Here is a 115026-nt window from a genome sequence, read left to right on the forward strand (position 1 = left end):
TAAAAAAGAAGCAGGCCTTAATAGCCATAGCCGTAAAATTACTGCGGGTAATGTACGGCCTGGCCAGGAAGAAAGAAAACTACGACCCTGACAAAGTATTAGGTGACTATCGCCGCGCCCAATTACAACAAGCAGCTTAAAATAAAACCCCAAACACAAGGTAAAAAGTCTTGGGTGGGGTAAGCCATATCACCTCCCATAAGGGCACAGACCCTGCTGCGAAGTACTGGCACAACCCACCCGCCCTCAAAAGGCCGAACGAAGGAATGACACAGGGCATAGACCCCGGGAGACATGATAGGGTAGCCGAGGGCCAGGAAGTGGTGAGGTTACTACCCAAGACTTAAATATTAAGTCATCGTCTTGTTGTTGTGGACGATGATGGAGGTTTAGTCTGCCCTCTTGGACTTCATCATAAAAAATGAAAATCTAAGAGAGCAGGCTATTTAACGAGCTAGAAGCAAATTATTGAGATAGGGGGTTCCAGGTTGTCCCGCCACCGTCTTATCCTACTTGCCATTGCTATGATCCTTATCTTTCTCCTGCTTGCCGCTGCCATACCCCATGTGACCATTCTCGAACTCCTGGTCCTGGCAGGCTTAATGACCTTGCGAACGCCTCCGGCTACCCATTTCTTTAAGTTTATTACTTTCTTCGGCACCCCGGCCTTTTTTTATCCTGCTACGGCTGCTTTGTGTCTCGCCTACTATACCCGGCGTCGCTGGCAAGGGTTTTGGGCCGTGTTAATTACCATGAATATCACCTGGGGCATTATGGAATGGCTAAAAAATTTTTATCACCGTCCCAGGCCCAGTCTCGGTCCCCTGGAACCGGCACCAGGCTTCAGTTTTCCCAGCGGTCACGCCATGATGGGAACCGTCTTCTTCGGCCTCCTAGCCCTGTGGTTGTTAAAAAACTGCCCGCCTCGCTGCCGCGGCCATATGGTTCCGGTTACCCTTATTTTTTTGCTTTTACTGGGTTTCAGCCGCCTCTACCTGGGTGTCCACTACCCCACCGATATCCTGGCCGGTTATGCCGCCGGCATGAGTATCCTGGCCCTCTTTCTGACCTGGTGGAATGAAGGCTAAAACCTGTGGAGGTAACGCTATCATGCCTGCAGACTGGTTGTCCATTACCCATTATCCCTCTCCCCTTGGTCCCCTGACAGTAGTAACAGGCCCGGGGGGTCTCTGCTGCCTGACCTTCCCTGGTGAGGAACCTGGAACAACCCCCAGCTACCTGGCCCAAAAATTCCCCGGCGCGACTATCAACGTAGATGAAAACGGCAGCTCTTGCCGGGAGGTTCTCCGGCAGCTGGACGAGTACTTTGACGGCCGGCGCTTTTCCTTTTCCCTGCGCCTGGACCTCCGCGGTACGCCCTTCCAGCTGGCCGTCTGGTCAGCCCTGCAAAAAATCCCCTATGGTACCACCTGCAGTTACAGCCATATTGCCGGGGTCATCGGCAGGCCGGGAGCGGTCCGGGCCGTGGGCCAGGCCATCGGCCGTAATCCTGTCGGTATTATTATACCCTGTCACCGGGTCATTGGTAAGCACGGCCGGCTGGTCGGTTTTGGTGGCGGGCTGGCTACCAAGAAATGGCTGTTGAATTTCGAGGAGGGTAATTTAAAAACTAACCAAACATTAACCGGCAGATAACGATGGCGGCTATAAGGCTGGAAATATCAGCCAGGAGTCCCAGGGCCAGGGCGTAGCGATAACGCCGCACTCCCACCGAACCAAAATAAACCGTCAGGACATAAAAGGTAGTATCAGTACTGCCCTGCATCACCGAAGCCAGGCGGCCGATAAAGGAATCGGGGCCGTAGTTACCGATTAGCTCGGCAGCTATTCCTAGAGCTCCGCCACCGGAAAGGGGCCGCATGATGGCCAGGGGTAGAACTTCCCCGGGAACGCCAATGAGGTGCAAGACCGGATTCAGGGCGCGGGCAAAGAGGTCCATGGCCCCGGAAGCCCTAAACACCCCGATGGCCACCAGCATGCCCACCAGGAAGGGAATAATTTTTACCGCTACCTTAAACCCGTCTTCTGCCCCGGCAACAAAGGTTTCATAAACCGGCACGCCCCGCAGGTGCCCATACAGGGGGATAAAAAAAAGGACCAGGGGAATCGCCCAGCGCGAAACTTCAATTATGAGTTCAGTCAATGTCCCTCACCCCCGGCGCCCGTTATAAAACCGTCGCAAGAGACGATCGCCAACCACGGCCATGACCATACTGAACCCGGTGGCTAAAATGGTAGGTCCGACGATGATGGTCGGGTCGGTGGAGCTGGCTGCTGCCCGGATGCCAATAATAGTCGCCGGGATAAGGGTCAGGCAGCCGGTATTTAACCCCAGAAAGGTACACATGGCCGGGGTGGCTTCTCCGGGGCGGGGGTTTAAAGTTTGTAACTCCTGCATGGCCTTGAGGCCAAAGGGGGTGGCGGCATTGCCCAGGCCCAGGATGTTGGCGCTTAAATTCATTATTATAGAACCTATGGCCGGGTGGTCCTGGGGGATTTCCGGGAAGAAGTAACGGGTAAAGGGGCGCAAAAGCCGCGCCAGCAGGGCTACCAGGCCGGCTTCCTCGGCAATCTTCAAAAGCCCCAGCCACATGGCCATGAGTCCTATCAGTTCAAGGGCCAGGTTTACAGCCGTCTGGGCCGCCTCCAGGGAGGCTTTAGTAACTACTTCAATGTGGCCATTAAAGCCGGCCACGATAATGCCCGCCAGGAGCATTAATAACCAGATGATATTAACCATTGCCAACCCCTCCATAATTTACCTTTCTGGTAACATTTATGAGGGGAGGGCATTTTCTAGAACAACAATGGTTAACGGGCCGGAAACAAATTAAAAAACCCGGTATTTGAGAACCCGGGCCATATATGGGGGATTATTTCATTCCTCTTCCTGGGGGCGTAAAACCATTTTCGTCCGTACGGTGGCGGGGGAGTTATTACCGCTACCTTTTTCCTTCTTCCCTTTACCCAGTAGTTCCTGGATCCTCTCCAGCACCTGGGGAGCTACATCGATAATCCGGTCCACAACGGCGTTGCCGTCAACCGGCAGCAACCGGATTTGCTCCTTACCAACCACCAGGAAACCCACCGGCTGGACGGAAACACCGGCGCCGCTGCCGCCGCCAAAGGGTAAGGATTTACCACTTCCACCACCATCTCCCTGACCAGGTTCATATTCGGTACCTCCGGCAGCAAAACCGGCCGAAACCCGGGATACGGGGACGATCACATGACCATCCGGCGTTTCAATGGGATCGCCAACAACGGTGTTGACATCAACCATATCCTTGATGCTTTCCATGGCGGTCTTCATCAAGGCCTCGATGGGATGTTCGGGCAATTGCCCCTGCCCCCCTCATCTGCCAGACTATCCGCAGTAATAGCCATAGAGATTGTACTCCGGCACTTATAATATGACCTAACTTAAGGGTAAATATGCACTTAAAATCGGCCTGCCAGCCCTTCGTATCAAACCGGGGTATTATCTGCCATTCAGGCACTCGAAAATCCAGGCGGGCCCGCCGCCGCAAGTTCTGGTACATCCAGGCCAGCAGGGTCCAGCTGCTGCCGTAAGCAAGAGCCGTAGTTGCCGGATCACCTGTCCCCAGGGTTAAAAATAAACGGAAACGCCGGCAGGTCACCCGGGCGAAAAAATGCTGCCAGATGCCCTTTAAAATCTTTAATTTATGCAACCAGTAGCCTAACGGCCCGGCGACGATGAAGCGGGCTATCCGACCGAAAGTCCACCTTTTGCCCCCGGCAGGACGCCCTGCAACTTCCGCAGGTGATTCTGCTTCTTTCCTTTCCCCCTGTAACAGGGTTTTCAGGCTTAAGTGGCTTTGCCCCGGCCACCAATCCTGGAGAGGGAAGAATACCACTTCCCACCGGCCCCAGTCTCCCGGTAAATTAAGTTTCAGCTCCAGGTATTCTTCCTCAGCTACTCGCCGGTAAACTATTTTCAGTTGCACCGGTACCAGGAGTAATAAAAGGAAACCCGCAACTATCCCTGCCGTCCAGGCCCAGAACACTCCTTCACCCCCGGCAGCCAGTTTGCATCTATTTTTCCACCGGAGGCGCCTTATATACTATTCCTGCCCGGCCGCGGCTTCATCCAGGGGTGGCAGTTCGGATAAATCCTTTAAGCCTAAAAATTCCAGGAAACGGGGAGTGGTAGCATAAAGGATGGGCCGGCCAGGGGCGTCTTTCCGGCCGGCTTCCTGGACCAGGCCGCGGCTCAACAGGGTATTTAAAACCCCATCTACCTTTACCCCCCGGATATATTCTATTTCCGCCCGGGTAACGGGCTGGCGGTAGGCAATGATGGCCAGGGTTTCCAGGGCGGCCATGGATAGGGCCGGCAACTCTGGTTGCAGGAAGGCCTCTACATAATTAGCAAACTGGGGCCGGGTGCACATCTGGTAGCCGCCGGCTACTTCCCGGATCTGCAGGCCCCGCCCCTCTTCATCATAGAGTATTTTCAGTTCTGCAGCCAACTCAACTACATCGTCGCTACTCAACCCCAGGCAGGCGGCCAGGGTACTAACCGGCACCGGCCCGCCGGCCACAAAGAGCAGGCACTCCAGGGCTGCCCTTTTATCTTCGCTAAAAAATAAAGGCAAAGGGATCACTCCCTTGCAACAGCGGTCTCGCTAGGAAAAAACCGCCTCACTTTAATATTGCCAAAGGCTTCCTCCTGGGTCAGGATTACCCGGCCCCGGCGGGCCAGTTCCAGCAGGGCCAGGAAAGTTAGCGCCACTTCCAGGCGCGTAGGTCTGGGACTTAGAAGGGAGGCCAGGGTAAGTTCCTCCTGCTGGTGCAGGCGGCGCAAAATGGTGCGTATTTGACCCACCAGGGTTAGGGCCGGGCGGGTAATGATCCGGGTTTGTGGCTTGTGAGTGACAGGCTGCCTCGCCAGCACCCTGGCCAGGGCCCGGGCCAGGTCCAGGGGGGTTACCCCGGCTAGGGGGTTAATACCCGCCAGGGCCCGAGTAACTGCTTCCTGGTCCAGGGGACGGCCAAAGATAAGGGCTCCTTGAGCAGCCAGATCACCGAGATGGGCGGCTACCTCCCGGTAGCGGCGGTATTCTATAAGACGCTCGGCCAGGAGCCTGGCAGGATCTTCTCCCTCTCCTTTTTCTTCCTCTCCCGGCCCGCCCTTAAGCGGGCGCTGCAGGAGCAACCTGGCTTTGAGGGCTAACAGTTCGGCGCCCAGGACTAAAAATTCACTGGCCCAGTCCAGGTCAAGCTCCTCTACTTCATGGAGGTATTCCAGGTACTGGGCCGTCACCTCGGCCACGGGGATGGCCTGAATATCGATTTCCTGGCGTTCAATAAGGGTGAGGAGGAGATCGAGGGGGCCCTGAAAAATATCCAGCCGAATATTACCGATCATGCGCCCCACCCCATTAAAGTTAAACTCCCATAGCCTCCCGGACCATGGTCATGGTCCGGCCTGCCGTGGTCCTGGCCTTCGCGGCCCCGGCCGCCAGAATTTCCTCAACTAATTCCGGCCGTGCTGCCCACCTGGCCCGGCGCTCCCGGACCGGCTCCAGGACGGCGTTTATTTTCTCTGACAGGCGTTTCTTGCAGGGGACACAGCCAATACGGCCGCCCCGGCAGTTGACCCGCGTCTCTTCAACTTCTTCACCATTATAAATCTCATGGTAGCGGTGGACCAGGCATACTTCCGGGTGCCCGGGATCGGTCTTGTGAATCCGCGCCGGGTCGGTGATCATAAGCCGCACCCTTTCCCAAACCTCTTCCGATGAAGCTGACATAGGAATGTCGTTGTGGTAGCTTTTACTCATCTTGCGGCCGTCAATACCGGGTAACATGGCGACTTTAGCTAACAGGGCCTGGGGCTCGGGGAAAAGTGAAGTTTTGTAAAGGTGATTAAACCGGCGCGCTACTTCCCGGCAGAATTCCAGGTGGGGCAGCTGGTCCTCGCCCACCGGCACGGCGTCGGCCAGGTAGATAAGGATATCAGCGGCCATCAGGAGGGGATAGCCCAAAAAACCATAGGTCGACACGTCCTTACCCTCTTTGCCCAGCTGCTGGATCTGGTCCTTGTAGGTGGGGACGCGTTCCAGCCAGGATAGGGGGGTGAACATGGAAAAGAGCAGGTGGAGTTCAGCGTGCTCCTTGACATGGGATTGGACGAAGAGGGTGCTGCGCTCGGGGTCTAAGCCGGCGCCCAGCCAGTCAAGGAGCATGGCCCGTATATTCTCCTGGAGCTCTGCGGTATTGTCGTAACCTGTGGTCAGGGCGTGCCAGTCGGAAATAAAGTAAAAGCACTCGTTTTCTTCCTGCAGGCGCACCCAGTTTTCCAGCACGCTCAAATGACCAATATGCAGCCGCCCTGTGGGGCGCATGCCGCTCAAAATACGCATGCTATTAAACACTCCTTTACATATGGGACGTGGGAAGTGAGATCTAACCTCTAATTTCCCACCTCTATATAAATGCCAGGCCGCTGGCCGTAATAATCAGGTTGAGTACCAGGGTCACCAGGGGACCCATGATGCGGCCGATAATGCCGGTGGCAATCAGGAGCAGTAGAAGCAAGGTGCCGTAGCTTTCTAACTGGTAAACTGCCGCCGCCCCTTCCGGTGGTAAGATGCCAGCCAGGACACGGGAGCCATCCAGGGGCGGCACCGGGATGAGGTTAAAGACGGCCAGCACCACGTTATAGCCCACCAGCAGGTTTAAAAAAGTAGCCAGCCAGTAGCCGCCGATATCAAAGCGGAGAAATAGCTGCAAGACAACTGCCGCCAGGTAAGCCAGCACCAGGTTCATGGCCGGACCGGCCAGGCCCACCAGCATCATCCCCTTGCGCCGGTCCATCTGGAAGTAATAGGGGTTGATCTGCACCGGTTTGGCCCAGCCAAAACCGGCCACAACAAGGAGCAGGGTTCCCAGGATGTCCAGGTGGGCCAGGGGGTTTAAGGTTAAGCGGCCCTGGTTCCTGGCCGTCGGGTCGCCCAGCAGGTAAGCCATCTTGCCATGGGCATATTCATGGAAGGTCAGGGCGATTAAAATAGCCGGGATGCCTAAGACCAGCTGTGGTAAACTTTGCAGGTGCATGGCTGTCTCCTTTCCCTCAGGGTAATACCCGGGCCGGGAGCCGGCTCCAGCCCGCCACGGCCAGGATAAAGATTAGGGCTTCCGGGGCCATCCTGGGGCCGGCCGGCAGGCATTCCGGCAGGGACCCTCGCGCCAGGCAGGGAGCCAGTTCCGGCAACAAATCCCTGGCGGCAGAAATCAGGTTACGCTTTTTGCGGCCGAAGTTTACGCTATCCAGGACCTCTTCCAGGGCTGTTGCCCTTAATTTTACCGTGGCGATTAAAAAATAAACCAGGCTGGCATCCAGGGGTCGCTGGCCCCGCCACTTCCACTGGCAGAGGAGTTTTTCAGCCCGCCGGCCGGCGGCCACATCGGGCAATCCGGCCCCCGGTAGACCCTGCCAGCCCAGGTCAATTAAACTTTCCCAGGCTGCTACCGGCCGCCGCTCTTTAAGCAGAAGGATAAATTCCTGCCAGAGGCGTTTCGGTTCCAGCAGGTCCAGGTAACCTCCTGCCAGGGCCTGCCTTACTAAAGAGCAGGTCTCTTCTTCCCAGATAAATTTCAAGCGGGTGGCGAAACGCACCCCCCTTAAAAGGCGGGTCGGGTCATCACGAAAGCTGTCCCGGTGCAACACCCGCAAGGTTTGCCGGGCCAGGTCTTCCCGCCCGCCAAAGGGATCGAGGATTTCACCCAGGTCCCTGGCCATTAAGGGCAGGGCCATGGCATTGACGCTAAAATCCCGCCGCGCCAGGTCAGCCTCCAGAGTGGCGGGCTCCACTTCGGGCAGGGCCCCGGGCCGGGGATAATATTCCTGCCGGGTGGTGACTACGTCCACCCGTTCGCCGCCCCAGTAGACGGTAGCCGTCAGGAAGCGATCGTGAAAAGCCAGGCGCCCGCCCAGCTGCCGGGCCAGTTCCCGGGCAAAGAGGAGGCCATCGCCCTCCACCGCCAGGTCAAGGTCGACTTCGGGCCGGCCCAGGAGCAGGTCCCGGACCGTCCCGCCTACCAGGTAAACCCGCTGGCCTTTAACGGGCGCTATTTTCCTGGCCTGGGCCAGGATGCGCAGCTGGTTGCGACGGAAGAGTTTCTGGTAAGGGATCATAGGTTGCCAGATAATTTACCTGGTACAAACCAGCCGGGCCGGGACGACATCATTGCGCAGCAGGTCATTGTAATCTTCCCGTTTTAAAATCAGGTCGGCGTTTCCTTCCCGGACCAGGACGGCTGCCGGCCGGCCCAGGCGGTTATAATTGCTGGACATGGTGTAACCATAGGCGCCGGTACAGGAAATGACCAGGATATCGCCGGCCTCCACCCGGGGAAGATCCGCCTCCCAGATGAGCATATCGCCGGACTCGCAGCATTTACCGGTAATGGCTACCGTCTCTGTAGCCGGCAGATTGGCTTTATTGGCCAGGATGGCTTCGTATTTAGCCCCGTAAAGGGCGGGGCGAATGTTATCGGCCATACCGCCATCGACGGCCACATACTTGCGCACCCCGGGAATTTCTTTAATGGTACCCACGGTATAGGCAGTGCTGCCCGCCGGCCCGATAATGGCGCGGCCCGGCTCAACGATTACCAGGGGTTGAGGCAGGTTTAAGGCCCGGGCTTCCTCCCTGACCCGAGTAAGGATTGTTTCCGCATAGGCACTAACTGGCCGGGGATGGTCCTCAGCAGTATAATATATGCCAAAACCGCCTCCCAGATCAAGCTCGGAGGTAATCAATCCCGTCGCTTCTTTAATGGCGGCGGCCAGCTCCAGCATGACGGCAGCCGCCTGGCTGTAGGGTTCCAGCTCAAAGATCTGGGAACCAATGTGGCAGTGTAAACCCTTGAACTCAATACCTGGTAAATCCTTTAGTCGCCTGGCGGCCTCCAGGGCCTGGCCATTGGGCAGGGTAAAGCCAAACTTGGAGTCAATCTGGCCGGTACGGATATAATGATGGGTATGGGCTTCAATCCCCGGTGTCACCCTTAAAATTACCCGCGCTACCTGGCCCCGTTCCGTACTCAAGCGGCTTAAAAGCTCCAGCTCGGCAAAATTATCAACTACAAACCGCCCTATCCCGGCCTCCAGGGCCTGGCAGAGTTCAGCATAGCTTTTATTGTTGCCATGGAAGTAGATGTTTTCTACCGGAAAACCGGCCGCCAGGGCCGTATAAAGTTCGCCTCCGGAAACCACATCCAATCCTAGGCCTTCACTGGCGATAATCCGGCACATGGCGGTAGTCAAAAATGCCTTGCCGGCGTAGATAACCCTGGCCAGGCCTTCTTGCACGCCAAAGGCCCGGTAAAACTCCCGGCAGTTGTTGCGGATACAGTCTTCATCAAAGATATAAAGGGGAGTGCCGAATTCCCGGGCGAGTTCGACAACCTCGCAGCCCCCGATGGTAAGACGGCCTTTCGCATTTACCTGCATGGTACCCTGCAAGTGCATTAAAACCGGTTACTCCTTTCACCCAATATACTCTCATTTTAACCGAGGCTGCCTGCTATGTCTAGAAAAATTAAGGGAACCTCCGCCGGTTCCCTTTCATTTCTTATTAAATTCCAGTTTTTATTGTCCTAACTGGCCCGGGGCAGGGCCAGTAACTGGCTGTATACCGCCAGGGTGTTGCGGGCCATGACGGCCGTAGTGAAGTTTTCTTCAGCCAGGCGGCGGCCATTCTGGCCCATGGCCGTGCCTACCTCCGGATTCCGCAGCAAGAAGGTTGTATAGCGGGCCAATTCCTGGTAGTTACCCATGGAGACTAAAAAGCCGTTATAACCGGGACGGATTATCTCCGGCATACCACCGGCCCGGCTGACAATAATGGGCCTGGCCGTGGCCATGGCTTCCAGCATTACCAGGCCGAAGGGCTCCTGGAAAGACGACGGGTAAAGGCAAACCTCGGCTGCTTTATACACCGCAGGGATTTCCTGCCAGGGGAAGAAGCGGATAAAGACATTCTCTTCCAGGTCCAGGCTGGCAATGAGGTCCTGGATCCAGGCTACTTCCGCCGGTTGTTTCTGGCCCCAGTCGACGGTATTGGTAGTACCGGCCAGAATCAGTAAAACGTTGGGAATTTCCCGGCGGATAAGATCAAGGGCGCGTATGCTGACGTCACATCCCTTGGCCCGGCTCATGCGGGCAGGATGGAAAACAAGCCGCCGGTCCCGCCATGCCGGATAGGTGGCATAGATGGCCTGGATATCCGCCTGGGAAGGTGGCCGGAAGGTGGTCGTGTCGGTACCGTGGTAAACTACCGTCAGCCGCTCGGGAGGAAAGCCATTTACCATCAGTTCCTGGCGTATGTAATGGCTGACGGCTATAACCTGGTCCCAGCCTTGAGCCAGGGTATTCATCCTTGCCCACAGTTCGTCTTCCCAGACATTATGGGCAGTGAGGACGAGGGGCCAGCCGTGGCGGTGGCAGATTTCCTGGAGACTGGCAGCATGGACAAAGCTAAAGTAATGGAAGTTATGGGCGTGAACAATGTCGGGCCTGCATTCCAGTAAAAATTTTTCTAGCAGCTGCTTGATTTCCCCCGCCCTGGCTTCAATGGTTTCCGGGGTTAAAGAGTTCAGATCAAGTAAAGGTGAACGCTTAATGGTTACTCCCCGCCAGCTTTCTCTCTCCGGGGTGCCGGGGGCTGTGGCTGTAAGGAGGCTTACCTGGTGCCCCTGCTGGACCAGGTAAGGGCACAGAAGGGCCAGGTGGGATTCCACTCCCCCAATGATCGGTGGAAAAGCCCAGTGTAACATGGCAATGCGCATATTACATCAGCCTCCCATTGTTAAGAAAAATTACCAGCTTTATTTTATATAATGTCCCTGCTGAAAGTCAATAAAGGGCAAACCCTTCAGGCTTCAATGATGACTTTAATAGCACCCTCTTTCTTCAAAACATGGGCAAAAATTCGCCCCTCCTTTTCTTCAAAAGCTAAATCAAGACGGCTACCGGCCACAGCCAGATTTTTGATTTCCACCCTCCTGGTGCCGGGTATTAATATGGGCCGGGATATATAAAGGGTACTATCCCGTAACTCGATGCCTAGCAAATGCTGGAGGAAGGCAAACAGGCTGCCTACCGCCCAGGCCTGTGGGTCACAGGCCACAGGGTAACGCACCGGCCCGCTCAGGCCCCGGCGGGTAAAGCCGCAAAACAATTCCGGCCAGCGACGGTAATTAAAGTAAGAACTGGCGGCGAAAAGGCCGCCGGCCAGCCGTGATAACTCCTCCAGGCATTGATAGCGGCGCAGGCCGGCAGCTATAATGGCATTATCATGGGGCCAGACGGAACCGTTATGGTAACTCATGGGGTTATAGGCCTTTTCCTTTTTGCTCATGGTGCGGATACCCCAGCCGGAATAAAAGTCCCCGGCCAGCAGGCGCCGGGCCACCCTCCGTGCCCGCTCTGGTTCCAGGATACCGGTAAAAAGGGCGTGGCCGCCGTTGGAGACCAGGGTGGTAAGGGGTCTTTTTTTACCATCCAGGGCAAAAATCAAGTAGCCCTCTTCTTCCAGCCAGAAATCCCGGTTGAAGCGCATTTTTAACCTGCTGGCCCGCGACTTCAGTTCAGCCGCCGTCATTTTGTCCCCCAGGACCGTTAATAAATGGGCGGCTTCCAGGAGGGCCAGGTAGTAGTAAGCCTGGACTTCTACCAGGGCTACAGGGCCTTCAGGGATGCGCCCTTCCCGGTCGACTACGGCATCCCAGGAATCTTTCCACCCCTGGTTGGTCAGGCCTGCGGGCGATTCCCGCCAGTATTCCAGGTACCCGTCACCATCTAAATCGCCGTAACGCAGGCACCAGTGCAGGCAACGCCGTAAAGGGGTAGCCATTTCCTGCAGCAGGTCCTGATCTAAAGTCCACCTGTAGGCGGCAGCAAGGAGGATAATAAACCACAGGGTGGCATCTATGGAACCATAATAGGGGCTGTGGGGTACTTCCTGGCAGCGGGTCATCTCGCCTCGCCGCAATTCATGGAGGATTTTTCCCGGCCTTTCTTCCCGCCATTTGTCCACCTGCTTCCCCTGATAGCGAGCCAGGAAACGCAGGGTATGGCGGGCCAGGTCGGGGTTTAAGATAAGGGCCTGCCAGGAAGTGATGAGAGAATCCCGGCCAAAAGGAGCGGTATACCACGGTATCCCGGCCGCAATAATTTTCCCCTCCCCGGGATAATCAATTTCCAGGGCCTTCAGGTCGGTGATGGCCGTGCGGAACATATCATTAATAAAATTGTTATCCGTCCAGATCTGGGTGGATTGCTTTTGCCACAGGTGGTAGGAGCTGGCCAGTTCTATGGTGGCCACTGAAAAAAGGTCGCTGATATGCGTGGCCGGGGACAGGTTTTGCCCGTCAGGTTCAATCTTTAAGTGCAGGTAAATCTTTTTCTGGGGTGGCAGGATAAGGTCATAAGTAACTTCTGCCTGGCCTGGCCGGGCTACAATACCGGCTGGTGCCGGTTCAAAGGTAATATGCGTGGTCCGGATCACCTCGTCCAGGCCCTGGTAGGCGAGGATTAATCCCTGGGGGTGAACTCCTGTTTTCAACAACTCTCCCCGGCGCTGGCGCTGGCTGCCACGAACTTCAAAAACATCCCGGAAATCAGCACCAATGGAGAAATGAAGGTTTATATTCACGGGAAAAGGATTAAAATTGATCAAGCGTAAGCGTTGATAGAGGGCCCCTTTAATCAGCCGCAAAAGGCGGAGGTGGATGGTCTGGGCTGATACTACTTTACCATCAGGTAAGGCAAAAACAGGATTAGTTAATTCAATCTGGGCAAAATGGCTGTCGCGCACGGAGGAAGAAAGGAAAACAGGTCGCCGCCCGCCGGCCCGGAGTTCCAGGCAGTTTAAGTAACGGGTATCATTATAATACAGGCCCAGGCTGCCATTATCCTGGTCAATAATTGAACCATCCGGCAGGGAGATAACGAAAATACTCCCCTCTTTAAGTACCTCTGTTTGGGGTTCAAAAACGCAGGGGTTATTACGTAAATCCAGCTGCGTTTCCAGCATATCCTACCCTCCAGGCTTTTTTCGTAAGAATTCGGCAGGTATCCTGGCATATCCTTCCTAAAATAAAAGGACTTAATATTTGCATTTCATTACCAGTATGATATAATAAATTTGTATATCCTAGAACGCTGAATTGCGGTACGCAGCCGTAAGCGGGGGACCCATTTTCCGGGGTGAATCTTGCCGGTTAATTCCGGTGAGTAGGGCTAACCTTCAGCCCGAATCCGTCAGCTAACTTCGTAAGCGTGGAAGGGGATATATCGGTACTTTCATACCCCGGTCCCCCGGGGTTTAATTTTATTTTAAAGGAGTGAAGTGGATCCCGACAACAGGCACAGGCTAAAAGGAGGTATGCTAAGTGGCTAAAAAACAGGCTCCTAAAATTATTATGGTTTCCAACCGGGGTGCGTACAATTTGCAAGCCACTGACAGCGGTATCCAACCTGTACCGGCCATCAGCGGCCTGGTCTCGGCAGTAGAACCTTTCTTGAAGGAAAAGGGCGGCGTCTGGGTTGCCTGGGGCGGGCGTGAAGCGCCGCAGGAGAATAGCCCCGGGGTACGTTTACCGGTGCCCCAGGAAGATCCGGCCTATACCTTCCTGGAGGTTCCCCTGACTGCCGGGGAAATAAAGCTTTATTACCACGGTTTTACCAACGGCGCCCTGTGGCCCCTGTGCCATTATTTTTTAGAAAAGTGTCGTTATAACTCCCAGGAATGGTCAACTTATGTTCGAGTTAACGCCAAATTTGCGGATGCTGCGCTTATGGAAGCCAGGGAAGGCGATACCGTCTGGGTCAACGACTATCACCTGGCCCTGGTACCGGCCCAAATCCGCCACCGCAAGCCGCAATTAAGGCAGTTCTTTTTCTGGCATATCCCCTTTCCCCACCACGATCTCCTGGCCACCCTCCCCTGGGCGCCCCAAATCTTGCGCGGTCTCCTGGGGACAGATGTCCTGGGCTTTCATTTGCAATCTTATGTCGATAATTTCCTGAATGCCGTCGCCACCCTGCTGGGTGCCCGGGTTGATTTTGAGCACAATGTTGTCTACTGGCAGCAGCGGCGCATCCATGTCGGTGCCTGGCCCATGGGTGTCGATTACCAGGCCTTCCAGCGCCAGGCATTGAACCCTGGGACCCGGGCCCGGGCTGAAACCTTGCGCAGCCAGCTCGGCGTAGAACACCTGGCCCTGAGTGTAGAGAGGCTGGATTATACCAAGGGTATCCTGGAAAGGCTGCTGGCCTGGGAACGCCTGCTGGAAGAAGTACCCGAATGGCGCGGCCGGGCGGCCCTGGTCCAGATTGCCGTACCCAGCCGGACGGCCGTACCGGCCTACCGCCGGCTAAAGGAAGAAGTAGAAGCTGCCGTGGGTCGGATCAACGGCCGCTTCAGCGAAGGTAGTTATCGCCCCGTCCACTACTTCTGGCGGGGCCTGCCCCGGCAGGAGCTGGTAGCCTATTACCTTGCAGCCGATGTCATGCTGGTTACGCCTTTAAGGGATGGCCTGAACCTGGTGGCTAAAGAATACGTGGCTTCCCGCCGTGATAGCAGCGGGGTCCTGGTCTTAAGCCGCTTCGCCGGTGCCGCCCAGGAACTGAAGGGTGCTGTCCTCGTCAACCCCTATGATATTGATGGCATGGCCATGATTTTAAATACAGCCCTCAATATGAGCCGGGCCGAGCAGGAAAAAAGGATGCGCCTGTTGCAGGAAAAGGTGCGCCGCCATGATATCCGCTGGTGGTTGACCTGTTTCCACCAGGCCATGATGGCCCGGGAAGAGGAAACGGCAGATGTCTCCGGCTCAGCTGGCAGCTAAAGTCAGGGATTACCCTCAAGTGCTCCTCATGTTTGACTACGATGGCACCCTGGTCCCCCTGGCGCCCCGGCCAGAACTGGCCCGTCCCAGCCCCCGCCTCCTGACCTTGCTACGGCAACTGGTATCCAGGCCAGGCTTGCACCTGGCCATTATTAGTGGCCGGAGTTTAAGGAACCTGTTGGAGCTGCTGCCAGTCGCAGGGCTTTACTATGCCGGCCTGCACGGGGCAGAAGTAGCCACCCCGGAAGGGCGGGTCACCAACCTCCTGCCGCCCGGGCAAGAAGATATCCCCTGGGATGAAATTTTCAGGCTGGCCTGCCAGGTGGCAGCAGGTACTGCGGGCCTCTTTGTGGAAAATAAGGGTGAAGCTATTGCCCTGCATTACCGCCTGGCTGACCCACAGCTTGCTGCGGCAGCCCTGGAGCAGTTTCGCCAGGGGCTAAAACCCTTTTTAAATGACAATCTCGAACTGCTTCCCGGTCACAAAGTGCTGGAAGTTCGCCGCCAGGGGATTAACAAAGGCCTGGCCGTAGCCTACTTCACCAGGCAATGGCCGCGGGCATTACCCGTCTATTTAGGCGATGACCGGACTGATGAAGATGCCTTCTCTGCTTTGCCCGCTGGCGGCCTGGCCATCCGTATCGGTAAACAGGTTGCCAGCCGGGCTCGTTATTTTTTACCATCCCCGGCAGCAGTTGTCCAGTTCCTGGAGCTTTTAACCTATTTTTAACACCAGGCCGGGTCTATCCTGGCCCTGGTAACATAAAGATAGTTTAGCATGCTAAAAACGAGGTGGTATTTGTTGTTAACGGTCAAGAAAGCCATTATTCCTGCTGCCGGCTGGGGCACCCGCTTCCTGCCGGCCACCAAGGCCCAACCCAAGGAAATGCTGCCTATTGTCGACAAGCCGGCCATCCAGTTTATCGTCGAAGAAGCCGTTAACGCCGGAGTAGAGGACATCCTTATTATTACTGGGAAAAACAAACGGGCCATTGAGGATCACTTTGACCGTTCCCTGGAGCTGGAGAGTCTCCTGCGGGAAAAAGATAAAGAAGACCTGCTGGCCCTGGTGGAAGGTGTGGCTGAGCTGGCCGATATCCACTACATACGGCAGAAGGAACAGCTCGGCCTGGGCCACGCTGTTTATTGCGCCCGTAAATTTATCGGCCAGGAGCCCTTTGCCGTCCTACTGGGAGATGATATTATCGTCAATACCCCCTCCTGCCTGGAGCAAATGCTGGAGGTTTATAATGAAGTTAAAGCTGCCGTGATTGCCGTCCAGGAAGTGCCGCGAGAAGAAGTCAACCGTTACGGCGTCATTGAACCCCTGGAAATCAACGGCCGTCTCATTGAAGTTAAAGACTTGGTAGAAAAGCCGCGGCCGGAGGAAGCGCCCTCCAACCTGGCCGTCATCGGTCGCTACATCCTGGTGCCGGAGATCTTCCCCCTCTTGGCCGAGGTAAAACCCGGAGCTGGTGGGGAAATCCAGCTTACTGATGCCCTGCGCCTGCTGGCCCGGGAGGAACGGGTTTATGCCTACCGTTTCCAGGGTAAGCGCTACGATATCGGTGATAAATTGGGCTTCCTCCAGGCCACGGTGGAATTCGCCCTGGCCCGGCCGGACCTGGCCGGCCCCTTCCGGGAATACCTGGCCGGTATAATCTCTTCGGCCCCGGGTAATCTGGATGTTGCTGCTGGCGAAGTTTCTTGAACCTCCGGCCGGCCATACCATCCCGACCGGCGAACTGAGGCAGGATTCTATACTGCCACTGCGTTACTCCATTTACCGCAGCGGTCACCCCAGCGGGCCAGGACTTGCCTCCCTTCCCGCAGTTCTACCACTTCACAGTGGTTGGCGCAGCCCTGGCATTCAAAACCGCCGCTACGGAATTCCCGCTCAGTAAGCTCAAAGCCCCGGAAGGCGCTTGCCTTAGGCCGTATTTCCCTGGCCAGCAGGGCGGCGCCCAAGGCCCCCATGACCCCATAATGTTCCGGGACGATTACCTCCGTCCCCAGGGCGCGGTTAAAGGCCTGGCGCATGCCGGCATTGGCCGCCACCCCGCCCTGGAAGACCACGGGCGGGAGGATTTCCTTGCCCTTGCCGACGTTGTTCAAATAGTTACGCACCAGGGCTTCGCATAACCCGGCGATAATATCCTCCAGGGGATGGCCCTGTTGCTGTTTATGAATCATGTCAGATTCGGCAAAGACGGCGCAGCGGCCGGCAATGCGTACGGGGCTCCGGGATTCCAGGGCGCGGCGGCCGAACTCTTCGATGGGAATCCCTAAGCGGGCCGCCTGCTGGTCCAGGAAGGAGCCGGTGCCGGCGGCGCATACTGTATTCATGGCAAAGTCCGTCACTATGCCCTGGCGGAGAATGATAATCTTGGAATCCTGACCGCCGATCTCCAGCACCGTCTGCACTCCGGGCACAGCGTAACTGGCAGCTACGGCGTGGGCGGTTATTTCGTTTTTGACTACATCGGCCCCCACCATGACGGCTGCCAGGGTTCGACCGCTGCCGGTAGTGCCTACACCGGCAACGCTTATATCTTTACCTAGAGTGGCTACCAGCTGGCGCAAGCCCTCCTGGATTGCCTGGAGGGGCTGGCCACGGGTACGGAGGTAAACAGAGCTAAGGACGTTACCCTGTTCGTCCAGGGCTACGATATTAGTGCTGACTGAGCCAACATCTATACCAAGGTAAATCGTTGGCATGTTATCAACTCCTCGGAATAGTTTTTGCCGGGGGTATGTCCCTCGCCGCTCAGAAGCTACGCACCGAAGGCTCCCTCAGGCGTGCCTTATGCGGCAGCAACGGTAACCTCACCTCGCCTGTTCTTTTGACCTTCGCTCCGTTATTCGCGCCTCCGGGACATTTCCCCACCTTTTACCGCGTGTCTTCCAGAATCCCTCTTTCCTCCCCTTCTGCCAGCGCAGCATATCCACGAAGGCTTCCAGGCGGGTTTGCAGGCCGGCTTCGCCCGTCTGCTCGTCCAGGTAAATGGTCATAACGGGTATGCCCCTGGCTTCCTGGACGGCCGGCATAACTGAGTGGGCAACTATTTCCGGCATGCAGGTGAGTGGTGCCAGCTGGATGACGCCATCGCAGCCGTACCGGGCAAAAGTGACTGTATCCCCTACCGACTCCCAGCCATGGCCGCCGACAAAGTGGTTTAAAAAGGGCGGGGCCGTTTTTTCCGGGTGGTGGCCTGGAAGGGACAGGAGACTTTTAAACAGGTTATCGTTAATCCAGCGGCTTAGGAAAAGGCCCCGGACCACTTCAACCCCCAGGGCCCCCAGGCGCCTTTCAATATTCAGGTTAACCAGGGGCTCCAGGACGGTATAGATTTCGCCGACAATACCCACCCGCAGTACCGGGCCGTTGGGGTTGCGAGGTATGGCCGCCAGCTCACCTTGAACTTTTTTGACAATTTTTTTGACCTCTTTCCGGCTGCCGGCGCCGTCCAGTTCCCATAAGGCCCGCTGGAAGATGGCATCGGCCTGGCCAGGCTTTGCTTCACATGGCCGCAGGCGTTGTACTTCCTGTTCCAGGGAATCGACGGCGCAGGCCTTTTGCCAGGCAAGGATTACTCCCCGGACCCCTTCCTGCCATGGCCGCCGGTTCAAGTATTTAACCTTATTCCAGACTTCAGAAAAGTGAACATCCGGGGGTTCAAAGACCACCATTTCATAGTCGCAGCCGATATCCCGGAGGATCTCCCGCTGCACCTGGGCGTAATACCCGATGCGGCAGGGCCCCACCCCGCCGGCCATGACGATGGTATCGGCCCCCAGTTCTTTAGCTTCCAGGAAATTACCTAAGTTGACCTTTAAGGGAAGGCAGGCCGATTCCGGAGCATGGCGCACGCCCAGTTCCAGGGTGCGGCGGGTGCAGGGCGGCGGGACCACCACCTCCAGGCCAATGCCCTCCAGGGCCGTCTTCAGGACCAGCCAGAGGTGGCCCATATGGGGAAAAGTTACCTTCATGCGGATCGCCTCCGGTAGAGCATATCCATGAAAGCTTCCAGCCTGGTGTTGAGGCCTGCCTCGCCGGTATGCTCATCTAAAGTCAAAAGCAAAAAAGGCTTGCCCCGGCGGCGGGCATAGCGTTCGGCCAGGTCGCCTACCAGGGAATCGGGACCACAGCCAAAGGCCGTCAGGTGAATCAGGCCAGCGACGTTTTCCTGTTCCATCAGGTGCAGGGCCGCCCCCATGATCTTCCGCCCCAGGGTCCAGTAGAGGCGTTTCGGTAGCTGCCGGCAGGCTGTTTCTACCTGGAGGGTGGTTAAATTTTCGGGTAAAATCACCTTTCCTCCTAGCCTTTTCACCTTTCCGGGGATATCCATGCCAAGGTATTGGTCATAGATAAGGTAACCGTGGCCAATAACTCCTATCTGCAAAGCGTCCCGACTCTCTTTGCCCTGGCTGGAACCATAACGGTAAACTCCTGAAGCCGGCTCTTCCTCTCTGCAGTCAGCTGCAGCCATACTATCTCCCTGCTGCTGCCCGACCAGCCAGGCGTGGTAACGAGCCTCCGCTGCCGCCATGGCCAGGTCTACGCGGCTTCCTTTTATCCCAAAAGCCCGGGCCATTCCCTGCACGGCCGCCGTCAGGCCTTCCTCGGGCTGGCGGGCAAGGTTAACTGTAGTATCAATAATGGGCGGGCAGGGCTTTAAGGCCGCCCGCAGCATGTCAGGCAAACCCATTAGTTTGGGGCAGATAAAACTCTTTTTCTCTACGCTGACCAGCCGGGGGACAAACAGGGCATCTACCTGACCGGCCAGCCAGGCAGCATGACCGTAATAGACCTTTACCGGCAGGCAGGCTTCGGCTACCGCCAGGCTTACCCCCAGGTCCATAATTTCTTTGGAAGTCGGTGGCGAAACTACCACCTCAACCCCCAGGGCCTGGAAAAAGGTTTCCCACCAGGGGCCGTAGTAATAATAAAAGAGGGCGCGCGGCACCCCCAAAAGCCACTTTTTATTCTTCATAGTTATCATCCTCGTCTTCAATAAACTGGGGCCAGATGCGCTTCTCCTTTTCTTTTTCTTTTTTCTTTGTTGTTTCGCGCGGTAAGGGCTTGCGGGCCGGTTCCGGGTAGGGCTGCCGGTCCACGTCCAGGGGATGCAGGGCCCGGGGCCGCAATTTTTGTAATGGTACCGGTGGCCGCACAAAAATATCTTTTAAAGCGCTACCGTTAAAGGGTATCAGGGGCCAGAGATAGGGCAGGCCGAATGATTTGGTAGTAAGCAGCAATAAAAAGGTCCCCAGGGTCACGGCCACAAGGCCGGGTAGGCGGAACAGCCCCACGCCGATTAACATAGCAATCCTTACCAGGGTATTGGCCATACCCAGTTCGTAGCTTGGCGTCGAAAAGATACCTACGGCGGCAATGGCCATATAAAGGATTACTTCCGGGTTAAAAAAGCCTACCGCCACGGCAATATCGCCTATCAACACAGCGGCAATTAACCCTAAAGCCGTGGCCAGGGCTGTAGGAGTATGAATGGCCGCCATGCGCATAAGGTCAATGCCCAGTTCGGCTAGGATAAATTGCCAGACCAGGGGGATGGCCCCTAATTTTTTCGGCCCGATCCAGGAAAGGCCTGGCGGTAATAGTTCCGGCTGCAAGGATACCAAAAGCCACAGGGGCGGCAAAAATACGGATATAGCAACGCCTAAAAAACGCACCGTGCGTAAAAAAGTCCCAATTAGAGGGGCCTGGCGAAATTCTTCGGCATGCTGGAGATGGTGGAAGAGGGTTGCCGGGAGGATCATAACACTGGGAGAAGTGTCCACCATCACCAGGACGTGCCCCTCCAGGAGATGGGCGGCGGCTACATCCGGCCGTTCGGTATAGCGTACCCGCGGGAAGGGATTCCAGAAGCTACCCGGGCCAATAAACTCCTCCAGGGACTTTTCCGCCATGGGCAGGCCATCCATTTTGATAGCTTTGATTCTTTCTTTAATGGTATCCACCAGGCGCGGGTTGGCGATATCCTTGATATAAACTACCGCCACGTCAGTTTTTGAACGGCTCCCCACTTGCAGGATTTCGGTTCGCAGTTTAGGATCACGGATGCGGCGGCGCAAAAGGTTGGTATTAAATAAAAGGGTTTCAACAAAATTGTCGCGGGAACCGCGGACTACCCGTTCCAGGTCTGATTCCTCGGGCATGCGGGCCGGGTACTTCCGCACATCTATTAAGATAACCCTTTCAAAGCCATCAACAATCATTACTACGCCGCCGCAGAGAATTTTATCGACGGCTTTATGCAGGTCATCCAGGGCTTCGACTTCAATGTAGCTTAGGTACTGCTTATAAAGCTTAAAAAAAGCATCAGGGGCCAGGGCCTCTCGCTCCAGCCGGGAGAAAGAGATGAGGAGATAGGTCATGATATCGTCTTTGACCAGACCGTCAATGTAAAACAGTGTGGCTTTGCGGCCGGCAAAGGTAATATTGCGCCTGACGACGTCAAAGCTTTCGCCGATACCTAACTCCTTGCTAATCCAATCGACGTTGACATCAGCTTTTTTATCAACTTTGACAATATCCCCTGAGATGGTCATTTGTTTTTAATTTCACCCCTTCTATCCCCGGGGATTAAAAAGAACAGCCATACAAAAGCCAAAAATAACTGCCGCAGCAATGCCTACCGCGCCTGTGGTGACGCCGCCGCTGAAGGCTCCCAGGAGCCCTTTAGCCTGGACGGCTTCGAGGGTACCCTGGGCCAGGTTATGACCAAAACCGCTGATGGGGATGGTGGCTCCCGCCCCGCCGATTTTCACCAGGGGCCCATAGAGGCCCAGGGCGCTTAAAATCGCCCCACCCGTGACAAACCCTACCAGGATATGGGCCGGTGTTACCTTATAAGGCGTAAGGTCCATAATGAGCTGCCCCACCAGGCAGATGAGGCCGCCGATAATAAAAGCCATTACGATACTCACCGGGTTATACCTCCTTAAAATCTATTGCAACTCCATCTGGCTTTGTTTTTACTCGTTCCCTGGCCTAAAATTTTTCTATCACCACGCCATGGCCGATGCCAGGTATGGATTCCCCCTGCTGGGTCGCCGTTGTACTCAACAGGGCCCCGGTACCAACCCCCAGGATGCGCTTATAGCGGCCTTCATTTAGTTTACCCATTAAATGGCCAGCAAAAACCACCGCTGAGCAGGCACAGCCGCTGCCGCCGGCATGGGTATCCTGGCGTTCATGATCATAAATCAGGATGCCGCAGTCGCTGTAATTCTTAGAGACATCGTACTTTTGCTCGCCCAGGAGTTTGGTGGCAATCTCATGCCCCACCCGGCCCAGGTCACCGGTAATAATCAGGTCATAATCAATAGGACCCCGGCCGGTATCCTGGAAGTGGCGGACAATGGTATCGACGGCCGCCGGGGCCATGGCTGAACCCATATCGTTGGGGTCCTTGATCCCCACATCCAGCACCCGGCCGATGGTGGCATGGGTGATGCGGGGCCCATTGCCCACCGGGGCCATTAAAACGGCCCCGGCCCCGGTAACCGTCCACTGGGACGTCGGCGGTCGCTGCACGCCCTGCTCGGTAGGAAAGCGGTATTGGCGTTCCGCCGTATCATAGTGGCTGCTACATGCGGCTACTACATGGTGGGCAAAACCGCCGTCAATGAGTATGGCTGCCAGGGCCATGCCCTCATACATGGTGGAGCAGGCCCCGTACAGGCCAAGGAAGGGTATTCCCAGGGTCCGGGCGGCATAATTGGCGGAAATGGTCTGGTTTAACAGGTCACCGGCCAGGAGGAAGTCGATTTCCTGGGGTTTTAACTGGGCCTTGGCAATGACCATTTTGACGGCTTCTTCCAGCATTTTGCGTTCGGCCTTTTCCCAGGTTTCCTCACCAAAGTAGCTGTCGTCAATAACCATGTCAAAGGTGTTGCCCAGGGGTCCCTCCCCTTCCTTGGGACCAACAACTGATGCCGTGGCCACAATCACCGGCGGGTTAGCAAACTGGATGGTATGTTGCCCTACCCTTTTAGGTGCGCTCAAGTGTCTTCACTCCTACTTCAGGAAATAAGCAATAAGGCCTATTAAGACGGAAACAATAAAGCCATATACAAGTACCGGCCCGGCAATGGTAAACATCCTCGCCGCCACGCCAAAGACAAAACCTTCCCGTTTAAACTCCATGGCCGGCGCCACAATGGAGTTGGCAAACCCGGTTATGGGGATAATAGAACCGGCACCGGCGACTTTGCCAATCTCATCGTATATCCCTAAGCCGGTCAGGAAGGCCCCCAGGAAAATCATAACTATTACCGTTGCGGAAGCAGCATCCCTGGGGTTTAAACCGGCAGAAGCAAAAATAAGGGTGATGATCTGGGCCAGGGCTGAGATGATACCCCCGATCCAGAAAGCATTGAGGGCGTTAACAATAACCCTGGGCCTGGGTTTAACGCTATCGGCCAGGCGCTGGTAGGCCTGCTGGTCATAGGTTTGTTTTTGCTGCCTTACCTGTTCTGCCAGGGTCAGGGGCTTCTTGGGCGGCCCCGGCTGCCTGGTACTATCAGCCATTACCTTCACCTCGGATTTTTATCGCTCTGCTATATTATCGACCGCCGGGAGCCCTGTTTATACGTAAAAAGTCAACCGCTGGGTAATTATGCCAGCAGTTGACTTTACTCAAATACTTACATAAAATTTTTACTAAGATTGGCGAGGGAGTTGAGACATCTTTTGAAACATCAGCCATATTACGGGTTTATCGGCAATGGCGAAACAGCCGCCCTTATTGCTCCGGACTTTTCCATCGCCTGGCTGTGCGTGCCACGTTTTGACAGTTTTCCCCTTTTCGCCGCCGCCCTATGCCCACAATGTGGCGGTAGTCTTAGCCTTAATATTGAACCCCGGGTAACGCCTCTAAGCCAGCGTTATCTCCCGGAGAGCAATATTTTAGAAACTATTGGTAGAGGTAATGGCCTGCAGGTTACTGTTCTGGACTTTATGCCATGGGGCTACCACCATTTAAGTCGCCTAATTATTCTAGAAAATACCGGTACAGTAACTTTAAAGCCTAGGGTAGATTGGGTGGCCCGGCCTATTGTTACCAGTGTCCATACTTTTAAAGTCCGGTTCCAGGGGTCTTTCCAATTTATCTCCGGTCCCGAAGGCGCAGCCTGCATCGGCATGGCCGGTTCACCGGGACCTACTTCCACCCTGACTTTAAAACCGGGTGAAAAGCATCGCTTCTGGCTAGTTCTGGCTTACGGCTCCAGTTTAACCCTGGCCCGCCAGCACTGGACGGCGGGCTTCTACAGTTCCCTGGAAGAAAATCTCACCTGGTGGCGCCAGTGGCTGAGGAAAGCCCGGCGGCCCCATACTGCTAACCCGGAAGTTATGGAAGCATACTACCGCAGCTTGATGGTTTTAAAACTCCTAACCTACGAGCGTACCGGCGCCATTATTGCGGCGCCGACCACCTCTTTTCCCGCCGTACCCGGCGGCAACGACAACTGGGACTACCGTTATTGCTGGCTGCGGGACGGGTATTTCACCGCCCTGGCCTTTGATGCCGCCGGCTATCATGAGGAAGCCCGCAGTTTCTATGAATTCGCCCTTTCTTTACAACAGCCCGACGGGGGCTGGTATATGCCCCTGGTACCTGTGGAAGGAAGAGGTGGTACCGAATACATCGCCGGAGACCTAGCCGGCCCCAATGGAGAAAAACCCATTCGCTTCGGCAACGCTGCCATGCACCAGATCCAGCTGGATAATGCCGGAAACGTCCTCGACGGCCTGTGGAACCACTACCTGGCCACCCGGGACCGGGAATATATCCGCTCCCGCTGGGATGCCATCCGCCGGGCGGCCATCTGGCTGGAAAATTACTGGGACCAGCCGGAAAATGGCATCTGGGAAATCCGCGAGCGCATGGATCACTGGCTCTACGGCAAAATCCTCTGTTATGCCGGTTTAACGGCTGCTTCCCATTTATCCATCGAACTAGGAAGACTACAGTGGGCCGGCCGGTGGCACCGGGCGGCAAGTCGCGTCCGCCGCCAACTCCTGATCCACGGCTGGTCGGCAGAGCGCCAGGCCTACCTGCAGCATTACGGGCCTGACGCTCCCCTGGATATATCCGTGCTGGCCCTGGAATTTTATGGTTTACTGGCAGCCAACCACCCCCGTTTACAGAAGACGGTAGCCGCCATGGAAAAGCTTGCGCCTGTTGCCAGGGGCGAGCCTTCAGGCAGGGGCGGGCTTAATATGTGGGGAGGGATCGCCCGTTTTGAACACGCGGCTATTCCCTTTTACCTGCCCACCCTGTGGCTGGGGCGCTATTACCTCCACGCCGGCAACTACGAGCGGGCGCATGAACTATTACAGGTCTGCCTGGATAATGCTACTGACCTTTACCTGATGGCTGAACACTTCGACCCCCGGACCGGCGAGCAGTGGGGCAATTTTCCCCAGGGTTTCAGCCACCAGGAAATAGTCCGGTTCTTGCTTGACTACGCCTACCGGGAGGAATAACAAAGGGCTCCGGGTATATCCGGAGCCCAACAGCATCTTTTCCTTCTTACCTGGGCGGCCGCCTCCCTCTAATTCCCCAGGGCCTGCAAAGGGGCGGGGATGCGGCCGCCACGGCGGATCATAGACGCCGGGCTAAAGTTATTGACGTCCATAACCGGTGCCCGGCCCAGGAGGCCGCCGAATTCTACCAGTTCCCCGGGCTTTTTCCCCGGGACAGGTATGACCCGCACCGCCGTGGTTTTATTATTAATCATGCCAATGGCCGCTTCATCGGCAATGATAGCGGCAATGATATCCGCCGGGGTGTCGCCGGGAATAGCAAACATATCCAGCCCAACCGAGCATACGGCCGTCATGGCTTCAAGCTTCGCAAGGCTTAAAGCGCCGCTCTCCACAGCCCGGATCATGCCGTTATCTTCACTCACCGGGATGAAGGCGCCGCTTAAGCCCCCGACGTAAGAAGAAGCCATGGCCCCTCCCTTTTTGACGGCGTCATTGAGTAAAGCCAGGGCAGCCGTTGTGCCGTGGGCGCCACAGCGTTCCAGGCCGATGGCTTCCAAGATCTCCGCTACGCTGTCACCCAGGGCGTTGGTAGGAGCCAGCGAAAGGTCGACAATGCCAAAGGGCACTCCCAGGCGGGCCGAAACCTCCCGTCCCACCAGTTCTCCCATGCGGGTCACTTTAAAGGCTGTATTTTTAATAATTGTCGCGAGTTTACCCAGGTCAGCCTCCGGGTGCTGGCGTACTGCCGCCAGTACAACCCCGGGACCGCTGATGCCGACATTTAATACGCACTCTGGCTCACCGGGGCCGTGGAAGGCTCCGGCCATGAAGGGGTTATCTTCGGGAGCGTTACAAAAGGTCACCAGCTTAGCGCAGCCAATCCCTCCCCTGTCAGCCGTAAGCTGCGCCGTCTCTTTAATCAATTGGCCCAGCTCGGCGATGGCGTCCATATTCATCCCGGCCCTGGTGGTGGCCACATTGATGGAGGCGCAAACGCGCTCAGTGGTGGCCAGGGCTTCCGGCAGAGAATTAAAGATGGCCCGGTCACCTTTAGTGAATCCTTTATGTACCAGAGCACTAAAACCACCGATGAAGTTCACGCCTACCGCTTCTGCCGCCCGGTCCAGGGTCCGGGCCAAGGGGGTGAGGTCACTTTCCCCTGAAGGTTCACCCACCTGGGCAATAGGGGTTACGGCTATACGCTTATTAACAATAGGGATGCCATAAGCAGTTGCCACTTCTTCGCCAACGGTAACAAGTTTCTCCGCCCGGCGGGTTATCTTATCGTATACGCGGCGGCAAGTTTCCTTAAGACTTCCGGTGGCACAATCACGCAGGCTGATACCCAGGGTAATGGTCCGGATGTCCAGGTTTTCTACCTGGACCATGCGGATGGTTTCTAAAATTTCTTCCGGTGTAAAAGAAAATAAAGTCGGCATTGTTTTCCTCCATCTTTGAACGGGAGAAGACTTATCATTTAGTTGCGGACTTACCCTCATTTACCTTCATGGGGGCTGCGGTTAGATGCGGTGCATAAATTTGAAGACATCCACCTGCTGCATCGTCACCTGCACACCCAGTTCCTCGCCCCTGGCCTTGAGTTGTTTTTGCAGTTCAAAAAAATCAAGATTACTACCCTTCAGGTCCACAATCATGATCATGGTGAAAAATTCCTGCAGGATGGTCTGGCTGATATCGAGGATATTCACATTGGCAGCAGCCAGGACGGCGGTTATACCCGCTAAAATACCCACCCTGTCCTGGCCTAAAACTGTGATTATGGCCCGGCCGTCGGCAACTGTCATGATTTTTCACCCCCGCAAAAATCCTCCAGTACTGCTTCCAGCTCAGCGGCATCGACCTGCAGCCAGCCCCTGGTGAAGAGGGCCAGGCCACGGAAAAATTCAGTCCGGGCAGCTTTCTGAATATCGCTGCATAAGGCCGGCACCCATTGCTCCAGGTGTTCCTTTAAAAAGCGCTGCTGCCCCTGCAGGAATTCAGTTGCCTCTTCACCGGCCTGGACTTTTGCGGCCGCCGTCCTGCTCAGCCAGGCCATAAATTCCATTTCCAGACCCAGGTGGTCGTCCGGCTCCCGGTTTTTCTTTTTACTCTCCAGGCCAAAAGAACGATAAAACTCCCTTACCGCCAGGGTTTCCTCGCCGAAGAGGAGATGCTCCTTGGAGCGATATACTGACTCCCAGGGCGGCGCCTCCAGGTGACCGGGACCGACGAAAAGGCGGTTGTAATCCTCCTGGAGTTCCTGCTGGTAGGCTTCCATGTCACCGGCCCGGGCCGTCAGCTCGGCCTGCATCTGCCGGCAACCTGTGGCCAGCATGGGATTATCAATACTGGCAGGTAGTTCGACCAGGAGTTGCTCCTCTACCAGGGCGGACAACAGTTCCTTTCCTGGCCCTTCCTGGTAGAGGCGGGCCAGGAAACGGTAAATCAGTTCCCGCCCTTGAAGCCACTCAAGTAATAATTCCTTGTCCATAAAATCTCCCATCCTTTCTACCCTGGCCCAGGCAGGTTCCGGGTCAGGTAACAGCGCAGGCACTCAGTGGTCCCGGCGCTGGCCTGGAAGGTTTCCCCGCAGGTCGCGCAAAGGTGTTCGCTGGCTGTAGCCACATTAAAAGTTGTCTCGTCGGCCACAGCTTTTATGGCCATATCCTCTCCCCAAGTTAGGCTGTGCTGGGGGCAGACTGCCAGGCACAGGCCGCAGTGGTTGCAGCGGGCCGGGATAAACCTTAACTCCCCTTCGCCCAGGGTCAAAGCACCGGCGGGACAGAGGCGGCTGCAGATATTACAGAGGTAGCAGGGACCGGCCAGTTCCAGGGAGGCCAGGGGTAAACGGGCCCTCGTCGGGTAGCCTATCTCAGGCCGTACTCGTTGTAAGGCCTCCCTGAGGATGGACATCCTCTCCCCGGTAAAAACTGCCTGTTTCGTACCCGGACCCGACGCTGCTTTAACTCCCGGCACTTTGATCCCCCGTACCAGGGAGCGGAAAAATTCGCGCCGACCCATGGCAGCCGGGGCTACGTGGGATGCCTGGCCTCCTCGATGCTGTGGGGCCGGAGCTGGTGTAAGGGTAGTCCCCTGCACCAGACGATCGTGTGGCAGGCCCAGGGCCGCCAGGGTCCTTTGTGCCCAGGCAAAGGAAGCCTTAAAAAGCTCCTGCCCCTTCTCTCCCCAGGGACAGGCAGCGCAATCCTCGGGCCGGTAGCGAAACCCTGTTTTGCCCCTTGCGGCCAGGGCGACCATTATTTCCGGAGCCACTGCCCCCAGACAAGGAACCATAAAAAAGCCTTGCGGCAGGCTCTTTTCCTGACCCCGGGTGCAGGAAAAAATTACTTGCCCGGTGGCAGCAATAATCTCCTGACCCCGGGCGAGAATGAAGGCGTGGGTTTGCTCTGGATCTTCCAGGGCCCCGGTAGGACAGGCCACGGCACAAAGGCCGCAGCGCCGGCACTCTTTCAAACCGGGCCGGCCGTTTTGCAGCTCAATCCCATCAACCGGGCAGACCTCCAGGCACCTCTGACAGGTTGCCCAGGGCGACAGGGTGCGGATACATTTTTCAGCACGTAAGCGTACCTGACCCAGCCCCGTCAAGGCGCTGGCAAGGGTTTCGAGATCCAGTTTCCCCACCCCCCATTCCTGTATAAAAGCGGGCCTCATCCAGCCCGCTTTTCATTAAATCCTCAATTTATATTATCGTACTTTCCTGCCTGATGGTCAAGGAGTGGAAAGAAACTGAAACCGGCCCGTCAATAGCCGGGCCATTTCACCAGAAGCGTGAGATTAATTTAGTCTACTATATCTTCCCCAGCCATCTCCGCCAGCATGCGTTCTTGAAAATAATTATCTTCGGCAGGATTATAGTGGTAACCCTGCAAATTTTTCAGTAACTCCTGGCGTTCTTCATTGCTTAAAAAACTACTGATAGCTTTTAATTCCCCAGGCAGAATTTCCTTAAATATAAAGAGTAACTTTTCTGTCCTGTTATCCCTCAAAAAACCGCGCACTTCTTCCCATACTGACTCGCCAGCAAAATTCATTTACATCAACCCCCGTAAGTTATAAATTCAAATAAAGCTTTAGCAGCTGCTTCCGGGCCTTTTATTTCATATCCGTGCAGGCCCAACTGGGTACGTAACTGCCCTATTTTGACACCCCTGGCAAGCATCTGGCTAAAATATTGTCTGGCCAGGGCATCATGCTGGTCCCGCTTCTGGGGGGCACCAAAGGGGTTGGCAAAATAAGTATGCACCAGACCTTCTTCATCAGTGGTACCCTTGGAAAGCCGGGCACCCTCGCTAAAGACCTCCAGGGCTGTATCGACGTCATTAAACAACTCTATATGGGGATGCTTGTTATCTACCGGTTCATAGTTATTAGCGTACAGGAATAGATCTACAGGATACCCCCTGGTTACTTCCTGGTAGTTAGTAATCGGGATTACCAGGCGGGCGTTTTTTTTATGAGGGTTCATGAAGATACTGCGGTCAATCTCCGCATAGGGAAAACCCGGGGCTAAATCATCCAGGCGAACAAAGGCGCCAATTTCTGTCCCGATGCCCACCACCTCTCCTTCAGGAGTTATCCTTAAGGATCCCATATCATCAAAAATAACTGTTAAGCGACGCATATAGTCCGTGGCCAGAACGCGAAAGGCTTCCAGGGATTCTGATTTGCCAGCACCGCTATCACCGACCAGGACCACGTTGGCACTAGCCCCTGTCCGTAAAACAATTCGCGCCATAGCACCATGAACAGGTAAATAACCATGCTCAATGGCAATAAGGTTATGCAGGGTTAAAACCATCTTTTTAAAATAACCAAAGTAGTCAACATCATCAGTTCGCCCGATCAGTCCTAATACTATACCCGCCTGCCGGTCTTCATAGTATACTGTCTGGCGCTTACCCAACAGTTCCGGCTCCACTCCAAAAATCAGCATGGCTTCTGGTCGTCGACCTTGAATTTCAGCTGGCTCAGCTAATTCAAACAGGTTGGCGAGACTGAGACCCAGGGGTAAATACCGTTTATGAAAATAGATAAAGGTTAACAAATCCCCTACTTTAGCCGGATAGCAAAGCCAATCCCTGGCTTCCAATTGACTATGCTTGAGGGGATTATGGGACACCGGCATAAACATACCCTTGCGGTAATTGCGTTTGGGGTAATATACCAGCGGCGGTTCGATAACTACCAGCTGGATAAAAGGTATCGCCTGCAACTGTCGGTATTCTTCCCCGGGAATATCCCAGGCAATTTTATCAGCCAGTATTCCTGCTCCTGCTCCGCAGGGTAGTTGCCGGTATACCCGGGGGAGTTTTTCCATTAAATTGGCCCCGATTTTCCGGTAAATTTCCAGTACCAGGTTGGTAAAGCGCTCATTAAGTTCAATAAACTTATGATGATCACTGGCAGTTTCTCCTGCCTGATGGCAACCATCATCAACAATCAGGAAACGGGCATATTTCCGCCAGTAATTGTAAAGCTTTTCCACAAAGTCATATAGCATTGTCTTTCTAGCCAAAGCAGGATTGAAAGCAGGATAACGTTTGCTAATTTCATCTGGCCGGTATTCAGTAAGAAGCAAAAGTAAATCAGCAAGGGCCTCCTTATCCCACAGGTTGCTGGCACCAGCACCGCTGCCTTGCTTACCAGCAGGTGTTCTCAGGAAAGGTTTTATAGCCTCCAGTTCCGGTGCCTGGTGTTGCTCTAAATCTTCAATGAAGCTTGCCAGAATCCGGTGGAAAATTGGACTTTTAAATATGTCCGATGCTGTTTCGCATATATTAGGTCCAAGGACAATAACATGATGCTGTTCCCACTCTGTCATCTCATTTACCTCCATAAGGTAAATAAAAAGGCCAACAATAATGTCTGCTTAAAGACACTATTGTTGGCCTGCTATTCGCCAGCTCTTCTGTACCAGACCAGCTGCCGACCAGCGGACCTTAAAGTTTGATGTTGGCTTCTCCCTCGATTAAAGGAGAATCCCCCATCGCTAACCCAGTGTTATTATATACTATAGTTATGGTAAAGGCAAGCTTAATCAACTAGGGCTTCAAGATTAGCCTCAAGGGTAAAAACCAGAATCCTTTCTCCTGTGACGGTGCTAATATCAGTATGCAAACTTATTACCTTCTGACCGGTGAATTCCTGAATCATTTTTTCTAATAACGGACGGGAATCCTCCAACAACTGAGTACGTACTTTCTTAATCAAGATTTTACCCTCATGGCTATGAGCCAGGTGTTGTTCGGCCGGAGTTAAAACTCCCTTGAGACGGATAAAAATCTGGTCTTCAATGATAAAGGTTTTAACTTCCTGGGGTCCCCGGCCCAGATATTCCTTTTCAAATTTCATTAATGCTTTACTGATATCATCTTCAAGCTGCCCTTTACGGGTCATTTATATCGCCTCATCCTGCTTTTTAATTTACCCAGAGTTAACGCTGGTAATATAACGGGCCTTTAGTTTACCAGGTCACCTATAATGTCCAGAACTTCCTCCAGACATTCAACTATATAATCAGGCTGTACAGGCTGATTTTGAAGTTTGGCCCTTTTGCGGTTCAACCATACGGCAGTAGCTCCAAAGCCCTTGGCGCCTACAACATCGGCAATGAAAGAATCCCCTATATGAATGATCTCTTCCGGATTACACTTTAAAAGCTCAGCCGCCTGCTGGAAAATCACAGGCGAGGGCTTGTAAGCTCTGGCGTCTTCTGAAGTCACAATGGCATCGAATTTTAGTCCGTGTCTCATTAAAGCTATAGATAACTCGTGATTGTCAGTGTTGGAAATCAAAGCCGTCCTGAATTGACGGCCCACAGCCTCAACTACTACAGGAGCAGCGGTATAAACCTGACAGTTTTCTATCATTCGCAACCATATTTCCAGGTCATTGGGAACTCGCCTCCCACGAAAGCCGAATTGCCTGAAGGTCATATCCAATGCTTGATCAAAAACCACCCAGAGCTTAGAGAAAGGCCCCGCCATGATTAGTTTATCAGCAAACTTATCCCACTCCCGGTGAAAAGCTACAGGGTCGGCGGGAAAAGAGTTGGCTTGTAATATTAGTTCTGTGGCTTTAGCATGCAGACCCTCGATATTGAAAAGCGTTCCATAGGCGTCAAAAGTTACAGCACGTATATGATACATGCGTGTTCCCTCCAGCGGCCAAAAAGTCCTCCTGCCGTTTAGGCTAAGGTTGTGACAAGGGCGTATTTCCAAAGTAGTCCGGGCAGCGGCGAGCAGGCCCCGAGGGCCTCAACATTAACCGGCATCAAAGTCTACCTTTTTTGCCAACTATCAGCTTGCCCAAAAGTTTACTTATTTCCACAGCCACCAGGGGGACAAGGCTCAGGCTCAGGACCACCGCCCAGTCGCTGGTACGCAACACCGCCGTCTCAAAGATACCTCGCAAAAAAGGAATCAATACTACAGCCACCTGGAGAGATATTGACGCCAGGAAAGCATACATCAAACTGCGGTTGGTTCCCAATCCTATGGACAGGAGGGATTGATCCATGCTCCGGACATTGAAGGAGTGCACCAGTTGCGACAGAGCCATGGTTACAAAAGCCATGGTATGGGCTTCGTCCAGGGTCCGTCCCCAGCTAAGGGCCAGCCAGTATGAAAACAGAGCCAGCAGCCCGATCATGGTACCCTGCCACACGATGTTAATGCCCATGCCCCCGGCAAACACCCCTTCCTTGGGTTTACGGGGCGGACGGTCCATAACGCCTTTTTCGGGTGGCTCCAGGCCCAAGGCCAGGGCAGGAGGACCGTCAGTAACCAGGTTTAACCATAGTATCTGGATGGGAGTCAGGGGACTACCCAATCCCAGTAAAATGGCAGAAAAGATAGCTACAATCTCACCGGTGTTGCAGGAAAGGAGATACTGGATAGACTTGCGAATATTGTCGTAGATGGTTCGCCCTTCTTCAACCGCATTGACGATGGTGGCAAAATTGTCGTCTAATAATACCATATCTGAGGCTTCTTTGGCTACCTCGGTACCGGTAATCCCCATAGCAGCCCCGATATCGGCCCGTTTGAGGGCCGGGGCGTCATTGACACCATCGCCGGTCATGGCCACCACATGTTTGTGTTCCTTTAGGGCTGCTACGATGCGGAGCTTATCCTCAGGGGATACCCTGGCGTAGACGGTGACGCGGTTTACCACCTCTTTCAGTTGTTGGTCGTCCATCTGGTCCAGTTGCGCACCGGTCAAGACGCCGTCACCCTGCTTCCAGATACCCAGTTCTTTCGCGATGGCCATGGCTGTTTCCTGGTGGTCACCGGTGATCATTACCGTCCGGATGCCTGCCCGGCCGCTGACAGCCACTGCTTCCTTGACCTCAGGACGCGGGGGATCCTGCATGGCATAAAAACCGACAAAGGTAAGGTCCTGCTCGGCGGTATCCGGTGAAAGGCCAGCCGGAATTTCAGGCCACCGGCGGACAGCCAGGGCCAGTACGCGTTGCCCCTGGGACGCCAACTGAGAGTTAATTTGCAAAAGCCGGGTACGCATTTCTCCAGTTAGAGGTTCAATTCCCTGCCCGGTCATTACTCCGGTAGAGCGGGCCAGCAATACATCGGGGGCTCCCTTGGTAAAGGATTGGATTGAGCCATCTATATGGTGAAAGGTGGTCATCATTTTGCGGGCGGAATCAAAAGGGATTTCGGCTAGCCGAGGGTAGGTCTTCTCCACCTTCTCCCTTATCAAACCCGCTTTGGCTGCTACCACTACCAGGGCTCCCTCTGTGGGATCGCCGATTACGCGGTAACCCTTCTCTGTTGCCTCTAACCGGGCGTCACTGTTTAACAACCCGCCCAGGAGCATTAATTCCAGGTTCCGATCAGTTAAAGGAGCAATTTCATTTCCCTGCTGGTTCAGGAAACGGCCGTCAGGCTGGTAACCAGTACCAGTTACCTGCAGGAAGTTGCCGGCAGTATAAATCTGGGTAACAGTCATTTCATTTTTGGTAAGGGTACCTGTCTTGTCAGAACAAATAACAGTTGCAGTGCCCAGGGTCTCTACCGCCGGCAGTTTTCTAATAACAGCCTGCCGCTGGCTCATCCTGGTAACGCCCAGGGCGAGCACAATGGTCACTACGGCGGGCAGGCCTTCCGGAACTGCTGCTACTGCCAGGCTGATGGCTGTCATAAACATATCCAGAACATCTTCGCCCCGCCACAACCCGGTGGCAAACACCAGGGCTACGATGACTCCTGCAGCCATTCCCAAAGTTTTACCAAGTTCATTCAACCGCCGCTGCAGCGGTGTAGGCTCCAGCGGCGTTTCCTGAAGCAGTTGCGCGATCCGACCCAGTTGGGTGTTCATCCCTGTTTCCACCACCAGGGCCTTGCCGCGTCCGCTGGTAATAATAGTACCCATAAAGAGCATGTTTTTCCGATCGCCCACCGGGACTTCACCGGCCGCTATCATGGCAGGGTCCTTTTCTACCGGTACCGACTCTCCCGTTAAGGCGGCTTCGTTTGCCCGTAGGGAAACCGCCTCGATCAGCCTGGCATCAGCCGGTACAAAATCTCCTGCATCTAATAATACTATATCACCAGGGACCAGTTCGCCTGCGTCAACCTGCGTTACCATTCCGTTCCGGACAACTTTGGCTGCAGGTTTGGTCATCTCCTTTAAAGCTTTAAGGGCCTGCTCAGCCTTATTCTCTTGATACACGCCCAGAACGGCATTCAACATTACGATGACAAGGATAACAATAGAATCTTCCCATTCGCCCAGGATACCCGAGATGATCGCCGCTCCAATCAGGATTAAGACCAGAATTTCCTTTAGCTGGCCTATAAACATGGAAAAAAGGCTGCGGGGGGGCGGCTCTTTTAAAACATTGGGGCCGTAGATCTTTAATCGTTCGTTGGCCTCCTCTTGATTCAGCCCCTGATGCAGGTCTGAATTAAGTTCCTGGCAGACCTGATGGATCTCCATGGCATACCATTTCTTCTCTGGCAACTCATAATCCTCCTCCCAGATTGTGTAGAGCTTTAACACTACAATAACCCTTAGCAAGTTAAAAAATGTAAATAAAAAACCTTTGTTCAGTGCAAAAATACACCAAACAAAGGTCTTGCTCCCAAGTTAAGCCCCTGGGACCAGGGCGGCTCTTACCGATGCGTACTGTCGCCCTGGTCAACAGGCCATAAGGCCTATGAGCTACTCCCCTTTGATTTAAATTATATGCGAGAAACCCCTTGGCGTCAACCACTAGCTGAAATGCCAGTCACCAGTCCGGCACCGCGGGCCACCAAAGGGCGTGATGCCCTTTGCCTCCTTAGGAAATGCCGTACCCTTCTCCTTGTTGCGAGTACCGGGCTTAAACCTGGATACAGGTGGCATCAAGCTTATCTTCTGGTAACCCTTCCTCCCCCATCCATCATAATATAAATTAGCGATTTTTAGGGGAGGAGGTTTATTATGACTGCCGACCAGCAAGGAAAGCGCGGTATTACCGTCCGTCCCGGCGACGAGCAGGTAGAAAAACAATCCTTTTCTTACCAGCTGGCCCGGGCCTATGTACCCTGGCAGCGTTTTACTAACAGGTGGGACCCTATGGAAGGCCTGGCCCGGGGGACGATTTTCCCCGAACTCTTCCAGCCTTACCAGCCCCGGCGGACACCTTAAAACAACATGGTGGAGGGTAAAACATGGATGGACAGCGATTAAGCCTGCTTAAAAAGATCATGGCCCTGGAATTTACTTGCGTAGACTTTAACCTTTACCTGGACACCCATCCCGAAGACTACCGGGCGTTAGCGGAATATAATGCCGCCAGCGAAGCCCTGCTGGCGGCAAAAAAGGAATACGAAAACCTCTACGGTCCTTTAACAAATTACGGTAGTACGCCCAGTCCCCAGGCCTGGCGCTGGATCGACGAACCCTGGCCCTGGGAAACAACTTTTTAGGCGGAGGGATTCTAAATGTGGATTTATGAAAAAAAACTGGAGTACCCTGTGCGCGTCGGCGGCCCTAACCCCCGCCTGGCCAAAGTAATCATCACCCAGTATGGCGGGCCCGATGGTGAGTTGGCTGCTTCGCTGCGCTACCTAACCCAGCGCTATACCATGCCCCTTCCCCAGGCCAAGGCAGTTTTGACGGATATCGGCACGGAAGAGCTGGCCCACATGGAGATTGTCGCTACCCTGGTCTATAACCTGATTAAAGACGCCCCCCTGGAGGAAATTAAACGCGCCGGCCTGGACGGTTATTATGCCGACCATGACCGTGCCCTCTATTTCGTCAACGCCAGTGGCGCCCCCTGGACGGCCACCTACATCCAGTCCAAGGGTGACCCGGTCACCGATCTCCATGAGAATATGGCCGCCGAGCAGAAGGCCCGTTCCACTTACGAATACCTGATCCAGCTCTCCGACGACCCCGATGTTAGTGATACTCTAAAGTTCTTGCGAGAAAGGGAAATCGTCCATTTCCAGCGCTTCGGGGAGACGTTAAACCTGGTACATGAATACCTGGAGCGTAAAAAGTATTATTAAATCGAGTAGGGCAGCGCTAGGTGATCAGCCTAACGCTGTCCCTCTCACAGAACCGTGCGTACGGGCCTCGTACACGGCTCCTGGTAAACCTCAGTCATTAACATTCATAGTAGCGATGCAAGATGCCAACCTCGTATCGTTCAAGGTTAATCAAACCGACTTGTAGATCCTCACATTAATTCATCCCAAAATAATTCCATGGTCGCAAATTGAACAATCTGCATCTGAAGTTAATACCAGGAGAGTATGAGAATCCCATTTCACTTTACGCCAGTATTTAAACTATAGATGGATTTTAGTCAGTCTGTCCGTCTGCTGCAAGGAGTGCTGCTTGAGGGGGAATCAGGTAGAATATTGGCTGGGAGGGTTTGCCATGCAGCTGATATTCTACACCACCGTGTCGCCCGAAGAGTACTCCTGTCAGGGTAAAGATTTCCCTTTCCCTGAGCCCGCTTTCTGCCCCCACTGCCGGATAAAGGTGCCGCCCCAAAAACACGGGTTCTTTGTCCGCAACGTTATTACCGCTGATTTCAGCGGCCGCATCTTTATCCGGCGTTACTACTGCCAATACTGCCGCACCACCATCTCCTGCCTGCCTTCCTTTTGCCTGCCCTATTTCCAGTACACCGTGGATTTAATCTTTACCGGCATCAGGCTTGTGCTGGGCTCTAATTTCTCCCTGCGGGGCTGCCTTAAGTTCCTAAAGGAGCGCTGCCGACATCTCTACTGGGATATCTCGCACCTGCAGTTTTACCTGCGCCGCTTTCTGGCCAGGCTTTCGGCCATCAAACTTGGTTTGCGCCAGCTTCTGCCCCGTGTCCAACTGCCGGAGGAAATGCTGGTTAAAAGAGTAGGAGCCCAAAAGGTACTCCGCCTCATTACCACTGGATTTGCCCACATCCAGTCTTTCAGTGCCAGGTTTTACGAGGCTTTGGGGTACGCTTTTATGGCTCCTTTGCCCAATATTTTAGCATAACCGGAGCCTTTTTGGTACCCCCGGAGGTGAAAAATGGCAGCCACAAAACTTTTGTCTGGGTAGCGCTTAAGAAGGATGGTATTATCCAACTTGTAGGGACCTGCAGGCTGTAAGCGCTTATGGCCTCCTAAAATTTAACATCCAGTGTTCAAGGAGGCTGTGGTTCTTTATGCTTTCTGCTCAAGACCGGGAAGAGATCGCCCTGAAGAAATTTGCTTTGATTGCGCCGGTACTAAACGGCCAGGTGCCCAATCAGAAGGAGTACTTTAAGGACCTGGCTTCTAAACCTATTGTAATGCCCCATTATGGCATAAAGCGGTATTCTCCCAAGAGTTTCTCCTGGTGGCTCTATCTCTATCGCTGCCATGGTCTGGAGGGGTTAAAACCCGGTTACCGTTCCGACCGGGGGAAAAGCCGGCGGATAACTGACGAGATGGCTTTGCAAATCGCCGCTAAAAGGGCGGAGAAACCGCGCCTCAATGGCATTATGCTCTATGATGAGCTGGTCAAGGAGGGGATTTTTACCCCTAACAAGGTCTCTTTATCCACCTTTTACCGTTATCTTACCCAGCACCCCGACCTGGCGGCGCCTCCTGCCGCCGAGGTTGGGGCTGAGGCAAAGGAAATCAAACGCTTTGCCCACCAGTGGGTGAATGAACTCTGGCAGGGGGATATCATGTACGGCCCTTACCTTAAAGTAGGCCGGGGTAAAAGGCAGACTTATCTCATTGCCTTTATCGACGACGCCTCACGCCTGATCCTTCATGCCCAGTTCTTCTGGGAACAGAACTACACCGCCGTGCGGGCGACCTTAAAAGAGGCTATTTTAAAGCGCGGCGTGCCGAAAATGATCTATACCGACAATGGTAAGGTTTACCGTTCGGGCCAACTGGCCGTCGTTTGCGCCAGTCTGGGTTGTTCTTTGCTCCATGCCGAACCTTTCGCCCCTTATGCCCGGGGTAAGATTGAGCGCTTCTTTCGTACGGTACGCACGCGCTTCTTGCCACGCCTGGATCTGGAGAAAATTAAATCCCTGGAAGAATTGAACCTGGCCTTCTGGCAGTGGCTGGAGGAGGATTACCAGCGCAAAATCCATAGCTCTTTGGGCTTAAGCCCCCTGGACTTTTTCCTTCCCCAGACCGAGCGGGTGCGGATCTTCCCTGACCCAACGCTCCTGGATGAGTATTTCCTCCTGCGGGTGATGCGTAAGGTCAACCTTGACGCTACCTTCTCCCTGGATAATATCCTCTATGAAACGGAACCGCAGTTGGCATGGCCTGCGCCTGGAGGTGCGGTATGACCCGGAGTGGCTTTTAAACCCGGCCCGGCCCGTCCTTTTGTACCGCGAAGGGTTAAAGGTGGGCAAGGCCAGGCAGGTTGATTTGGCTGCCAATGCCACGCTGAAAAGAAGGGGACGTGGCCGCCCGGCCCATAAGGACCAGGTTCCGGCCCTGGTAGAGGAATCCCCACCTCCAGCTGACAGATCCGAACCTTCACCGGCCGTCTCTTTTGCCGATCTGCTCGAAGGTCAAGGAAAAACTGGAGGAAGCCAGGGGAGGTGAGGCGTGATGTTTCTGCCGTTCTTGGGTTTGAAATTTAACCCTTTTAGCAAAGAGATATCCTTCGACCAGTTGTTCTTAAGCCAGGACCTACGGGAACTCACCTCCCGCCTGCAGTACCTGCTGCAGGTGCGGGGCATCGGCCTAATCACCGGTGAGGCGGGCTGTGGTAAGACTACCGCCTTAAGGAAATTTGTCAGCGAGCTTAACCCGGCCCAGTACAAGGCTGGATATTTCGCCCTCTCCACCGTCACCGTGCTGGAGTTCTACCAGGGCCTGGCTTTAATCCTGGGGGAAGAACCCAAGCATAAGAAGGTCCATATTTTCCACCAAATCCAGACGGCTATCAATAGCCTTTACGCCGACCGTCATATCACCCCCGTGATTGTCCTAGATGAAATCCACCTCGCTACCAACAAGATCCTGGAGGACATTCGCCTCCTCTTTAACTTCCAGATGGACTCCCAGAACCCCTTTGTCCTCATCCTCGCCGGCCAGAACCTTATCCGTTCAAGACTTGCCCTTAATGTCAACAACCCTTTAAGGCAGCGCCTTACGGTCAAGTATTTCCTCCAGGGCCTTAAACCCGAGGAACTTAAGAGCCGGCTAAAACTTGCCGGTCTACACGAGGATATTTTTGCCCCGGCTGCTCTGGAGGCGATCTATGGCATCACCAACGGTTTACCCCGCCTGGTAAATAACCTGGTTACTACCTGTATGCTCTGCGCCTGTGGTAAGAAGCAAAGGTTGATTGATGCAGAGATTGTCTACCAGGCACAAATGGAACTGGAGATTTAGACCCCGAAGGTGGTAGTAATGAATAGACTGCATTATTATTTTGCCAATTGCGGTTTCGCCGACCTCCTGCCCCTGGCTATGAGAGTTGCTGCGGAACTGGATAGCAATCCGGCAGAAATGATTGAAGCTATTTGTAAGGTGGCTGATAAAGCCAGGACCTACCCGCCGACCAGAAACCGCTCAGCATGGTTTGCTGCTGTGTTTAGAGAAAAGTTGCTGGAAGCGCGAGCCGAGGTCTTGACCCGGCGCAAAAATCTCTCGTATTCGCTGCCTGTACGGTTCAGAGACCTTTTAGAGATTAACGGATAGAGTTTCCTTTACACTCAGGCCAAATTACGCCAGAATACGGCCACAGGCGATGCTCTCTATGATGGGGTAGCCATATTTTTTTTGTCCTTGTTATCCAGGGGCGCCGGACAAAACAATAATTCACCTCCTGAAGGGCAAAGATTGACCCCCCGGACAACTGGAAAAGCTTAAGGCATTTAATAGGCTCACTGCCGGCTATTTCAATCTTAAGCGGCTTCCGGCAGGGTTAACTCTAATCGAGCCGGCTGGTTGCGGCGGTTTTTAAACTTTAAGACCAGGCGTTTTTCTTCCTGGCGAATATAAATTTTCTCTATGTAATCCGGCAGGGTAGGTGTTTTCTTTTCCAGTAAAAACAGCTGCCGGTGTAAGCCATCCCAGGCTTTCATGACAGCGCAGGTAGTTGTGTTCATATACCCAGGCTTCTACCTGGATGGCCAGCTGCTCCAGGGTAGCGGGCCAGGGCTGGAATTTTAGATAACGGCGTAAGTCTCTAAGGACCCTTTCCACCTTGCCGTTAAAGGGGGGCATAGTAGTAAGGTGAATTGAGATGGAAGATACCCAGGGCGTTAATGAGTTGGCGGAATTCTTGCCGGAATTCCGGCGCATTATCGGTCTTGACCAGGGTGGGGCGACAATATTGGTGGCTTACAGCTTTGATTAATTCTACCACCTGGGCAGCACTTTTGCTCAAGTCCAGGCTCCATCCCAGGATAAAGCGGCTGGTTTCATCTAACAGTAGGCAAAGCTGGGCTTTCCGTCCGCCGATGGCTATTTCTGCATGGTCGATGCAGGTGGCAAAATTGACCCGGCCAAAGGTATGCCTTTTCTGACGCCGTTCTTTATCCCAGGGAGCGCTGGGGTGTTCCTGTTTAAGGACCTTGTGGACGGTGGCCGGGCTCATTTTAAGACCCTGCTTCTGGCCCAGGTAATGGGCGATTTGTTTGGCTCCCCAGTGGGGGTACTGTTCATGGCAGGCAACAATGGCCTGGCGCGTTGCCGCCGGTAACCTGGGTTCAGCAAAGGCTTGGGTTTTATCCGTTAAAATGGCCAGGGCTGCGGCTTTAGTTTTACCTCGCACTAATTTGCGCCAGCGTAACAGGGTGGAGTAGGCTTTTGGGACTGCCTGGCTGAAACCCGTAATGGTGCCGCCTTGGGCGCGCAAGCTTTCCAGGTGCTGGAGGATGGTCCATTTCTCTTCGGCGCTGAACCGCCGGTAGGCGGTGTTTAAAGCGCCGAGGAGAGGCTTTAGGATTACACTTAAGAAGCTTATCACCGCCTGGGCCTGGACGTTCTGCCGTTTAAGTCGTTTTACCTCTTGTTTTAGCGCTTTGTTCTCTACTTCCAGTTCCCGGCAACGGGCCTGCCAGTCCACTTTAGGGCCGGGTTTTTGCCCTGTGAGGCCGGCCAGAGCACCCATGACAAAGTGGGAAAGCCATTGGTAGATGGTGACCCGGGAAACCCCGGCTTTTTGGGCTGCGGCGGTAACGGCTATTTGCCCCGTTAAAAGTTGGATAAGGAGTTGCCACCTCGCATCCAGCCCCCGGCTGATAATCTCCTGGTCCAATTGGCTATTGCCGGTTAACCTTGTTGATGTTATACTGGCCATAGGGGGAAGACCTCCTTTTTGGCTGGTTTTGCTTGTGCTAACAAAACATTTCGCCAAATAAAGGGGTCTTCCTCCCTGTTTTTTGTTCAGACGACTTTTTTAGGGATGAGATCCATAGCCTTTAAGAGTTTGCCGTCAACATGCAGCTCCAGGCGGCCGCCGCTGTCCTCTAACCTTACCTGGTGGTCAAAGACCTTGCCGACTACAAAGACGGCCGGCGGGCCGGTAGCCACTACTTCTTCGTTACCCAGGGCCTTTTTCTCTTTCTGCCAGCGCTCCACCTCACTCGCGATGCCGTAGTACCTGTCGGCCGGGGTAAAGCCACCAATACCCTCATGGGGCCGGCTGTAGTCGGCTTAAAGCCAAAGCGGCGCAGGATCCTGTTGACCGTCACCTGGCTTAAGTGAATGCCCTCAAACCGGGCTAAAAAAGTCTCTTAGCTTCCTTGACCCCAGAAACGGATGGGCTTTTTTAAGCTCTACCACTTTAGCCTGGACTTCCGGTGGGGTTTCCTGGGGGCACTTTTTCGGCACCGGGGCAGCGTCCCGCAACCCTTCTTCGCCTTTCTGCCGGTAGCGGTTCAGCCAGCGGTAATAGACGGACTTGTGGATGCCGTACTGCCGGCAGATTTCTTCGACAGGGAGCCGCCTTTCCCGGGCTGCCTCCAGGATCTTAGCTTGAATTCTTTACTGTAATGCTGCCTGGGTTTACTTCGGTTTTCTTTTTGAACTTGAGCTTCCATCAAGCATGCCCCCCTTTTTGGGTGGCCCATCAGGAGGAACTGCACAGTGTAAACCGAATTCCGGCTGGCCCCCTCCTACCACCAAGGGGGCCAGTAACCCTTCCTGCCTTAAGTGTAAAGGGATCTTGGTTAAGTGGCAAATATCATTTGTTGCTGTATAGGACAGGTATACTTTGTCGATTAAACTGTAGTACTTCATCTTGACTGCCTCATCTCGCTGTACTCCCTACGTCTCTTCCTCACATGGCTGCAGTTTCTTCTCGAAGTTGGCACGGCGTCTCTAGCTCTTTGGCAATCTACCACGCTCATCTCCAATAATCTGCTGAGCGGACGTAGGCCCCAGTTGGCTCGTCACCCCCGGCTGCCCCGTTCCCCTTGGCATTTTCAGCCTCGGTTATCTTCTCCCATGTTCGTTTGGTTCGCGGTTGTACACTTTGGTTTACCTTCGTCCCTTCGCAACCATAGGAGCTTTTGACTCCTTTGGCCCAGCACCTCATGGATGCTGTCCCTTCAGTTTTCCCCTCCAGTCCGTTACCGGCTTTCATCGGCTGAAGGTTCCTCACTACTACGGATTCGTCTGCCACCCTGCACCACTTCTTCTCTCCCTTGCCTTTCGACTTGTTCGAGCTTTCCAGGTTTTCCTTGGATGGTACAGGGCTTCCCCAGTTAAGTCTGCCTGCCTGAACCTGAACCCGTCCGTCCTAACTCCCCAGGTTATCCAGCTTTTGGGCTTTCCCACTAACTGCAGGGTTACCCACCTGGAGAGCCAACCCCGGTTCGCTTGCGCTACGTTCCATGTTCTTCCTTCGGCTTCCTTCAGACCCCGCCGTTACCAGCGACGCCCTTGCCTACGGATTGTCTTCCTGCTGGTTAGGTGACAGGGTTTCTTTCAACCCATCGGCTCAGCAGACATGCTGGGCGAAAAATAAAGCACCCGGCAGGATTCCCTACCAGGTGCTTTGCTGCAATTCATTTACTTTCTACATCTGGATAGATCAACCAGGACTGCGGATCTCTTTAACCACAAGAGTTTCAATCTGATCGACAAGAGATTTTACTTCATGGAGCAACAATATTGGCTTCAAATTTAACCAGGTCGGCATAATCCGCTTTCTGGCGGGCATCGAACAGCCTGTTATATAATGTTCCGGCCGAAGGGTTAACCAAACCAGCTTTTACGATCTTCTGGTGGAAAAGCGAACGGATACCTGAATGTTTGGCTGACGAGTAACCCTTGGCAAGGAGAATGGCAGAAACAGCGTAGAAACAGGCATAATATAACCGGTTAACGGAAGTACGTATATGGCCTTCTGAAAAGAGCAATTCCGCCTCAGCTATAGCTTCTTTAGCGCGTCCCATCCTGTATAGGGTTAACTGCTTAACTTCTTCTTTCATAGAACTATCCCCTCACGTCTTACATTCTGGGTGAAAGGCATGGCCTGGTATAGAGGGGAATTCCACTCCTGTTCGCTAAAAACCGCTATAGATAATGCTGCTCCTGTCTCTAATTCCAGCGGATAAAGTTTCTCGCGTATCGCATCTTCCAGGTGCCAATTAGCAGGTCCTTTCGTAAGGATTAATACGTCATAGTCCGAATCGGGTTCAGCATCCCCACGAGCCCTGGAGCCATATAGTATTACTGTCGCACCGGGAACAACTTCGCGAATAAGATCACGGCAGCGTTCTAATAAGCGTTGTTCTACATCGCCTGGGTAGTGGTGAATAACTCGGTAACTTGTCGTGCTGCTCTTGTCCTCAACGGCCACGTTAGTAATCACCCCTGCCACTATTATACACTAAGTCTTTTCATTGAAGTATTCCTTTTAGCCGATGACAGGACTATAATTAAAAAAACTAAAAGAGCAAGGAGGGATTTTCGGGAAATGATAAAAGAAAATAAGCAAGTGTTCCTTGCAATAGTTATTTTGGTTTTTGGTCTAGTAAACATGGCCGGATGTTCGCAAAAGCCAATAGTTGAGAATGCCCATCCTGCTACGGGAGTGGAGGAAACGCAGCCATCTCCGGCATCACAATCTGCCAGCGATACGACTCCGGCGGCAGAAGCGTTGACTCAGCAAGAAGCAGCCGAACTATTTGTGCATAACCTGGGTTATAAGATCGTGACCAATAGCGGGGCAAATTATGACCTGCAATTGCCCGATACTTTTAAGGAAGAAAAGAATGGTGTTCAGATTGGTGAACTGCTAAAAAAGAGAAATGAACAATCAAAGCAGTATGGCATGGACTTTTCCGGTTATTTAGGCAAACAAGTTACGCTTTATACCTATAGTGTTGAAAATAAAAATAAGGTGGTAGAAAATATAGTTCTTGTAATGGATGGTAACGAGGTAGTGGGCTTCTGGATCGACAACAACATGGAACGACCAGCTTTCAATGTGATAGTGGGTGCGTATGAAGCTAATGTTTCAAGATAACCGAGAAGATAAAAACTGTAGTAGCTTATTCAAACTTAACCTCCGTCAGCACCAGGCGGCCGTAACCGTCCTCATAGTAGGTCAACTCCATCTCTGCGCCAGGCTCCGGAGCCTTCTCCTCTACCTCCGGCTTGATTTCTTCGGCTACCCAGAATGGAGTAGGTTGGCCCCCTACTATTGCCTCGAACATATTATTATCGATCCAACCGCCGAAAACAGCGCTGACAGTCTGACGAGCCGCTTCCAGCTTTGCTATCCTTTTAATTTCCCACATCCCGCTGGCAAAGGAGCAGTCAAAGCTAACCCTGTCACCGGTGACCAGTGCGGGTATGATACCGCACTCTTTTATTTCCCTGGATAATTCAAAAGTAACAGGGTTAATGTTGCTGGGGAACGATATGCCCTCATCAATAATAATTACAACTGCGTTCTCATCTGTTTGCCCGCCATATACGCCGGTAATGTTTTTATGCAAAGTATCATCTTCATTATTATTTACCGGCGGAACTGCCTCCCCCTCACTACAGGCAACCAGCAACAGGGGCAAAACAAACATCAGCAGCAATATTAATCCTTTCCTCATTAAGATACCTCCATGCAAATCCTGGCTTCCCTATGATGATAGACGCTGGTGCAGCCGTTTTGTTCCCCCGGGGAGATTTATTTACTGCCAGCACCTGCACTTCCGCAACTTCACCAACTGCAACTATGTCAAGTGGGTGGCGGACATAGCTATCGCTAATTTGGAAAATATGCACCAGCCCGTCTGTCTTGACGCCAATATCCACAAAAGCCCCGAAATCCCGACCTCCAGCCGTGCCGCCAGGCTCTCTACGTCAACCTGTGCCAATTTACGGCGCAAAGGTTAACTGCCCAGTTCGCTAAGATCGGCACCAACTAAAGCCAGCAACCACTCGGTAAGCTGATAAGATTCGGGATGAATAGCTGTAGCATCCAGCGTGTTATATTGCTCTTGCAGTTGTATGTGCCTAGCACTTTTATATTAGGCGTTTATCGGGAAGTGCAGGTGGAAAAATTGAGCAAGGCCAGTTTCCTTTACGACGTCCTGGCCCGGCAAAAAACCGTGGAATACCGGCTTTAAACAAAAGCGGCAGGCGCGCTTTGGCGTTTCTGCTATCATCTTATTGGCCCTCTTTTTTGCAAAAATTTTTCTCCCCTTACCTTTTTTAGGGCAGGTCTTGGATAAAAAAATTTGAAGTCCGGCGGGCCGGACGGCGAGCTCGCTGCATCTTTACGTTAACTCACCCAGCGCTACACCATGCCCATCCCTCAAGCCAAAGGAGTACTAACGGACATCGGCACAGAAGAGCTGGCCCACATGGAGATCGTGGCTACTCTGGTCTATAACCTGATAAAAGACGCTCCCCTGGAAGAAATAAAAAGGGCCGGCCTGGACGGGTATTATGCCGACCACGACCGCGCCCTCTACTTCGTCAACGCCGAAGGGGCCCCCTGGACGGCCGCCTACATCCAGTCCAAGGGCGACCCGGTCACCGACCTCCATGAAAATATGGCCGCCGAGCAAAAGGCCCGTTCCACTTACGAATACCTGATCCAGCTCTCTGACGACCCCGATGTTAGCGACACTCTCAAGTTCTTGCGCGAAAGGGAAGTCGTCCATTTCCAACGCTTCGGTGAGACGTTAAACCTGGTACATGAATACCTGGAGCGTAAAAAGTACTATTAAAGCTAAAGCCCCGGTAAAGGGGCTTTTTTAAGTAAGTCACTTATCGGATTAGATTATAAAATGAGTTTAAAAAATTAGTGTTGGTCTTTCTTACAGAATATGGTATCATATGGGTGAGGTGTTGTGGGTGTCGCCAGAAGTCAAGGAATGGATGGAGCAAGCCGAATACGATTTTTCCACCGCTAAGGCTATGTTTCATGCTAGAAAATACCTTGTACATGATTTATATGTGCCAGTTAGCTCTAGAAAAAGTCCTGAAAGCTGTCGTTGCTCTGCGAACAGATAAAACCCCTCCTAAAACGCATAAGTTATTACTCCTTGTGAAGTTAGGGCAGGTTAATTTAGTAGAAGAACACCTTGAATTTTTAGGAACGTTGGATGCAATAGGTTCGGGGGCCCGTTACCCTAAAGACCTTGCTGCCGCACGAAAAAATTATTCCCGTAACGTTGCTCAAGATTATCTTGTTAAAACAAAGGAGATACTGGAATGGATAAAGAAAGACCAGATATTCAAGCAATTATAGAGCAGTTTGCTGATGCTCTAAAAAATCAAGGTATCCAGATCGACAAGATCATTCTGTTTGGCTCCCAGGCCAGAGGCGATGCTAGAGAAGATAGCGATATAGATTTACTGGTAGTATCATCCGATTTTGCTCAAATGCCCCTGTATCGCCGCTATGAAGTGCTGGGCAAAGCCCTGGCCAGGGTAATGCAGCCGATTGAACCACTGGCCTGCACTCCCGAAGAGGTGCAGGTGGAAAAATTGAGCAAGGCCAGCTTCCTTTACGACGTCCTTGGCCGGCAAAAAACCGTAGAATACCGGCTCTGACTAAACAAAAGCGGCAGGCCGCTTTAGCGTTCCTGCCGTGATCATATTGGCCCTCTTATGATGCGGCCAAGAGGAAGGCCGTCGGCTTCAAGGCGCGATAAATCTATCAGGGCGCTGGCACGGTCAATATCTATACCTACAAGGTTCCCTTCGGCGTCAAAGTCCAACACTACGCCGGGCGCTGCTTCTAACGAGTTGGCGCTTTCTTTTTCCGAAAGGTCTATATACAGGGTGTCAGTATCTGCGTAGTAATGGAATTTCATATTTTCACCCCTCTTTGGCGGTTGTAATTTTAAAATTGCGATCAGGAAAGGCATTGTGAACAGTTTGGCCATCTTCCAGGCTTACCACTCGCAAGTATTTCCCCAAGTCCGGGACATATATCCAGTTTACAAGCATTCCTATAATGAATTAAGGTAGGTATTTCAGCGTGCCGCCAGGTTTCCTGGACACTTTTGCCAGGAATAACATATTATATAATATGAACAGGAGGTGTTTTTAAGTATGGCCTTGCAGGAACGGCAGGTAGAAAACAACTGGTATTATGTTCCTGATCCTCCGGGGTTAGCTTCCTTACGCAGCCACGGCGGCCAGTTAAGATATATCCTACCTTTCTGGTTTGGCGTAACCGAGACAGGAAGCCTCGTGGATCAAGCCGATACCGAAGGCCTAGCGGCCATCCGGCAATATAATCTCCCTGTGCTGGCCATCGTCCACAATTATTCCAGTCCCCAGTACCGCCCCCTGATACACCGCTTGCTGACTACGCCAAGCTTGCGCCAGACCTTGGTAAACAATATCTTAACCCTCATGTACCGCTGGGGTTTCGCCGGCGTAAATATCGATTTTGAATTTGTGCCTCCGGAGGATCGTCCCTTCTTGACCGGCTTTATGCGTCAACTCTCCCAAGCCCTCCGCGCGGCAAGTTATTTAACCACCATTTCCGTACCGGCAGAACTGGAGGATAACCCCCGCCACCCCTTCTCGGGCGCTTTTAGTTATCCGGAATTAGGAGCGCTTAGTGACCAGGTCTATATTCTAGCTTACGACGAACATTTCGCTACACCCGGCCCTATCGCTTCCATTGGTTTTGTCCGTCGGGTACTGGATTATGCTGTAAGCGTTATCCCCCGGGAAAAAATACGCCTCGGTATGGCTGTTTATGGTTACGACTGGGCTGAAGGAGCGCCTATTCCCGTAACTCTCTCCCACAGCCAAGCCGTAGAGCTTGCTCGCCGCGTGGGTGCCACTATCTATTATGACCAAGCGGCCCAGGAATCCACCTTTAGTTATGTAGAGGATAATATTCCCCATGTAGTATGGTTTGAAGATGTACGGAGCTTTAGCACAAAGCTAGGCCTGGTGCGGGAGTACAACCTCCCTGGCATCGGTGTCTGGCGCCTGGGCCTGGAAGACCCGCGCATCTGGGAACTGCGAGCCGGGGGATAGAGGCTAGTAACTATCTCATTCCGTCTCTAGTTTTTTCTATTTTAGCTTTTTCGCGCCTAAGTCCAAAGAATAAATAAATACCAGAATCTCAGCCACCATCTGGTACAGTTCGACCGGAATCTCAGACCCGATATCTAACCCAGCTAACATCTCCGCCAGATGGGTGTCCCGGTGGACGGGGACGCCAGCTTCCCTGGCAGTGGCTATGATTTTATCGGCTATAGCCCCCCTACCGGAAGCTACTACCCGGGGGGCTTTATCTTGCTCGCTGTTATATCGTCAGGCAAGAATTTCCCTGGGGATGTCATTTGTCGTTAACTCGTCCCGGAAAAGGAGATTGACCATGTAGAGGCTTCCCTGGCGCTCCTGGACCTGTAGGCTGACCAAATCACCTGGGGATAAGAAAAAGGGAGTACGAGCCAGGATCTCCCGACCTTCGAGCTCCAGGATAAAATAGCCCGTTCCCCGCTAGCCGATCACTCTGCCCTGGAGTACCTGCCCCACCTCCCAGGCCAGCTCCCGGCTGGCGTACAAGACGCTCAAACCCGGGCTAAATTACAGCGCCTACTGCAGGCAATCAATCCTCTTGCACTTCACCACCAACTGGATGAATTACTGGCTAACATCTCAAGAAAATCAAGAAAATAGAGGGGACTAACGTTCAAATGGGCTTTTTCGTACCACAGACCGGACACCCCTGTAAACCAAGGGGTAACTCCAGCCCACATTCTTCCATCAGTTCTGCATCACAAAGAATTTTTTCTGTAGGACCGTCAGTTATTACCCTGCCGTCCTTCAAAACAATTGTTCTCTCGCAAAGCTCAAATACCATGTCCAAATCATGGGTCGCAATTATCTTCGTATGGGTAAAGCTTTGAAGAAGTCTTATTAAACGGCGTCTTGATTTCGGATCAAGGGATGACGTTGGTTCATCCATAACAAGAATATCAGGATTCATGGCCAAAACCGTCGCAATAGCTGCTGCGCGCTTTTCACCACCTGAAAGCTTGTACGGCGGTCTATCCTTCAAATGTAGAATTCCAACAGTATCGAGTGAGCTAATTACCCTCTTTTCAACCTCTTCCTCAGGTAATTTATAGTTGCGCGGCCCAAAGGCTACATCATCATAAACGGTGGTCATAAATAACTGGTCATCCGGGTCTTGAAAAACCATCCCCACCCTTTGCCGGATCAACGGCAATGTTTTCTTGGTTACCGGCACATCACCTATCCTGATTTCTCCTTCATCTGGAAACAATACCCCGGCAAGGTGCATCAACAATGTCGACTTGCCTGCACCATTCGCGCCTACAATTCCAACGGATTCTCCGTGGGTAATCCTAAAAGCAACTCCGTTCAACGCCTGGCGTCCATCAGGGTACTTATACTTTAAATTATTTGCTTGTATAATATGATGGCTCATTTATCTCCTTACTCCCATCATTACCCAACCTATCATCTCCGGAATGTTGAAGTAGCGTATTATTACAAAAGATAAACTCCATCCGGCGAAGTACAGGATGTCGCCAATACCAATTCCTTTTTCTCTTCCGATATGATATTCTCCTGTAAAACCCCGGCAGCACATTGAACGGTAAACACGTTGGGCCCTTTCTATCGACCTGATAAGTAAGTGTCCCGTTAACGAACCCCAATCTCTAAATTTGATGCCTTTTTCACCCGCCGAGCGCAATGAATAGGCACGTACCACACGGCCAGCTTCCTCAACCAGCACCGCGATATACCTGTATGTTAGCAGAAGTTGGATAATAAATACCCCAGGTATCCTTATGGTTCTTAGCGCTGAGGCGATTCTCGTCATTCCAGTGGTGGCTATGAGAATGAGTGCTGCCAGTATTGTTAAAAAACCTTTAATTAAGATTGCAAAAAAAGAAACCCAGCCTCCCGAAATAGTAATCCATGGCAACACTAGCATCGGGCTTTTATCGTATAGGGGGTTAAATAATCCGATGCCGATTATCAAAGGTAAAGCCAAGAGTACCCTTTTGAAAACCGGGACCATGGGAATATCTGCTAGTGTCATGATAATAACAGGGTAAAATATAAGTGGCAACATACCACTTAACTCGTAATTACTAAAGGATACAGTTACTAGCAAATATGCGCCCGTTGTTAACACTTTCATAAGCGGGTGCACATCATGTATAATAGATTTCTTATCAGCAAATTCGTCAAGTATTCTTATATTATATAATGATTCCGCCGGATTGGACATCACCTATCATCCCATTATAATTATTATTATATAAGTTTTGGCGGGGTTAAAAGCCCCGCCTTGTTGCTTTTACTCTAAACTGCGCTTGCTTTTTCCCTCTTTTTAATTGATCTTATAATAAGACCTGTTATTACAGCTAAAAGCAAAGTCATTGCGCCGCCAATCAGTCCCGATACACTAGTCCCGGCATTAACCGCCGGCCATGCCTCTTCGGTCTCGGGAGCACCAGTATTTACTTCCTGTTCACTACTTTTAAAGCTATAGTCAGGCAAAAACGCGATTTTCTCCTGAATAGAAGCTAGCGTTTGATGAATACCGTCCGGAGCCTCGAGTTCCTCTTTACCTGAAGTGTTTAACATAGACCATTCCAATCCATCGGGATATGTAGATGCAAACCATGAGAAAACACCACCAGTTATAATTGCAACAATGGCAAGGCCGGCAAGGACCTTCTTGATGGGAAGACCGCCCAGCTTCTCACCCGATGCTGCCTTCTCAATTATTTCAGGGCGGGCTTTCCAAATGAAGGCGACAACAGCAGCAGTTACGAGGCCTTCTACCAATCCGATAGCAAGGTGAATGGGCTGCATCAACAAAACAAACGTGCTGAAGGGCAACTCTGTTATACCCGAAAACAGGGTTTCTAGAACTACACTGAACGCTCCTAGCTGCAAGCCTACTATTGCAGCCAGTAGTGACCCGGCAAATATGCGTCCAGTTGAGTACCCTTTGCGAATAATCAATTTATAAATCAGGGGATATGCAATAAAGCATGTATAAAAACCAAGATTAAAAATGTTGCATCCCAATGCTAGCAGGCCACCGTCAGCAAAAAAAAGTGCTTGGATAACTAAAACAGATGCCATGGTTAGAAAACCAGCATAAGGACCCAGCAATATAGCTAGTAGCATGCCTCCTCCTAAATGGCCGCTGGATCCGGTACCCGGAATTGTAAAGTTAATCATTTGGGCCGCAAATACAAATGCACCTACTACCCCCATTAAAGGTATTTTTTGCTCATCTAATTCATTTTGAACCTTTTTAATTGAATAAGCTGCGACTCCTGCCGTCACTGCCCACATGGTTCCACCTACAGCCGGTGAAAGCAGGGCATCTGCCATATGCATACGTTTCTCCTCCTTCAATTATTTAATTCTCCGGTTGCCCAAGCCTAGTCTATCTCCATGACCCCCCCTCCAAGGTCAACCAACTTGTGTTAAAAATAAAATAAACCATGGAAGATGTCCGGTTTATACCGTAACGACCTCCATGGTCGAGATTTAGCAACCTCCTTGGTTGCCTATCTCTTTAATAATTATATAACAAACCAAAATAAAATTCAAGATTTCGCCTGCTTTTTACAAGGGCACGACCACGGGGATGTCTGCCAGTCTTTCCACCGCTACCCGAACTCCGTAGACGCCGGCGATGTTTTCCGGAGTCATGATTTCCATCCCCCCGCAGGCAAAAACGGTCCTATTCTTCAGGAGCAGGAATTTATCTGCAAACCGCAAAGCAAGGTTAAGGTCGTGCATTACCACCACCACTGCAATGTTTCGCTCCCTGGCAGCTTTTTTGACTATTGTTAGCACCTCGAACTGATTCTTCAGATCCAGGTTGCTGGTGGGCTCGTCCAGCAAAAGCACCCGGGGTTCCTGGGCCAGAGCCCTGGCGATGACCACCTTTTGCAGTTCTCCCCCGCTCAATTCATCCAGGTAGCGCAGGGAAAACTCTTCCAAGCCGAGAATGCCCAACACATTCCGGACGATTTCCAGGTCTCTTGCGGTTGTACCCCACTTGATGTGGGGTTTTCTGCCCAAAAGCACGGCGTCGAAGACCGTAAACCGGGCGCTTTCGTATCTTTGCGCCACGTACCCAAGGCGGCGGGCAACTTCCCGGGGACTGAGCGCAAACAGGTCTTCTGTTTCAATGAGAATTGTCCCTGTTTGCGGCTTTAAAATCCTGATCAGGCACTTGAGCAGGGTGGACTTCCCGGCGCCGTTGTTGCCCAGGATAGCAAAAAATTCCCCCCTGTTGACTTCAAATTTGATATCCCTTAACACGGGCCGGCTGCTGTAACTGAATTCCACTCCGTCTACCGACAAGATCATCTTTTGCCATACCCCCTGGAGAGAAGGTAAAGGAACAGGGGGGCACCCATAAAGGAGGTAATCGCTCCCACCGGCAAAACAACCGGGGAAACAACGGTCCTGGCCAGGGTATCGGAAGCAAGCAGCAAAAGCCCTCCCATTACGCTGGAAGCTGGGATCAGGAAACGGTGATCGCCGCCCAGCACCCTTCTCATCATGTGCGGGCCGACCAGGCCGATAAAACCGATAATGCCCAGAAAGGAAACAGTTACCGCCGTGACCAGGGAGGCCACGAACATCCCGGTCAACCTGATTCTCTCCACATCAACACCCAGCCCTTTGGCCGTCTCCTCCCCGCCGTCCAGAGCGTTGTAGTTCCACCGGTTGGCTATAAAGTAGAGCAGCGCGGCAAAGGTTAGCGCGGCCATGATTTCCAGATCCCGCCAGGAAGCCCGGCCGATGTCGCCGAAGGTCCAAAAAACAATCGAAGCCACCTGCACGTCGCTGGCAAAAAACTGCAGGATAATGGTGGCGGCTGAAAAAAGGGAGCCCAGGGCCACCCCCGCCAGAACCATTGCTTCGGGAGTGACCCCCCTGACCTGGGCCAGGAAGAGAACCACCAGGGTCGTCGCCATCGCCCCTACAAAGGCGGAAATGGTGACCAGGTAGGGGTTGTTGATGATGACTGCATCGGCGCTGGTGCTGTGGGTGCTCCCCGCCCCCAGGGCAATGATGGCCACGGCGGCGCCAAAGGCCGCACCCTGCGAAATACCCAAGGTGAAGGGGGACGCCAGAGGGTTGCGCAAGAGGTTTTGCATCACGCAACCCGCCATGGAAAGGCCGACCCCGGCAGTGACCGCCGCCAGCACCCGGGGCAGCCGGATATTCCAGATAATGATATTTAAACGTCCCTCCGCTTTGCCCAGCAGCGTCAGCAGCACCTGGGCCGGCGAAAGCTCCGCCGACCCGGCGTTGATGGCGTAGACACCCAGCAGGACGGTCAAAAGGATGAGCAGGCAAATGATGAAAACTTTTCTTTGGGTATACTTAAGGTAACTTTCCGGGATGTTTTCCATTACTACCTGCCGCATATTTTTCTTTCTCCTCGAGTATTACGGATTAGCAAGATCAAGCTTCTTGAATCCACCGTAATCTTTCGCCATCTGTTCATATAAAGGTTTGCCCAAAAGGAACTGGTAAATCTCATCGGCCTTTTGGGCCGGGTCGATATCCTTAAATTGTTCGGGGTAAATCACTTTTCCGGCGTAGTAGGCGTCAGCAATGGCGGTTCCGATGTTTGTGGTGTAGTAATTATAAGGAATCTGGCCGTAAACCCGGCCTGTTTTGACCGCCTTCAAGGACAGGTAAAACTGCGGGTTTTTCTTGTAGTCTTCCCGCACCAGGGATAAGCCCCCTTCATCGATGAAAATGATATCGGGGTCCCAGCTCAGGAGCTTTTCCTTGTCAATCATGACACTCCCCGTTTTACCCGTTTCGTCAACCACATTCCGGGCATTGACAGCTACAAAGGGCGGATATTTGGCCTGGGTGCTTTCGATACCGTGTACTCCCTTCATGCCCAGAGCGCCTACATAAACTTTGGGTTTTTTGTCTTCAGGGATATCCTTCGTCCTATCATGCAAATCCTGCTGGCATTTTTGCAGGAAATCAACTAATTCCCGGGCCCTTTCTTCACTGCCGGTAATTTTCCCAATCAGCTCAAGGGACTTATAAACGTCCTCGTCAAAAGTGGCCAGCCTGCCGTAGCTCAGCACCACTACCGGAATGTTCGTTTTGGCCTGCAGTTCATCTGCCCGCGACCTGTCTACCAGGTAGGCAACAAAAATTACGTCCGGATTGACGTTGACCAGCTTTTCCGCGTCCGGGGTGGAATCGGGCCCTCCCTGGCCAATGGTTGGCAAATTTTTTAATTCTGGGTGGGCTAAAATATACGGCCGGCCAGTAGGCTGCTGCTTTTCCAGGTTCTCCACGCCCACCACCTTATCCGCGCCGTTCACATAACAAACCAGCCGCAGGGCACCTGGGCCGATGGCCACCACCTTCTTTACCGGTACGGGAACTTCCACCTGCCGGCCGGCCAGGTCGGTAACAACGGTTTTCTGCTGTGCCGCCGTATCCTGCCCGGGCGCTTTAGCGCCGCACCCACCCAGGATAATGATGGTAATCAGCAGGGCAATGAGCATAGCCACTGCCTTCAATGCCTTTGTCCGCATTTATTTCTCCTCCCTTTTTTGAATTACTGTATAAAAACTCGTTTTCCGTAACCTCTTCCGCTGCAAGGCATCCCCCCTTCGCCACACATCCCTACAATGCAACACATATCCCGGCAGGAATACAACTTCTACCTGTTCTCGTCAGTAAAAACAGGGACTTCGTCCTTTCTGAACCCCCTCAAATTTTTATTTTTTGAACCAACCAATACGCGCCCCTGAAATACTATCCACATCAGAAGAATAGGGTTTTATGTCCAAAAGGGGGCTTTCATCCACAGCGTCGAGTCCGCTCACCAGCAGGCGGTTTCCTTTCACTTCCAGCAACTCAACCACACAAAAGGCGATGGGGTTGGGGCGGGAAGGTGAGCGGCAGGCAAAAACGCCGCGAATCTCCGGGCCAAATGGCGTTTTGGTCTGCAGCGTGTTCCGGGTTGCAAGATGGCACCAGTAAAGAACAATCAGGTGGGTTGCCTGGTCCACATCCTTTAATCCTTCCGCAAACTGGGGGTAAATCTCCAGCTCTGCCAGCTGGTCAGAAAAACGCCCCTGGAATGGTGCCTCTTGAAGTGTGCGGTAAGGGCTACTTATTTTCCCGATAGGTACCAGCTCCAAAGAACCACCTCCTCGCCTTCTATGCTCTGCCCGCCAATAACTCCTCAACTAAAATGGCACCTCACCAAATGCCCCTCCCCCACCTCCTTCAAAACGGGCTCATCTTGCCGGCAAACGTCGCGGGCATCGGGGCAGCGGGGGTGAAAGCGGCAGCCCGCGGGGGGCTTTGCCGGGTCAGGCGGCTCGCCCCGCACCACCGGTTTTTGCCCGGTTCTTTGCCGCGGGTCGGGCTCCGGCACCGCGCGCAAAAGCGCCCGGCTGTAGGGGTGGCGGGCCTGTGATACGAGGCCTTCTGCCGGTAGCAACTCCACGATTTTGCCCAGGTACATTACCGCCACCCGGTCGGCTAGGTAGTTCACTGCCGCCAGGTCGTGGGAGATGAAGAGGTAGGATATGCCCAGCTGCTTTTTTAGCTCCCACAAAAGGTTTAAGATCTGCGCCCGGATAGAGACGTCCAAACTGGCAACGGGCTCGTCACAAATCACCAGTTCCGGTTGTAAGGCCAGGGCCCGGGCGATGTTGATGCGCTGGCGCTGGCCCCCGCTGAATTCGTGCGGGTATTTCCACGCATCCCCAGGTCCCAGGCCGACAAGGGTTAATAGTTCGGCCACCCGCTCCTGGCGCTCCCTTTTAGCCACGCCGAAATTGGCCAGTGGTTCCTCAATGATTGCCCCCACCGTCCGGCGCGGGTTGAGGGAGGAAGAAGAGTCCTGGAAGATGATCTGGAAGCGGCGGCGCAGCTCCCGCAGCTTTCTCCCCGTCCAGCCGGTGATCTCCTCGCCGGCCAAAAGGATTTTTCCGGCCGTGGGTTCTTCCAGCCGCACCACCAGCCGCCCCAGGGTGCTCTTGCCGCAGCCGCTTTCCCCCACCAGGCCCAGGGTTTCTCCCCGCGCCAAGGCGAATGTGACGCCGTCCACCGCCCGCACCTTTTCCCGGTGACCCGCAAATATCCCCCTTTTCCCGGCGTAGTGCTTCACCAGTTCCCTTACCTCTAAGAGGTTCACCTGCGCCCAGCCTCCCCTGGGCAACTCCGGGAAATGCGGTGGCAGGCTGCCGCGTGGTCCGGCCCGATCTCCCGCAATTCCGGCTTCTTTCCCCGGCACTCCGTGTGCGCCTCGGGGCAGCGGGGGAGGAAGGCGCAATGGGCCGGGAGATTTAGAAGCGTCGGCGGCTGTCCCCCAATGGGCACCAGTTCTTCCTTGCCCAGGCGCGGCACGGAACGGAGCAAAGCCCGGGTGTAGGGATGGGCGGGACGGTCAAATATTTGTGCCACCGGACCGCGCTCCACAATCGATCCGGCGTACATTACCGCAACTTCGTCTGCCATGGCTGCGACCACCCCCAGGTCGTGGGTGATGAGGATGATCGCCATCCCCATCTCTTCCTGCAGCCGCTTTAGTTCCGCCAGGATCTGGGCCTGGACGGTAACGTCCAGGGCAGTGGTGGGCTCATCGGCAATCAAAACTTTCGGGCGCATCGAGATCGCCATAGCCATCATCACCCGCTGGCGCATGCCCCCGGAAAGCTGAAAAGGGTATAAGCGCATGAGCCTTTCCGGGTCGGGTAGGCCCATGCGAAAAAGAAGCTCCACCGCGCGACGCCGCGCTTCAGCCCGGGATACCTCTTCATGAGAGACAATGGTTTCCGCAAGCTGCGTACCGATGGTTAAAACCGGGTTCAGGGAGGTCAGCGGGTCCTGAAAAACAAGCGCTATTTCCCTGCCTCGTACCTGCCGCAACTGCCCTGGGGGGATTTTAAGCAGGTCGTAGCCGTTTAACCAGACTTCCCCGGAGAGAATTCTTCCCGGCGGCTCAATCAGCCGCAGGATGGACAGGGCCGTAACACTCTTGCCGCAACCGCTCTCCCCTACCAGCCCCAAGAGCTTCCCAGGCTCCACCTCAAAACTAACCCTATCCACAGCCTTGATGACGCCACGCCGAGTGTAAAAATAGGTAGAGAGATTTTTTATCTTTAAAACAGGATCTGAAGACACCCCGCCAAGCCCCTTTCTGCCCTCTTTAAAAACAACATTCCATTGAAAACGTGCTCCTGCCATTTTCATTCACAAGAGCAAAAAGTTACTTTCAAGAAAGGGTCCGTGAACCATTTAATCCTAGTATCTTTACTATGCTCAGTTCGGTAGCCTGCAAGAACTTCTGTCGTCGACCAAACTAAATCCTGGTATTCCCCGTCGGATCTAGAGCGTCCCTGAGCCCATCACCTAAGAGATTAAAGGCCAGGGCCACCGTCATGATGGCAAGTCCGGGGTAAATCATCAGCTGGGGCGCCACCTGCATGTAAGGCCGACCGTCGCTTAGCATGGCCCCCCACTCCGGCGCAGGCGGCTGAGCACCGAGGCCCAGGAAGGAAAGCCCGGATATGGCCAGGATGAGCTTACCCATGTCTAACGTAGCCAGAACGATCATCGGGGAGAGTACATTGGGCAGGATATGCCTGGCAATAATACCTAATTCCGATGTCCCGCAGGCCCGGGCCGCCAGTATAAACTCCTTCTCTTTCACCGAAAGGACCATCCCCCGTACGACCCGGGCATATCCCACCCACCAGACGGCAGAAAGCGCTAGCATCACGTTTAAAAGGCCCGGTCCCAGTGTTCCGGCGATAACCAGCGCCAGGATAAGGCCCGGAAAAGCCAGCAGTATATCAACAAATCGCATAATAAGGTTGTCCACCCACCCCCCACAGTAGCCCGCCAAGGTACCCAGGGGGATACCAATAAGCATAATAGCCCACAAAGCTAAAGCTGCCGTGCTAAGTGAAGCTCTCGCTCCATAGATTAACCGCGATAAAAGGCACCGCCCCAGGTGGTCGGTGCCCAGGGGGTATTGTGCACCCGGTGGTGCCAGGCGATGTTGGAGATCCACCTTGGTGGGGTCATTGGGAGCAATATAAGGCGCAAAGACTGCCACGGCCATCACGGCCAGGATGATAACAAGGCCTAAAAGAGCCAACCTGTCCTGCAGGAGTCTTTCCAGCGCGGCGGCCGAGCCACCACGCGAGACCTTTTCCGCCTGGCCCGCTGACTCCACAGTAGAGGGATAACCGGCAACCCCAGCACCGAAATTTCTCGACAGGCCCACCAGCTACTTCCCCCTTTCCAGGCGGATGCGCGGGTCGAGGAAAACGTAGGATACATCCACCAGAAGGTTCACCAGGACAAAAACGACAGCCATGAAAAGAACATATCCCTGGATCACCGGGTAATCTCGGTTGAAAATAGCATCCACGGCGAACTTCCCCACACCCGGCCAGGCAAAGATGGTTTCCACAATTACCGCTCCCCCCAAAAGATGTCCGAAGCTCATGCCCAAAAGCGTCACCGTAGGCAAAAGGGCGTTCTTCAAGGCATGGCGCCCGATCACCCACTTTTCTTTCAAACCCTTAGCCCGGGCCACCTTGATGTAGTCCTGTCCCAACACGTCCAGCATGCTGGCACGTAAGATCCGGGCGTAGACGGCAGCCATGCCAAACCCTAAGGTTACCGCTGGCAACACGAGATGCTGTGGCCCGCCCCGGCCCATTACCGGAAGCACCCCTAGTTTCACCGCGAAAAAGTAGATGAGCACAAGCCCCAGCCAGAAGCCAGGAAGCGAAGCACCCAGAAGAGCACTTAGGCGGCTTAAGTGGTCAAGGAAAGCGTGTCGGTAAAGGGCAGAGAGGATCCCCGCCGGCAGGGCAAGACATACCATGAAGATCATGGCCGCGCAGGTGAGTTCCAGGGTGGCCGGAAAGCGGGACAGAATTTCTTCCGCCACGGGCCGCCCGGTGCGAAAAGACTTACCCAGGTCCCCGTGCAACACCCGCCACAGCCAGCGCCCGTACTGTAAGTAAAGGGGGTCGTTCAAGCCTAGCTCTTTCCGTAAGGCCTCCAGAGCCTCCCTGGTGGGCTCCACCCCGCCGGAGCGTAAGATAAGCTCCGCCGGGTCGCCGGGTGCCAGGTTGATCAGTCCGAAGGCGATGATGGAAACCCCTAGCATTACAACACCAAGAAATACCAAGCGCTTTAGAAAATAACCCCACACTGCTGCTCGCCAACTCCCGGAAAAAAATAAGAGCCACGGAACCTCTCCTCCTCCCTTTTTAAGGGGATTAGGCCTCCGTGGCCCATATACAGAAAAAAGCACCACTTGGATGCTGCCTTCGGGCAGGCTTAACACCTTCGTGGTGCTTATCATTCTTCCTTGCTTCCTTAATTTTGCTGCCCGGCGGCTCCGGCCGCTTTTCTACTGCGCTACTTCTAAAATAAATTCATCAGGAGGCACATTGGTTTAGATTGATTATTATTTTTATTGCGTATTTAGTCATCTTGTTGATCTAGGCAGGATTTTAACGCCTTCTTGTCGTATAACACTAGCATATCTTGCTAATAGTTTTAGGCGATGGAGTTCGCCTTAAATCTGCAGCAAGCAGTGATGACTCCTACCAAAAAGCGGGCTAATTTTATGCCCGGAAGGTAGGATTTTTTTGTGGGTTTTGCAACTCCATGTGGGGGTGATTAAGTTGCTCTACATATATATTGGTATTTTTGGCTTTCTGGGGGCCATAGCCAGGTTTGAACTTGGCCGCTTCATTGCTATCTTATGGCCCTCAACCTTTCCTTTAGGAACCCTAATAATAAACATTTTGGGATGTTTCGCTATGGGCTTTATTCTTACCTATAGCTTAGAACGCTTAACCTTAAGTCCCGAATTAAGGCTGGGTATAACAACAGGCTTTGTTGGCGCTTTTACGACCTTCTCCACCTTTAGTGTGGAGACGATAACCCTTTTAACTAGTGGTCATATAGCTTATGCCGCCATCTATGTTCTGGTTTCCACTTTAGGAGGCTTAACTGCCGTGAGGGCGGGAATAATCCTGACCAGAATACCAATTTTGTCGGCATTTAAAGTACAGCAAACCGGGGCAGAAACAGGTAGGAGATAGGAATGCAGTATTTATATGTAGGACTGGGCGGGTTTTTGGGTGCCATTACTCGATATGCTTTAGGACAGGCATTATCGGCAAGAAGCAGGGGTAATTTTCCTACAGGCACTCTAATAATTAACCTAACTGGCGCTTTTTTGTTAGGACTACTTTTAGGCACACCGGCATCTGCCCATAGATTTGGCACCAGCTTGACGTTAGCGCTAGCTACGGGGTTTTTAGGCGCTTATACTACCTTCTCTACCTTTTCATATGAAGTTGTCCGGCTTCTGGAAGATGGGGAAGTTATAAATGCTTTAACCTATTTACTGGGCAGCATCATCTTAGGTCTTTTGTTCGCCCTGGCAGGGCGTGCTATCAATCTAATCTAATCCCTTAAATCCCGGCGTTAAATTACACTTAACCCGCCTCGCACCCCTTATTCCACCCTTTTCCTTCGCTTTTGCTCCGCTTTTGTACCTATTTTCACGATTAAATATAATTTAACCCTCCCTCTTCAACGCCTTTTTTCATAAGTTATCCTCATGTATGATAATCTCTACATCAGACACCGTTATCAGCCCCTGGGATACCATGGCTTGCACCTCTGGCAAGACAGAAGCAACCTTTTCAGCTCTATCAACTGCCTCGACAATCACAGGCAAGTCGTAAGAAAGATCTATAATCCGAGCCGCATAAATACTATTTCGCTTACCGTAGCCTTCTATACCCCGGATAACAGTAACCCCTGCCAAACCAGCTTCCTTTAATTTTAATACCAGAGCATGGTAAAGGGCCTTCCCTTGCCACTTAACACCTTCTCCCACGTAAATTGTTAACCGTTTAGCAGGCATGCTTTTCATAAAAATATTCCTCCTGGTTATTCGTAAAGCGGGTATGGATGTCTCTGGGAAGGAAACAAAAAACTCCTGTCCTTTACAGACAGGAGTCATCAGCGCTTAGGGCGCATTTTCGAGATCCTCGAGGCCGACTCCTTGGCCTTAATCTAACTATATAATTTTTATTATTAAATGTCAATTTCCTTGCTATATAATTTTAGGCCATTTCCCCTTGACACACTAAAGGATGGGCTGTTAAATTTAATTACAAACGGGAAGTATATCTCTATTACTTTATTTCATACGCTTGGAGAAAAGCTTTCTCCAAACGGTGATGGAGTTCACCGGAAAAACCACCCGTAAGGGTTGATGACTCCTACCAAGGATCAAATTCCTGGTAGGAGAATGTGCAGTTAGCCCAACTCCTACCAGGTAGAGTCTGGAGGAGTTTTTTATGAGCCAGGTAAGGCAAGATCGGCCAGTAAAGGCAGTTCCGAAGGTAACTAATGATGCAGGCGCCCTTTTTTTACAAACTTTAGAGCTTCTGAATGGCTTGGGGCCAGAATTTAAAGAAGAGAGGCAAAAGATACATGCCTTACAAGAGCGTCTTTTAAACGAACGCTTTCACCTTGCCGTTCTCGGGCAGTTCAAGCGCGGTAAAAGTACCTTTATAAACGCTCTTCTGGGCGATGAAGTGTTACCCACAGCCATCCTACCCCTGACTGCCGTTCCAACCTTTCTTCTCTGGGGTCCCGAGGCCCGTCCATTACCAGGAAATTCTCGGAAATTCAGGCCAAATTCGAGGCATTATAAGGTCCCTTGCTGTTTCGTGTGGGTTAGTTTGAGTTACAAGAATAACATTAATGAATTTAATTACCTGTTCCGAATATGCTGTTGTACAAATCTTCGCCATAACTAGTTTGCAAGGGTTCGCCTTCGATTAACTTAAAAGTTCGTGTTCCGTCGGCTTGCCTTTCAGCCCGCAGGAAAAGTGCGTTTGCCATTTTTTTATCGTAAAAGCCATGGGCAAATTCATATAAATGCGTAACGAAGAAAACCTTGATGTGTTTTTCCAATAAGGCGCTAACTATCTGCCTTGCAATCTCCGAGCCTTCTCTTTCGTTTGTTGCGGCAAACGATTCATTAAACATCACCATGGAATTCGCCGTTATATGATCCACGATATCGCTGATTCTGTTAAGTTCTTCATCAAGTTTACCGCTTTTCAGGGCAACGTCTTCTTCCCGTTTGTAGTGGGTGAAAAGGCCGTCGCAAGTACTGGCACAGAAAGATTCGGCCGGTACAAACATACCGCATTGCATCATTAATTGGGCCAAACCTATGCTGCGCAAAAAAGTCGATTTGCCACCTTGATTGGCGCCTGTGATTATTACGAGGTCCTTATTATCAGCATTCACATCATTGCCCACAATTTTTTGTTCCAGGGTTAAAGCCAGACAGACGTCATATAAGCCTTTAAAAGAATGTAGACGTTCAACAGGAGCTACGGGCAGTGGAAAGCACGCCGGCTCCCCCATGCGAGTAAGGTGTTCATACAAGTTCAAACAACCGATGTAAAAGGCCAATTCGGTCCGCAAAGTTTTAAAAAAAGCAAGAATATGATCGGTGGACTGAGCGAGGGCATTGGCCACAAGGTTGATCCCCCTGTCTTTTAATTCCGACAGGGCCCTGGCCCCGCTTTCGTCGCGGTCGGCGATAGAAAAGGTGTAGACGAGCGGTTTAGGAGCAAAGATCCGCTCCATCCAACTCTGTTTTTTATCTATGGGTTTACGAAGTATATAATTAATCCCTTTATTGCCTTTTCCCAATTCGGCGCTGATCAAAACTCCCTCACGGAATTTTAGTTCCCTTAGATGATTTTGAACGCTGGCGAAATATTCGTCACCAAGTTCTTTATTGAGCATCTTGAAAAAAGCCGTAAAGCCCTCCGACTTAAATTTATCGGCATGTTCATCGGCGATAGTTCTTAGTTTTTTAAGCATGCCCACAAACATTTGCATCACTTCTATCGATCTATGCAATATGGCAGCGGGGTATCTGCTGAAAATGCTTAAGTAATTCTTTTTCTCCCTTTCAATCGATTCTACTGCGATATCATAGATAGTCCTGACAATGGCAGAATTCTCTAGGCAATCTCTTAAAATATCCTGCCGGTATAATATTGTGTCTGGATCATTATTTAAACCGGACAAAACGGCTTTCCTGGCCACTTCTAATAAAAATTCGTCACCACACGCCATGGCGTTAAACAGCGTGTCTAATGCCAAGTCTTGTATTAAGGTTTGTTGATTAGATGGTAATTTTTGCTGCAAGTCAAAATTACGGTCTTTATACATGAGAAAAACTTTCATAATTTTATCCGCTCCATTAAACAATCGTAAGTGAGACGATACTTTTCGGCAATGGCTAACGCGTATGCAAGTCCATCGGCAGGTCTTCTTACAATCTTATATGTTCGTACTGCCGGATTTTCGGGTACTACCGTGCTGACCATACTTACGGTTTTCTCACTTAAAGAAGCCAGTTCATCTATGAATGTTACGCAAACGCACAGTAAATCCAGTTGTATTATCCTCTCCATCACTTTCCGGCTTAAATATATAGCATCTTTCAATGTTGTGGAAGTGAAAATCTCGTTCATAATGATAATGCTGTTGGAAGTGGCCTGGTTGAGGATATCGTGTATCCTGACCAGGTCATCCTGTAGCTTGCCACGGAGATTTTTTATGTTCTCTTCTTTTTCAAAATGGGTAAAAAGCTTATCGAACAGAAAGAGTCGCGCTTCACTGCCCGGGACGGGGCAACCAAGGCTGGCCAAATAATGCAGCTGTCCGAAGGTACGGGCGAAGGTTGTTTTACCGCCCTGGTTCGGACCGGTTACTACAAATATACGCTCCTTACCTTTCAGGTAAAAATCATTGCAGACAACGGTTGAACCTTCACTGATGAGTTTATATGCCAGGGCTAAATCAAATCCTTCATAATCATAAACTTCCTTACATGTATTGGAAATTTGGGGATAGCAAAATTTTAATCCTTTTTGTTTGAATATAGCGATATACTCCAGATAAGCAATGTAAAATTGTATCTCCCGATCAAAAACGGCTATCGTTTCATCCAGATAATTGCCGTTTTCCATACAGTAATTATCAAGATGCAAAAATATTTTAGGATATAATTGGGCAACTAAATCAAGTATTTTTGCTTCAACATGGTTCATATTGGGCCAATTGGAAAATTCAACTCTATAATCTTTTACCGCCCCCTGTTTGAATCTCTCGAACGTTTTTTCAACTTCCGCACTATAATTAATCTCAGATTCATATTTACGGACCTTGATACGGTTACCTTTTATGAGTAAGCAATATTTTACTGTAGATAAGTCGGCTTTCAGCTTTTTCGTTTCTGCTAGTAGGGACATAAAACGGTCGGATTGAGTATAGTTCGTCAGATATTCGCGGAAGGCTAAAAAACCGCGTGATTTTAACTCTATAAGGGTTAAATCATGTACCAGGCAATTAACGGCATCGCAGTAAATTTCCACCGCATCTAAAAACCATCTTTCCTTCTGGTATTTATAATAAAGCTTGTCTGCTTGGGTAAGATGTTCGCGCATTGTACGCATTTTTTGGGTAAATGATTTTATATGCTCAAACAAAGTTTTATTTTCCAGATCCTGCATTATTTCATGACGATAGTTGATCGCGTCGATATCGTTCAACGAAGTGTAAAAAAACGGTTTTAAATTATATTCCTCTTTGCCGGCCGTAATGGTGTCTATAATCTGATCCAGATTTAAATCAACAAAAAAGATGGGCGCTTTGAGTGATTCTTTTATTATGCCGTCTTCAGGATTTTTAAATAGTATGCTTTGGAAAGTCATGAGAAAAACATCTCCCTGCCAAACAGTATGCCGTGGAAATTCATGGACAAAGAGCGCCTATTGTTTTATTAACGAACCGCGTGGTCAGGAAAGGAATTTCTGGATAAGCAGTTTACACTTGCTGGCGGGTTAAAAAATTAAAGATGCAGGATTCAACGAGAAGTATTTTTACCGACATAGAGCATCAGCAACACAGAAAGCATCTGGGTTGCTACTGAAAAGGCTACCACATATCCTGCTGATAGGTCGTAAAGCATCCCCATTAGTGCACTGCCCAGAAACCAAAATATCCCATAACCGGTATTAAACACCCCGTAGGCAGTACCACGCCTGTCAATGGATATCATATTGGCCACGGCAGCGCGTAAGACGGATTCCTGGGCCCCCATTCCTATGCCCCAAATTACCATCCCAACTAGAGCCATTGCGAAACTTCCTAAAAATACCAGTGGGGCAAACAGGGATGAGACCAGACCAGCAATAGCCAAAACATAAATACCTATCCGGTCGAACAAATACCCAAATATTAAAGCAGCAAGGGCATCCGCCCCCATGGCGATAGCATAAAGTATGGGAATCCAATTACTTGATACCAGTGATCCTTTGCCTAAATGATAAGCAATTAAGGGATAATCAACGTAACCTGCCGCTATGAAAGCAACTGCTACCAGATAAAGCCAAAATATTCTAGGTAATCCCTTGCCCGAAAGTGTGGCCTGGGTCGCTTCAAGCTCCTTTGGAGTTGGGTATAAAAGCCTGGCAACAGCAAGGACTGTAATCGCTAAGATAGCCGGGATAAATAAGATGGCAAACCCTGTTTTATATCCGCCTCTTAAGTAAAGTACCAAAGCTACAATCAGAGGACCGGCAATGGCCCCAATTTGATCCATAGCCTCATGGAGGCCAAATCCCCATCCCCTTCCCACTTCCGAAGTAGCGTGAGAAAGCATGGCATCGCGGGCAGGAGTACGAATAGCTTTCCCCACGCGCTCAGTAATCATCAAGATTGCTGCTAACTGCCAGTTACCTGCCAGGGCCAGAAGGGGTACCGCAAAAAGGTTGAGAATATATCCCAGAATAGTAATGGGCCAGTATTTCCCTGTACGGTCGCTTAAGTAGCCGGAAATCAACCGAACGCCATAACCCAGCAATTCACCTAGCCCGGCAACGAAGCCAACCACTGCCCCGCTAGCCCCCAGCAATGCCAGGAAAGGCCCGGTAATACTGCGCGCCCCTTCATAGGTCATATCGGAAAGCAGGCTAACAATCCCGAGTAAGATAATAAATTTAAATGCCTTTTGTAGCGAGGGGGTTATTTTTTTACCTTTGCTTTGTTCCTCCATCAGGAACCTCCTTAAATATTTATAGCCCCAAAATAAAGGGAATAAATGACTCCTGCCTGCATTATCCAGACAGGAGTCATCAGCGCTATGAGCGCATTTTCGAGATTTCTCGGGGCCGACTCCTTGGCCTCGGATTAAGCTAAATCAACTTTTCTCCAGAAATTATCCTTCCCTTATTTTTTCCCCTTAATTATTAACACCGGACAGTTAGCCAATCTTACCACGGCCTCCGAAACGCTTCCTAAAAGGTAACGCTTGATACCACTTAACCCCCGCGCCCCCAGTACCAGCAGATCATAGCCCTCCTCTTCCACCAGGCGGGCCAGGGTATCGGCCGGGTGGCCCGGCACTATTCTGGTAGTTAAGGTTAGCCCTTCACGGGCAGCCAGGTTTGTAGCTTCTTCCAAAGCTTTGCTAAAAAAGTTTTTGGCATCTTCCAGAACCCCATTAACTTCGTCTCTGGTATCGGCAAAATCGGGTACATGGGCAACGGAAACGACAGTAATTTGCGCCCCATATTTTTTAGCCAGGTCGAGGGTAGTAGTTAAAGCTTTCCTGGCATTAGGCGAGCCATCGTAACCAACTAAAATTTTGTTAAACATAGTTTTAATTTCCCTCCTCTTTTTGAGGTATCAAAACATGGCGCCGCTTTTCTTGTTTGGGCGCCGGTACCAGGTCGGGCCGGAAAAAGGCCTGGGCAATCATCGTTGGTACTACGGCGCTGAGAATAACTACCGTTACCAAAATCGTATACTGTGCCTGGCTGATATAGCCATGGTTGAGGCCGAACAACGAGGAAATGGTGCCAAAGGTAAGCCCAGTAGACATTAACAAAGTGGTATACATTCCTTCCCGCGGTTCAAATTTAAAGAAACGCGTTGCCGGCCAGACCCCAATAAATTTGGTTATGATTTTAACCAAAAGCGCTATAATAATAATCCCGGCGCTGGCAACTACAGCCGGTAAGGACACAAAAAGGCCAGCTTTAAGAAAATAAAAGGGTGTCAGGAAGGCAAAGGCCATGGTGCGCATGCGCAGGGCAAGATTCTTTTCCTGGAGAAAGAAACCGGCCACAGCCAGGCCAATGAGATACGCTGGCAAGACGGCTTCGCTATTAGCCATGGAGGCCAGCCCGCCGAGGAAGAAAAGCAGAAAGAAAAAGTATTTTACTTCTAGCTGGCTAACCCGGTTACCGTAGCGGGCAACGTACCAGCGCGTGAAACGGGGAATAAAAGCCAATACAATGGCCATTACAATTGCAAACAGGAGCATCCATCCATTAAAGTTAGCAAAGAGTATACCCAGGGCCACAACCGTACCAAGGTCATTGACGAAACAGGCAGCTAAAATAATTTTACCTATTTCACTTTCATTGAGACCCGTTTCCACCATTACGGCGTAAACAACAGCGACCGAGGTAGTTGAAAGGGCAATACCTGCAATTTCCGCTGCCTGGAGGGTCCAGTGCAGGGCATAATAAGCATATAGCAGGGCACCTGCAAAGGGCAAAAGGAAAGCAATGACACCAATACTAACGCTTTCTTTGAATTTTGTCCGTAAAACTTCAGGATCCACTTCGGCACCCGCAAGGAAGGTTAGCAGAATGCTGCCAACCCCGGCCAGGAAATCAACCCACGGCGTGGTGTGTAAACCTAAAAAATTACCGCCAATTACGCCCACTGCTATTTCCATCAAAGAAATGGAAATCCCTGTCCAACCGGCCAATAAACCGCCTACCAAAGCTAAACCAAGCCACTCGGACGCCACAAGCCACATGTTTTCCATCAGCTTAACCTCCCCTTTTGTTAGACCAGGGATCGGCATGAGCTTTAAAAAGGTTTGGGTAGCTCGGGGCGCGTAACAATAAAAAGCTCCTACCGATCACTGGTCGCTTTCGGTAGGAGCTATTAGCTCACTGAGCGTTAGGCGAGCTCCATCGCCGTTGGGGTTTTATTTCACCCCCGAGTATCGTCTAAAGAATATTATAGCAGCGACATTTAATATTGCAAGTATTTTTTAGTCTTGAGCGAGTTGCTCTGCGAGCATGAAGGCATTTGTTTAAGCCTGGTCCTGCAAAGGTATGGTAATGCTAATGTGGGTACCTTTACCCGGTGCGGTGTTAATTTTCATCTCACCGTTTAAGAGCTGGACCCTCTCGCGAATGCCTACCAGCCCGTAGCCATTACAATCTTTATCGCCCTGGACAGAGTTTAGATCAAATCCCTTACCCATATCGCGGATCGAAAGCGTAATCTTATCAGGCAACATCTCCATTTTAACCAGGGCGCTTTTGACCTGGGCATGTTTTTTAATGTTGTTAACCGCCTCTTGAATGATGCGAAAAAGTGCTGCCTCAACGGTGCTATCCAGACGGCGCTCCTGCCCGAAGAAAAGAAACTCAATTTCCAGCCCGTACTGTTCCTTATAGGTGGCAAAGTACCGCTTCAACGCCGGGGCCAGGCCCAAATCATCGAGGACCATGGGCCGGAGGTCAAAAATAATCTTGCGGACGTCTTGCAAACTGAGCATGACAATATTTTGAAGGGCCAGCAATTCCTCCCGGATTTTACCCGGGTCCTTGTCTAAAAGTTTAAGACAATATTCGGCCCGCATAACGATGTTAGCCATGGATTGGGCCGGGCCGTCGTGAATTTCCCGGGCAACACGCTTGCGCTCTTCTTCCTGGGCCCGGATAATACTAAGGGCCATTTGTTGTGTTTGTTGCAGTTCACCAAGCTTTAAGCTCAAATCGTGGAGTCCGCCGTTTAAATAAGTGAGGACCACCCCTACCTGGGAGATCAGCTTTTCTGCTCTTTGGACGGTGGTTTGTAAACGGCGCAAGCTCATTTCCAAATGATTGCGCCGGTATTGCAATACTTTTTCCTTTTCCCTGAGCTTAATAAGTTCAATTTGCAAATTATAGGCCGTATCGTAGGCGGTTTTGATATCTCGCTCGGTATAGCGGTTAAAGTCTCTACTTACCTCTGCCAAACGCAACCGGGCTCTTTTTTCCGCCCGCTCCAGCTTATCGACCTCCGTTATAATGGCATTCAACTCATTCTTGACTGCTGTCAATTCACTACTAACCAGGTTCACCTCAGTGCGTGTATTTTCAGCAATATCATAAAGCTGAGCCTGACTGCGCTCAATGGCTTCGATAGTTTCTTTGACGATGCGATCCAGGGTACTGATGTCCAGCACCGGGCTCACCTCGCACCAAAGGATTTAAGTTTTATACTGCCAGGCTAAAGCTTTAAGGCGTTCGATCATCCGTAATAGCTTTTTGGTCAGGGAATCAATTTCTTGCCAGTCGGCTAAGGGTAACTGGCCGTCACTGCTTAAGCTGCCCTGTAACAATTTATTTAAGGCAGGGAGATAATCAGCGAAATCCTTGGTTAAGGTATGGGAAGCAGTTGCCAACCATTCCAATTCCCCCTGGATTTCAAGTTCTACTTCTTTCTTTCCTTGGAGAATCTGCCTGAGCTCCACCCACGTCGTAGTGGAAGTAGCCAAATTGTCTTGTAACGCTTCGACCTGGAGCAGGCTTTTTTCCAGCGCCTCCCGGTTAGCCCTGCAGGCATCCATCAGCGCTATGAGTTCCAGCCTGAGATTTTTTAGATAAGTGTATGTATCTCGCAGTGCCTGGCTTAAGTTTTCGGCAGCGGCGGTTAACCCCTCATTCCCCGATTTTGCCGCCTCTAAGGCCACCTCGACCACGAAGGGAGCCAAATGATCGCTAAGCGCCGCCAGGTTAGCAATACCCGCTGACCAAAGCTCTCCCTTCTCCAAAAGTAGTGCTTGTAATTTTGGGCTTTCAGCCAGTTCATGGTAAAAGTCGTTTAGTTTGCTGGTGGCCGCTCTAACAGCCGTGGCTCCCTTTTCGCCGGCCTCTAAAGCATTGTTTGTCAGGTTGAAACTCGCTTTTTGGCGCTCACTGGTTTGCTGGAAGCGATTTGCCAATTGTTCTGCCAGGGAAGCTGACAGCGCCAAAGCCTTTAGCTGTTCCTCTGCATTTTCTTTCAGGCAAGCCAGGTTGCGGAGGAAACGGCTATTGGTGCGGCCTGCCGTTTGGAGGGAACTATGGAGTTGCTCCATTCCTTTCTGCACATCGGCAATATTTATTTTAACTGACTGGATTAAGTTGGCTAAATGAAAAGACATGGTGTTAAAGGAATTGGCGAGATCGCCCAATTCATCTCCACCCAAAACGTTTGCCCGGGAAGAAAAATCGCCGGCAGAAACCAGTTCTGCGGCAGCCGTTAACTCGGCTAAGGGTTTTTGCAGGATTCGCTTGGTAAGTATGGCTGCTAAAAAAATACCGGCCAGAACAGCGGCCAGGGCAAACAAGGCCCAATCAACAGCCATAGCTAAAGTGGAATTTTTTAATTGCGCCGGGTTAAGGCCTAAGCGGACATAACCAATAGTCTCGCCCCCAAAGGGCGTGATGGGAGCCGTGAATTCGTTTGCAGTTGCTGCCGTCTTGACGCCAACTGTCTTACCGCCGGCGGGAGAATTAGTAGTACTGGCGGCCAGCACCCTGCCGCTGCCATCAGTAATGATTACATACTCTATGTTACCATAAGACTTAAGCTTGTGAACAAGATCTGTTAAAAAATCAAGGTTTCCTAATAAAATATATTCGGCAGCAAACAGAGCTACTGTACGGGCAATTTCCTGGCCTTTCCCCTGGTATTCCCGGCGGATCAGGGCCTGTTCACGAAGAAAAAAAGAGGACCCGACCACGGGGATTATAAAGAGTAATAGTAAACCCAAGGCTAGAGCTATTTTGTTGATAACCGAAATACGCCTGCTACCAATAGCCAAGTTAATTCTTTTAAGCATACGGCTCCTCCCTATCATCAAACACTAACCTGTCACCCGTTCTGGTGTTAGTTTGCTTAAGCCGCCCCGCCGGTAGTTCCACCACCAGCCTGGAGCGACGGATTAGGGGACTAAAGCGAAACGGGTGCAAATTGGCCAGGGTAAAAAGAACCTGGCCATCGGCAGCAACAAAGAGCACGTCCAGGGGAAATTTAAGAAAACAAGTATGGATTGCCTGGCAGGGTAACAAAACTAAAGCTTCCTCCTCACCCACGGCCGGGCGCCCCATCCACCCTAACAACCGCTCGTAAAAGGTGCGGGCCACGCGAACTTCTTTGGCCAGCACGACCTGTTTGGTAACGTTAAATATAATTATTTTAATCACCCCATATTCGGCTAGACCGGCTATTTAAGCACCCTTACTTAATAAAATACTTCGTAATCTGAATTACTGCCGGGCCCAACAAAACTACAAAAATGGCTGGGAAGATGAAAAAGACCATGGGTATCAGCATTTTTACCGGCGCTTTCATAGCCAGTTCTTCAGCCCGCTGGCGGCGTTTAAGGCGAATTTGTTCCGCCTGCAACCGGAGGACGTTACCGATGCTTAAGCCCAGTTGGTCGGCAAGAATTACTGCGCCTGTAAAAGAAGCCAGATCGTGTACCCCGGTACGACCTGACAAATCGCGCAGGGCTTCGGCCCTGGGCTTACCCATTCTTATCTCCTGCAGGGTAAGGCCAAATTCCTCCGCCAGGGGACCTTTACTCTTCTCCACTACCTTAAGTAAAGCACCGTCAAAACCGAGGCCGGCCTCAACACTTACCGTCAAAAGGTCTAAAACGTCAGGCAGACTCTTTTCTATTGCCTGCTGTCGCTGCCGGCCTTTGACTTGCAGGTAAAAATCCGGTCCATACCAACCGGCCAGCAGCCCCAGCAAACTAAGGATAAATATACTCTGAACTTGTTGTACCAAACTCGTTCCTGCTAACGCGCCCAAAACAGCTGCCAACCCGCCGGCTAAGTATTTTATCACCAGGAGTTCCCGGGGCGCTATTTTACTTTGGAGATTGGCGTAATTTATCCTGCGGCCCAGTTCGGCTTCTTTTTCGGCCGGTAACATTTTGATCAATTTTTGGCTCCACATGCCGAGTATGGGCTTGATAGCGCGTTGGTAGAAAGGGGCTTTGAGTTCCCGTTCCCTTACCGTAGGAACCGGCTGGCTGCCCAACACCTCGCTTATGCGCCGGCTCTTCCTTGGGTTGGCTTGGGTAAGTTGCTGGTAAAGCATGACGGTCAGCAGAAAAAATAGCCCAAAAACCGCTACGGCAATGACCAAAGGCATATACGCCACCCCTAAACTTCAATACTAATGATCCTACGAATTATGATAACGCCCATGAGCTGCGCCAGCACGGCACTAAGTAGCATGATGACGCCGGTTCTAGTGGTAAAAAGAAGGCTTAAATAGCCGGGATTTAGTAAGTAGATAACTGTGGTAAGGACAACAGGTAATAAACCGATAATCAGGCCCGATATCCTTCCCTGGGCGGTCAGGGTTTTAATCTCACCTTTGATGCGTACACGCTCCTTGATGGTATGGGCGATATTATCCAGGATTTCAGCCAGGTTGCCGCCAACCTGGCGCTGGATTAGGACCGCCGTGATTACCAGGTCCAAATCGTCGCTTTTTACTCGTTCTGTAAGGCCGAGCAGCGCTATTTCGGTAGAACTGCCCCAATTCATCTCTAATAACGTTATACCAAATTCCTTAGCAATGGGATCGGGCATCTCCCGTCGCACCATGTCCATGGCCTGCAAAAAGCTAAAACCAGACCGTAAGGCGTTGGCCATAATCACCAGGGCATCACCAATTTGACCGTTAAATTTAATCCGGCGTTTATTTTGTTTGACCCGCACGGCAAAAAAGGGCAGGTACCCGCCTAAGCATGCCGCCGTTATCGCGAAAGGCAAGTTATTTGTAAAAAAGAAAGATATAATCCCCAGTCCTAAAAGCAATAAAAAAGTTAATCCCAAGAATTCCTCCCCTTTAAGGAGGACATCCGCCCTGGTAAGTTCCTTCTCCAGCTTAGTCTTCAAGCCCCTGGCTCCCAGCATTTTCCCGATTAATTCCAAAGCTTTGCGGCTACCTTTACCTTTCTTGCCCTGAAAGTTGCTCAAAACCCTCGGCCTTTGCTTACCTAAAACTTTTTCCAGCTGTGCTGTCGCTAGCACCTGCTCCTGGTACCGTAATCCGGTTAAGTAAAAGGTCAAAAGAAACATTGCCAGGAAAACCATAACTGCAGTTACGACTGGTACCGTCAACAATCTCCCCTCCTAAAGAATTGACGGGCTGAAAATCTCAGGAGGCAAAACAATGCCGTTAGCTTCTAACTTACTTAAAAATTTGGGTCTAATCCCGGTGGCTAAAAAGCGCCCTTTTACCTTACCTCCCTGGTCATAGCCTTCCTGCCGGAAAACAAAAATGTCCTGCAGGGTAATAATCTCCCCCTCCATACCCTGCACTTCAGTAAGGTGGGTAATCTTACGGGAACCGTCTTTGAGGCGACTCTGGTGGATGATCAGATCAATAGCCGAAGCTATTTGCTCCCGAATGGCCCTGACCGGCAAGTCCATTCCGGCCATGAGAACCATGGTTTCCAACCGGGAGAGCATATCCCGGGGTGAATTGGCATGACCGGTTGTTAAGGACCCGTCATGGCCGGTATTCATAGCCTGGAGCATATCCAGGGCTTCGCCGCTCCGTACCTCGCCAACTACAATGCGATCGGGACGCATCCGCAGAGCATTCCTCACCAGGTCACGGATGGTGATGGCTCCCCGGCCTTCAATATTTGGCGGCCGGCTTTCCAGGGTAATTACATGTTCCTGGCGTAACTGGAGTTCGGCGGCGTCTTCAATGGTAACTATCCTTTCGTCACCGGGTATAAAGGAAGAAAGGATGTTTAAGGTGGTTGTTTTACCGCTACCAGTACCACCGGATACGATGATATTTAGCCGGCCTTTAACGCACATTTCCAAGAATTTGGCTATCTCTGGCGTTAAAGTACCTAGTTGAATTAGATCCTCAATAGTTAAAGGATCTTTAAAAAACTTGCGAATGGTAATGGTGGGCCCGTTTAAGGCCACCGGCGGAATGATAGCGTTAACCCTCGAACCGTCCGGTAAGCGGGCATCGACCATGGGCATACTCTCATCAATTCGCCGCCCGAGAGGAGCAACAATTTTTTCGATAATGTGCATGACATGGGCATTATCGCGAAACCTAACGTCAGTGAGCTGTAATTTACCCCTACGCTCCACATACACTTTTTGCGGCCCGTTGACCATGACCTCGGAAATTTCCGGGTCATTTAAAAGGGGAGTAATGGGGCCAAAAGCAACCGCATCATCGGTAATTTCCCGCGCCAGGCGCTGGCGTTCTGCCCGCGGCAGGGGCTCCCCTTGATCGGCCAAAATCTCTAGAACCCGTTGTTCAATCTTAGCAGCTAACTCCCCGCCTTCATTGTCGTCTTCTAAGGCTTGTGCTTTCAATTCATCAATTATTTTCTTGTGCACCAGAAGTTTTAGTTGGGCGTAGGGGTCTTTATTAACCGGGAAATTCATTCTTTCCCGCCTGTTGCCGTTTTCCCTGGCATCCTCTATTTGTTGCTCTAAGCGGGCTAATAGGGACATGGGCTTAACCCCCCTAAAACCAGGTATAAACATGACGCTAAGAACCTTAAAAACCGGGCTTTAGTGCTTACTCCTACCTGGTCCTTCCAGGGTTTAAGGAAGGATTAGGTGGGAGAGTTAAAACAGGGTACCGGGAAAGGGTTAAAGCAGCTTACTTAGAAAGAAGAATCTTTTTTGCCTACCTTTAATACGCTTACCCATTGCCGCAGGCATAAAATTTTCCGCTAATTCTTTAATCCTTTGGGCTATGACGCTCCCCGGGTGGATCAGGACAAATGGATGACCCCGATTAACTGATGCAAGCACCATTTTTTCTGCTTGAGGTAATATTGCCAGGGGCGTAACGCCAAGACTTTGCTTGATTTCAGCCAGGGAGATGCCGTTTTCCAAGGTGGATTTGTTAAGCACCGCTTTAACCTTGCTAGCCTGATTTAAGCGTTCCAATACTTCCAGATCTGTCTTGGCACATTTCAGTGCCGGCAAATCAGGTGTAAAAACAAGCAAAATATCGTCGGCTAAATCCAGGGCGCTTAAGGTTAAGTCATTGAAAGCAGGGGCAGTGTCTACAACTATATATGTGTAGTTACCCTTCAAAAGTTTAAGAATGGCTTCTATGTCCTTAACCGCCACAACTTCTGCCTGTTCCGGCTTTAATGGTGCCGGCAAAACCTTAAGCCCTGAGAGGTGAGGATAAAGATAGTTGTTTACCAGAGATATCTCACCGCGATCTTCTTCCTGAACCAGCTCAGCAATGGTACCCTGAGGAATAATATTAAGCATTAAGGCCACATTGCCGCTTTGCAGGTTTAAGTCGACCAGGGCAACGTTTTGCCTGGTCTCCTGGGCCAAACTGACGGCCAGATTGCAGGCTAAGGTGGTCTTGCCAACTCCACCTTTACTGGAAAACACGACGAGCATCCGATTGGCCGGTGCCGTTGTTTGTGGAGCTTCCTTAGGCGTCGGAGCCCTCAGTTGCAATATTTGCTGTTTCTGGTTTCGCCCGACGCGACGAATAGTTTCGGCTAAATCACTGCTGGTGAAAGGCTTTACCAGGTAATCCCTGGCACCGGCGGCCATGGCCTTGCGCAGGTATTCCGACTCCTTTTGGATGGAAATGATGACCACCGCCGTTTCAGGCACCCGGCTGGTAATGGCTTCGGAGGCGGCAATACCGTCCATACCGGGCATATTGATATCCATTAGAACCACATCAGGCCGCAGGGCCTCGACGGCACGAACGGCCTCTTCACCGTCACTGGCTTCACCGATCACTTTGATATCTTCTTCGAAATAAAGCAGACGTTTAATATCTTCTCGGGTGGTAGAGATATCGTCGACTATTAAAACGCTGGTCTGGCTCATAGAACCCTCCTCCGTGCCAGGTAACGCCTGTCCTTAACGTACTAGCTGCGGCATTTTTATTGAAGGCAGGGAAATAATGTCCTGGTCAGCAGGTGCCCTTAAGAGCAGTCTAATGCTGCCTTTTTCCGAGCAGAGAACTATAGGTTGTGCTTGCTCAGGTGTCACCATTAGCGTCACATTGCGGTAACCAATTTGCTTTTTTCCGTCAGCAACCGGCTGGCCAGGAGCTGCCAGGGTCTGATCTACGGAGAGCACTTCTACGTTTTGGACCAGTAAGGAGGTAAGGCTGGCTTTCTCCTGACCGGCTGCCGCCGGCAAATCAAAGGTCCCCAGGACATCGACCCGATCCCCGGGGCGCAACAAGCCGGCCAAACCGGAAACATCATTTACGGCCACCGTTATAGCCCTCTTCCCGGGGCTTATAAGAAAAGCTAGACCGTCGGCAGCATCTTTGCCGCTGGCCAGTTTTTCAAGGCGCAGTATCTCCCCGGGTAGGATCTCCGACTTAACCGTCTTGCCCAGGGCTTCCTTGGGTTCCGTAATGGCCTTGGCACTGATATATTGGGCCGGCAGTTCTTTGACTTCGAGCATCTGGGAGGTGATTTGCGTCCTGGCCGGAATCCGCACCCGCGCCACCACCACCTGTATAAAATCTCCCTTTTGCTGATAAGTCTTTTTCAGGTTATCCAGATAATAGTAAACCAAAACAGCTGCCACCAAGGCCGTCACTAAAGATAAGACCAAAAGCAATTTGTTGCGCATGGGCACACCTCTTTAGCTATTGCACCAGTTTAACGCCCTGCAAGCCGTAGTTTCGCTGGCCCGGATCCGCTTCGCCCGCTACAACGGTGCGAATAAAATAACCTTCAATAAAGTTTTCATTGCCCTCCCCGCGAACCTGTTCCACTAAAAAAGCGGCAAAGCCGACAATAATTATGGACTTGATCTGGCCGTCTTGGACCAAATTGGGTTCATAAACCGGTAAAATCAGGATGCGGGGACAACCGGGTTCAAAATGTTCTGGTGTACAGGGGGGCGAATGCCGGCAGAGCTCTAGACGGTAATCAATGGCCCTCTTGGTTGGGTTGGACATATTACCCGTCTCGGTATTAACCACATCGCCCACCCCCAACCTACCTTCATAGCCGTACTTTAAATTGTCCTCGTAATTGCTGGCGCCGCCGCCGCCTAAGGACAGGGCTGAATAGGTACCCGGACCGAGGGGGGAATCCTGGCCGGCACCTTGCTTGAGAATATACTTGCTCCCAAACTGGAAATCTTGATCTGGAACCGCTAGCGGCGCTGCACCTCTTACCGCCTTAATTCCGGCAGCCATCGCCACCCCTCTGGCCCTAACCTCACCACGCTGAAAGCCCATTAACCGGGCCAAAAAATAATTTACTTCTTTACTTGCCGTTACGGTAAGGAAGTTGCCATCTGCCGAAACTTCCGCCTGAACTGTTTCGGTGGCTCCATTCATATGGGCGTAGTCAATAGCTGTATTCCTGGCCAAATCAGGATTGTCAGGCAGCTCCCTGGCCCCGGCCAGGGCTGCAGCATCAACGGCATTAATTAACAGGTGACGGTTTAAAGCCAGAAGACCCAGATCAATAACTAAGGCAGCAAAAGATAACATGGCCACCATATTTAAGGCCACAAAGACTGCCGCAAAGCCCTTCTCCTACCGTAATAATTTGCTAAACTTTGATCGGCTTACCATGGCACCCTATTCCACTCGCATGTTAATTTCGGCGGTTAAGGGAAAGGGGTTGGGTAGTAAACTATTGAGGACCGGTGTAACTAATTCTACGCCGTAAGTCACCTTCACTTTAAGCGCAGTTCCGGGGTTACGCAGTCCTTGTTCTGGAACAATGGTAATATCGCCGTCGGTGAGGCTAAGGGTAAAAGCCACTTCCTTTACCCGGTCCCGAATTTCGTCATCGCTCGCTCCAACGACCCCCATCCGGGCTCCTTCTCTGCTAGCGCTGGTTAGAACCAAATAGCTATGTAAAATCCGGCCCATATCCATACTGCCCATTATGAGGAGGAGTAACAACGGTAGGACTAAAGCTAACTCCACCAATGCCTGCCCGCGCCGGCCGTCAAGAAGTTTTTGCCGCCGCAACTTTTTCACCCGCTCAAGTAAGTTAATAAAGTGCCGAGTGCTAGAACCGCGCCATATGGAAGCGTCTCCTCAGGGCTAGTCTGATTAAGGTTAAAACTTGGCCCTGTTACGGGTAAACCCCGCAACAAAAAATAAGCATTTATCAGCAGGGTATTAAGTGTAATTAAAAACCTCCCCTGGCGGGCCAGGTATACAATGGCCCAGCCGCCGCCCACCAGGGCACTGAGTAAAAAGGCACGCAAGGTAAAATGCGGGCCTTGCAGGGCACCGATAACCGCCAGCATCTTGACATCGCCGGCCCCGAGTCCACCTAAATAAAAGGGCAACAATAATAGCAACAAGCCTAAAATCATACCTGCTAAACTCTGCCCGACGCCGCCAATCCCGTTGGTCAACCAGGCATAAAGAAGGCCAAAAATAATAGCCGGTAGCAGTACCCGATTATAAATCTGGCGCTTACTTAAGTCCGTATAGGCGCAGGTAAGCAGGAAAATAATCAGTACCGCGTCTTTTAGCACTGTTATCAACCCTTTATTGCTCTTAAACCTTTTAAAAGTCGGCCCTACTTAAGAGCTTGAACTCAAGTAGGGCCGCTTTGTAAGTTAGTTGATTGCCTGTCCGGAGAGCTTATTGCCCACTCCTTCGAATATATGTTGAATACCGCCGCTTAAAATTCCCAAAGCACCAATTAGAACAATTGCCACTAGAGCGATGATTAAACCGTATTCAGCCATTCCCTGTCCGTTTTCCTCATGAACAAGCCTTTTAAGTAATTGCATTATCCCGCCTCCTTTCGCAATTGTTAATTTAATTTTAGCAATTTAGCGGAGAAGTTCCATCGGACTTCGGTCTCATTTTAAACTATGACTTTTGTCCCATCTCAGCATAGGACAGGTCCTAAGCCAGGTAGTGAAATATTAATAGTCCCGGGCCTTCACTATAACATAGGCCCGGGACTCACTGAGAAAGGAAGCGCTAATTTTTCTGTTGTCTTACCTCGACCTGTGCCAGCTTCTCATAAAAGCGGATGATGGCTCCATGATCGGCATCTCCCAAACCGTCTACCTTGAGAGCCTGGAGAATTTCCATAATTACAGCGGTCAAGGGCAGAGGTACTCCTACCTCGTGACCAGCAGCAAGCGCGTTTGCCAGGTCTTTTATATGGAGGTTAATCCGGAAACCAGGATTAAATTTCCCTTCCAGCACCAGGGGAGCTTTAGCATCCAGGACTGTACTCCCCGCCAGCCCGCCGCGAATAGCTTGATAGACCAGTTCAGGATCTACACCAGCTTTAGTAGCCAGGACCAGGGCCTCCGACATGGCGGCAATGTTCAAGGCTACAATGATCTGGTTTGCCAGTTTAGTTACATTACCGGCACCAATATCGCCAACCCGTACCACTGACGACCCCATAGCTTTTAAAATATCATAGCATTCATCAAAGTCCTCCTGCCGTCCCCCTACCATTATCGATAGAGTGCCATCTATGGCTTTCGGTTCGCCACCGCTAACAGGTGCATCTAACATTCTTATACCTTTTTCTTTTAGCTTGGCCGCAATTTCCCTGGTAACCATGGGGTCTATAGAGCTCATATCGATAAGGATGGAATCCGGCCGCGCGCTTTCAATTATCCCGTTGTGGCCCAGCACCACCTCCTTTACATGGGGTGAATTAGGGAGCATCGTAATAAATTTATCGCACCGTTCAGCTACCTCCCGGGGAGAACTGGCGGGTTCAGCTCCGGCAGCTACTAATTCCTCCACAGCTGCCTGGCTTCTATTGTACACCACCAATTGATAACCTGCCTTGATAAGATTTTTGCTCATAGGCTTGCCCATGATGCCCAAACCGATGAAGCCAATCTTACCCATAATCTTCTACTCCTTTCTGAAAATGATAAGGTTTAACCTAGGGCGTAGCCATATTCTGTAATCCATCTTAAAGAACTTAAAGTGTCCGGTTGGGGAATATATTCTAAGGATACATATCCTTCATATCCCAACTTATCGATTTCCTGCAGGATGAAGGAATAGTTTATTTCACCCGTACCCGGCTGGTGCCTGCCGGGATTGTCGGCAATCTGAATATGTCCTATCTTTTGTATATGTTCTCGTAAAATGGTGGTCAGATCTCCTTCTTCCCTTTGAGCATGGTAAATATCGTATTGCAGGTAAACGTTGGGCATATTTACTTCAGAGATCAACTGCAACACCTGTCGTGTGGTGTTAAGGAAGAAACCGGGCACGTCATAATGGTTAATGGGTTCTACCATGACGTTTATTCCGTGTTGGCCCAATACCTCTGCCGCATAGCGAACGTTGTTCACCATAGTCCGCCACTGTTCTTCATAAGAGCTGGAAGATACCCCTTTGCCCGCCAGGCAGTTTAAACGGGACACGCTTAGCTCGCGGGCCCAGGTAAGGGCCTGTTTTACTCCTGCCCGGAACTCTTCCTTACGCCCGGGATCGGCAGCAATTCCCCGGTCGCCGGCTGCCCAGTTACCGGCGGGAAGATTGAACAACACTACCTTAAGGCTGTTTTCTTTAAGTAAACTTTTAATGTCGTTTATCGCATAATCATAAGGGAAAAGGAATTCTACCGCTTTAAATCCGGCTTTATGGGCGGCATTAAAGCGTTCCAGGAACGGGAATTCGGTAAAAAGCATCGTTAAATTGGCAGCAAACTTCGGCATGACAATATACCTCCTGAGCATCGTAGCTTTTAAATGTAAAGGTAAGTATACCTATATTTTCTCCAGGTTTATCACCTCCCGGCCGTTTGAAAAGCCCATCTAAGGATGGCAAGAAGGGTAAAATATGCTTTTATTGAGACTGGTTTGCACAAGGACAGCTCATTCGTATTCTTGTATGGAATCAATGCTACTACCCATAGAGCACATTGCTGTCCTTTCAACAATTATATCAAGAACATAAGGTACGTCTGATTGCAGTGCACGTTCAAGCGCCGGTTGTATATCGTTTGGTTTCGTCACCCTCTCACCCCTGGCACCATACCCTTCCGCAACTCGTACGAAATCTATTTTCTGGTCGCTGTACCACAGGTCAACAGCATATTCAAAACCATAATTCTGTGTCTGATTTTGGCGTATAAGACCCAGGTAACCATTATTTACTATTACTACAATAATTGGAACACCATACTGGCATGCCATGGCTAATGCCTCTCCTTGGAAGGTAAAGCCTCCGTCACCTACGATGGCACAAACCCTGGTAGCAGGCCTCGCTATTTGGGCACCTATGGCTGCTGGGATTTCATAACCCAAAGTCCCCGCTCCACCAGAGGGAAGGTAGTACCTTGGCCGCCATATTTTCTGGAATTGTCCTGACCATATCTGAACAACACCGCACCCAACTGTAAAAATCGTATCTCTCCCCAATAACTCATTTATTTCGTGAAACACTCTTTGAGGCTTAATAGGTATATTGTCGAATTCCAGCCTTCGATCTATTTGTTCCCTTTGCTTTGGTATCCCGGCTACCCAGCCTTGGGGTAGCCGTTTCTGGGTTTTGGCTTTCGCAACTTCTAGCAACGCTTCCAATGCCAGTTTTGCATCTGAGACTATACCCAGGTCCGTACTAATTATGCGCCCTATCTGAGTGGGTTCTATATCGATATGGATAAACTTCCGCCCTCTGGTATAGACATCAACGCTACCTGTATGCCGATCATTAAACCTGCACCCAATACCTATAACAAGGTCAGAATCTAGAAAGGCTTTATTCCCAAATGGTGTATTACATTGTATCCCAACCTGGCCACAGTAAAGAGGATGGTCTGGAGGTATACTACCCTTGCCCATATAAGTAGTTACAACTGGAATGGAAAGGTACTCGGCAAATTTCACAAGCTCTTCGGTGCCTTCTGATATAATCACTCCGCCACCAGCAAGTATAATGGGGGATTTGCTGGCTAAAATCATCTCAATAGCCTTCTCTATCTGTTTTAGGTGCGGTTTTGGCTTATCCCATAGAAGAGGAGTATCCAATTCCGGATCATAGGGTATATCAGTTGTCTGGACATCTAAAGGTAAGTCTACAAGGACAGGACCAGGTCTGCCCGACCTGGCTAACCGGAAAGCCTCCCTGATAATTCCTGGAGCCCTGGCCGGTTCGGTAACGCACCAGGCACCTTTAACATAAGGCCGTACTGTATTAACTATATCGACGCATTGGAAAGCCTCTTTACCAAGTTGGGAGCGTGTATTCTGGCCGGTTATAGCTACCACGGGTATGGAATCTATTTGAGCAGTGTACAGCCCTGTAACCAGGTTTGTCGCCCCAGGTCCTGAGGTAGTAATGCAACACGCGATCTTTCCACTGGCCCTGGCATACCCATCAGCAGCATGGGTCGCGCCCTCTTCATGTCTTGCAGTATAGTGTCTTATTTTTTTAGACTGGGCTAAATACCTGTATACCGGGGTAATACTGGCTCCTGGTATCCCAAAAGCAACGTCAACACCCTCGCTTTCTAGAATTTTTACGACAACCTCGGCTACAAGCATTATAATTACCCCCCATCCGTATACTCCCTTCTTGGGGTTTTATTTTAAATGGGATACCAGGAAAAATAAAGGCTTTGGGCGCCAAAGGTCGTCCTTCCCTTTTTAAAACACTCCAGGTTGATTTGAACAGCAGGAAAGGAACTTAAGGGATAGGGGCAAGCATTTTATCCTCAAAATCCTTCTTTTCGTCGCCCTGGTCAGACCGGTTAGTTATTAAAGTTTACTATTGGCGTTGTTGGTGTTGTCAAAAGAACACGATCGCATATAAAATTAATATAATAATTTAAATAGTAAAACGCATCGTAGACATGACCAAAAACAAAGTAAAAAGGAGGAACATCCTATGCCCGGTATGGCAACAAAATCGGAAAGCCCCATTGAATTCCTCCGCAAAGCGCTAAAAAAAGTTTATATGGCCTTTATAAAACATAATCTCAAATACCTGGAGGAATTAAACACCATTAATCCTCGGCTAAAAATCCAGGCTCAAGAAAAGGTAACTCTCCCCATTCCTCCATGGCAACATATTCTCGCTGATATTAGCAAACTGGCCGCAGCCACCCATGCTAAAATACAGGAAGGAGTTCTTTTCAGTAACAAGGCGGTATCAGAAGTGCGTGAATTTTTCGAGGGAACAGATGAATTATTGCGGCATACTCAAGATCTGCTCTTGACGCAAAATCCCATTCTCCGGCAATACATTTTGGATAAGGTTGCCGAGTATGAGAATAAAATGCGCCACTTTACCACGGAGCATGAAGAACGGCTCATCAAGGGCATCTGCCTTCCTCGCTCCTCGAATTTGTACCTGGCCCTAATAGATGCTTTCAAAGATATGATATGGCGGTTGGGAATTATTGCCAAAGGATGTGAATAAGCTGGAAGCTACTCGCCGCCAGTTTTTCTTCATCATAAAAGAAGCTTTCTTGAGGGGGTCGATAGCGGAAATCCCCAGGGCATAGGCAACCAGGATCCCCCCAGAGAGCCCCTGCCCGGACCCACAGGTATCCCCTCTTGCCTGGCAAATCCTACCAGACCAGCGGCAATTAAGAAGTAAGGTGCAAGCTCATATAAGTAAATTAAGGAAATTACACAAGCATGTTGTTGAAACTTAATAATTGGAACGCCTTCCGATTAAGTCCTCAATTCATACAATTCGCTTACGGGTACCTCCTTTTCTTTTTCCGGTAAAGCATCTGAAGTAATATAGGCAGTCTGAGTGCTCGGATTTAAGCTTTCTATCCATATGGGTTTCCCCTCGTATAATACCTTAATAGTTTCGGGAGAAGCTAATATTTCTTGGGCCCTTTCATATCTCACAGGGAGTACCTCCTCGGGTTATCATTATGTATATTTTTTCTTGGAATTGAAGGTGTTATACGTTCATTTCTGGGGGGACATCGGTTACATATGACAATTAGTGTGATACCTTGCATAGCTTTCTGTTGGCATGGTAAGATAATTTTGTGTTGGGACTGGTGTAAGAAGGGAGATATCGATGGTAGCACTAACTTACATTTTTACTTTTGAGGCGGCTCATTGTTTGGAAGGATACGCCGGAGACTGTGCCCACCTGCACGGGCATAGCTACCGCCTGGAGGTTACAGTTAAAGGGCCAGTACAGGCTGATGGTATGGTCATTGATTTTGCCGTGCTCAAAACTCTGGTAGAGGAGAGTATCATTAACCGGGTTGATCACCAGTATTTAAACGAGGTAGTTTCTTTTGTTCCTACTTGCGAAAATTTGCTCTTATGGTTTTGGAAAGAACTGGGGGCGGCCTTAAAACCCTACCCCCATCTTGTCCTTGAACGTCTCGTCCTGTGGGAAACTTCTAACGCCCGGGCAGAAATAACCCGTGAAATGGAGAGTAGGTAAATGTTGGTTAAAGAAATTTTCCTCTCTCTCCAGGGGGAATCAACAGGTGCGGGTTTGCCGACAGTTTTTGTTCGTTTTTCCGGTTGTAACCTGCGCTGCCGCTATTGCGATACCAAGTATGCCTATGAGGGTGGAGAGGAAGTAAGTGTGCAAGCACTTTTCGAAAGAATTTCCCAATATCCCTACCGCCGTGTATGTTTAACTGGAGGGGAACCCCTTTTGCAATCCCGGGAGGAATTACAAAAACTCCTGAATGTGTTGAGTAATTACGAGGTATCTATAGAAACCAACGGCTCTCTTCCTCTTGAAATGGTATACTTAAATCCGGACCAGCGATGGGTAATGGACATTAAGTGCCCCGGTTCTGGAGAAGTTGCAGCTAACCGCTGGGAGAACTTAAGTTTAATCCGCCCGGAGGATGAAATCAAATTTGTTGTCAGCTCGGAGGATGACTATATCTGGGCGAGGGAGTTTATCCGCAAGAATCTTCCTGTGAGCTGCGAGAGATTGCTTTTTTCTCCTGCCTACGGTTTGCTGGAACCAGCCTGCCTGGCTGAATGGATTTTAAGCGACGGTTTAGACGTACGGTTACAGCTTCAACTACATAAAATCATATTCGGGCCTGAAAGCAGAATGTAGAAAGGGGCAATAATAAATGGAAAAAGTGATCGTGGTTCTTTCCGGAGGGCTGGATTCCACTACCTGCATGGCTATTGCCCGTGCTGCGGGAAAAGAAATTTATCCCCTGACCTTCGCTTACGGGCAAAAACATACTGTCGAGCTGGAAGCGGCACGCCAGGTAGCCAGCTATTATGGAGTAAGTGGGCGTCATAAGATCATAAATCTGGAGGGATTGCTATCTGGCTCGGCGCTCACAGACGCTGATAAAGAAATACCTACGGGGCGCTCTATATCCGAAATAGGCCGGGTAATACCATCAACTTATGTTCCTGCGCGGAACATAGTTTTTTTGGCGCTTGCTTTAGCCCAAGCTGAACCTTTGGATGCCCGAGCTATCTATCTTGGGGTAAATGCATTGGATTTTTCTGGCTATCCGGACTGCCGACCTGAGTTTATCAGCGCTTTCCAAGAAGTGATAAATAAAGGAACGGCAGCCGGCGTAGAAGGTCACGGTATCCGCATCGAAACACCCCTTATTCATCTAACTAAAGCAGAAATAATTAAAACAGGTATAAAGCTGGGTGCTCCATACCATCTCAGTTATTCCTGCTATCAGGGCTCTGTTCCCTCGTGCGGTACCTGTGACGCCTGCCTGCTTCGCTTAAAAGGCTTCCAGGAAGCGGGTGTAACAGACCCTATCCCCTACCGTAACAAGGGCTAGCTAAAATTTTTAGCCGGGAAATTGTACCCGGCTTTATTAATTTGGGGGATTGACGCTATAACCTGGATAACTTACAATGGCAATTGAAAAATTGAATTGCGGTTCATTGCTTGAAAATTGGGGGAAGGGTTTTGGTTTACCGGCGGACGAAAAAGGTAGATCAAAAGCTGGAGGCGCGCCTGCAGGCCATTATGCAGGCGGCGAAGGAAGAATTTGCCCGTCACGGGTTTTACGGTACTTCGGTTAAAGATATCGCCCGCCGGGCGGGGGTGGGCATCGGCACGATTTACTTATATCTGCGCAATAAGGAAGCCCTCTTTACCGCCCTGGTCAACGAAGCCTATGAGATGGTTCTGGAACGTATTGCCCAGGCCCGCAAAAACACCGCCGGTGGACGCCAAAAACTCCAGGTCTCTATGGAGGCAGCCCTGGCGGTCTTACAGGAGAACCGTGACCTGGCCCGGGTAATGCTGGTCCAATCACCGGCTGGCCACCCGGCGGTGGCAGAACAACTCTACGACTTGTTACGACGTCTAACGCAGCTTGTAGAAGAAGACGTACTGGAGGGTATCCAAAGGAAGGAGCTACCGCCCCAGGATGCCCATGTCGCAGCTTTAGCCTTTGTAGGTACCTTTTACCAGGTAGTTATAAGCTGGTTGAAAGAGGGCATTCCATCTGATTTGACGTTGGCGGGAAAAGAGCTGGTGGCCTATAATCTGCGCGGCCTGGGCTATGACCTGGAAGGAGACATTGGGAATGGTTGAAGAAAAGATACAGGCGGATATTGGCTTTATCGGTGGCTCAGGCACTTTTAGCTTGAACTTTCCAGAAGCATTAGGTGATCCAGGAACAAAGATTCTGGCCCGGGATGTGGTTTTTGCTACTCCTTGGGGTCCCAGTGCTCCCTTAATCCTTTTTCGCACTGGTGACCCGCCGCGCCGGGTGCTGGCGGCCAAGATGCATGGACGGATTCCTGGAGTCTCCTGGGGCGAGAGTTCGCAGCGCTTGTTCCATGCCTTTATGCAGGCTAAAGTCCGGAAGATCATTGCTGAGGGCGGGGTGGGAAGCGTAAATCACCTCCTGGATCCCCGGGACATTGTAGTGGTGACCGATTACATTGATTTTTCCATGCGCCGGGATGTGGGGCTTCAGGAGGGCTACCTGTCGGTAATGCGCCAGCCTATTTGCCCTTCTCTGCACAAGACTTTGGTAGAAACGGCTAGAGAGGCCCCTCTGGGGAGGGTCTTTGACCGCGGCGTTTATCTGGTGACAGATGGGCGCCACTTCGAGAGCGTAGCCGAAGTAAACCTGTTTCGCCAGTGGGGGGCGGACGTCGTAGGCCAGACCCTCTGCCCCGAGGTCTACCTGGCGAGGGAAATGGGGGCCTGTTACGCCGGCATCTACCTGGTAGTAAATTATGGGGAGGGTGTGGTGAAACCCTGGGAACATAAGGAGTTAAGGGAGATCTTTTTTGATGATGCCCCGGCCTTCGGCCGCATCATCCTGAAGGCCCTGGGACGAGTGACCTTTAATGGGGACTGTAGTTGCGCTACGCTGCGTAAACCGACCCTTTTGCGCCCTGAGAATATCGGTAAGTCTCATCCTGGATCCTAGCTATCTTATTAATATAAGCTATTAGAAGGGGGCTTGACAGGCCTTGTCTGCCATTATTGAACATATCCGGACGGAACTCTCCCGGGGAGAATTGGCGTCCGTAGCTGCCAAGGTGTATGCCGGGGAAAGGCTGAGCCGGGAGGACGGTATTCGTCTCTGGGAGAGCCAGGACCTCCTGGGCATCGGGTACCTCGCTGACCTGGCCCGGCAGCGGGTTTGCGGGGATGACGTTTACTTTATTAATAATGCCCACATTAATCATACTAATGTTTGCCAAAATCTCTGTGATTTATGTGCCTTTGGGAGAGAGGCAGGTAGTCCGGAGGCTTACACCCTTACCCTGGCTGAAGTTGAGGCGAAGGCCAGGGCGGCGGCTGCCGCAGGTGTCACCGAGATTCACATTGTAGGAGGTTTGAATCCGGAACTGCCGTATGATTACTACCTGGACCTGATCCGTACGGTGCGCCGGGTAGCACCCCAAGCCTGTATCCAGGCCTTTGATGCCGTAGAAATTGACTTTATAGCGTCCCAGGCGGGGCGGCCTGTAGCTGACGTACTCCAGGAACTCCGGCAGGCGGGCCTGGATTCCCTTCCCGGCGGCGGGGCCGAAATTTTTGCCCCAGCGGTGCGCCGGCGCCTTTGTGCCAGGAAGATTGACGGCCAGCGGTGGCTCATGGTCCACGAAACCGCCCACCGTCTGGGTATACCCACCAACGCTACCATGCTCTACGGCCACCTGGAGACAGCGGCCGACCGGGTGGACCACCTCCTGGCCCTCCGGGAACTCCAGGACCGTACGGGGGGCTTTTTGGCCTTTATTCCCCTGGCCTTTCACCCGGCCAACACGGCCTTCAGCAACCTGCCGGGAACCACCGGGGTGGACGACCTGAAGATGCTGGCCATCAGCCGCCTGCTCCTGGACAACTTCCGTCACATCAAGGCCTTCTGGATCATGATGGGACCGAAATTAGCCCAGGTGGCCTTGCATTTCGGGGTAAACGACCTGGATGGTACCGTACGGGAAGAGCATATTTTTCATAACGCGGGGGCCGCTACGCCCCAGTACCAGCCTGCCGAAAGCTTTTTGCGCAGCATCCGGGCCGCCGGTCGGATACCGGTGGAACGGGACACTTTATACCGGGAAATCCGCCGCTATGCCTGAAAGGGGGATGGGCATGGAATGGCCACGGCTGGGCCGGGTGAGTTACCTGAACTGCCTCCCGCTTTTTTACGCTCTGGAGACAGGACAGGTAAAAGTACCGGCCAAAATAATTGCTGACCACCCTGCGGTTTTAAATAAGGCCTTCCAACAAGGGGAACTGGAGGTCACGGCCGTCTCTTCCCTGGCTTACGGGCAGTTTGCGGAAGAAGCCCTGGTTCTACCAGGATTATCTATCTCCTGCCACGGCAAGGTTGGGAGCGTGGTCCTGGTGAGCCGGGTACCGGTGGCGGAACTCGGGGGCCGGCCCCTTTCCCTTACACCTTATTCGGCCACCAGCGTGGTTTTGTTGCGTATCCTCCTGCAACGGCTTTATCGCGTTGCGCCCGCCCTTTTTATCCGCCCGGCCGGCAGCCCCCCGGATTGGGGCCAACCCGAAGCCTTGCTTGCCATCGGGGATGAGGCCCTGCAGGTTGTCCGGACAGGTCGCTACTCCTTTGTTTATGACCTGGGGGAAGAGTGGCGCCAATTAACCGGCAAGCCAATGGTCTTTGCCCTCTGGGTCGCCAGGAGGGACTTTGCAGCTGCATATCCGGAAGAGCTGGCCGGCATCTGGAAAGCTTTACAGGCAGCCAAGGCCTGGGGAAAAAGGCACCCGGGGACCCTGGCGGCAGTAGGGGCCCAGAGGCTGGGGGTGGAGCCGGAATTCATGGAGGATTATTTTACCGTATTAAACTATGACCTGGAGTGGCCACACCTGGAGGGGCTTTTAACCTTTTACCGCCTGGCCCATGCTGAGGGATTACTTTCACGTCCGGTGGCTCTGGAGATCTGGGGAGGAGAAGATGAAGGAAATTATCGCCTGCAAAGTGCTTGACGGTGAGCGTTTGAGTTTTCATGAAGCGGAGCGTCTTTATCAAGAGGCCGACTTGCTGGAACTGGGTTACCTGGCCAACCGGGTCCGCCAGAAGCTGCACCCCGAGGGGACAGTCACCTTTGTCGTGGACCGGAATATCAACTATACCAATATCTGCGTCAATGCCTGCCGTTTCTGCGCTTTCTATCGCTTGCCCGGAGATCCGGAAGGGTACCTCCTCAGCCGGGAGGAAATCGGCCGTAAAATAGAGGCTACCCTGTCTGCAGGTGGGACCCAGATCCTGATGCAGGGGGGCCTGCATCCCGAACTTGGCCTGGCCTGGTTTGAGGATCTCTTTTCTTGGATTAAATCTCGCTATCCGGTCACCCTTCATTCCCTATCCCCTGTAGAAATCGATGACCTGGCCCGAAAGGAACGGCTGCCGGTGGCAGAGGTTTTGCAGCGGCTGAAAAAAGCGGGTCTCGACTCCTTGCCCGGTGGCGGGGCGGAGATTCTGGTCGACAGTGTTCGTAACCGGGTTAGCCCTAAAAAGACTTCCACGGCCCGCTGGCTGGAGGTGATGCGCGCAGCCCATGCCCTGGGGATGAAATCAACAGCCACTATGGTTTTCGGGTTGGGAGAAACTATTGCTGATAGGATTGCTCACCTGGAGGCTGTCCGGCAACTGCAGGATGAAACGAGTGGTTTCACGGCCTTTATTCCCTGGAGTTTCCAACCAGGCAATACCGACCTGGGCGGTGAGGAGGCAGGCGCCTGCGAATACCTGCGGATGCTCGCCCTTTCCCGGATTTACCTGGATAACTTTCCCAATATCCAGGTGTCGTGGGTAACCCAGGGAACCAAGATAGCCCAGACGGCCCTCTTCTTTGGAGCCAACGATTTCGGTTCCACTATGCTGGAGGAAAACGTAGTCCGGGCGGCAGGGGCTTCCTTCCGCGCTGATCAGGAGGAAATCCTCCGCTGCATCCGGGCAGCTGGTTTCCTACCCGCCCAACGCGATAATGAGTATCACATTTTACGCTACTACGAGGCAGTGTAAGTTAAGATTTCGTCTATCTCATTTTCGGCTTTCCGGACCAATAAATCCTTTAGTTCCTCCGGGAATTGTTCCCCGGCTTCCAGGGCCTTTAAAACAGTCTCAAACGTGTTCACCAACAAGTAATTTATTTTAGCATATTTTTCCCGGGTATCACCGGGTTCCGCCACCTTCCCGCTCCAGATTCCTTCCATGCGGTTGAACAGGAAGTTAGTGATGCGCCTCATTATATAAGCCAGATCTGCTACCTTAGCGTGGTCAAAGATGTTAATGCCTTCATAAGATGAGAAAGATGTTGTTTGCAAACGCCCCTCCCTTTCTAGTTTTTGATAAAATGGGGTGCCCCTTAAGATAATCTGGTGGTGATAAAGCAAGTTAGCCGTAACCGGAAGACTTTTAAGCAAATGGTTTCTTTGCAGGAATTCAAAATTAGCCCGCACATTCTCCAATGTTGAGTCTGGCTCAAACATAATAAACCCGACGTTGGGCTCTATGCCGTGTTGGCGGAGAATTCTCAGCGCCCTTTCATTCTGGGTCACGGTGGTCATCTTATTCAGCCGTCGCAAGGAATGATCCGTGCCGCTCTCAAGACCAATAAGAATGTGACGGAGACCTGCCTCCACCAGGGCACTAATAGTTTCCTCATGGATATCGTTAACCCGGGCCTCGATGCCAAACCGGATGTTCCTGGTTTTTAAAAGGGAGGCTAAGCGAAGAGCCCTTTTTTGGCCTTCTTGACCAGGGCCAAAAAAGTTGGGGTCCACAAAGTAAAATTCCTTTCTTCCCCGTTCTAACATAATCCTATCCAGCTCCGCAACAATATTCTCCGGGCTCCGCCCCCGCCATCGAGACCCATGGCCATAAAAGGGGTTGATGTAGCAAAAGGTGCATCCCCCGTAACATCCCCGGCTCCCCTGGAGGTTCACTTCAGGAAGGCGGAACATGGCCTCCGTTCGCACGGGAAAGGGGAGATGGTCCAGGTCTTCCACTGGTTTTCGCCGGAGGTAACTAATATTACCGGACCTATCCCTCAGGGCAAGGCCTGGAATATCCGCCAGGCAAGCACCCCAAGAGAGTGCCCCGGCCAGCTCGGCAAAAGTCAGCTCCGGCTCCCCAATGATGACGGAATCAATTGCCAAATACCTTTGTAAAATTTCGGCAAAGGCAAAGGTTGGATAAAACCCGTAGACCGTGATATAACGAGAAAACCCTTCACGTTTCACCTTCTCCAGAAAACCAAAGAGTTCGACGTCACTCTTCCAGTGATAGACCATATGGACACCCAGGATGTCCGGTTCCATGGCACTTAACCTTTGCTCAATTTCTTTATAAGAGAGCCCATCCAGGTATCCTTCCACAATCTCTACCTCATGCCCCTCACCTCTTAACATTGCGGCTGAATAACCTGTAAGAAGGCTTGAAGAAAGGGGTGTATTAGCAATATCGTTACACCGTTCGGGGCAGATGCTCCGCGGGTGCTCCAGTAAAAGGATTTTCATGTTCCAACCTCACTCCATATTTATTCCAAAAGCACCAGGGCGAAATACTTGACAAAGTCATTCTTGTTATTTAGTGTCCGCAGCGAAAGTCCCGCTCGCCTGACAGTCTCAAATACATCGATCCCCGCCCCCTCCATAGAAGGCCTGGCGTCCCGGGTGTTATGACATATGCTCTTAGTGGTGCAGGAGTCACAGAGGGTGCATGGACCCGCCCAAAAGGCAAAAGCTTTATAAAAACCTGCCTTAAAGGCCTCTTTTTCAGCCTGTAAGACACGACGCTGGAAAGACCTGGTGGGGGGTTCCCCTTCCAAGAGCAAGGCCAGAGTATAGTCCTTAAGGATATCCCTTGTTCTTTGAGGAGAGGGGCTATTTGGTGGGCAATGGGGTTTCCCGTACAGGTCACACCCGAATTGGCAGCGGAGTTCCGGCCACTCAGGGACATGGATATCCTTTACGGGAAGGAGACAGACCTGGCGAAATCCCAGCGTTTGAATACTGGAAACTAAACGAGCTTTGGGATCCAGGCTAAGTTTTTCCAGCTTTTTTTTATTTTTTGAGCCGATGATGAGGGCTGTATCAGTTGCCAAAGGTATGAGATGGGTGACGTAGAGGTTGTGATTTTCGATTTTTTCGCGGACCCACTTTTGCGCAAAAACCTTGCCGTTGTAGGTATTGATTAACATGTTAAGATCAAAGAGAGCGGCCTTTTCAGGATAATGTTCCGGGAAGAAATCGTGGATTACTAAAAAGCCATCGGCTTTCAGGCATTCTGCAGCCCTGGCCAGGATATGGGTAACCTCATTTTCCGCATAGGTATGAATAAGGTTGGATAAGATTACTAGATCATAACAGCCTTTACTCACCGGCCAGGCTTCTAGTATATTGGCCTGGCAATAAGTTACCCTCCCCGTGAGCCCCCTTTCCCGCATCAGCTCCTCAGCATAGTCCAAAACTTCGGGTAGGTCCATAAGGGTAGCCCTCATGGAAGGAAAACGCTCCAGAAAAGCAGCCGCAACAGCTCCTGAACCGGCTCCCACGTCCAGGATCTCCCCCTCGAGGCCAAGCCCCTCGAATATGGGAATAATCTCCCGCACCTTGGTCCTGGCTACGCAATCCATGGCACGGATAAACCTGCGGATACGATAGATTAGCTGTTCTGGCTCCTCCTGGGCCGGGGGAAAAGTTACCCTTCTCCCGGCTTTAATGCATTCCTTGAGGTCCCGCCAGGGAGAAGAGAGGTACTTGCGCCAGAGGATGGCCTCACCCTGATAATCTTTCTTACCCTTGACAAGATATGCGGAAGCGATCTTGGTATTAAAAAAGAATGGCCCGTCACGCTGCAAAAGGCCTATAGCGCAAAGGGCTTGCAAGAAACGCTCCACCCCCTGGCAATCGGATTCCAGCGCCCTGGCAATCTCAGCAATGGTCTTTCCCATGGGATCAAGGAAGGTAAATATTCCCATCTCAACCGCTGTAAAAAGAGCTTCGGAAAACCAGTATGCCGTGGCCAGGTCTTCCAGGTATTGGGGACTGGCTTCCTGGGGATCAGGATTTAAAAAAGACAAAGGTTTCATATGCCAAAATACTTGGCCGCAATCGCCGCGGCGCATTCGGATCCGCAAACAGCACAATGCTGGTGCTCGTGGCCATACCCTTGGGCTACCTGTTTTAACCTCTCCCCATCGATGGCCAGGCTAAGTTGCCTGTCCAGATCAACTGCTACCCGGGCGCGTGCCATTTGCCAGTTTCTTTCCCATGCCCTTTTGTCTCCCCTGGCGAGATCCGCCGCATGGGCAGCGATGCGGGCGGCTATAACCCCTTCTTTGACATCTTCTTCTGTTGGCAACCCCAGATGCTCGGCCGGTGTTACATAACAGATAAAGTCAGCACCTGCAGCCCCGGCAATAGCTCCGCCAATAGCCGAGGTGATATGGTCGTATCCCGGTGCCACATCTGTGGCCAATGTTCCCAAAATAAAGTAAGGTGCATCATGGCATAAACGTTTTTGTAATAAAATGGTTGCTTCTACATGGTGCATGGGTACGTGTCCTGGCCCTTCGACCATAACCTGCACCCCGGCCGCCTGGGCCCTGGCCACCAGCTCGCCAGCTATAATCATTCCCTGGAGCTGGGCCCCGTCCAAAGAATCAGCGATAGAGCCTGGGCGAATGGCATCACCAAGGCTAAGGGTAACATCATATGCTTTCAATATAGCCAGAAGCCGGTCAAATTGTTCATAGAGGGGGTTTTCTTTTTGGTTATAAAGCATCCAGCCAGTCAAAAAAGCTCCACCCCGGCTGACAATATCAGTTACCCGGCCTGTTGTTTGCAGGCGTTTTATGACTTCGAAGTTCAAGGCACTATGAATGGCCATGAAATCCACGCCATCTGCCGCCTGTTTCTCTACGGCCGCAAACATATCGTCTGCCGTCATGGCAACAATGCTACCTCGTTTGGCAATTGCTTCAATAGCAGCCTGGTAAATTGGCACGCTACCGACAGGAATATTGGCTTTCTCCAGGGTGAGCCGCCGCATCCCATCAATGTCCCCACCAGTGCTTAAATCCATGACAGCATCGCACCCTGCGGCTTCTGCGGTGGCGAGCTTCTTTAATTCCATTTCCTTTTCATCACGGTCACTGGAGGTTCCGATGAGGGCATTTACCTTTACGCGCAAACCCTGCCCAATACCGCAAGGATTAAAATGTTTGCGCTTAACGTTTCTGGGAATAACAATTTTCCCTGTAGCCACTCCCGCCTGGACAATTTTGACGTCCAAATTTTCCTGGGAGGCCACCATTTCCATCTCTGGTGTGATTTTACCTGCCCGGGCAGCCAAAACCTGGGTCATTTTTTCCACCCTTTCTTTTTTAACAGGTTTGCCTGGAGGTACCCAAATATTGGGATACAATCTCCATGGCGCAGTATTTCCCGCACATGGCACATCCTGAGGAGGCGTCATTGCTTCTCTCTTTCCGCAGCTGCCTGGCCCGTTCAGGATCAATGGCCAGGGCAATCTGTTTTTTCCAGTCCAACTCTTTCCTGGCCCGGGAAATTTCTAGATCCCACTCTCTAGCACCAGGCAGTCCTTTAGCCAAATCTGCGGCATGGGCGGCAATACGCGCGGCAACTACCCCCTCCCGGACCTGGTAGCTATCAGGGAGACCAAGGTGTTCGGAGGCTGTTACATAACAAAGAAAATCAGCGCCAGCCCAGGCACTTAAGGCGCCGCCAATGGCAGCGTTAATGTGGTCGTAACCAGCAGCTATGTCGGTTACAACGGGACCGAAAACAAAGTAAGGGGCTCCCTGGCAAAGACTCTTTTGCAGGGCAACGGTTGCTTTAAGCTGGTTAAGGGGTACGTGACCCGGTCCCTTGACCATCACCTGGACTCCTGCTTCCCGGGCCCGTTGCACCAGTTCCCCCAGGACCACCAGCTCCTGCACCTGAGGACCATCCAGGGAGTCGGCGAGACACCCGGGTCTCATACCGTCAGCAAGGCTTAATGTTACATCGTACCGCCTGGCGATCTCGAGAATCCTCTCGTAGTATTCATAAAGCGGGTTTTCTCTCTGGTTATAGAGCATCCAACCAATAAGGTGTGAACCCCCGTAGCTTACCAGGGGATCAACCCGGCCTTCCTTTTGGGCACGCTCCACAACGCTTATGGTAGTACCACAGTGCAGGGCCAAAAAGTCAATCCCGTCAGCAGCCTGGCGTTCGATGACCTCAAAGAGTTCCTCAACCTTCATCTTCACAGGGGAACCATATTTCTCCCTTGCCTCGACCAAGGCCTGATACAGGGGTAGCGTTCCTACCGGTGTAGGTGTAGCAGCAAGTGCTTCTTTGCGCATGCCATCGATGTCCCCACTGACGCTCAAATCCATAATCGCATCAGTTCCTGCTGCCACAGCCATTTTGATTTTCTTTACTTCCTCAGCAAGATCACTCTTATCCCCATATAAACCAACGCTGGCGCTGACCTTGGTGCGTAAGCCAGTACCTATCCCCACCGGGACCCTATTGCGGCGGAGCATGTTGTGAGGTACAACGATGGTACCCTCAGCTATTCCCTGCCTGACAAATTCAGGAGTAACTCCTTCCTGCGCTGCCACCTGTTCCATGGCCGGGGTGATTATACCCTCTAAGGCAGAGTTTAACAGGGTCAACCTTCTCCTCTCCTTCCCTTGAAGATATAAAAAGTCCCCAGCCGCAACTAAACCCGGCTGGGGACTTTACCATCATCCCCAACGGTTCCCCTTTCTCGCGAAGGTGAACACGTCGCAAATAGGCAGGTCTCCTGGCTGACGGATCTTCGCTCCCCGGAGCCTTCCCATTACCCTTCGCCTGGTCAAGCTTGAGTAACAGTGGCTGTTTCCGGCTTGCTCCCCGATCACAGTGACGGGATCGCTCGGGACTCGCACCCGATTCCCTATTCTCCCCACACGTAGGGCACCTATTTGCCATATCCAGTTTTATTAAACATTATTATAGCCGCTCACCCCTGGCACGTCAAGGTAATTTTTTCCACCAGCTGGTGGGTAATTATTTCTTAATTGAGGGGCCCCGTTCTACAAGGCAAGGGCTGGGCTGATAGCGGCTAATGCCAAGGTCTTTGCGGATAATTTTACCATTTGGCTGTTCAATGGTAACCCATGAACGAACGGTAATACCATCCTGGCCGGGAAAAATTACCTTTTCTGTCCCGGGGGGTAAGGAAGGATTGTATTTATATTCCGTCCAGCTTTCAGTTTTCCCTAGAATTTCATGGTGCCAGGTTACCCTGGGTGGCTTTTCCCGTCCGTAAAAGGCAATGTAGAGGGTATCGCCATAAGTATCAGCCCAGATGACCAGGGGGCTGGTGGTATTGTTGCGAAAGCGAAAATCATAGGTGCCATAGGCAACCGTAGCATCCTGACCTGGTGGTACGTAAGGCACTGTTAATGAGTGGGGGTAACGCTCAATGATTTCCAGGTTGGCCAGGATGGCTACGTTGTATAAGACCGAGGCAATTTTACAAACCCCACCGCCCTCGCTGGGAATGATTTTATTACCGGCAAACATGGGACCATCGCGGTAACCGCGGGCTTTGGTATATGGTCCTAAAAGTTTATTCTGCGAAAAAATTTCCCCGGGTTTAAGAACGGTGCCGGCAAGCCTGTCGGTAGCCAGGGCCACATTGTATGCTTCCCAGAGAATGGGGTCGGGTAAACTGGCGTGATAGGAGGCCATGAGAACAGGGGTGTCATACTTTCTTAAAAGTTCTTCTACCTCCCTGTTCCCGGCCCAGGGCAGCGTTTCTTTACCCGAGACAACGTTTTCCGTTTTATATTGCGACGAACCTGAGGGTATAGAATGGATCACCTGCCGGCCTTTAGACCAGTCTAACCATAGCCAGGTTAGCAGCAACCCGGCAATAATAAATAATATCAGGTAAATAATACGCAAAGGGTTACACCCCTCGCCAGGTGGTCGGTCACCTTCCCACCAGTCCTACCAGAAAAACCCCCAGACAAATGAACAAACCGCCCAGCAATTTATTCCAGCTAATTTCTTCGGCAAAAATAAGTGCTGACAGGATAAGGGTAATAAAGGGAGAGATACTGATAATTAAATTTACTTCAGCCGGTTGGCCATGTTTTAAGGCGGAGTAATAGGCCAGGTCACCAGCCACAGCAGTAAAGAAAGCTTCGGCAGTGAGGAAACACCAGGATTTGAGGGGTATAGACAAAAGATAGCCCAGGCCCCCCCTGTAAATTACCCATGGAGCTACCAGCCCCCCGGCCAGAAAGGTACGGGCTATTAATCCCGCCGCGGCGGATACATCCAGTAAAGCAACCTTACCAAAAAGCGGAGCTATACCCCAGCAAAGGGCTCCTAGCAAGGCGAAGCTAAGGGGATTCACGTCCAACACCCCCATAGGAAAGATTATTCATTTTTTCTTTGAATAGAACTATTAACATTCAACTTCGCCGCGACATGAGCCCTAGCTTAGCTATTAGCTCGCACCAGGACCAGCGTTACCAATTAAACCTGTCGCTATGTGTTTGCCTTTGGTGTAGGTAATATTTGTTCGGGCAATAACGGCCCCTAATTGGCCATTACTCCTTAACTGTAATTCCTGATTACCAGTTCAGTTACCGGTCCGCGCCTGTCGGCGCGGCAGCTTATGGCCCTCCGGGCATGTACTTCTGTAATATCATAGCCACTATAAAGCTCCCTGATAAAAGGAGTATCAGAATTACTGAGCATCACCAGACAATTTCTCCTATCAAGGAGCTTAAAGATCTCGGCCAGCCGCTCCTGATCTTCTTTGCCAAAGGATTCCGAAGTATAGCTTGTAAAGTAAGCCGTTTCTGACACGGGATGGTAGGGAGGGTCAAAGTACACAAAATCACCCGGACGGGCATAATGTAAAACTTCGCTAAAATCCCCGGGGATAATCTTTGCCCGTTGGAGGGCGGCATTGACAGCACGGAGGTTCTCCTCATCTACTATCTTCGGGTTTTTGTACCGGCCAAAAGGGACGTTGTATTTGCCCTGGCGGTTGACCCGCCACAGACCATTATAGGCCGTTTTGTTTAAATAAAGAAAACGGGAGGCCCGGCTTACTTTATCCAAGTGTTCCGGGTCTTGCGCCCGGATGGCATAGTAATACTCCCTGTCGTTACGGTGCTTTTTTAAGTCGGCGAGCAAAAGAGCTAAACTATCCCGCACTACCAGATAAAAATTAATCAGTTCCGGGTTGTTGTCGATAAGTACGGCTCTGGGGGGCATTAAGTGAAAAAATACGGCTCCACCACCTACAAACGGTTCTAAATAAAGGTTAAACTTTTCCGGGAAAAGGCGTTCAAATTGCGGTACTAGCTGCCCTTTTCCCCCCGCCCATTTTACAGGTGGCCTGGGTTTTACCATTAGTAATACCATTCACTCCTCGCTAAGGCCAAAATTGAGCCCGGGAAATGCTTTACACCAGGAGATCGAGACAAAGCTCTGGGCTCCAGGAAAGATTGTTATTGCTGTAAGAAGCCAGCTCTACCACTGGTTGAAGGGAATCCTGGTTCATTTTCCTACTCCTTTATTTGTTTTGTTCCCCAACATAAAATATTTTACCATACTACCAGAAAACCGGAACCTGTAACCTCTTTTCAGCATCCATTCTTATTCCTGGGGGCCCAGGACCAACCGGGCCAGCGGCTCAAAAAATTTTATGAGTGCCTCCGAAGGAAAGAATATTTTATGCCCCAGGGACCAGGGAATCCCCAGGGCCAGCCCCATGAGGGAGAGGACGGCAAAAGCGAGTAATTCCCGCCAGGCCCGGCGCCGGACCAGGGGCGGGACATCCAGGAGAAAAATAATGGTATATACAACCACTAAAATGAACAAACCTGCCATTAAGGCACTCCTTACATAGCAAGTCTCAGAAGGGAGCCCGTTGCTTTAACTACTAGCGCGCCCCGGGCTGCCAGGGACGACCTGTCATCCCAGTACGTCTTAATTTAGCTTCGACATTGATGGTAACAGGCAGCTTTTTAAATTCTTCGTTCCAGCGTCCTTGTAGCTGGCGCCACAGTTCAGGTTGTTGGCGATGGAGGGCGCTGCCAAAGCCGAAAACATCAGTTCCCACCATCTTAGCCTGATTGAGGGCACTGCTAATTTCAGCCGTAATCCGAGCTGCCATCTGGCTTTCTAGCGATTTAATGGCCTCTTCCCTGGTAAAGTCCAGGTTGCACTGCTGTTCCAGAAGCTCGCCCTCCACCCTTAGCTTGATCTTACCCTGGAGCTGGCCCCCTTGCATGTCGACGCTGACATCTGCGTGGGCTTCAGTTATATCTACGGCAACCTTGGTATTATTTTCCTGGCAACGTAACGCCAGTACGGCCCGTCTCACTTTATTGCGCACCCAGGCCCAGCCGCGGGCCTGATATTTATCCAGCCACTCCACCAGTTTGTCGTGGTAAAAAATGCCGGCGCCGTTGAGGCGCACCGTCCTTACCGTTCTAGGTTCCTCTACCCGTCCAGTTGTCCCCCCGGTTTCCCGGGAACCACCGCTGCTTGACGACGCACCCGTGCCAATAAGGGGCGGGAACGGCTGGGGACTGAGCTCCAGTACCGGCAGGACAGTGGTTCCCGCTCCATTGGTTAAATCAAAAAAAACGTCGTTAACATTAGGAATAAAACCGTAACCACTGCTCTGCACCCACTTGCGGAGACCGCTTATTTCCTTGCCCAGGGTTGTTTCTATGTCCCCCTGAGCTTTTATTAATACCTCCCGTGACGGCCCCCGGGTAAGCATAATCAAGGTCGTGCGGCGCAATTCCGGATGCCGGTCAATAAAATCGAGTAACTCTCTCAGGCCCTGGCGGGCCATTTCTTCTCCTACCAGTACCGCGTTAGTATGGGCAAGATAAACCCGGCGGGGGAGGCCGGTGGTAATTTGCCGGCAGGCGGATATAAGGGTTTCTCCCCTGCCACTGCGGAGGGTGGCCTGGCGATGAGGTAAAGTTCCCCCTCCTCCCCTTTCACCCCCACCGGTAGCACCTGGTCGGACGAATTCATAGGTTAAAATACGCTGCTCTCCTGCCAGGTCTACCGCCATGCTGGACAGGAAGGCCAGTTCATTTATCTCCCGGCGATCCCAGCAGCCGCTCAAGAACAGGGCCATCAAAAGGGCTACCAGGCCAAGGGTTACGTATAAAAAATAATTGCACCCGGCTTTAGAAACCAATATACCACTTCCCAGTCGATCTCGCCATTAAATGCCATAAGGGCAGTTAATTTATCTCTTCCTCGCCAGCTTCCCCATCTTTTTTCTCCTCTTTTTCCTGCCTGTAACGCTTTTCCCATTGCCTTCACCCAACTGCGTTTCCAGTTCATCACGAGCATTTTTATCTCTAGCTGTAATAAAAGGGTGCCGGCCTGGTTTTATACGCCTCAAATCTCGCCAGCCGGTGAGTACGGGCCGCCAGAGCATGGCCCACCAGGGCACCCTGACCACCAGGTCTTTTTGCGCTTCCCAGATAAATGGTGCCAGGGGGCTGAGATAAGGCTCACCAAAACTCCTCAGACTCACCAGATGGATTAAAATTACCAGCAAGCCGGCAAAAATGCCAAGCAGGCCCAAAAAACCGGCTAAAAAAACCATCGGCAAGCGGAGCATCCTCACGGCCTGGCTGAGGCCAAAAGTAGGTATAGTAAACGAAGCGATGGCCGTAGCTGCAATAACAATAACCATTGCCGCCGACATCAGCCCCGCCCGGACGGCTGCTTCACCGATAACAAGGGCTCCTACGATGCTGATCGCCGGGCCAATGGCCCGGGGCAACCTTATGCCGGCTTCAATGAGAATTTCAAAGAGTACCTGCATGATTAAAGCTTCAACAACGGCCGGGTACGGCACCAGTTCACGCTGGGCAGCGATAGAAATTGCCAGGGGAGTAGGAATCATTTCCTGGTGAAAGGTAGTCAAAGCTACATAAAGGGACGGTAGTAGCAGGGCGATAAATATTCCTAAAAAGCGGAACAGGCGAACCCCTATACTTAAAGGCCAGCGCTCATAATAATCGTCCGGGGCATGCAACTGGGATACCAGGCTGCCCGGGAGGATCAGGGCAAAGGGTGTACCGTCAGTCAGGACGGCTATCCTGCCTTCTAATAAATCGGCAACCAGTTTATCCGGCCTCTCCGTGCGGTTAAGCTGGGGAAAGGGAGAATGGGGAGCGTCTTCAATAAGTTCCTCAATATAGCCGCTTTCCAGGATACCGTCAATATCAATGCGCTGCAACCGGCGGCGGAGTTCTTCAAGAATTCCCCTTAATACCAGTCCTTCCAGGTAACAGATAACCACCTTGGTGTGGGTGCGCCGGCCCAGGTTCATAGCTTCAAAACGAAGCTCGGGCGCACGCAGCCGCCGCCTGATGAGAGAGATATTCGTTGCTAAATTTTCAGCAAATCCCTCGCGGGGGCCACGGATACTAACTTCATTGACAGGTTCTTCTACCGGCCTTTTTTCCCAACCTTCTATACTGAGCAGCAGGCACCGGTTGTAACCTTCAACTATTAAAACTGCCTTGCCGTCCAGCAAGCCGGCGATTATCTTTGACCACAGCCGCTCTTCTTGAAGATCGCCGATGGTTAACCTGGCACGGATCAACCGGCTAAATTTTGCCTCGTCCCCCGGTAGCGATACTGCCTGCAAGGCTAACAGGGAACGCAGGATATCCCGCTGGACTACATCCCGGTCGATCAGGGTTTCCAGGTAAATCAGCGCCAGTTTGTTACCTGGCAGTTCTATCTCTCTAATCACCAGATCTTCACTCTGGCCAAAGGTTTTTTTAAGGTAATCAATGTTAGCTTCAAGCCTGGTAGTTATCGGCAGGTCGTGTTCGTTTGAAGTTTGCTTGCCGGGGGTGACTTGGCGCCATAAACGGTGCCATATCCAGAGCAAAGCCAGCACCTTCTCTAGTCAAAAACTTGGCACTTGATGGAACTAGTATGAAACCCATTAGGGCTTTATATACCAGGAACGCCTCGATATGGAATAGCTTGTAATATCAGCATAATATACGCTAGAGACAGAAATTTATAAAACCTGGTAAGGTGGTCAAGAGCAGTAGTATATTTTCCCTTCAAGTGGAAATATTAATAGGAAATACTGACCGGTCGCCAGGAGGAATAACCGTGGGTGAAAAAGGCAGGATATCTCTCTGGCAATTTTTTATGCTGGTTACCGGGTTCCTTATTGGTACCTCTACCCTGATCGTCCCTGTCGGGCCGGCCAAACAGGACGCCTGGATATCTTATCTTCTAGCGGGAACCCTGGGCCTGGGTGCGGCCTATTGCTATACTGCCCTCGGCCGCCGCTTCCCGCGAGAATCACCGGTGCAATATGCCTCCCGGGTTTTGGGGCGATGGCTGGGAACCTGCTTGAATATTATTTTTCTCTGGTACGCCCTGCACCTGGCGGCCCTGGTTTTGCGTAACGTTGTTGATTTATACAAGCTGATCGTTTTGCCCCAAACGCCAATGGAAATCGTTGCCGGGGTTTTTGCCGGCCTGGCTGCCTACGCCGTTCGCCTGGGGATAGAAGTCCCGGCCCGGATTGGTGAACTGCTACTTCCTTTTATTATCGTTGCCATTTTAGTTCTCACCGCCCTGGCTGTATCTGTCCCGGGACTGGTTCACTGGGAAGCCCTCCTCCCGGTTATGGAAAGGGGGCCGCTGCCTGTCCTGCGTGGGGTCTACCCGGCCTTTGTCTTTCCCTTTGGCGAAACCGTCTTCTTTTTGGTTCTATTACCTTTTTTAACCGAACCCAAAAAAAGCTTTGCTCCCTTCGCCCGGGCCGTAATCATAGCAACATTGCTCACTACGCTGGTACTGGTACGTAACATCATCGTCCTGGGCGCATCCGAAACGGCGCGTATTAATTTCCCCAGCCTTATAGCCATCCAGATGATAAATATTGGCGACTTTTTGCAACGCCTGGAACCGGTCATCATTTTCGTCTGGAGCTTTACCATTTTATTGAAACTAACTATTGTCTACTATACCTTTACCTTGGGCACGGCCCAACTTTTAGGCCTCCGGGATTACCGCCCCCTCGTGCTGCCGACAGGCCTTCTGCTAACCTTTTTAACCATGAGCCTCTATGAAAATTTTTCCCAAATGTTAATCTTTGCCGGTCGCGCCTTCCCGTTTTATTTCCTCCCTGCTTACCTGATCTACCCGGCCTTGCTGCTCCTGGTAGCTAAAATACGCAACATTAAAGGGCGAATCCACTGTTAGCAGGCACATAATTCCCTGCCTGTACCGGCACAATATTGCGGGGGTGATTAAAATGGGCCACAAAAAGGATAATGATCGGCTGCGGACGGAAAGACAGCTCGACAAATTAAAGTGGGAAACGGCCAAAGAATTGGGCCTGGATGATGACCTAGCCAGCGCAGGTGATGAATTAACCACCAGGGAAGCCGGTAAAATCGGCGGCAATATGGTGCGCAAGCTGGTCAAGGCTGGTGAAAAGGCCCTGGCCGGGGAAGGCGATCGGAAAGCCCGTTTAAACCTGCAGGATGATCTATAGCCGGTCATAAACCGGCTTATTTTTTGGTTTTGTAGCTGCGGTCAGCTTACTGTACCATGGCCTTTTAGTCCGGACAAAAAACTGTGCCTTCCGGCATAAAGTTTAGCAGGCAAGAAACTTCCGGGAGGGAGAGCCATGTTAACAGAAAGCATGGAAGATTACCTGGAGATGATCTACAGGATAATCCAGGAAAAAGGTTATGTTCGGGCGGTCGACCTGGCCGGAGCCCTGAACGTCCAGCCTTCATCCGTGACCAGGATGATACAAAAGCTCCATGAAGAGGGTTTTATCCAGTACGAAAAGTACCGGCATATTGCCCTCACCGATAAAGGGAAGCGGCTGGGATATTTCCTCGTCTGGCGCGATGCCATGCTCAAAGAGTTTTTAACCCTCCTCAACGCCCGGGTAGGGGTGGAAGAACAGGTAGAAGGCATTGAGCATTACATCACGCCGCCTACCATGTGCCTGTTCCGCAACCTGGTCCAGTATTTTCGTACCCATCCCGAGTGCCTAGAAGAACTCCAGACCATGAACCGGCTTAACAAGTACCCGGAAGGAGAAAAACTGGAGGACCTCAGGGCCTGGCTGTTCCGCCACAGCAGCGACTAGGGAGCGTTAACCCCCAAGTTTGGCTCCTAATAGACCTGCCAGCAGCTTTACCAGGAAGCAGGTAACAAGGCCCATGGCCGTCGGAATTACAGCCGCCAGGAGGGGCCACTTAAGGCTTTTTGTTTCTTTATAAATGGTCAGCAGGGTGGTCCCGCAGGGCCAGTGCATCAGGGAAAAGAGCATGACATTAAGGGCGGTAATCCAGGTCCACCCGTGTAGCACCAGGACTTCTCCCAGCGCGGCCAGGCTATCTACCTCAGTGAGCATGCCTGTTGAGAGGTAACTCATCAACAGGATGGGGATAACGATCTCATTGGCCGGCAGGCCCAGGATGAAGGCCAGGAGGATGTAGCCATCCAGGCCCACAGTTTTTCCTAAGGGCTGCAGCCAGCCGGCCAGGTGGTCGATAATACTGAAAGCGCCCTGGTGGACACTGGCCAGGACCCAGGTAAAGGCTCCGGCCGGAGCGGCCACCAGGACAGCCCTGGCCAGCACATAGAGGGTCCGGTCCAGGACGGAGCGGGTGATTACCCGTAACACCTGGGGCGGCCGGTATGGTGGCAATTCCAGGGTAAAGGATGAGGGTACGCCTTTCAGGAGGGTCCGGGAGAGCAACCAGGAAGTAAAAAACATAAGTACAATACCCAGCAAGATAATCCCGGCCACGGTGAGGGTTGCTGCCACTGCCCCGGACGCCGTGGTGAGCAAACCGCCCATAAAGATAGCGGCCAGGGTAATTAGCGTGGGAAAACGACCGTTGCAGGGGGAAAAATTGTTGGTCAGGATGGCAAGCAGCCGTTCCCTGGGGGAATCAATGATGCGGCAGCCAACGACGCCGGCAGCATTGCAGCCGAAGCCCATACACATGGTTAAGGCCTGCTTGCCATGAGCGCCGGCCTTTTTAAAGAAATTGTCCAGGTTAAAGGCAATGCGCGGCAGGTAACCCAGGTCCTCCAGGAGGGTAAACAGGGGGAAAAAGATGGCCATGGGCGGCAGCATGACGGCAACCACCCAGGCCAGGGTGCGGTACATGCCCAGGACCACGATGCCATGTAACCAGTCAGGGGCACCCAGCCGGTGGAATAAGCTGGTAAGTATATCCTGGAAAGCAAAAAGTAAGCCGGCCAGCAGCGCGGAGGGGTAATTGGCCCCCTTTAGAGTCAGCCAGAAGACAAAGGCCAGCAAAGCCAGCATGATAGGGTATCCCCAGAGCCTGGAGGTTAAAATGGCATCCAGCCGCCAGTCAAGATCCCGCTGCGGCGCAGGTGCCTTCTTGACGGCCCGGGAAGCTATGGCTTCCGCCCGGGCGTAAAGGGCCGCCACAATCCGGTCGCGGCAGGAATCCTCCAGGTCACCGGCCAGGCGCCGGGCCTCACTAAGTACCGGGGTTTTCTGGCCAGTCATTATGCCAGCACCTCTTTTACCTGTAGCTTTATCCCGGGCTCAGATAAGTCGACACCTAAAAATTGTTGTATTCCTTGTAACAGAGTTGCGTCGCCTTCCAGCAGGCGTAGGGCCACCCACCGGGCATTGAGCCGGCCCCTTAAAAGCGGCTGCAATTGCCTTGCCAGCTGGCTGGCGGCCGTTTCAATATCTTTATCATAAATTATAGGTGTGGGAACCGGGCGCATCGCACCTGTAGCCACGGCAGCAATGACATCTTTCAACCGGGCAAGACCCTCACCGTTTCTGGCAGCCGTCGGTACCACCGGTACCCCCAGTTCGCCGGCCAGGAGGGGTACGTCAATCACAATATTTTTCCGCCGTGCTTCGTCCATGAGATTCAAGCAAACTACCACCGCGGTAGTCGTTTCTGTTACCTGGAGGACCAGGTTGAGGTTGCGTTCCAGGCAGGTGGCATCGACGACCACCACCGTGACATCGGGCCTGCCGAAACAAATAAAATCCCGGGCCACCTGTTCTTCGACGGAATTAGCCAGTAAGGAGTACGTACCGGGAAGGTCCACCAGGGTAAAGATATGGCCCTGGTGGGTAAATTTGCCCCGGGCCTGCAGGACTGTTTTCCCCGGCCAGTTGCCGGTGTGCTGCCTTAAGCCCGTGAGGACATTAAAAATCGTGCTCTTGCCGGCATTGGGATTCCCGGCCAGGGCTACCAGGTAGCCGCCGGTTCTGGCCGGGAGAAAGTTTTCCCGTAAAGTACGAAAGCCTGTTGCCTGGTTTGTTAGTCCCATTCCGGCCACCCTCCTGCCTTACACTTGCCGCACCAGGACCTGCCGGCCTTCTTCCCGACGTAGGGCAATGGTCGCCCCGCGGATAAAAAAGGCCGTAGGGTCACCACTGGGACTGCGGCGTAAGGCCACCACCCTGGTGCCCGGTACCAGCCCGAGATCCAGGAGGCGGCGCCGGGTCAGGCCCCGGGCCTGTAAGGAAACTACTTCGCCGGAACTGCCCGGCCTGAGGTTGCTGAGGCTAGTGATCGTACTCATTGGCACTCCCCTCTTCTTACCTGATACCTGATATAGCCCGGCTTCCTTGCCGGGAATGACCTGGAATTGCCAGCAACCCACATTTTTGCTTGCCACGCAATCCCTTGCCGGCGGGCAACTTTCTGATATCAGGCTATGCCGCCCGCCGGGCCGGTGTTACCCTTACCCTTTAAACCGGGAAGGAAAAAATTTTTGCTTAGAAGAGGTGTAGCAACGCCACGATGGTATAAATTTAAAAGGTCCTGAGCACAACTCAGGACCGGCTTTCCTGTCAGCTTTAAGTTTCATCTTTCAGCAGGGACCAGCAGCCTGTGATCGGGCGTAAAGCAGCGACGCCGGACCAGATAGGTCACCAGGATGCTCCCCAGAGCCGTGGAACCCACCAGCATTAGCATCACCACAATCTGGTACTTGACGGCCACCACCGGATTGGCCCCGGCAATAATCTGCCCGCTCATTATACCTGGCAGGAAAACGATGCCAACACCCATCATGGAATTAATGGAAGGGATCATCCCGGCGCTGATGGCCTGGCGGAGAATGTCGGCCGAAGCCTCCCGGTAATCGGCGCCTAGGGAAAGGTACATTTCAATGATCTCCCGCTGTTTGCGCAGGTCACCGAAAAGGCGTTCCAGGGTAATGGCAATGGCATTCATGGAGTTACCGACAATCATGCCCCCCAGGGGGATAAAGTAGCTTGGTTCATACCAGGGTTTCACTCTGACAATCACGGCCGTGACCACAAAGGTAACCAGCATATAGCTGATAAACATGGAAATAATGGTCGGGGTAATAAAGGGGATGTTCCTGACTTTGACCCGGCCGGCAATAATCCTGGCGGCAAAAAAGATCATGCCGGCGAAGATTAATAACACCATCCAGGCCGACTGGAGCTGGAATACATACTTCAAAAGATAACCCATGAGGAAGAGCTGGGTGATGGTACGCACTGTGCCCCAGGCAATGTCCCGGTGCAGGTTCAGGTTCAGGATAAGGGAACTGACCCCCGCCAGGAGGACAAAGCCCAGGGAGAAGACCAGTTGCAGGGGGCCAATGTCAATAGCGTTCATGCTGCCACCTCCCGCAGGGTGCCATGCTCCAGGACCAGGACGCGGGGCTTTACCAGCCGGGGGACATAGTCTGTATGGCTGATCATAATAACGGTTACTCCCTGTTCGGCGTTTAAAGCTTCGGCCCGAGCCTCTACAATTTCTCGTGACTCGCGATCCAGGGAAGCAGTGGGTTCATCCAGGAGCAGGGCTTCCGGCGCCAGCAGCAGCGCCCTGATGAGAGCCAGCCGCTGCTTCTGGCCCACAGAAAGCTCCCTGGCATTGGCCTCCAGGGAGATCTCACCCAGTAAAAATGTATGCAAATAATCCTGTAGGAGGTCCTCGGTGGGCAGCCGCTCTCCCCGGGCTGACCTGAAACGGAAAGGCAGCAGCAGGTTTTCCCGTACCGAAGCGTCCAGCATCACCGGCGTCTGCTGCAGGTACACGACACGCCGCCGCAGCCAGGTGGCATCGTAACTGGCCAGGGGCCTGTCCTTAAACAGCACTTCCCCCCGCTGGGGAACCGCCAGCCCGTTCAGCAGGTGCAGCAGGGTCGACTTGCCACTGCCGGATGGCCCTTGCAACAAGATAAACTGGCCTTCCTCCACGTGGAGGCTGATGTCCTTTAAGACGGGCCTGGCCTCTATATACCCGAAGGTAACGTCCCGTAAAGTAAACATTACTATTCCTTCTCTCCGGCTTCCCGTAAATCGTCTGCTTCATATTTCTCAATTGCCTCTATTACCCGGATGCAACCGCGGTCTTTGAGTACCTTCACCTTTTTTTCCAGCCTGACGCCTGCTGCCTGGAGAAGGGCCAGGGCGTGCACGCTTATTTCCGGCTCCAGCTCCAGGGCCAGGCCGCACAAGGAACTCAGCTCCCGGGGCATGGGTATGAGCCGCCCTTGAAGTCCGGCTCCCTGGACGGTCTTTTCCGCCTTCAGGGCATAATGGGTGGAAGGAAAGGTCAGCAACACCAGCTCGTCAGGCATCCCGCAGCACCCCTACCAGTTCCCGCACGGCAGCCAGGGTGGTCTCGATTTCGGCCGGGGTATTAAAGTACGCCGGGCTCAGCCGCAAGGTACCTGTTGTCAGGGTACCGGTGGTCTGGTGGGCCAGGGGGGCGCAGTGGAGACCCGAACGGGTTGCAATTTCATAATGATCCGCCAGCCAGGCGCCGGCCTCCCCTGCCGAGATACCCCGGATATTGATTGATATCACCGGTACCCGCCTTTCCGGCTCCGCAGGGCCGTAGACAGTCACTTCCGGGATTTGCTGCAAGCCCTCTAAAAGCAGGCCTGTCAGCTCCCGGGTATGCCGGCGGATCTTCTCTAGCCCGGTTTCCTGGATAAATCTTACCCCCGCCCCTAGGGCGGCAATGGCCGGGGCATTGATAGTGCCGCTTTCAAATTTGTCCGGCATGATTTCCGGCTGGCTAAATAACTCCGATTTGCTTCCCGTACCACCATAAAGCAACGGCCTGACGGTATCCGGGTAGCGGATATAAAGGCCGCCGGTCCCGGGAGGGCCCATTAACCCCTTATGGCCGGTAAAGGCCAGCAGGGTAATCCCGGCCGTTTCTACATCTACGGGAATTTCCCCGGCCGTCTGGGCCGTATCTACCAGGTACTGGAGGTGGTGGCGGCGGGCGATCTCTCCCACTTCATGAATGGGCATAATGGTACCGGTAACATTGGAAGCATGGGTGAGGCAGATCAGCCTGGTGCGCGATTGGATTGCTTTTTCCACCGCCAGGGGATCCAGGGTGCCATCGGCGGCGCAGTTAACGATGGTAAATTCCACCCCCCTGTTTTTCAGGGCGTATAAGGGCCGGACCACGGCATTATGTTCCATGCTGCTGATAATGACATGGTCCCCGGGTTCCAGCAGTCCCTGGATGGCCAGGTTCAGGGCTGCGGTAGCATTGACCGTGAAGACTATCTGTTCCGGCTCCCGGATGCCGAAAAGAGCTGCCAGCAGTTCCCGCGTTTCCAGGACTGCCCGGCCGGCGTCCAGTGCCCCCTTATTAGCTCCGCGGTTCACGCTGCCGCTCAATTGCCGCAAGCACACGTCAGCCGTCTGGTAAACGGCCTCAGGCTTGGGCCAGGAGGTGGCGGCATTATTCAGGTAAATCATGCGCTAATCCCTGACGCTCCCTATCCCGGTTGGAAGAGCCGGGTTATTTTCCGGCAGGACTCCCCTGCTGTCATATAATATTCTTTTTTTAACCGCGATACCCTGTATACGCATTATAACTTTTTGTTATAAGTCTTTTCCTAATAAAAAACCCCTACTTTATAAAACCCAGAATATCCCTTTCAACAGGAATTCCACCGTAACCGTAATTAAACATAAGGCGAATGGCTTAATCATGTACTTAAAAACTTAAAAAACCCGGTCTAAATCTAAATCCAACTCGGGTAAAACTGTGGAAGTAAAAGGTTTATTACTTCGCCGGGTGTAGAGCTCTCTTTTATCTCCTTCAGGAGTAAAAGTGCAAACTTCGATGGTCTGGGCCACAGGGTGGACAAACCATATCTCCCGCACCTGGTGGGCGGCATATAACTTTTTTTTGATTACTTGATCCCGCTCAGCGGTAGAAGGGGAGAGAATTTCAATTACCAGGTCCGGCCCGCCTTTGATATTGGCTTCAGTGATGATGGCCCGTCTTTCGTTACTAATGAAAATGATATCTGGCTGGACAACATCTTCCGGTGTTAAATAAACATCAATAGGTGAGTGGAGAATTATTCCTATCTTTTGTTCTTCCACATGCTGGCGTAAAATAAACTCCAGGTTCCCGGAAACCATCTGGTGGATGACACTTGGTGCCGGCACCATATACAGCTTCCCCCCGATGAGCTCGTACCTTTTGTCCTCCGGTAGCTGGCAATAGTCCTCGTAAGTAAATTTAACCTCGTTAACGGCCATGTTTCATCCCTCCTGGGACATTTCCTTTAATGGTATTGTACCATTTGTTTCCCTGGCTTAAAAGCTGGCCGATTAAAACCTTATCGTACCTTCTGCACGGCTACCACTGCAGCAATGAACAATAGGGCTGCATAACCAGCCAGCACTGCCAGGGAGACGGGCAGGAGTCCCTGGCCCTGGGCCAGGGCCCGCAAAGCATAACTGGTATGGGTCAAGGGTAAGGCTTCAATGAGATAAGCCACGCCCCGGGGCAGGCGGTCCGGCAGGAAAAAGGTGCCGCTCAAAAAAGACATGGGCAAGATAACAAAAGTAGAGAAGTTGGACATATCCTCATGGGAGTTGATGGTCATGGCCGCCACCACTCCTAAGGCGGCAAAAAGAAAACAGGTTAAAATTATTATCACGAAAAACCAGCCGTTGATGGCTAATCTCGCTCCGAATAAAAACGCCAGGCCCAGGATAATCAAAGAAGCAATCAGGCCGCGCACCGTACCAGCCAGGACGTTGCCTAAAACGAAGGAGCCGGCGCTTAAGGGAGCGATCAGGTATTCTTCTAAGGTTTTATAGTATAAGCGGCTGATGTTCAGGGAAATGCCTACGGCGTTAAAGCTGGTATTCATGGCCGAAAGGGCGATAATGCCGGGTACGACAAATTCCAGGTAATTACCCCCGTCTATGCGAATGCCCCGGCCCAGGCCCCACCCGAAAGCCACCAGGTACAGGAAGGGGCTCACCAACCGCGAAGCAAAAAACTTATAAAAAGTACGCTTGAGGACAATCATTTCCCGCCAGAAGACCGTATAAAAATCCATCTCAATCATTCACCTTCCGCCCTGTTAACTCAATAAAAACGTCTTCCAGGTTAGTATCGCGAATTAAAACATTGCCTGTTACTTTGCGAGCATAATCCAGGGCCTCCTCCCGGCAGGAGAAGAGTTTATACCCTGTCTCCGTACCTTCAAAGGATTCCACGGCCACTTCCCCTACTTTTTGTTTCAGCTCTGCGGGTGTACCCAGGGCAATTAATTGGCCCCGGTCCATAATGCCTACCCGGTGGCAGAGCATCTCGGCTTCTTCAATATAATGGGTTGTTAAAAGTACGGTCATGCCCTCGCTATTCATCCGCCGGATTAAATCCCAGATTTTACGGCGGGTCTGGGGGTCAAGACCCACCGTCGGCTCGTCCAGGAAAAGGACGCGCGGCCGGTGCATCAGCGCCCGGGCGATCATCAGCCGGCGCTTCATCCCGCCGGAAAATTTACTCACCAGGTCATTGGCCCGCTCCTCCAGTTCCACATAAGCTAAGAGTTCATTAATCCTTTCTTGCCGCTCTTTAGCGGGCATCTTATGCAGGCGGCCATGCAGTTCCAGGTTTTCCCGGGCAGTAAGTTCCTGGTCCAGGTTCATCTGCTGGGGCACTACGCCAATTGCTTGTTTCACCTTACCTAAATCCCGCGTTACGTCGTGGCCGTTGATCAGTGCCCTGCCGCTGCTGGGCCTGGTTAGCATAGTCAGCATCCTCACAGTGGTAGTTTTGCCGGCACCATTGGGGCCGAGTAAACCAAAGATTTCCCCGCTTTTGATCTGGAGGTTCAGTCCGGCTACGGCCACAATATTGCCATAATGCTTGGCAAGCCCCTGGATTTCAATCACTTTACAAGTACCTCCCGGAGTTTCGCCTGGTCGACATGCATCTCCTGGAACGGCTGGCGGCGCATGCGGTGGAGCAGGGCGAGGTTTACTATGGCGTAGACATCGTCGGGTATTACCTCGGTACGCCCGTCCAGGGCAGCCATAGTTCTGGCTGCCTTCATCATCACCAGGTCGGCCCGGTGGCCGTCTACACCCATTTCAATGGCGATCTTCGCAATGAGATAAAGGATTTCCTCCGGCATTTCTACTTGCGGTAAAATCTCTATAGCCGTCAAAATTTGCCGGCGTAGCTTTTCCTGCTCCCCTTCCCACCGGGCAATAAACCCTTCCGGATCTTCTTCAAAGGCAACCCGGCGTTTAATGATTTCTACCCTTTCCCCGGGCTCCAGGATGCCGGTGATATTTACGCAAAGGCCAAAGCGATCTAAAAGCTGGGGTCTTAGTTCCCCTTCCTCCGGGTTCATGGTACCGACCAGGATGAAATTGGCCGGGTGGGTGAAGGATACGCCTTCCCGCTCGACAGTATTTACACCCATGGCTGCGGAATCCAGAAGCACATCCACCACATGGTCATCGAGAAGGTTTACTTCATCTACATAAAGAATGCCCCGGTTGGCCTGGGCCAGGACACCGGGTTCAAAATGCTTTTCCCCTTTTTTTATAGCCCTTTCAATGTCCAGCGTACCCACCACCCGATCTTCGGTGGCGGAAACGGGCAAGTCTACTACCCGCATTCTCCGCCGGGTCCGCGGTAGTTCTTCACCGGCCTCTAG

At 51.9% G+C, this 115026-nt stretch carries 121 protein-coding genes, 8 pseudogenes and 5 riboswitches (1 of these 134 only partly in view); of the genes and pseudogenes, 34 read left to right on the top strand and 95 right to left on the bottom strand.

Annotation, left to right across the window (positions count from 1 at the left end; translation table 11 throughout):
• The 3 genes and pseudogenes from MOST_RS17935 to MOST_RS08060 form a co-directional block, all read left to right on the top strand.
• A pseudogene (locus tag MOST_RS17935) lies at positions 1-140 on the top strand (IS110 family transposase); the annotation flags it as partial.
• A 348-nt stretch (positions 141-488) separates the two neighbouring features.
• Complete coding sequence (locus tag MOST_RS08055; protein WP_054937173.1) at positions 489-1088, top strand: phosphatase PAP2 family protein; 600 nt, start codon at positions 489-491, stop codon at positions 1086-1088.
• Positions 1089-1110: 22 nt separating this feature from the next.
• A complete protein-coding gene (locus MOST_RS08060) occupies positions 1111-1656 on the top strand; it encodes a methylated-DNA--[protein]-cysteine S-methyltransferase (RefSeq protein ID WP_054937174.1) in 546 nt (181 codons plus the stop codon).
• Here MOST_RS08060 and MOST_RS08065 read toward each other — a convergent pair.
• The 12 genes from MOST_RS08065 to MOST_RS08120 all read right to left on the bottom strand — a co-directional run bounded on the left by MOST_RS08065 (position 1631) and on the right by MOST_RS08120 (position 13091).
• Positions 1631-2164 (bottom strand): spore maturation protein, encoded by a 534-nt coding sequence (locus tag MOST_RS08065; RefSeq protein ID WP_054937175.1) that lies wholly within the window; start codon positions 2162-2164, stop codon positions 1631-1633. The genes MOST_RS08060 and MOST_RS08065 overlap by 26 nt on opposite strands.
• A gap of 6 nt (positions 2165-2170) precedes the next feature.
• Positions 2171-2761, bottom strand: a complete 591-nt coding sequence (locus MOST_RS08070; protein ID WP_054937176.1) for a nucleoside recognition domain-containing protein — start codon at positions 2759-2761, stop codon at positions 2171-2173.
• 138 nt (positions 2762-2899) lie between these two features.
• Positions 2900-3361 carry a GerW family sporulation protein gene (ytfJ, locus tag MOST_RS08075; RefSeq protein ID WP_054937177.1) on the bottom strand — a complete coding sequence of 154 codons (462 nt, stop codon included), beginning with the start codon at positions 3359-3361 and terminating at the stop codon, positions 2900-2902.
• Positions 3297-4049, bottom strand: a complete 753-nt coding sequence (locus MOST_RS08080; protein ID WP_054937178.1) for a DUF2953 domain-containing protein — start codon at positions 4047-4049, stop codon at positions 3297-3299. The genes ytfJ and MOST_RS08080 overlap by 65 nt, the downstream gene beginning before the upstream one ends.
• A 57-nt stretch (positions 4050-4106) precedes the next feature.
• Positions 4107-4649, bottom strand: coding sequence for an SMC-Scp complex subunit ScpB (gene scpB, locus MOST_RS08085; RefSeq protein ID WP_244267086.1), 543 nt, complete (start codon positions 4647-4649; stop codon positions 4107-4109).
• Positions 4646-5413, bottom strand: coding sequence for a segregation and condensation protein A (locus MOST_RS08090; protein ID WP_054937180.1), 768 nt, complete (start codon positions 5411-5413; stop codon positions 4646-4648). The genes scpB and MOST_RS08090 overlap by 4 nt, the downstream gene beginning before the upstream one ends.
• 19 nt (positions 5414-5432) lie before the next feature.
• On the bottom strand, positions 5433-6410 hold the full coding sequence (gene trpS, locus MOST_RS08095; RefSeq protein WP_054937181.1) for a tryptophan--tRNA ligase: 978 nt from the start codon (positions 6408-6410) through the stop codon (positions 5433-5435).
• 64 nt (positions 6411-6474) lie between these two features.
• Entirely contained in the window at positions 6475-7104 is a 630-nt protein-coding gene (locus MOST_RS08100; RefSeq protein WP_054937182.1) for a site-2 protease family protein, read from the bottom strand.
• A 16-nt stretch (positions 7105-7120) separates the two neighbouring features.
• Positions 7121-8185 (bottom strand): tRNA nucleotidyltransferase/poly(A) polymerase family protein, encoded by a 1065-nt coding sequence (locus MOST_RS08105; RefSeq protein WP_054937183.1) that lies wholly within the window; start codon positions 8183-8185, stop codon positions 7121-7123.
• A gap of 15 nt (positions 8186-8200) precedes the next feature.
• A complete protein-coding gene (gene lysA / locus MOST_RS08110) occupies positions 8201-9523 on the bottom strand; it encodes a diaminopimelate decarboxylase (protein WP_054937184.1) in 1323 nt (440 codons plus the stop codon).
• A 128-nt stretch (positions 9524-9651) separates the two neighbouring features.
• On the bottom strand, positions 9652-10842 hold the full coding sequence (locus tag MOST_RS08115; protein ID WP_054937185.1) for a glycosyltransferase family 4 protein: 1191 nt from the start codon (positions 10840-10842) through the stop codon (positions 9652-9654).
• Between the two features lie 86 nt (positions 10843-10928).
• Positions 10929-13091: an amylo-alpha-1,6-glucosidase gene (locus MOST_RS08120; RefSeq protein WP_054937186.1), complete on the bottom strand. Its 2163-nt coding sequence runs from the start codon at positions 13089-13091 to the stop codon at positions 10929-10931.
• Between the two features lie 116 nt (positions 13092-13207).
• A riboswitch (cyclic di-AMP (ydaO/yuaA leader) is annotated at positions 13208-13352 on the top strand.
• Between the two features lie 97 nt (positions 13353-13449).
• Here MOST_RS08120 and MOST_RS08125 point away from each other — a divergent pair.
• From MOST_RS08125 to galU, 3 genes are all read left to right on the top strand, one after another.
• The gene (locus MOST_RS08125) at positions 13450-14907 is read left to right on the top strand and encodes an alpha,alpha-trehalose-phosphate synthase (UDP-forming) (protein WP_054937187.1); all 1458 of its coding nucleotides are present in this window, start codon (positions 13450-13452) and stop codon (positions 14905-14907) included.
• On the top strand, positions 14882-15637 hold the full coding sequence (gene otsB / locus MOST_RS08130) for a trehalose-phosphatase (RefSeq protein WP_054937188.1): 756 nt from the start codon (positions 14882-14884) through the stop codon (positions 15635-15637). Before MOST_RS08125 ends, otsB begins: the two co-directional genes overlap by 26 nt.
• Before the next feature lie 72 nt (positions 15638-15709).
• Entirely contained in the window at positions 15710-16618 is a 909-nt protein-coding gene (gene galU / locus MOST_RS08135) for a UTP--glucose-1-phosphate uridylyltransferase GalU (protein WP_244267087.1), read from the top strand.
• A gap of 47 nt (positions 16619-16665) precedes the next feature.
• Here galU and MOST_RS08140 read toward each other — a convergent pair whose 3' ends face one another.
• The 7 genes from MOST_RS08140 to spoVAC form a co-directional block, all read right to left on the bottom strand.
• The gene (locus MOST_RS08140) at positions 16666-17625 is read right to left on the bottom strand and encodes an acyl-CoA dehydratase activase (protein ID WP_054937190.1); all 960 of its coding nucleotides are present in this window, start codon (positions 17623-17625) and stop codon (positions 16666-16668) included.
• 108 nt (positions 17626-17733) lie between these two features.
• Positions 17734-18897 carry an acyl-CoA dehydratase activase-related protein gene (locus tag MOST_RS08145; RefSeq protein WP_083476685.1) on the bottom strand — a complete coding sequence of 388 codons (1164 nt, stop codon included), beginning with the start codon at positions 18895-18897 and terminating at the stop codon, positions 17734-17736.
• Positions 18894-19901 (bottom strand): acyl-CoA dehydratase activase-related protein, encoded by a 1008-nt coding sequence (locus MOST_RS08150; protein WP_054937191.1) that lies wholly within the window; start codon positions 19899-19901, stop codon positions 18894-18896. Before MOST_RS08150 ends, MOST_RS08145 begins: the two co-directional genes overlap by 4 nt.
• Positions 19891-21480 carry a spore germination protein gene (locus tag MOST_RS08155; RefSeq protein ID WP_054937192.1) on the bottom strand — a complete coding sequence of 530 codons (1590 nt, stop codon included), beginning with the start codon at positions 21478-21480 and terminating at the stop codon, positions 19891-19893. The genes MOST_RS08150 and MOST_RS08155 overlap by 11 nt, the downstream gene beginning before the upstream one ends.
• 21 nt (positions 21481-21501) lie before the next feature.
• The gene (gene spoVAE, locus MOST_RS08160; RefSeq protein ID WP_054937237.1) at positions 21502-21846 is read right to left on the bottom strand and encodes a stage V sporulation protein AE; all 345 of its coding nucleotides are present in this window, start codon (positions 21844-21846) and stop codon (positions 21502-21504) included.
• A 76-nt stretch (positions 21847-21922) separates the two neighbouring features.
• On the bottom strand, positions 21923-22939 hold the full coding sequence (gene spoVAD, locus MOST_RS08165) for a stage V sporulation protein AD (protein WP_054937193.1): 1017 nt from the start codon (positions 22937-22939) through the stop codon (positions 21923-21925).
• Between the two features lie 12 nt (positions 22940-22951).
• On the bottom strand, positions 22952-23464 hold the full coding sequence (gene spoVAC, locus MOST_RS08170; protein WP_106007087.1) for a stage V sporulation protein AC: 513 nt from the start codon (positions 23462-23464) through the stop codon (positions 22952-22954).
• Between the two features lie 162 nt (positions 23465-23626).
• Here spoVAC and MOST_RS08175 point away from each other — a divergent pair, with 162 nt between their 5' ends.
• Complete coding sequence (locus tag MOST_RS08175) at positions 23627-25423, top strand: glycoside hydrolase family 15 protein (RefSeq protein WP_054937194.1); 1797 nt, start codon at positions 23627-23629, stop codon at positions 25421-25423.
• A gap of 68 nt (positions 25424-25491) precedes the next feature.
• Here the strand turns inward: MOST_RS08175 and MOST_RS08180 are convergent, their stop codons facing one another.
• From MOST_RS08180 to MOST_RS08220, 9 genes are all read right to left on the bottom strand, one after another.
• Positions 25492-26865 carry a PFL family protein gene (locus tag MOST_RS08180; protein ID WP_054937195.1) on the bottom strand — a complete coding sequence of 458 codons (1374 nt, stop codon included), beginning with the start codon at positions 26863-26865 and terminating at the stop codon, positions 25492-25494.
• Between the two features lie 81 nt (positions 26866-26946).
• On the bottom strand, positions 26947-27231 hold the full coding sequence (locus MOST_RS08185) for an ACT domain-containing protein (protein ID WP_054937196.1): 285 nt from the start codon (positions 27229-27231) through the stop codon (positions 26947-26949).
• Positions 27228-27917, bottom strand: coding sequence for a TorD/DmsD family molecular chaperone (locus MOST_RS08190; protein ID WP_054937197.1), 690 nt, complete (start codon positions 27915-27917; stop codon positions 27228-27230). Before MOST_RS08190 ends, MOST_RS08185 begins: the two co-directional genes overlap by 4 nt.
• A 17-nt stretch (positions 27918-27934) precedes the next feature.
• Complete coding sequence (locus MOST_RS08195) at positions 27935-29068, bottom strand: DUF362 domain-containing protein (RefSeq protein ID WP_106007095.1); 1134 nt, start codon at positions 29066-29068, stop codon at positions 27935-27937.
• A 158-nt stretch (positions 29069-29226) separates the two neighbouring features.
• On the bottom strand, positions 29227-29478 hold the full coding sequence (locus tag MOST_RS08200; RefSeq protein WP_054937199.1) for a hypothetical protein: 252 nt from the start codon (positions 29476-29478) through the stop codon (positions 29227-29229).
• A gap of 5 nt (positions 29479-29483) precedes the next feature.
• Complete coding sequence (locus tag MOST_RS08205; RefSeq protein WP_054937200.1) at positions 29484-31268, bottom strand: hypothetical protein; 1785 nt, start codon at positions 31266-31268, stop codon at positions 29484-29486.
• 212 nt (positions 31269-31480) lie between these two features.
• A complete protein-coding gene (locus MOST_RS08210) occupies positions 31481-31843 on the bottom strand; it encodes a Na-translocating system protein MpsC family protein (RefSeq protein ID WP_054937201.1) in 363 nt (120 codons plus the stop codon).
• Between the two features lie 62 nt (positions 31844-31905).
• Positions 31906-32595 carry an HAD family hydrolase gene (locus tag MOST_RS08215; RefSeq protein WP_054937202.1) on the bottom strand — a complete coding sequence of 230 codons (690 nt, stop codon included), beginning with the start codon at positions 32593-32595 and terminating at the stop codon, positions 31906-31908.
• A 124-nt stretch (positions 32596-32719) separates the two neighbouring features.
• Positions 32720-35428 (bottom strand): cation-translocating P-type ATPase, encoded by a 2709-nt coding sequence (locus MOST_RS08220; RefSeq protein WP_106007089.1) that lies wholly within the window; start codon positions 35426-35428, stop codon positions 32720-32722.
• A 462-nt stretch (positions 35429-35890) separates the two neighbouring features.
• Between MOST_RS08220 and MOST_RS08225 the strand changes: the two genes are divergently transcribed.
• The 7 genes and pseudogenes from MOST_RS08225 (at position 35891) to MOST_RS08255 (ending at position 40608) form a co-directional block, all read left to right on the top strand.
• Entirely contained in the window at positions 35891-36097 is a 207-nt protein-coding gene (locus MOST_RS08225; RefSeq protein WP_054937203.1) for a spore coat associated protein CotJA, read from the top strand.
• A 23-nt stretch (positions 36098-36120) separates the two neighbouring features.
• Positions 36121-36378, top strand: coding sequence for a spore coat protein CotJB (locus tag MOST_RS08230; RefSeq protein WP_054937204.1), 258 nt, complete (start codon positions 36121-36123; stop codon positions 36376-36378).
• A 15-nt stretch (positions 36379-36393) separates the two neighbouring features.
• Positions 36394-36966: a manganese catalase family protein gene (locus tag MOST_RS08235; RefSeq protein WP_054937205.1), complete on the top strand. Its 573-nt coding sequence runs from the start codon at positions 36394-36396 to the stop codon at positions 36964-36966.
• Positions 36967-37339: 373 nt separating this feature from the next.
• Positions 37340-37942 carry a DUF6431 domain-containing protein gene (locus MOST_RS08240; RefSeq protein WP_054937206.1) on the top strand — a complete coding sequence of 201 codons (603 nt, stop codon included), beginning with the start codon at positions 37340-37342 and terminating at the stop codon, positions 37940-37942.
• Positions 37943-38111: 169 nt separating this feature from the next.
• A pseudogene (locus MOST_RS08245) lies at positions 38112-39504 on the top strand (DDE-type integrase/transposase/recombinase).
• A gap of 6 nt (positions 39505-39510) precedes the next feature.
• Complete coding sequence (locus MOST_RS08250; protein WP_054937207.1) at positions 39511-40299, top strand: ExeA family protein; 789 nt, start codon at positions 39511-39513, stop codon at positions 40297-40299.
• 18 nt (positions 40300-40317) lie between these two features.
• Positions 40318-40608, top strand: a complete 291-nt coding sequence (locus MOST_RS08255) for a hypothetical protein (RefSeq protein ID WP_054937208.1) — start codon at positions 40318-40320, stop codon at positions 40606-40608.
• Between the two features lie 206 nt (positions 40609-40814).
• Here the strand turns inward: MOST_RS08255 and MOST_RS17945 are convergent, their stop codons facing one another.
• The 7 genes and pseudogenes from MOST_RS17945 to MOST_RS08295 all read right to left on the bottom strand — a co-directional run bounded on the left by MOST_RS17945 (position 40815) and on the right by MOST_RS08295 (position 44722).
• Positions 40815-41018, bottom strand: a complete 204-nt coding sequence (locus tag MOST_RS17945) for a hypothetical protein (protein WP_054937209.1) — start codon at positions 41016-41018, stop codon at positions 40815-40817.
• A gap of 10 nt (positions 41019-41028) precedes the next feature.
• Positions 41029-41214 (bottom strand): annotated as a pseudogene (locus MOST_RS18510) (hypothetical protein); the annotation flags it as partial.
• Positions 41123-42214 (bottom strand): helix-turn-helix domain-containing protein, encoded by a 1092-nt coding sequence (locus tag MOST_RS08265; RefSeq protein WP_054937210.1) that lies wholly within the window; start codon positions 42212-42214, stop codon positions 41123-41125. The pseudogene MOST_RS18510 and the gene MOST_RS08265, both read right to left, overlap by 92 nt.
• An 86-nt stretch (positions 42215-42300) precedes the next feature.
• Positions 42301-42495: a hypothetical protein gene (locus MOST_RS08270; RefSeq protein ID WP_054937211.1), complete on the bottom strand. Its 195-nt coding sequence runs from the start codon at positions 42493-42495 to the stop codon at positions 42301-42303.
• 132 nt (positions 42496-42627) lie between these two features.
• Positions 42628-42897 (bottom strand): helix-turn-helix domain-containing protein, encoded by a 270-nt coding sequence (locus MOST_RS18515; protein ID WP_083476688.1) that lies wholly within the window; start codon positions 42895-42897, stop codon positions 42628-42630.
• A gap of 1118 nt (positions 42898-44015) precedes the next feature.
• On the bottom strand, positions 44016-44351 hold the full coding sequence (locus tag MOST_RS08290) for a HEPN domain-containing protein (protein ID WP_208974850.1): 336 nt from the start codon (positions 44349-44351) through the stop codon (positions 44016-44018).
• Positions 44348-44722, bottom strand: a complete 375-nt coding sequence (locus tag MOST_RS08295; RefSeq protein WP_054937214.1) for a nucleotidyltransferase domain-containing protein — start codon at positions 44720-44722, stop codon at positions 44348-44350. The genes MOST_RS08290 and MOST_RS08295 overlap by 4 nt, the downstream gene beginning before the upstream one ends.
• Positions 44723-44839: 117 nt before the next feature.
• Between MOST_RS08295 and MOST_RS08300 the strand changes: the two genes are divergently transcribed.
• A complete protein-coding gene (locus MOST_RS08300) occupies positions 44840-45391 on the top strand; it encodes a DUF4830 domain-containing protein (RefSeq protein ID WP_054937215.1) in 552 nt (183 codons plus the stop codon).
• A gap of 25 nt (positions 45392-45416) precedes the next feature.
• Here MOST_RS08300 and MOST_RS08305 read toward each other — a convergent pair whose 3' ends face one another.
• From MOST_RS08305 to MOST_RS18520, 3 genes and pseudogenes are all read right to left on the bottom strand, one after another.
• Positions 45417-45974, bottom strand: a complete 558-nt coding sequence (locus MOST_RS08305) for a hypothetical protein (protein WP_054937216.1) — start codon at positions 45972-45974, stop codon at positions 45417-45419.
• Positions 45913-46194, bottom strand: a pseudogene (locus MOST_RS18215) (S1 RNA-binding domain-containing protein); the annotation flags it as partial. The gene MOST_RS08305 and the pseudogene MOST_RS18215, both read right to left, overlap by 62 nt.
• A gap of 62 nt (positions 46195-46256) precedes the next feature.
• Positions 46257-46376, bottom strand: a complete 120-nt coding sequence (locus tag MOST_RS18520; RefSeq protein WP_161952822.1) for a hypothetical protein — start codon at positions 46374-46376, stop codon at positions 46257-46259.
• A 237-nt stretch (positions 46377-46613) separates the two neighbouring features.
• Between MOST_RS18520 and MOST_RS08315 the strand changes: the two are divergent.
• From MOST_RS08315 to MOST_RS08325, 3 genes and pseudogenes are all read left to right on the top strand, one after another.
• A pseudogene (locus MOST_RS08315) lies at positions 46614-47099 on the top strand (manganese catalase family protein); the annotation flags it as partial.
• A gap of 197 nt (positions 47100-47296) precedes the next feature.
• Positions 47297-47623: a HEPN domain-containing protein gene (locus MOST_RS08320; RefSeq protein WP_083476696.1), complete on the top strand. Its 327-nt coding sequence runs from the start codon at positions 47297-47299 to the stop codon at positions 47621-47623.
• A complete protein-coding gene (locus MOST_RS08325; protein WP_054937217.1) occupies positions 47587-47928 on the top strand; it encodes a nucleotidyltransferase domain-containing protein in 342 nt (113 codons plus the stop codon). The genes MOST_RS08320 and MOST_RS08325 overlap by 37 nt, the downstream gene beginning before the upstream one ends.
• A gap of 41 nt (positions 47929-47969) precedes the next feature.
• Here MOST_RS08325 and MOST_RS08330 read toward each other — a convergent pair whose 3' ends face one another.
• Positions 47970-48191 (bottom strand): DUF2283 domain-containing protein, encoded by a 222-nt coding sequence (locus tag MOST_RS08330; RefSeq protein ID WP_054937218.1) that lies wholly within the window; start codon positions 48189-48191, stop codon positions 47970-47972.
• 241 nt (positions 48192-48432) lie between these two features.
• On the opposite strand from MOST_RS08330, the gene MOST_RS08335 reads away from it, so the two are divergent.
• A complete protein-coding gene (locus MOST_RS08335; protein WP_054937219.1) occupies positions 48433-49377 on the top strand; it encodes a glycosyl hydrolase family 18 protein in 945 nt (314 codons plus the stop codon).
• 36 nt (positions 49378-49413) lie between these two features.
• Here MOST_RS08335 and MOST_RS17955 read toward each other — a convergent pair.
• From MOST_RS17955 to nikB, 12 genes and pseudogenes are all read right to left on the bottom strand, one after another.
• Positions 49414-49644: pseudogene (locus MOST_RS17955) on the bottom strand (EscU/YscU/HrcU family type III secretion system export apparatus switch protein); the annotation flags it as partial.
• 394 nt (positions 49645-50038) lie between these two features.
• Positions 50039-50800, bottom strand: a complete 762-nt coding sequence (locus tag MOST_RS08345; RefSeq protein WP_054937220.1) for an energy-coupling factor ABC transporter ATP-binding protein — start codon at positions 50798-50800, stop codon at positions 50039-50041.
• A complete protein-coding gene (gene cbiQ / locus MOST_RS08350; protein ID WP_054937221.1) occupies positions 50801-51613 on the bottom strand; it encodes a cobalt ECF transporter T component CbiQ in 813 nt (270 codons plus the stop codon).
• Between the two features lie 74 nt (positions 51614-51687).
• The gene (locus tag MOST_RS08355) at positions 51688-52740 is read right to left on the bottom strand and encodes an energy-coupling factor ABC transporter permease (RefSeq protein ID WP_054937222.1); all 1053 of its coding nucleotides are present in this window, start codon (positions 52738-52740) and stop codon (positions 51688-51690) included.
• 231 nt (positions 52741-52971) lie between these two features.
• Positions 52972-53724 (bottom strand): ABC transporter ATP-binding protein, encoded by a 753-nt coding sequence (locus tag MOST_RS08360; RefSeq protein WP_054937223.1) that lies wholly within the window; start codon positions 53722-53724, stop codon positions 52972-52974.
• Positions 53721-54794: a FecCD family ABC transporter permease gene (locus tag MOST_RS08365; protein ID WP_054937224.1), complete on the bottom strand. Its 1074-nt coding sequence runs from the start codon at positions 54792-54794 to the stop codon at positions 53721-53723. Before MOST_RS08365 ends, MOST_RS08360 begins: the two co-directional genes overlap by 4 nt.
• Positions 54795-54815: 21 nt before the next feature.
• Positions 54816-55937: an iron ABC transporter substrate-binding protein gene (locus MOST_RS08370; protein ID WP_054937225.1), complete on the bottom strand. Its 1122-nt coding sequence runs from the start codon at positions 55935-55937 to the stop codon at positions 54816-54818.
• A gap of 186 nt (positions 55938-56123) precedes the next feature.
• A complete protein-coding gene (tsaA, locus tag MOST_RS08375) occupies positions 56124-56549 on the bottom strand; it encodes a tRNA (N6-threonylcarbamoyladenosine(37)-N6)-methyltransferase TrmO (RefSeq protein WP_054937226.1) in 426 nt (141 codons plus the stop codon).
• Positions 56550-56593: 44 nt separating this feature from the next.
• Complete coding sequence (locus MOST_RS08380) at positions 56594-57553, bottom strand: ABC transporter ATP-binding protein (RefSeq protein WP_054937227.1); 960 nt, start codon at positions 57551-57553, stop codon at positions 56594-56596.
• Positions 57550-58542, bottom strand: coding sequence for an ABC transporter ATP-binding protein (locus MOST_RS08385; RefSeq protein ID WP_054937228.1), 993 nt, complete (start codon positions 58540-58542; stop codon positions 57550-57552). Before MOST_RS08385 ends, MOST_RS08380 begins: the two co-directional genes overlap by 4 nt.
• Before the next feature lie 178 nt (positions 58543-58720).
• Positions 58721-59650, bottom strand: coding sequence for a nickel ABC transporter permease subunit NikC (gene nikC, locus MOST_RS08390; RefSeq protein ID WP_083476692.1), 930 nt, complete (start codon positions 59648-59650; stop codon positions 58721-58723).
• A 3-nt stretch (positions 59651-59653) separates the two neighbouring features.
• Positions 59654-60592 carry a nickel ABC transporter permease gene (gene nikB, locus MOST_RS08395; protein WP_170067055.1) on the bottom strand — a complete coding sequence of 313 codons (939 nt, stop codon included), beginning with the start codon at positions 60590-60592 and terminating at the stop codon, positions 59654-59656.
• 344 nt (positions 60593-60936) lie between these two features.
• Positions 60937-60999: riboswitch (Fluoride riboswitch) on the top strand.
• A gap of 62 nt (positions 61000-61061) precedes the next feature.
• Between nikB and crcB (MOST_RS08400) the strand changes: the two genes are divergently transcribed.
• Together crcB (MOST_RS08400) and crcB (MOST_RS08405) are read left to right on the top strand one after the other, a co-directional pair.
• Positions 61062-61493, top strand: coding sequence for a fluoride efflux transporter CrcB (gene crcB / locus MOST_RS08400; protein ID WP_422879880.1), 432 nt, complete (start codon positions 61062-61064; stop codon positions 61491-61493).
• 2 nt (positions 61494-61495) lie between these two features.
• Entirely contained in the window at positions 61496-61864 is a 369-nt protein-coding gene (crcB, locus tag MOST_RS08405; RefSeq protein WP_054937230.1) for a fluoride efflux transporter CrcB, read from the top strand.
• 138 nt (positions 61865-62002) lie between these two features.
• Here the strand turns inward: crcB (MOST_RS08405) and MOST_RS08410 are convergent, their stop codons facing one another.
• Positions 62003-62335, bottom strand: coding sequence for a DUF190 domain-containing protein (locus MOST_RS08410; RefSeq protein ID WP_054937231.1), 333 nt, complete (start codon positions 62333-62335; stop codon positions 62003-62005).
• Between the two features lie 297 nt (positions 62336-62632).
• Positions 62633-62697, top strand: a riboswitch (Fluoride riboswitch).
• Positions 62698-62765: 68 nt separating this feature from the next.
• On the opposite strand from MOST_RS08410, the gene MOST_RS18525 reads away from it, so the two are divergent.
• Entirely contained in the window at positions 62766-63230 is a 465-nt protein-coding gene (locus MOST_RS18525) for a dynamin family protein (RefSeq protein ID WP_083476693.1), read from the top strand.
• Here MOST_RS18525 and MOST_RS08420 read toward each other — a convergent pair.
• The 20 genes and pseudogenes from MOST_RS08420 to ilvB form a co-directional block, all read right to left on the bottom strand.
• On the bottom strand, positions 63181-64683 hold the full coding sequence (locus MOST_RS08420; protein ID WP_054937232.1) for a MutS-related protein: 1503 nt from the start codon (positions 64681-64683) through the stop codon (positions 63181-63183). The genes MOST_RS18525 and MOST_RS08420 overlap by 50 nt on opposite strands.
• Complete coding sequence (locus MOST_RS08425) at positions 64680-66215, bottom strand: MutS-related protein (RefSeq protein ID WP_054937233.1); 1536 nt, start codon at positions 66213-66215, stop codon at positions 64680-64682. Before MOST_RS08425 ends, MOST_RS08420 begins: the two co-directional genes overlap by 4 nt.
• 152 nt (positions 66216-66367) lie before the next feature.
• Entirely contained in the window at positions 66368-67558 is a 1191-nt protein-coding gene (locus MOST_RS08430; RefSeq protein ID WP_054937234.1) for an MFS transporter, read from the bottom strand.
• A gap of 173 nt (positions 67559-67731) precedes the next feature.
• Complete coding sequence (locus MOST_RS08435) at positions 67732-68160, bottom strand: universal stress protein (protein ID WP_054937235.1); 429 nt, start codon at positions 68158-68160, stop codon at positions 67732-67734.
• A 4-nt stretch (positions 68161-68164) separates the two neighbouring features.
• Complete coding sequence (locus MOST_RS08440) at positions 68165-69343, bottom strand: cation:proton antiporter (protein WP_244266963.1); 1179 nt, start codon at positions 69341-69343, stop codon at positions 68165-68167.
• A 106-nt stretch (positions 69344-69449) separates the two neighbouring features.
• A riboswitch (Fluoride riboswitch) is annotated at positions 69450-69508 on the bottom strand.
• 108 nt (positions 69509-69616) lie between these two features.
• A complete protein-coding gene (locus MOST_RS08445; RefSeq protein WP_054935574.1) occupies positions 69617-70759 on the bottom strand; it encodes a sensor histidine kinase in 1143 nt (380 codons plus the stop codon).
• Between the two features lie 24 nt (positions 70760-70783).
• Positions 70784-72400 (bottom strand): HAMP domain-containing protein, encoded by a 1617-nt coding sequence (locus tag MOST_RS08450; protein ID WP_054935573.1) that lies wholly within the window; start codon positions 72398-72400, stop codon positions 70784-70786.
• A complete protein-coding gene (locus tag MOST_RS08455) occupies positions 72393-72764 on the bottom strand; it encodes a DUF192 domain-containing protein (protein WP_054935572.1) in 372 nt (123 codons plus the stop codon). Before MOST_RS08455 ends, MOST_RS08450 begins: the two co-directional genes overlap by 8 nt.
• Before the next feature lie 34 nt (positions 72765-72798).
• Positions 72799-73722, bottom strand: coding sequence for a type II secretion system F family protein (locus MOST_RS08460; RefSeq protein WP_054935571.1), 924 nt, complete (start codon positions 73720-73722; stop codon positions 72799-72801).
• Between the two features lie 11 nt (positions 73723-73733).
• Positions 73734-74702: a type II secretion system F family protein gene (locus MOST_RS08465; protein ID WP_054935570.1), complete on the bottom strand. Its 969-nt coding sequence runs from the start codon at positions 74700-74702 to the stop codon at positions 73734-73736.
• A 12-nt stretch (positions 74703-74714) separates the two neighbouring features.
• Positions 74715-76073 (bottom strand): TadA family conjugal transfer-associated ATPase, encoded by a 1359-nt coding sequence (locus tag MOST_RS08470; RefSeq protein ID WP_054935569.1) that lies wholly within the window; start codon positions 76071-76073, stop codon positions 74715-74717.
• Between the two features lie 141 nt (positions 76074-76214).
• Positions 76215-77435, bottom strand: a complete 1221-nt coding sequence (locus tag MOST_RS08475) for a CpaE/TadZ family protein (RefSeq protein ID WP_054935568.1) — start codon at positions 77433-77435, stop codon at positions 76215-76217.
• 33 nt (positions 77436-77468) lie between these two features.
• Positions 77469-78197, bottom strand: coding sequence for a Flp pilus assembly protein CpaB (gene cpaB / locus MOST_RS08480; RefSeq protein ID WP_054935567.1), 729 nt, complete (start codon positions 78195-78197; stop codon positions 77469-77471).
• A 16-nt stretch (positions 78198-78213) separates the two neighbouring features.
• Positions 78214-79098: pseudogene (locus tag MOST_RS08485) on the bottom strand (pilus assembly protein TadG-related protein); the annotation flags it as partial.
• Positions 79099-79161: 63 nt separating this feature from the next.
• Complete coding sequence (locus MOST_RS08490) at positions 79162-79560, bottom strand: TadE/TadG family type IV pilus assembly protein (protein WP_208974773.1); 399 nt, start codon at positions 79558-79560, stop codon at positions 79162-79164.
• 5 nt (positions 79561-79565) lie between these two features.
• The gene (locus MOST_RS08495) at positions 79566-80078 is read right to left on the bottom strand and encodes an A24 family peptidase (protein ID WP_054935564.1); all 513 of its coding nucleotides are present in this window, start codon (positions 80076-80078) and stop codon (positions 79566-79568) included.
• Between the two features lie 84 nt (positions 80079-80162).
• Complete coding sequence (locus tag MOST_RS08500) at positions 80163-80339, bottom strand: Flp family type IVb pilin (RefSeq protein ID WP_083476437.1); 177 nt, start codon at positions 80337-80339, stop codon at positions 80163-80165.
• 196 nt (positions 80340-80535) lie between these two features.
• Positions 80536-81432 carry a 2-hydroxy-3-oxopropionate reductase gene (gene garR, locus MOST_RS08505; protein WP_054935562.1) on the bottom strand — a complete coding sequence of 299 codons (897 nt, stop codon included), beginning with the start codon at positions 81430-81432 and terminating at the stop codon, positions 80536-80538.
• A gap of 32 nt (positions 81433-81464) precedes the next feature.
• Positions 81465-82253 carry a hydroxypyruvate isomerase gene (gene hyi, locus MOST_RS08510; protein WP_054935561.1) on the bottom strand — a complete coding sequence of 263 codons (789 nt, stop codon included), beginning with the start codon at positions 82251-82253 and terminating at the stop codon, positions 81465-81467.
• Between the two features lie 159 nt (positions 82254-82412).
• Entirely contained in the window at positions 82413-84083 is a 1671-nt protein-coding gene (ilvB, locus tag MOST_RS08515; protein ID WP_054935560.1) for a biosynthetic-type acetolactate synthase large subunit, read from the bottom strand.
• 343 nt (positions 84084-84426) lie between these two features.
• On the opposite strand from ilvB, the gene MOST_RS08520 reads away from it, so the two are divergent.
• Positions 84427-84960, top strand: a complete 534-nt coding sequence (locus tag MOST_RS08520) for a hypothetical protein (protein WP_054935559.1) — start codon at positions 84427-84429, stop codon at positions 84958-84960.
• Positions 84961-85008: 48 nt separating this feature from the next.
• Here MOST_RS08520 and MOST_RS18530 read toward each other — a convergent pair.
• Both MOST_RS18530 and MOST_RS08525 read right to left on the bottom strand, forming a co-directional pair.
• Positions 85009-85145, bottom strand: a pseudogene (locus tag MOST_RS18530) (hypothetical protein); the annotation flags it as partial.
• A 72-nt stretch (positions 85146-85217) separates the two neighbouring features.
• A complete protein-coding gene (locus tag MOST_RS08525; protein WP_054935558.1) occupies positions 85218-85403 on the bottom strand; it encodes an H-type small acid-soluble spore protein in 186 nt (61 codons plus the stop codon).
• Between the two features lie 178 nt (positions 85404-85581).
• On the opposite strand from MOST_RS08525, the gene queD reads away from it, so the two are divergent.
• The 8 genes from queD to mqnC all read left to right on the top strand — a co-directional run bounded on the left by queD (position 85582) and on the right by mqnC (position 91990).
• Positions 85582-85959: a 6-carboxytetrahydropterin synthase QueD gene (gene queD / locus MOST_RS08530; RefSeq protein WP_054935557.1), complete on the top strand. Its 378-nt coding sequence runs from the start codon at positions 85582-85584 to the stop codon at positions 85957-85959.
• The gene (locus MOST_RS08535) at positions 85960-86598 is read left to right on the top strand and encodes a radical SAM protein (protein WP_054935556.1); all 639 of its coding nucleotides are present in this window, start codon (positions 85960-85962) and stop codon (positions 86596-86598) included.
• A 16-nt stretch (positions 86599-86614) separates the two neighbouring features.
• The gene (queC, locus tag MOST_RS08540; RefSeq protein WP_054935555.1) at positions 86615-87301 is read left to right on the top strand and encodes a 7-cyano-7-deazaguanine synthase QueC; all 687 of its coding nucleotides are present in this window, start codon (positions 86615-86617) and stop codon (positions 87299-87301) included.
• Between the two features lie 131 nt (positions 87302-87432).
• Positions 87433-88065, top strand: a complete 633-nt coding sequence (locus tag MOST_RS08545) for a TetR/AcrR family transcriptional regulator (protein ID WP_054935554.1) — start codon at positions 87433-87435, stop codon at positions 88063-88065.
• On the top strand, positions 88058-88915 hold the full coding sequence (locus MOST_RS08550; protein WP_054935553.1) for an MTAP family purine nucleoside phosphorylase: 858 nt from the start codon (positions 88058-88060) through the stop codon (positions 88913-88915). The genes MOST_RS08545 and MOST_RS08550 overlap by 8 nt, the downstream gene beginning before the upstream one ends.
• A gap of 43 nt (positions 88916-88958) precedes the next feature.
• Positions 88959-90077, top strand: coding sequence for an aminofutalosine synthase MqnE (gene mqnE / locus MOST_RS08555; RefSeq protein ID WP_106007091.1), 1119 nt, complete (start codon positions 88959-88961; stop codon positions 90075-90077).
• Between the two features lie 13 nt (positions 90078-90090).
• Positions 90091-90951: a menaquinone biosynthetic enzyme MqnA/MqnD family protein gene (locus MOST_RS08560; protein WP_054937236.1), complete on the top strand. Its 861-nt coding sequence runs from the start codon at positions 90091-90093 to the stop codon at positions 90949-90951.
• Complete coding sequence (mqnC, locus tag MOST_RS08565; protein ID WP_054935551.1) at positions 90920-91990, top strand: cyclic dehypoxanthinyl futalosine synthase; 1071 nt, start codon at positions 90920-90922, stop codon at positions 91988-91990. Before MOST_RS08560 ends, mqnC begins: the two co-directional genes overlap by 32 nt.
• Here the strand turns inward: mqnC and MOST_RS08570 are convergent.
• From MOST_RS08570 to MOST_RS08615, 10 genes are all read right to left on the bottom strand, one after another.
• Positions 91975-93486: a B12-binding domain-containing radical SAM protein gene (locus tag MOST_RS08570; protein WP_054935550.1), complete on the bottom strand. Its 1512-nt coding sequence runs from the start codon at positions 93484-93486 to the stop codon at positions 91975-91977. The two genes, mqnC and MOST_RS08570, sit on opposite strands and share 16 nt — an antisense overlap.
• Before the next feature lie 20 nt (positions 93487-93506).
• The gene (locus tag MOST_RS08575; protein WP_054935549.1) at positions 93507-95060 is read right to left on the bottom strand and encodes a DUF2284 domain-containing protein; all 1554 of its coding nucleotides are present in this window, start codon (positions 95058-95060) and stop codon (positions 93507-93509) included.
• On the bottom strand, positions 95057-96337 hold the full coding sequence (gene bzaB, locus MOST_RS08580; RefSeq protein WP_054935579.1) for a B12 lower ligand biosynthesis ThiC-like protein BzaB: 1281 nt from the start codon (positions 96335-96337) through the stop codon (positions 95057-95059). Before bzaB ends, MOST_RS08575 begins: the two co-directional genes overlap by 4 nt.
• Positions 96338-96356: 19 nt before the next feature.
• On the bottom strand, positions 96357-97655 hold the full coding sequence (gene thiC / locus MOST_RS08585) for a phosphomethylpyrimidine synthase ThiC (protein WP_054935548.1): 1299 nt from the start codon (positions 97653-97655) through the stop codon (positions 96357-96359).
• Between the two features lie 104 nt (positions 97656-97759).
• Positions 97760-97961: riboswitch (cobalamin riboswitch) on the bottom strand.
• A gap of 70 nt (positions 97962-98031) precedes the next feature.
• Complete coding sequence (locus MOST_RS08590) at positions 98032-98934, bottom strand: VanW family protein (RefSeq protein ID WP_054935547.1); 903 nt, start codon at positions 98932-98934, stop codon at positions 98032-98034.
• Positions 98935-98962: 28 nt separating this feature from the next.
• Positions 98963-99391 carry an EamA family transporter gene (locus tag MOST_RS08595; RefSeq protein WP_054935546.1) on the bottom strand — a complete coding sequence of 143 codons (429 nt, stop codon included), beginning with the start codon at positions 99389-99391 and terminating at the stop codon, positions 98963-98965.
• Between the two features lie 203 nt (positions 99392-99594).
• Positions 99595-100401, bottom strand: coding sequence for a DNA adenine methylase (locus MOST_RS08600; RefSeq protein ID WP_244266961.1), 807 nt, complete (start codon positions 100399-100401; stop codon positions 99595-99597).
• Positions 100402-100647: 246 nt separating this feature from the next.
• The gene (locus MOST_RS08605) at positions 100648-100881 is read right to left on the bottom strand and encodes a hypothetical protein (protein ID WP_054935544.1); all 234 of its coding nucleotides are present in this window, start codon (positions 100879-100881) and stop codon (positions 100648-100650) included.
• 52 nt (positions 100882-100933) lie between these two features.
• Positions 100934-102214, bottom strand: coding sequence for a Ger(x)C family spore germination protein (locus MOST_RS08610; protein ID WP_054935543.1), 1281 nt, complete (start codon positions 102212-102214; stop codon positions 100934-100936).
• Positions 102215-102265: 51 nt separating this feature from the next.
• Complete coding sequence (locus MOST_RS08615) at positions 102266-103933, bottom strand: spore germination protein (protein ID WP_054935542.1); 1668 nt, start codon at positions 103931-103933, stop codon at positions 102266-102268.
• Positions 103934-104166: 233 nt separating this feature from the next.
• Between MOST_RS08615 and MOST_RS08620 the strand changes: the two genes are divergently transcribed.
• The 3 genes from MOST_RS08620 to mntR all read left to right on the top strand — a co-directional run bounded on the left by MOST_RS08620 (position 104167) and on the right by mntR (position 106174).
• Positions 104167-105270, top strand: a complete 1104-nt coding sequence (locus MOST_RS08620) for a GerAB/ArcD/ProY family transporter (RefSeq protein ID WP_054935541.1) — start codon at positions 104167-104169, stop codon at positions 105268-105270.
• Between the two features lie 52 nt (positions 105271-105322).
• Entirely contained in the window at positions 105323-105565 is a 243-nt protein-coding gene (locus tag MOST_RS08625; protein WP_054935540.1) for an alpha/beta-type small acid-soluble spore protein, read from the top strand.
• Between the two features lie 135 nt (positions 105566-105700).
• On the top strand, positions 105701-106174 hold the full coding sequence (gene mntR, locus MOST_RS08630; RefSeq protein ID WP_083476435.1) for a transcriptional regulator MntR: 474 nt from the start codon (positions 105701-105703) through the stop codon (positions 106172-106174).
• Positions 106175-106180: 6 nt separating this feature from the next.
• On the opposite strand, the gene MOST_RS08635 is transcribed toward mntR, so the two are convergent.
• From MOST_RS08635 to MOST_RS08685, 11 genes are all read right to left on the bottom strand, one after another.
• Positions 106181-107578, bottom strand: a complete 1398-nt coding sequence (locus MOST_RS08635; protein WP_054935539.1) for a nucleoside recognition domain-containing protein — start codon at positions 107576-107578, stop codon at positions 106181-106183.
• Positions 107578-108366 carry a FeoB small GTPase domain-containing protein gene (locus MOST_RS08640; protein ID WP_054935538.1) on the bottom strand — a complete coding sequence of 263 codons (789 nt, stop codon included), beginning with the start codon at positions 108364-108366 and terminating at the stop codon, positions 107578-107580. The genes MOST_RS08635 and MOST_RS08640 overlap by 1 nt, the downstream gene beginning before the upstream one ends.
• An 18-nt stretch (positions 108367-108384) precedes the next feature.
• Positions 108385-108621 (bottom strand): FeoA family protein, encoded by a 237-nt coding sequence (locus MOST_RS08645; RefSeq protein ID WP_054935537.1) that lies wholly within the window; start codon positions 108619-108621, stop codon positions 108385-108387.
• A 284-nt stretch (positions 108622-108905) separates the two neighbouring features.
• Entirely contained in the window at positions 108906-109691 is a 786-nt protein-coding gene (locus MOST_RS08650; RefSeq protein WP_054935536.1) for an ABC transporter permease, read from the bottom strand.
• Positions 109688-110350 (bottom strand): ABC transporter ATP-binding protein, encoded by a 663-nt coding sequence (locus MOST_RS08655; protein WP_054935535.1) that lies wholly within the window; start codon positions 110348-110350, stop codon positions 109688-109690. Before MOST_RS08655 ends, MOST_RS08650 begins: the two co-directional genes overlap by 4 nt.
• 2 nt (positions 110351-110352) lie before the next feature.
• Positions 110353-110661, bottom strand: a complete 309-nt coding sequence (locus MOST_RS08660; protein WP_083476434.1) for a putative Se/S carrier protein — start codon at positions 110659-110661, stop codon at positions 110353-110355.
• Entirely contained in the window at positions 110654-111805 is a 1152-nt protein-coding gene (locus MOST_RS08665) for an aminotransferase class V-fold PLP-dependent enzyme (RefSeq protein ID WP_054935534.1), read from the bottom strand. Before MOST_RS08665 ends, MOST_RS08660 begins: the two co-directional genes overlap by 8 nt.
• Before the next feature lie 249 nt (positions 111806-112054).
• Positions 112055-112600 carry a Uma2 family endonuclease gene (locus MOST_RS08670; RefSeq protein ID WP_054935533.1) on the bottom strand — a complete coding sequence of 182 codons (546 nt, stop codon included), beginning with the start codon at positions 112598-112600 and terminating at the stop codon, positions 112055-112057.
• Between the two features lie 80 nt (positions 112601-112680).
• On the bottom strand, positions 112681-113421 hold the full coding sequence (locus MOST_RS08675) for an ABC transporter permease (RefSeq protein WP_054935532.1): 741 nt from the start codon (positions 113419-113421) through the stop codon (positions 112681-112683).
• Positions 113414-114253, bottom strand: coding sequence for an ABC transporter ATP-binding protein (locus tag MOST_RS08680; protein ID WP_054935531.1), 840 nt, complete (start codon positions 114251-114253; stop codon positions 113414-113416). The genes MOST_RS08675 and MOST_RS08680 overlap by 8 nt, the downstream gene beginning before the upstream one ends.
• Positions 114250-115026 carry the 3' portion of a magnesium chelatase ATPase subunit I gene (locus MOST_RS08685; protein WP_054935530.1) on the bottom strand. Its footprint extends 261 nt past the window's final position, so only the last 777 of its 1038 coding nucleotides appear in the window; its start codon lies off the right edge, out of view; it ends in the stop codon at positions 114250-114252. The genes MOST_RS08680 and MOST_RS08685 overlap by 4 nt, the downstream gene beginning before the upstream one ends.

The sequence above is a fragment of the Neomoorella stamsii genome (assembly GCF_002995805.1).
Lineage (GTDB): Bacteria > Bacillota > DSM-521 > Neomoorellales > Neomoorellaceae > Neomoorella > Neomoorella stamsii.

Coding starts and splice junctions, on each gene's coding strand:
- MOST_RS08185 (WP_054937196.1), bottom strand. CDS start 27,231: ATGACAGTTGCCGACGGCCGGGCCATAATCACAGTTTTAGGCCAGGAC.
- cpaB (WP_054935567.1), bottom strand. CDS start 78,197: ATGCGCAACAAATTGCTTTTGGTCTTATCTTTAGTGACGGCCTTGGTG.
- mqnC (WP_054935551.1), top strand. CDS start 90,920: ATGAAGGAAATTATCGCCTGCAAAGTGCTTGACGGTGAGCGTTTGAGT.
- MOST_RS08665 (WP_054935534.1), bottom strand. CDS start 111,805: ATGATTTACCTGAATAATGCCGCCACCTCCTGGCCCAAGCCTGAGGCC.
- MOST_RS08475 (WP_054935568.1), bottom strand. CDS start 77,435: ATGAGCCAGACCAGCGTTTTAATAGTCGACGATATCTCTACCACCCGA.
- MOST_RS08060 (WP_054937174.1), top strand. CDS start 1,111: ATGCCTGCAGACTGGTTGTCCATTACCCATTATCCCTCTCCCCTTGGT.
- mntR (WP_083476435.1), top strand. CDS start 105,701: ATGTTAACAGAAAGCATGGAAGATTACCTGGAGATGATCTACAGGATA.
- otsB (WP_054937188.1), top strand. CDS start 14,882: ATGTCTCCGGCTCAGCTGGCAGCTAAAGTCAGGGATTACCCTCAAGTG.
- MOST_RS17945 (WP_054937209.1), bottom strand. CDS start 41,018: ATGAACACAACTACCTGCGCTGTCATGAAAGCCTGGGATGGCTTACAC.
- MOST_RS08430 (WP_054937234.1), bottom strand. CDS start 67,558: ATGGAGGAACAAAGCAAAGGTAAAAAAATAACCCCCTCGCTACAAAAG.
- MOST_RS08335 (WP_054937219.1), top strand. CDS start 48,433: ATGGCCTTGCAGGAACGGCAGGTAGAAAACAACTGGTATTATGTTCCT.
- MOST_RS08600 (WP_244266961.1), bottom strand. CDS start 100,401: ATGGTAAAACCCAGGCCACCTGTAAAATGGGCGGGGGGAAAAGGGCAG.
- MOST_RS08520 (WP_054935559.1), top strand. CDS start 84,427: ATGCCCGGTATGGCAACAAAATCGGAAAGCCCCATTGAATTCCTCCGC.
- MOST_RS08650 (WP_054935536.1), bottom strand. CDS start 109,691: ATGAACGCTATTGACATTGGCCCCCTGCAACTGGTCTTCTCCCTGGGC.
- MOST_RS08210 (WP_054937201.1), bottom strand. CDS start 31,843: ATGACCCGTAAAGGGCAGCTTGAAGATGATATCAGTAAAGCATTAATG.
- MOST_RS08265 (WP_054937210.1), bottom strand. CDS start 42,214: ATGGCCAGTATAACATCAACAAGGTTAACCGGCAATAGCCAATTGGAC.
- MOST_RS08370 (WP_054937225.1), bottom strand. CDS start 55,937: ATGCGGACAAAGGCATTGAAGGCAGTGGCTATGCTCATTGCCCTGCTG.
- hyi (WP_054935561.1), bottom strand. CDS start 82,253: ATGCCGAAGTTTGCTGCCAATTTAACGATGCTTTTTACCGAATTCCCG.
- MOST_RS08205 (WP_054937200.1), bottom strand. CDS start 31,268: ATGACAGAGTGGGAACAGCATCATGTTATTGTCCTTGGACCTAATATA.
- spoVAC (WP_106007087.1), bottom strand. CDS start 23,464: ATGGCTGATAGTACCAGGCAGCCGGGGCCGCCCAAGAAGCCCCTGACC.
- MOST_RS08305 (WP_054937216.1), bottom strand. CDS start 45,974: ATGAGGAAAGGATTAATATTGCTGCTGATGTTTGTTTTGCCCCTGTTG.
- ilvB (WP_054935560.1), bottom strand. CDS start 84,083: ATGCTTGTAGCCGAGGTTGTCGTAAAAATTCTAGAAAGCGAGGGTGTT.
- MOST_RS08325 (WP_054937217.1), top strand. CDS start 47,587: ATGGATAAAGAAAGACCAGATATTCAAGCAATTATAGAGCAGTTTGCT.
- MOST_RS08200 (WP_054937199.1), bottom strand. CDS start 29,478: ATGAATTTTGCTGGCGAGTCAGTATGGGAAGAAGTGCGCGGTTTTTTG.
- MOST_RS08500 (WP_083476437.1), bottom strand. CDS start 80,339: ATGCAATTACTTAAAAGGCTTGTTCATGAGGAAAACGGACAGGGAATG.
- MOST_RS08670 (WP_054935533.1), bottom strand. CDS start 112,600: ATGGCCGTTAACGAGGTTAAATTTACTTACGAGGACTATTGCCAGCTA.
- MOST_RS08625 (WP_054935540.1), top strand. CDS start 105,323: ATGGGCCACAAAAAGGATAATGATCGGCTGCGGACGGAAAGACAGCTC.
- MOST_RS08360 (WP_054937223.1), bottom strand. CDS start 53,724: ATGATCTTGTCGGTAGACGGAGTGGAATTCAGTTACAGCAGCCGGCCC.
- MOST_RS08570 (WP_054935550.1), bottom strand. CDS start 93,486: ATGAAAATCCTTTTACTGGAGCACCCGCGGAGCATCTGCCCCGAACGG.
- MOST_RS08235 (WP_054937205.1), top strand. CDS start 36,394: ATGTGGATTTATGAAAAAAAACTGGAGTACCCTGTGCGCGTCGGCGGC.
- MOST_RS08575 (WP_054935549.1), bottom strand. CDS start 95,060: ATGAAACCTTTGTCTTTTTTAAATCCTGATCCCCAGGAAGCCAGTCCC.
- queC (WP_054935555.1), top strand. CDS start 86,615: ATGGAAAAAGTGATCGTGGTTCTTTCCGGAGGGCTGGATTCCACTACC.
- MOST_RS08345 (WP_054937220.1), bottom strand. CDS start 50,800: ATGAGCCATCATATTATACAAGCAAATAATTTAAAGTATAAGTACCCT.
- MOST_RS08215 (WP_054937202.1), bottom strand. CDS start 32,595: ATGTATCATATACGTGCTGTAACTTTTGACGCCTATGGAACGCTTTTC.
- cbiQ (WP_054937221.1), bottom strand. CDS start 51,613: ATGTCCAATCCGGCGGAATCATTATATAATATAAGAATACTTGACGAA.
- MOST_RS08635 (WP_054935539.1), bottom strand. CDS start 107,578: ATGACTGGCCAGAAAACCCCGGTACTTAGTGAGGCCCGGCGCCTGGCC.
- MOST_RS08140 (WP_054937190.1), bottom strand. CDS start 17,625: ATGCCAACGATTTACCTTGGTATAGATGTTGGCTCAGTCAGCACTAAT.
- lysA (WP_054937184.1), bottom strand. CDS start 9,523: ATGCACTTGCAGGGTACCATGCAGGTAAATGCGAAAGGCCGTCTTACC.
- MOST_RS08230 (WP_054937204.1), top strand. CDS start 36,121: ATGGATGGACAGCGATTAAGCCTGCTTAAAAAGATCATGGCCCTGGAA.
- MOST_RS08225 (WP_054937203.1), top strand. CDS start 35,891: ATGACTGCCGACCAGCAAGGAAAGCGCGGTATTACCGTCCGTCCCGGC.
- MOST_RS08560 (WP_054937236.1), top strand. CDS start 90,091: ATGGAATGGCCACGGCTGGGCCGGGTGAGTTACCTGAACTGCCTCCCG.
- MOST_RS08645 (WP_054935537.1), bottom strand. CDS start 108,621: ATGAGTACGATCACTAGCCTCAGCAACCTCAGGCCGGGCAGTTCCGGC.
- MOST_RS08180 (WP_054937195.1), bottom strand. CDS start 26,865: ATGCCGACTTTATTTTCTTTTACACCGGAAGAAATTTTAGAAACCATC.
- MOST_RS08440 (WP_244266963.1), bottom strand. CDS start 69,343: ATGGAAAACATGTGGCTTGTGGCGTCCGAGTGGCTTGGTTTAGCTTTG.
- MOST_RS08155 (WP_054937192.1), bottom strand. CDS start 21,480: ATGACCATCTCAGGGGATATTGTCAAAGTTGATAAAAAAGCTGATGTC.
- garR (WP_054935562.1), bottom strand. CDS start 81,432: ATGGGTAAGATTGGCTTCATCGGTTTGGGCATCATGGGCAAGCCTATG.
- MOST_RS08190 (WP_054937197.1), bottom strand. CDS start 27,917: ATGGACAAGGAATTATTACTTGAGTGGCTTCAAGGGCGGGAACTGATT.
- MOST_RS08145 (WP_083476685.1), bottom strand. CDS start 18,897: ATGAAGGTAACTTTTCCCCATATGGGCCACCTCTGGCTGGTCCTGAAG.
- MOST_RS08320 (WP_083476696.1), top strand. CDS start 47,297: ATGCTAGAAAATACCTTGTACATGATTTATATGTGCCAGTTAGCTCTA.
- MOST_RS08460 (WP_054935571.1), bottom strand. CDS start 73,722: ATGCCTTTGGTCATTGCCGTAGCGGTTTTTGGGCTATTTTTTCTGCTG.
- MOST_RS08365 (WP_054937224.1), bottom strand. CDS start 54,794: ATGCGGCAGGTAGTAATGGAAAACATCCCGGAAAGTTACCTTAAGTAT.
- MOST_RS08330 (WP_054937218.1), bottom strand. CDS start 48,191: ATGAAATTCCATTACTACGCAGATACTGACACCCTGTATATAGACCTT.
- MOST_RS08535 (WP_054935556.1), top strand. CDS start 85,960: ATGTTGGTTAAAGAAATTTTCCTCTCTCTCCAGGGGGAATCAACAGGT.
- MOST_RS08120 (WP_054937186.1), bottom strand. CDS start 13,091: ATGCTGGAAACGCAGCTGGATTTACGTAATAACCCCTGCGTTTTTGAA.
- MOST_RS08435 (WP_054937235.1), bottom strand. CDS start 68,160: ATGTTTAACAAAATTTTAGTTGGTTACGATGGCTCGCCTAATGCCAGG.
- MOST_RS08090 (WP_054937180.1), bottom strand. CDS start 5,413: ATGATCGGTAATATTCGGCTGGATATTTTTCAGGGCCCCCTCGATCTC.
- MOST_RS08290 (WP_208974850.1), bottom strand. CDS start 44,351: ATGAAAGAAGAAGTTAAGCAGTTAACCCTATACAGGATGGGACGCGCT.
- MOST_RS08550 (WP_054935553.1), top strand. CDS start 88,058: ATGGTTGAAGAAAAGATACAGGCGGATATTGGCTTTATCGGTGGCTCA.
- queD (WP_054935557.1), top strand. CDS start 85,582: ATGGTAGCACTAACTTACATTTTTACTTTTGAGGCGGCTCATTGTTTG.
- MOST_RS08255 (WP_054937208.1), top strand. CDS start 40,318: ATGAATAGACTGCATTATTATTTTGCCAATTGCGGTTTCGCCGACCTC.
- MOST_RS08655 (WP_054935535.1), bottom strand. CDS start 110,350: ATGTTTACTTTACGGGACGTTACCTTCGGGTATATAGAGGCCAGGCCC.
- MOST_RS08150 (WP_054937191.1), bottom strand. CDS start 19,901: ATGAAGAATAAAAAGTGGCTTTTGGGGGTGCCGCGCGCCCTCTTTTAT.
- MOST_RS08100 (WP_054937182.1), bottom strand. CDS start 7,104: ATGCACCTGCAAAGTTTACCACAGCTGGTCTTAGGCATCCCGGCTATT.
- MOST_RS08240 (WP_054937206.1), top strand. CDS start 37,340: ATGCAGCTGATATTCTACACCACCGTGTCGCCCGAAGAGTACTCCTGT.
- spoVAE (WP_054937237.1), bottom strand. CDS start 21,846: ATGGCTTTTATTATCGGCGGCCTCATCTGCCTGGTGGGGCAGCTCATT.
- crcB (WP_054937230.1), top strand. CDS start 61,496: ATGCAGTATTTATATGTAGGACTGGGCGGGTTTTTGGGTGCCATTACT.
- bzaB (WP_054935579.1), bottom strand. CDS start 96,337: ATGACCCAGGTTTTGGCTGCCCGGGCAGGTAAAATCACACCAGAGATG.
- MOST_RS08410 (WP_054937231.1), bottom strand. CDS start 62,335: ATGAAAAGCATGCCTGCTAAACGGTTAACAATTTACGTGGGAGAAGGT.
- trpS (WP_054937181.1), bottom strand. CDS start 6,410: ATGCGTATTTTGAGCGGCATGCGCCCCACAGGGCGGCTGCATATTGGT.
- MOST_RS08470 (WP_054935569.1), bottom strand. CDS start 76,073: ATGTCCCTATTAGCCCGCTTAGAGCAACAAATAGAGGATGCCAGGGAA.
- MOST_RS08640 (WP_054935538.1), bottom strand. CDS start 108,366: ATGGGACTAACAAACCAGGCAACAGGCTTTCGTACTTTACGGGAAAAC.
- MOST_RS08115 (WP_054937185.1), bottom strand. CDS start 10,842: ATGCGCATTGCCATGTTACACTGGGCTTTTCCACCGATCATTGGGGGA.
- MOST_RS18525 (WP_083476693.1), top strand. CDS start 62,766: ATGAGCCAGGTAAGGCAAGATCGGCCAGTAAAGGCAGTTCCGAAGGTA.
- MOST_RS08105 (WP_054937183.1), bottom strand. CDS start 8,185: ATGATCCCTTACCAGAAACTCTTCCGTCGCAACCAGCTGCGCATCCTG.
- MOST_RS08425 (WP_054937233.1), bottom strand. CDS start 66,215: ATGACTTTCCAAAGCATACTATTTAAAAATCCTGAAGACGGCATAATA.
- MOST_RS08300 (WP_054937215.1), top strand. CDS start 44,840: ATGATAAAAGAAAATAAGCAAGTGTTCCTTGCAATAGTTATTTTGGTT.
- MOST_RS08355 (WP_054937222.1), bottom strand. CDS start 52,740: ATGCATATGGCAGATGCCCTGCTTTCACCGGCTGTAGGTGGAACCATG.
- MOST_RS08605 (WP_054935544.1), bottom strand. CDS start 100,881: ATGGCAGGTTTGTTCATTTTAGTGGTTGTATATACCATTATTTTTCTC.
- MOST_RS08675 (WP_054935532.1), bottom strand. CDS start 113,421: ATGATTGAGATGGATTTTTATACGGTCTTCTGGCGGGAAATGATTGTC.
- MOST_RS08070 (WP_054937176.1), bottom strand. CDS start 2,761: ATGGTTAATATCATCTGGTTATTAATGCTCCTGGCGGGCATTATCGTG.
- MOST_RS08450 (WP_054935573.1), bottom strand. CDS start 72,400: ATGCTTAAAAGAATTAACTTGGCTATTGGTAGCAGGCGTATTTCGGTT.
- MOST_RS08250 (WP_054937207.1), top strand. CDS start 39,511: ATGTTTCTGCCGTTCTTGGGTTTGAAATTTAACCCTTTTAGCAAAGAG.
- MOST_RS08420 (WP_054937232.1), bottom strand. CDS start 64,683: ATGAAAGTTTTTCTCATGTATAAAGACCGTAATTTTGACTTGCAGCAA.
- MOST_RS08660 (WP_083476434.1), bottom strand. CDS start 110,661: ATGCCTGACGAGCTGGTGTTGCTGACCTTTCCTTCCACCCATTATGCC.